Annotated in this window: 117 protein-coding genes, 1 tRNA gene and 1 riboswitch (1 of these 119 running past the window's edge); of the genes, 64 read left to right on the top strand and 54 right to left on the bottom strand. The window is 64.4% G+C overall.

Annotated elements, in window-relative coordinates:
• Window positions 1-42: 42 nt before the first annotated feature.
• The 7 genes from AB7290_RS37310 to uvrC form a co-directional block, all read right to left on the bottom strand.
• A complete protein-coding gene (locus tag AB7290_RS37310; protein ID WP_085403345.1) occupies window positions 43-1,173 on the bottom strand; it encodes a YihY/virulence factor BrkB family protein in 1,131 nt (376 codons plus the stop codon).
• A gap of 1 nt (window position 1,174) precedes the next feature.
• Window positions 1,175-1,762 carry a hypothetical protein gene (locus AB7290_RS37305; RefSeq protein ID WP_085403344.1) on the bottom strand — a complete coding sequence of 196 codons (588 nt, stop codon included), beginning with the start codon at window positions 1,760-1,762 and terminating at the stop codon, window positions 1,175-1,177.
• 90 nt (window positions 1,763-1,852) lie between these two features.
• On the bottom strand, window positions 1,853-2,812 hold the full coding sequence (gene prmB / locus AB7290_RS37300; protein ID WP_071909540.1) for a 50S ribosomal protein L3 N(5)-glutamine methyltransferase: 960 nt from the start codon (window positions 2,810-2,812) through the stop codon (window positions 1,853-1,855).
• Window positions 2,812-3,309 (bottom strand): molybdenum cofactor biosynthesis protein MoaE, encoded by a 498-nt coding sequence (locus tag AB7290_RS37295; RefSeq protein ID WP_071909541.1) that lies wholly within the window; start codon window positions 3,307-3,309, stop codon window positions 2,812-2,814. Before AB7290_RS37295 ends, prmB begins: the two co-directional genes overlap by 1 nt.
• 3 nt (window positions 3,310-3,312) lie before the next feature.
• Complete coding sequence (gene moaD, locus AB7290_RS37290; RefSeq protein ID WP_015688556.1) at window positions 3,313-3,564, bottom strand: molybdopterin converting factor subunit 1; 252 nt, start codon at window positions 3,562-3,564, stop codon at window positions 3,313-3,315.
• The gene (gene pgsA, locus AB7290_RS37285; protein WP_014491974.1) at window positions 3,561-4,178 is read right to left on the bottom strand and encodes a CDP-diacylglycerol--glycerol-3-phosphate 3-phosphatidyltransferase; all 618 of its coding nucleotides are present in this window, start codon (window positions 4,176-4,178) and stop codon (window positions 3,561-3,563) included. The genes moaD and pgsA overlap by 4 nt, the downstream gene beginning before the upstream one ends.
• A gap of 96 nt (window positions 4,179-4,274) precedes the next feature.
• On the bottom strand, window positions 4,275-6,338 hold the full coding sequence (gene uvrC / locus AB7290_RS37280; protein WP_085403343.1) for an excinuclease ABC subunit UvrC: 2,064 nt from the start codon (window positions 6,336-6,338) through the stop codon (window positions 4,275-4,277).
• 249 nt (window positions 6,339-6,587) lie between these two features.
• Here uvrC and AB7290_RS37275 point away from each other — a divergent pair, with 249 nt between their 5' ends.
• Window positions 6,588-7,211 carry an outer membrane protein gene (locus AB7290_RS37275; RefSeq protein WP_014491976.1) on the top strand — a complete coding sequence of 208 codons (624 nt, stop codon included), beginning with the start codon at window positions 6,588-6,590 and terminating at the stop codon, window positions 7,209-7,211.
• An 85-nt stretch (window positions 7,212-7,296) separates the two neighbouring features.
• On the opposite strand, the gene AB7290_RS37270 is transcribed toward AB7290_RS37275, so the two are convergent.
• The 4 genes from AB7290_RS37270 to AB7290_RS37255 all read right to left on the bottom strand — a co-directional run bounded on the left by AB7290_RS37270 (window position 7,297) and on the right by AB7290_RS37255 (window position 10,110).
• A complete protein-coding gene (locus tag AB7290_RS37270) occupies window positions 7,297-7,512 on the bottom strand; it encodes a cold-shock protein (protein WP_063986700.1) in 216 nt (71 codons plus the stop codon).
• Between the two features lie 254 nt (window positions 7,513-7,766).
• Window positions 7,767-8,627 (bottom strand): 23S rRNA (adenine(2030)-N(6))-methyltransferase RlmJ, encoded by an 861-nt coding sequence (locus AB7290_RS37265; RefSeq protein WP_085403342.1) that lies wholly within the window; start codon window positions 8,625-8,627, stop codon window positions 7,767-7,769.
• 179 nt (window positions 8,628-8,806) lie between these two features.
• Window positions 8,807-9,526, bottom strand: coding sequence for a ribonuclease T2 family protein (locus AB7290_RS37260; protein ID WP_085403341.1), 720 nt, complete (start codon window positions 9,524-9,526; stop codon window positions 8,807-8,809).
• 122 nt (window positions 9,527-9,648) lie between these two features.
• Window positions 9,649-10,110, bottom strand: coding sequence for a hypothetical protein (locus AB7290_RS37255; protein WP_063985577.1), 462 nt, complete (start codon window positions 10,108-10,110; stop codon window positions 9,649-9,651).
• 183 nt (window positions 10,111-10,293) lie between these two features.
• Between AB7290_RS37255 and AB7290_RS37250 the strand changes: the two genes are divergently transcribed.
• Window positions 10,294-10,587: a hypothetical protein gene (locus tag AB7290_RS37250; protein WP_063985576.1), complete on the top strand. Its 294-nt coding sequence runs from the start codon at window positions 10,294-10,296 to the stop codon at window positions 10,585-10,587.
• A 30-nt stretch (window positions 10,588-10,617) separates the two neighbouring features.
• The gene (locus tag AB7290_RS37245; protein WP_063985575.1) at window positions 10,618-11,148 is read left to right on the top strand and encodes a DUF3617 domain-containing protein; all 531 of its coding nucleotides are present in this window, start codon (window positions 10,618-10,620) and stop codon (window positions 11,146-11,148) included.
• A gap of 169 nt (window positions 11,149-11,317) precedes the next feature.
• On the opposite strand, the gene AB7290_RS37240 is transcribed toward AB7290_RS37245, so the two are convergent.
• Genes AB7290_RS37240 through AB7290_RS37230 form a run of 3 tightly spaced genes read right to left on the bottom strand, consistent with a single transcriptional unit; the run spans window position 11,318 to window position 13,995 of the window.
• Window positions 11,318-12,706 carry an ATP-binding protein gene (locus AB7290_RS37240; protein WP_028151545.1) on the bottom strand — a complete coding sequence of 463 codons (1,389 nt, stop codon included), beginning with the start codon at window positions 12,704-12,706 and terminating at the stop codon, window positions 11,318-11,320.
• Between the two features lie 18 nt (window positions 12,707-12,724).
• The gene (locus AB7290_RS37235; RefSeq protein ID WP_028169830.1) at window positions 12,725-13,456 is read right to left on the bottom strand and encodes a response regulator; all 732 of its coding nucleotides are present in this window, start codon (window positions 13,454-13,456) and stop codon (window positions 12,725-12,727) included.
• Window positions 13,453-13,995, bottom strand: a complete 543-nt coding sequence (locus AB7290_RS37230) for a MarR family winged helix-turn-helix transcriptional regulator (protein WP_063985573.1) — start codon at window positions 13,993-13,995, stop codon at window positions 13,453-13,455. Before AB7290_RS37230 ends, AB7290_RS37235 begins: the two co-directional genes overlap by 4 nt.
• A 336-nt stretch (window positions 13,996-14,331) precedes the next feature.
• On the opposite strand from AB7290_RS37230, the gene AB7290_RS37225 reads away from it, so the two are divergent.
• The 5 genes from AB7290_RS37225 (at window position 14,332) to AB7290_RS37205 (ending at window position 18,717) form a co-directional block, all read left to right on the top strand.
• Complete coding sequence (locus AB7290_RS37225) at window positions 14,332-15,414, top strand: branched-chain amino acid aminotransferase (RefSeq protein WP_085403340.1); 1,083 nt, start codon at window positions 14,332-14,334, stop codon at window positions 15,412-15,414.
• 138 nt (window positions 15,415-15,552) lie between these two features.
• Window positions 15,553-16,077 (top strand): YegJ family protein, encoded by a 525-nt coding sequence (locus AB7290_RS37220; protein WP_085403432.1) that lies wholly within the window; start codon window positions 15,553-15,555, stop codon window positions 16,075-16,077.
• A gap of 84 nt (window positions 16,078-16,161) precedes the next feature.
• Window positions 16,162-17,814 carry a histidine--tRNA ligase gene (hisS, locus tag AB7290_RS37215; protein ID WP_085403339.1) on the top strand — a complete coding sequence of 551 codons (1,653 nt, stop codon included), beginning with the start codon at window positions 16,162-16,164 and terminating at the stop codon, window positions 17,812-17,814.
• Window positions 17,815-17,869: 55 nt separating this feature from the next.
• A complete protein-coding gene (locus AB7290_RS37210; RefSeq protein WP_071909549.1) occupies window positions 17,870-18,118 on the top strand; it encodes a tautomerase family protein in 249 nt (82 codons plus the stop codon).
• Between the two features lie 206 nt (window positions 18,119-18,324).
• Window positions 18,325-18,717, top strand: a complete 393-nt coding sequence (locus tag AB7290_RS37205) for a thioesterase family protein (protein ID WP_063985570.1) — start codon at window positions 18,325-18,327, stop codon at window positions 18,715-18,717.
• Between the two features lie 150 nt (window positions 18,718-18,867).
• Here AB7290_RS37205 and proC read toward each other — a convergent pair whose 3' ends face one another.
• Window positions 18,868-19,704, bottom strand: a complete 837-nt coding sequence (proC, locus tag AB7290_RS37200) for a pyrroline-5-carboxylate reductase (RefSeq protein WP_244623315.1) — start codon at window positions 19,702-19,704, stop codon at window positions 18,868-18,870.
• A gap of 191 nt (window positions 19,705-19,895) precedes the next feature.
• Window positions 19,896-20,396, bottom strand: coding sequence for a YbjN domain-containing protein (locus tag AB7290_RS37195; protein ID WP_028169834.1), 501 nt, complete (start codon window positions 20,394-20,396; stop codon window positions 19,896-19,898).
• Window positions 20,397-20,783: 387 nt separating this feature from the next.
• Window positions 20,784-20,959, top strand: a riboswitch (FMN riboswitch).
• Window positions 20,960-21,033: 74 nt separating this feature from the next.
• Between AB7290_RS37195 and AB7290_RS37190 the strand changes: the two genes are divergently transcribed.
• The 9 genes from AB7290_RS37190 (at window position 21,034) to AB7290_RS37150 (ending at window position 30,448) form a co-directional block, all read left to right on the top strand.
• A complete protein-coding gene (locus AB7290_RS37190) occupies window positions 21,034-21,591 on the top strand; it encodes a 6,7-dimethyl-8-ribityllumazine synthase (protein ID WP_071909551.1) in 558 nt (185 codons plus the stop codon).
• A 100-nt stretch (window positions 21,592-21,691) separates the two neighbouring features.
• Window positions 21,692-22,894: an MHYT domain-containing protein gene (locus tag AB7290_RS37185; protein WP_085403431.1), complete on the top strand. Its 1,203-nt coding sequence runs from the start codon at window positions 21,692-21,694 to the stop codon at window positions 22,892-22,894.
• 365 nt (window positions 22,895-23,259) lie between these two features.
• The gene (locus AB7290_RS37180) at window positions 23,260-24,123 is read left to right on the top strand and encodes an FAD binding domain-containing protein (protein WP_085398496.1); all 864 of its coding nucleotides are present in this window, start codon (window positions 23,260-23,262) and stop codon (window positions 24,121-24,123) included.
• Between the two features lie 13 nt (window positions 24,124-24,136).
• Window positions 24,137-24,637, top strand: a complete 501-nt coding sequence (locus AB7290_RS37175) for a (2Fe-2S)-binding protein (RefSeq protein WP_063985567.1) — start codon at window positions 24,137-24,139, stop codon at window positions 24,635-24,637.
• Window positions 24,634-27,054: an aerobic carbon-monoxide dehydrogenase large subunit gene (locus tag AB7290_RS37170; RefSeq protein WP_085398486.1), complete on the top strand. Its 2,421-nt coding sequence runs from the start codon at window positions 24,634-24,636 to the stop codon at window positions 27,052-27,054. The genes AB7290_RS37175 and AB7290_RS37170 overlap by 4 nt, the downstream gene beginning before the upstream one ends.
• A gap of 2 nt (window positions 27,055-27,056) precedes the next feature.
• A complete protein-coding gene (locus AB7290_RS37165; protein WP_085398487.1) occupies window positions 27,057-27,923 on the top strand; it encodes an AAA family ATPase in 867 nt (288 codons plus the stop codon).
• Complete coding sequence (locus tag AB7290_RS37160; RefSeq protein ID WP_085398488.1) at window positions 27,920-29,128, top strand: vWA domain-containing protein; 1,209 nt, start codon at window positions 27,920-27,922, stop codon at window positions 29,126-29,128. The genes AB7290_RS37165 and AB7290_RS37160 overlap by 4 nt, the downstream gene beginning before the upstream one ends.
• Before the next feature lie 11 nt (window positions 29,129-29,139).
• Entirely contained in the window at window positions 29,140-29,979 is an 840-nt protein-coding gene (locus AB7290_RS37155; RefSeq protein WP_085398489.1) for an XdhC family protein, read from the top strand.
• Between the two features lie 10 nt (window positions 29,980-29,989).
• On the top strand, window positions 29,990-30,448 hold the full coding sequence (locus tag AB7290_RS37150) for an SRPBCC family protein (RefSeq protein WP_085398490.1): 459 nt from the start codon (window positions 29,990-29,992) through the stop codon (window positions 30,446-30,448).
• A 145-nt stretch (window positions 30,449-30,593) separates the two neighbouring features.
• Here AB7290_RS37150 and AB7290_RS37145 read toward each other — a convergent pair whose 3' ends face one another.
• From AB7290_RS37145 to AB7290_RS37130, 4 genes are all read right to left on the bottom strand, one after another.
• Window positions 30,594-31,628: a D-alanine--D-alanine ligase family protein gene (locus tag AB7290_RS37145; protein WP_063985561.1), complete on the bottom strand. Its 1,035-nt coding sequence runs from the start codon at window positions 31,626-31,628 to the stop codon at window positions 30,594-30,596.
• Window positions 31,625-32,653 carry a putative zinc-binding metallopeptidase gene (locus AB7290_RS37140; RefSeq protein WP_063985560.1) on the bottom strand — a complete coding sequence of 343 codons (1,029 nt, stop codon included), beginning with the start codon at window positions 32,651-32,653 and terminating at the stop codon, window positions 31,625-31,627. The genes AB7290_RS37145 and AB7290_RS37140 overlap by 4 nt, the downstream gene beginning before the upstream one ends.
• A gap of 254 nt (window positions 32,654-32,907) precedes the next feature.
• Window positions 32,908-33,861, bottom strand: coding sequence for a ribose-phosphate pyrophosphokinase (locus AB7290_RS37135; protein WP_028151562.1), 954 nt, complete (start codon window positions 33,859-33,861; stop codon window positions 32,908-32,910).
• Window positions 33,862-34,054: 193 nt separating this feature from the next.
• Window positions 34,055-34,669 (bottom strand): hypothetical protein, encoded by a 615-nt coding sequence (locus AB7290_RS37130; RefSeq protein ID WP_085398491.1) that lies wholly within the window; start codon window positions 34,667-34,669, stop codon window positions 34,055-34,057.
• Window positions 34,670-34,756: 87 nt separating this feature from the next.
• Between AB7290_RS37130 and AB7290_RS37125 the strand changes: the two genes are divergently transcribed.
• Window positions 34,757-35,329 (top strand): hypothetical protein, encoded by a 573-nt coding sequence (locus AB7290_RS37125; RefSeq protein ID WP_135216021.1) that lies wholly within the window; start codon window positions 34,757-34,759, stop codon window positions 35,327-35,329.
• A gap of 38 nt (window positions 35,330-35,367) precedes the next feature.
• Here the strand turns inward: AB7290_RS37125 and pgeF are convergent, their stop codons facing one another.
• Genes pgeF through AB7290_RS37105 form a run of 4 tightly spaced genes read right to left on the bottom strand, consistent with a single transcriptional unit; the run spans window position 35,368 to window position 38,863 of the window.
• Entirely contained in the window at window positions 35,368-36,135 is a 768-nt protein-coding gene (gene pgeF, locus AB7290_RS37120) for a peptidoglycan editing factor PgeF (RefSeq protein WP_085398493.1), read from the bottom strand.
• Window positions 36,132-37,250, bottom strand: a complete 1,119-nt coding sequence (locus AB7290_RS37115) for a class I SAM-dependent methyltransferase (protein ID WP_085398494.1) — start codon at window positions 37,248-37,250, stop codon at window positions 36,132-36,134. The genes pgeF and AB7290_RS37115 overlap by 4 nt, the downstream gene beginning before the upstream one ends.
• Window positions 37,251-37,271: 21 nt before the next feature.
• The gene (gene lgt, locus AB7290_RS37110; RefSeq protein ID WP_085398495.1) at window positions 37,272-38,117 is read right to left on the bottom strand and encodes a prolipoprotein diacylglyceryl transferase; all 846 of its coding nucleotides are present in this window, start codon (window positions 38,115-38,117) and stop codon (window positions 37,272-37,274) included.
• A 14-nt stretch (window positions 38,118-38,131) separates the two neighbouring features.
• Complete coding sequence (locus AB7290_RS37105) at window positions 38,132-38,863, bottom strand: dienelactone hydrolase family protein (RefSeq protein ID WP_085398497.1); 732 nt, start codon at window positions 38,861-38,863, stop codon at window positions 38,132-38,134.
• Window positions 38,864-39,030: 167 nt separating this feature from the next.
• Between AB7290_RS37105 and AB7290_RS37100 the strand changes: the two genes are divergently transcribed.
• From AB7290_RS37100 to ychF, 4 genes are all read left to right on the top strand, one after another.
• Complete coding sequence (locus AB7290_RS37100; RefSeq protein ID WP_071909564.1) at window positions 39,031-39,291, top strand: accessory factor UbiK family protein; 261 nt, start codon at window positions 39,031-39,033, stop codon at window positions 39,289-39,291.
• 198 nt (window positions 39,292-39,489) lie between these two features.
• On the top strand, window positions 39,490-40,206 hold the full coding sequence (locus tag AB7290_RS37095) for a 50S ribosomal protein L25/general stress protein Ctc (protein WP_071909565.1): 717 nt from the start codon (window positions 39,490-39,492) through the stop codon (window positions 40,204-40,206).
• Between the two features lie 61 nt (window positions 40,207-40,267).
• Window positions 40,268-40,873 carry an aminoacyl-tRNA hydrolase gene (gene pth, locus AB7290_RS37090; protein WP_085399290.1) on the top strand — a complete coding sequence of 202 codons (606 nt, stop codon included), beginning with the start codon at window positions 40,268-40,270 and terminating at the stop codon, window positions 40,871-40,873.
• A gap of 54 nt (window positions 40,874-40,927) precedes the next feature.
• Window positions 40,928-42,025, top strand: a complete 1,098-nt coding sequence (gene ychF / locus AB7290_RS37085; protein WP_085399291.1) for a redox-regulated ATPase YchF — start codon at window positions 40,928-40,930, stop codon at window positions 42,023-42,025.
• A gap of 160 nt (window positions 42,026-42,185) precedes the next feature.
• On the opposite strand, the gene AB7290_RS37080 is transcribed toward ychF, so the two are convergent.
• Entirely contained in the window at window positions 42,186-42,482 is a 297-nt protein-coding gene (locus tag AB7290_RS37080; RefSeq protein WP_063985551.1) for a DUF4282 domain-containing protein, read from the bottom strand.
• 156 nt (window positions 42,483-42,638) lie between these two features.
• On the opposite strand from AB7290_RS37080, the gene AB7290_RS37075 reads away from it, so the two are divergent.
• The 3 genes from AB7290_RS37075 (at window position 42,639) to AB7290_RS37065 (ending at window position 43,916) form a co-directional block, all read left to right on the top strand.
• A complete protein-coding gene (locus AB7290_RS37075) occupies window positions 42,639-43,091 on the top strand; it encodes a MaoC family dehydratase (protein WP_085399292.1) in 453 nt (150 codons plus the stop codon).
• On the top strand, window positions 43,091-43,570 hold the full coding sequence (locus AB7290_RS37070) for a MaoC family dehydratase (protein WP_085399293.1): 480 nt from the start codon (window positions 43,091-43,093) through the stop codon (window positions 43,568-43,570). Before AB7290_RS37075 ends, AB7290_RS37070 begins: the two co-directional genes overlap by 1 nt.
• A gap of 199 nt (window positions 43,571-43,769) precedes the next feature.
• A complete protein-coding gene (locus AB7290_RS37065; RefSeq protein WP_166103493.1) occupies window positions 43,770-43,916 on the top strand; it encodes a hypothetical protein in 147 nt (48 codons plus the stop codon).
• 42 nt (window positions 43,917-43,958) lie between these two features.
• Here AB7290_RS37065 and AB7290_RS37060 read toward each other — a convergent pair whose 3' ends face one another.
• The 5 genes from AB7290_RS37060 to AB7290_RS37040 form a co-directional block, all read right to left on the bottom strand.
• The gene (locus tag AB7290_RS37060) at window positions 43,959-44,096 is read right to left on the bottom strand and encodes a hypothetical protein (RefSeq protein ID WP_014492018.1); all 138 of its coding nucleotides are present in this window, start codon (window positions 44,094-44,096) and stop codon (window positions 43,959-43,961) included.
• Between the two features lie 419 nt (window positions 44,097-44,515).
• Window positions 44,516-44,938: a hypothetical protein gene (locus AB7290_RS37055; RefSeq protein WP_071909569.1), complete on the bottom strand. Its 423-nt coding sequence runs from the start codon at window positions 44,936-44,938 to the stop codon at window positions 44,516-44,518.
• A 215-nt stretch (window positions 44,939-45,153) separates the two neighbouring features.
• Window positions 45,154-46,077 (bottom strand): hypothetical protein, encoded by a 924-nt coding sequence (locus AB7290_RS37050; RefSeq protein WP_085399294.1) that lies wholly within the window; start codon window positions 46,075-46,077, stop codon window positions 45,154-45,156.
• 381 nt (window positions 46,078-46,458) lie between these two features.
• Window positions 46,459-46,899 carry a nuclear transport factor 2 family protein gene (locus tag AB7290_RS37045; protein WP_063985546.1) on the bottom strand — a complete coding sequence of 147 codons (441 nt, stop codon included), beginning with the start codon at window positions 46,897-46,899 and terminating at the stop codon, window positions 46,459-46,461.
• 237 nt (window positions 46,900-47,136) lie between these two features.
• Window positions 47,137-47,589, bottom strand: coding sequence for a nuclear transport factor 2 family protein (locus AB7290_RS37040; protein WP_085399295.1), 453 nt, complete (start codon window positions 47,587-47,589; stop codon window positions 47,137-47,139).
• 292 nt (window positions 47,590-47,881) lie between these two features.
• Here AB7290_RS37040 and AB7290_RS37035 point away from each other — a divergent pair, with 292 nt between their 5' ends.
• Entirely contained in the window at window positions 47,882-48,118 is a 237-nt protein-coding gene (locus AB7290_RS37035; protein ID WP_028151579.1) for a hypothetical protein, read from the top strand.
• Between the two features lie 97 nt (window positions 48,119-48,215).
• Here the strand turns inward: AB7290_RS37035 and uvrB are convergent, their stop codons facing one another.
• Window positions 48,216-51,188 carry an excinuclease ABC subunit UvrB gene (gene uvrB, locus AB7290_RS37030; RefSeq protein WP_135216023.1) on the bottom strand — a complete coding sequence of 991 codons (2,973 nt, stop codon included), beginning with the start codon at window positions 51,186-51,188 and terminating at the stop codon, window positions 48,216-48,218.
• A gap of 245 nt (window positions 51,189-51,433) precedes the next feature.
• Between uvrB and AB7290_RS37025 the strand changes: the two genes are divergently transcribed.
• Complete coding sequence (locus tag AB7290_RS37025; RefSeq protein WP_135216024.1) at window positions 51,434-52,990, top strand: hypothetical protein; 1,557 nt, start codon at window positions 51,434-51,436, stop codon at window positions 52,988-52,990.
• 15 nt (window positions 52,991-53,005) lie between these two features.
• On the opposite strand, the gene AB7290_RS37020 is transcribed toward AB7290_RS37025, so the two are convergent.
• The 4 genes from AB7290_RS37020 to AB7290_RS37005 form a co-directional block, all read right to left on the bottom strand.
• Entirely contained in the window at window positions 53,006-53,902 is an 897-nt protein-coding gene (locus tag AB7290_RS37020) for an HAD family hydrolase (protein ID WP_085399298.1), read from the bottom strand.
• 104 nt (window positions 53,903-54,006) lie between these two features.
• Complete coding sequence (locus AB7290_RS37015; protein WP_063985544.1) at window positions 54,007-54,237, bottom strand: hypothetical protein; 231 nt, start codon at window positions 54,235-54,237, stop codon at window positions 54,007-54,009.
• A gap of 54 nt (window positions 54,238-54,291) precedes the next feature.
• Window positions 54,292-54,519 (bottom strand): hypothetical protein, encoded by a 228-nt coding sequence (locus AB7290_RS37010; RefSeq protein ID WP_071909573.1) that lies wholly within the window; start codon window positions 54,517-54,519, stop codon window positions 54,292-54,294.
• A 124-nt stretch (window positions 54,520-54,643) separates the two neighbouring features.
• A complete protein-coding gene (locus AB7290_RS37005) occupies window positions 54,644-55,561 on the bottom strand; it encodes a LysR substrate-binding domain-containing protein (RefSeq protein WP_063985542.1) in 918 nt (305 codons plus the stop codon).
• A 307-nt stretch (window positions 55,562-55,868) separates the two neighbouring features.
• On the opposite strand from AB7290_RS37005, the gene AB7290_RS37000 reads away from it, so the two are divergent.
• From AB7290_RS37000 to AB7290_RS36990, 3 genes are all read left to right on the top strand, one after another.
• The gene (locus AB7290_RS37000) at window positions 55,869-56,648 is read left to right on the top strand and encodes a sulfite exporter TauE/SafE family protein (protein ID WP_085399299.1); all 780 of its coding nucleotides are present in this window, start codon (window positions 55,869-55,871) and stop codon (window positions 56,646-56,648) included.
• Complete coding sequence (locus tag AB7290_RS36995; RefSeq protein ID WP_085399300.1) at window positions 56,645-56,875, top strand: hypothetical protein; 231 nt, start codon at window positions 56,645-56,647, stop codon at window positions 56,873-56,875. The genes AB7290_RS37000 and AB7290_RS36995 overlap by 4 nt, the downstream gene beginning before the upstream one ends.
• A 185-nt stretch (window positions 56,876-57,060) precedes the next feature.
• Window positions 57,061-57,756: a glutathione S-transferase family protein gene (locus AB7290_RS36990; protein ID WP_063985539.1), complete on the top strand. Its 696-nt coding sequence runs from the start codon at window positions 57,061-57,063 to the stop codon at window positions 57,754-57,756.
• Between the two features lie 172 nt (window positions 57,757-57,928).
• On the opposite strand, the gene AB7290_RS36985 is transcribed toward AB7290_RS36990, so the two are convergent.
• A complete protein-coding gene (locus AB7290_RS36985; protein WP_085399301.1) occupies window positions 57,929-58,147 on the bottom strand; it encodes a cysteine-rich CWC family protein in 219 nt (72 codons plus the stop codon).
• A 114-nt stretch (window positions 58,148-58,261) separates the two neighbouring features.
• Here AB7290_RS36985 and AB7290_RS36980 point away from each other — a divergent pair, with 114 nt between their 5' ends.
• The 3 genes from AB7290_RS36980 (at window position 58,262) to AB7290_RS36970 (ending at window position 61,448) form a co-directional block, all read left to right on the top strand.
• Window positions 58,262-59,818, top strand: coding sequence for a DUF1800 domain-containing protein (locus AB7290_RS36980; protein ID WP_441254246.1), 1,557 nt, complete (start codon window positions 58,262-58,264; stop codon window positions 59,816-59,818).
• Between the two features lie 2 nt (window positions 59,819-59,820).
• The gene (locus AB7290_RS36975; RefSeq protein WP_167768214.1) at window positions 59,821-61,038 is read left to right on the top strand and encodes a DUF1501 domain-containing protein; all 1,218 of its coding nucleotides are present in this window, start codon (window positions 59,821-59,823) and stop codon (window positions 61,036-61,038) included.
• An 86-nt stretch (window positions 61,039-61,124) separates the two neighbouring features.
• On the top strand, window positions 61,125-61,448 hold the full coding sequence (locus AB7290_RS36970; protein WP_085399303.1) for an antibiotic biosynthesis monooxygenase family protein: 324 nt from the start codon (window positions 61,125-61,127) through the stop codon (window positions 61,446-61,448).
• 18 nt (window positions 61,449-61,466) lie between these two features.
• Here the strand turns inward: AB7290_RS36970 and AB7290_RS36965 are convergent, their stop codons facing one another.
• The 6 genes from AB7290_RS36965 to AB7290_RS36940 all read right to left on the bottom strand — a co-directional run bounded on the left by AB7290_RS36965 (window position 61,467) and on the right by AB7290_RS36940 (window position 65,367).
• Entirely contained in the window at window positions 61,467-62,408 is a 942-nt protein-coding gene (locus AB7290_RS36965) for an aldo/keto reductase (protein ID WP_028151823.1), read from the bottom strand.
• Window positions 62,409-62,671: 263 nt separating this feature from the next.
• Window positions 62,672-63,127 carry a GNAT family N-acetyltransferase gene (locus AB7290_RS36960; RefSeq protein ID WP_085399304.1) on the bottom strand — a complete coding sequence of 152 codons (456 nt, stop codon included), beginning with the start codon at window positions 63,125-63,127 and terminating at the stop codon, window positions 62,672-62,674.
• 87 nt (window positions 63,128-63,214) lie between these two features.
• Entirely contained in the window at window positions 63,215-64,027 is an 813-nt protein-coding gene (locus AB7290_RS36955; RefSeq protein ID WP_085399305.1) for a PAS-domain containing protein, read from the bottom strand.
• A gap of 128 nt (window positions 64,028-64,155) precedes the next feature.
• Window positions 64,156-64,302 carry a hypothetical protein gene (locus AB7290_RS36950; RefSeq protein ID WP_162137015.1) on the bottom strand — a complete coding sequence of 49 codons (147 nt, stop codon included), beginning with the start codon at window positions 64,300-64,302 and terminating at the stop codon, window positions 64,156-64,158.
• An 85-nt stretch (window positions 64,303-64,387) separates the two neighbouring features.
• Window positions 64,388-64,564, bottom strand: coding sequence for a hypothetical protein (locus tag AB7290_RS36945; RefSeq protein ID WP_167768215.1), 177 nt, complete (start codon window positions 64,562-64,564; stop codon window positions 64,388-64,390).
• Between the two features lie 152 nt (window positions 64,565-64,716).
• Entirely contained in the window at window positions 64,717-65,367 is a 651-nt protein-coding gene (locus AB7290_RS36940) for a glutathione S-transferase family protein (RefSeq protein ID WP_071909583.1), read from the bottom strand.
• 561 nt (window positions 65,368-65,928) lie between these two features.
• Between AB7290_RS36940 and AB7290_RS36935 the strand changes: the two genes are divergently transcribed.
• The 9 genes from AB7290_RS36935 to AB7290_RS36895 all read left to right on the top strand — a co-directional run bounded on the left by AB7290_RS36935 (window position 65,929) and on the right by AB7290_RS36895 (window position 75,352).
• Window positions 65,929-67,131 (top strand): pyridoxal phosphate-dependent aminotransferase, encoded by a 1,203-nt coding sequence (locus tag AB7290_RS36935; RefSeq protein WP_039157959.1) that lies wholly within the window; start codon window positions 65,929-65,931, stop codon window positions 67,129-67,131.
• A gap of 172 nt (window positions 67,132-67,303) precedes the next feature.
• A complete protein-coding gene (locus AB7290_RS36930; RefSeq protein ID WP_085399306.1) occupies window positions 67,304-67,786 on the top strand; it encodes a DUF992 domain-containing protein in 483 nt (160 codons plus the stop codon).
• Between the two features lie 153 nt (window positions 67,787-67,939).
• Window positions 67,940-69,988, top strand: coding sequence for an elongation factor G (locus AB7290_RS36925; RefSeq protein ID WP_085399307.1), 2,049 nt, complete (start codon window positions 67,940-67,942; stop codon window positions 69,986-69,988).
• 307 nt (window positions 69,989-70,295) lie between these two features.
• Entirely contained in the window at window positions 70,296-70,568 is a 273-nt protein-coding gene (locus AB7290_RS36920) for a helix-turn-helix domain-containing protein (RefSeq protein ID WP_014492044.1), read from the top strand.
• Between the two features lie 96 nt (window positions 70,569-70,664).
• Window positions 70,665-72,419 (top strand): SulP family inorganic anion transporter, encoded by a 1,755-nt coding sequence (locus tag AB7290_RS36915; RefSeq protein ID WP_085399308.1) that lies wholly within the window; start codon window positions 70,665-70,667, stop codon window positions 72,417-72,419.
• A 66-nt stretch (window positions 72,420-72,485) separates the two neighbouring features.
• Window positions 72,486-73,130, top strand: a complete 645-nt coding sequence (locus AB7290_RS36910; RefSeq protein WP_085399309.1) for a YoaK family protein — start codon at window positions 72,486-72,488, stop codon at window positions 73,128-73,130.
• A 53-nt stretch (window positions 73,131-73,183) separates the two neighbouring features.
• Window positions 73,184-74,023, top strand: a complete 840-nt coding sequence (locus AB7290_RS36905; RefSeq protein ID WP_085399310.1) for a shikimate dehydrogenase — start codon at window positions 73,184-73,186, stop codon at window positions 74,021-74,023.
• 67 nt (window positions 74,024-74,090) lie between these two features.
• Complete coding sequence (locus AB7290_RS36900) at window positions 74,091-74,717, top strand: hypothetical protein (RefSeq protein WP_085399311.1); 627 nt, start codon at window positions 74,091-74,093, stop codon at window positions 74,715-74,717.
• 14 nt (window positions 74,718-74,731) lie between these two features.
• Window positions 74,732-75,352 carry a hypothetical protein gene (locus AB7290_RS36895; RefSeq protein WP_085399319.1) on the top strand — a complete coding sequence of 207 codons (621 nt, stop codon included), beginning with the start codon at window positions 74,732-74,734 and terminating at the stop codon, window positions 75,350-75,352.
• A gap of 125 nt (window positions 75,353-75,477) precedes the next feature.
• Here AB7290_RS36895 and AB7290_RS36890 read toward each other — a convergent pair whose 3' ends face one another.
• On the bottom strand, window positions 75,478-76,614 hold the full coding sequence (locus AB7290_RS36890) for an alpha-hydroxy acid oxidase (RefSeq protein WP_014492050.1): 1,137 nt from the start codon (window positions 76,612-76,614) through the stop codon (window positions 75,478-75,480).
• Window positions 76,615-76,733: 119 nt separating this feature from the next.
• Here AB7290_RS36890 and AB7290_RS36885 point away from each other — a divergent pair, with 119 nt between their 5' ends.
• The 12 genes from AB7290_RS36885 (at window position 76,734) to AB7290_RS36830 (ending at window position 89,855) form a co-directional block, all read left to right on the top strand.
• Window positions 76,734-76,901, top strand: coding sequence for a hypothetical protein (locus AB7290_RS36885; RefSeq protein WP_166103414.1), 168 nt, complete (start codon window positions 76,734-76,736; stop codon window positions 76,899-76,901).
• A 218-nt stretch (window positions 76,902-77,119) separates the two neighbouring features.
• On the top strand, window positions 77,120-78,463 hold the full coding sequence (gene glmM, locus AB7290_RS36880; protein ID WP_063985528.1) for a phosphoglucosamine mutase: 1,344 nt from the start codon (window positions 77,120-77,122) through the stop codon (window positions 78,461-78,463).
• Between the two features lie 297 nt (window positions 78,464-78,760).
• Window positions 78,761-80,011, top strand: a complete 1,251-nt coding sequence (locus tag AB7290_RS36875) for an MFS transporter (RefSeq protein WP_063985527.1) — start codon at window positions 78,761-78,763, stop codon at window positions 80,009-80,011.
• A gap of 229 nt (window positions 80,012-80,240) precedes the next feature.
• A complete protein-coding gene (locus AB7290_RS36870; protein ID WP_028151808.1) occupies window positions 80,241-81,077 on the top strand; it encodes an outer membrane protein in 837 nt (278 codons plus the stop codon).
• Between the two features lie 168 nt (window positions 81,078-81,245).
• Window positions 81,246-82,055 (top strand): outer membrane protein, encoded by an 810-nt coding sequence (locus tag AB7290_RS36865; RefSeq protein ID WP_193560917.1) that lies wholly within the window; start codon window positions 81,246-81,248, stop codon window positions 82,053-82,055.
• Window positions 82,056-82,127: 72 nt separating this feature from the next.
• Window positions 82,128-82,718, top strand: a complete 591-nt coding sequence (locus AB7290_RS36860; RefSeq protein WP_085399312.1) for a glutathione S-transferase family protein — start codon at window positions 82,128-82,130, stop codon at window positions 82,716-82,718.
• Between the two features lie 30 nt (window positions 82,719-82,748).
• Entirely contained in the window at window positions 82,749-83,213 is a 465-nt protein-coding gene (locus AB7290_RS36855; protein WP_085399313.1) for a GNAT family N-acetyltransferase, read from the top strand.
• A 173-nt stretch (window positions 83,214-83,386) separates the two neighbouring features.
• Complete coding sequence (locus AB7290_RS36850; RefSeq protein WP_014492058.1) at window positions 83,387-83,578, top strand: hypothetical protein; 192 nt, start codon at window positions 83,387-83,389, stop codon at window positions 83,576-83,578.
• Window positions 83,579-83,657: 79 nt separating this feature from the next.
• Window positions 83,658-84,830 (top strand): phosphoserine transaminase, encoded by a 1,173-nt coding sequence (locus tag AB7290_RS36845; RefSeq protein ID WP_085399314.1) that lies wholly within the window; start codon window positions 83,658-83,660, stop codon window positions 84,828-84,830.
• Window positions 84,831-85,068: 238 nt separating this feature from the next.
• A complete protein-coding gene (serA, locus tag AB7290_RS36840) occupies window positions 85,069-86,658 on the top strand; it encodes a phosphoglycerate dehydrogenase (RefSeq protein ID WP_085399315.1) in 1,590 nt (529 codons plus the stop codon).
• 201 nt (window positions 86,659-86,859) lie between these two features.
• Window positions 86,860-88,032 carry a thiolase family protein gene (locus AB7290_RS36835; RefSeq protein ID WP_085399316.1) on the top strand — a complete coding sequence of 391 codons (1,173 nt, stop codon included), beginning with the start codon at window positions 86,860-86,862 and terminating at the stop codon, window positions 88,030-88,032.
• Window positions 88,033-88,307: 275 nt separating this feature from the next.
• Window positions 88,308-89,855, top strand: a complete 1,548-nt coding sequence (locus tag AB7290_RS36830; protein ID WP_085399317.1) for an FAD-dependent monooxygenase — start codon at window positions 88,308-88,310, stop codon at window positions 89,853-89,855.
• A 79-nt stretch (window positions 89,856-89,934) separates the two neighbouring features.
• Here AB7290_RS36830 and AB7290_RS36825 read toward each other — a convergent pair whose 3' ends face one another.
• On the bottom strand, window positions 89,935-93,387 hold the full coding sequence (locus tag AB7290_RS36825) for a PAS domain-containing protein (protein ID WP_354080188.1): 3,453 nt from the start codon (window positions 93,385-93,387) through the stop codon (window positions 89,935-89,937).
• A gap of 737 nt (window positions 93,388-94,124) precedes the next feature.
• Here AB7290_RS36825 and AB7290_RS36820 point away from each other — a divergent pair.
• The 7 genes from AB7290_RS36820 (at window position 94,125) to AB7290_RS36790 (ending at window position 100,081) form a co-directional block, all read left to right on the top strand.
• Window positions 94,125-94,559, top strand: a complete 435-nt coding sequence (locus AB7290_RS36820) for a phasin (RefSeq protein ID WP_063985516.1) — start codon at window positions 94,125-94,127, stop codon at window positions 94,557-94,559.
• A 191-nt stretch (window positions 94,560-94,750) separates the two neighbouring features.
• A tRNA-His gene (locus tag AB7290_RS36815) sits at window positions 94,751-94,827 on the top strand.
• Between the two features lie 96 nt (window positions 94,828-94,923).
• On the top strand, window positions 94,924-95,733 hold the full coding sequence (locus AB7290_RS36810; RefSeq protein WP_135216031.1) for a hypothetical protein: 810 nt from the start codon (window positions 94,924-94,926) through the stop codon (window positions 95,731-95,733).
• Window positions 95,734-96,317: 584 nt separating this feature from the next.
• The gene (locus AB7290_RS36805; RefSeq protein WP_135216032.1) at window positions 96,318-96,755 is read left to right on the top strand and encodes a hypothetical protein; all 438 of its coding nucleotides are present in this window, start codon (window positions 96,318-96,320) and stop codon (window positions 96,753-96,755) included.
• A gap of 36 nt (window positions 96,756-96,791) precedes the next feature.
• Entirely contained in the window at window positions 96,792-98,258 is a 1,467-nt protein-coding gene (locus AB7290_RS36800; protein ID WP_144030685.1) for a tetratricopeptide repeat protein, read from the top strand.
• Window positions 98,259-98,843: 585 nt separating this feature from the next.
• Entirely contained in the window at window positions 98,844-99,332 is a 489-nt protein-coding gene (locus AB7290_RS36795) for a hypothetical protein (RefSeq protein ID WP_085400403.1), read from the top strand.
• Window positions 99,329-100,081: a hypothetical protein gene (locus tag AB7290_RS36790; RefSeq protein WP_085400405.1), complete on the top strand. Its 753-nt coding sequence runs from the start codon at window positions 99,329-99,331 to the stop codon at window positions 100,079-100,081. Before AB7290_RS36795 ends, AB7290_RS36790 begins: the two co-directional genes overlap by 4 nt.
• A 170-nt stretch (window positions 100,082-100,251) precedes the next feature.
• On the opposite strand, the gene AB7290_RS36785 is transcribed toward AB7290_RS36790, so the two are convergent.
• The 4 genes from AB7290_RS36785 to AB7290_RS36770 are packed head-to-tail and all read right to left on the bottom strand — an operon-like array spanning window position 100,252 to window position 102,008.
• A complete protein-coding gene (locus AB7290_RS36785; protein WP_144030686.1) occupies window positions 100,252-100,899 on the bottom strand; it encodes a hypothetical protein in 648 nt (215 codons plus the stop codon).
• Window positions 100,896-101,114, bottom strand: a complete 219-nt coding sequence (locus tag AB7290_RS36780) for a hypothetical protein (RefSeq protein WP_085400407.1) — start codon at window positions 101,112-101,114, stop codon at window positions 100,896-100,898. Before AB7290_RS36780 ends, AB7290_RS36785 begins: the two co-directional genes overlap by 4 nt.
• A 51-nt stretch (window positions 101,115-101,165) precedes the next feature.
• A complete protein-coding gene (locus tag AB7290_RS36775; protein WP_085400409.1) occupies window positions 101,166-101,570 on the bottom strand; it encodes a nuclear transport factor 2 family protein in 405 nt (134 codons plus the stop codon).
• A 21-nt stretch (window positions 101,571-101,591) separates the two neighbouring features.
• A complete protein-coding gene (locus AB7290_RS36770; RefSeq protein ID WP_244623201.1) occupies window positions 101,592-102,008 on the bottom strand; it encodes an AEC family transporter in 417 nt (138 codons plus the stop codon).
• Between the two features lie 92 nt (window positions 102,009-102,100).
• Here AB7290_RS36770 and AB7290_RS36765 point away from each other — a divergent pair, with 92 nt between their 5' ends.
• Window positions 102,101-102,667: a DUF4126 domain-containing protein gene (locus AB7290_RS36765; RefSeq protein WP_244623203.1), complete on the top strand. Its 567-nt coding sequence runs from the start codon at window positions 102,101-102,103 to the stop codon at window positions 102,665-102,667.
• 20 nt (window positions 102,668-102,687) lie between these two features.
• Here AB7290_RS36765 and AB7290_RS36760 read toward each other — a convergent pair whose 3' ends face one another.
• Window positions 102,688-103,620, bottom strand: coding sequence for an AEC family transporter (locus tag AB7290_RS36760; protein ID WP_441254245.1), 933 nt, complete (start codon window positions 103,618-103,620; stop codon window positions 102,688-102,690).
• Between the two features lie 380 nt (window positions 103,621-104,000).
• Between AB7290_RS36760 and AB7290_RS36755 the strand changes: the two genes are divergently transcribed.
• Complete coding sequence (locus tag AB7290_RS36755; protein ID WP_085400415.1) at window positions 104,001-104,336, top strand: hypothetical protein; 336 nt, start codon at window positions 104,001-104,003, stop codon at window positions 104,334-104,336.
• A gap of 432 nt (window positions 104,337-104,768) precedes the next feature.
• A complete protein-coding gene (locus AB7290_RS36750) occupies window positions 104,769-105,446 on the top strand; it encodes a ParA family protein (RefSeq protein WP_028150667.1) in 678 nt (225 codons plus the stop codon).
• Window positions 105,447-105,521: 75 nt separating this feature from the next.
• Here AB7290_RS36750 and AB7290_RS36745 read toward each other — a convergent pair whose 3' ends face one another.
• From AB7290_RS36745 to trxB, 5 genes are all read right to left on the bottom strand, one after another.
• A complete protein-coding gene (locus tag AB7290_RS36745) occupies window positions 105,522-105,668 on the bottom strand; it encodes a hypothetical protein (protein WP_014492080.1) in 147 nt (48 codons plus the stop codon).
• Window positions 105,669-105,962: 294 nt separating this feature from the next.
• Window positions 105,963-106,133 (bottom strand): hypothetical protein, encoded by a 171-nt coding sequence (locus AB7290_RS36740; protein WP_161495798.1) that lies wholly within the window; start codon window positions 106,131-106,133, stop codon window positions 105,963-105,965.
• Between the two features lie 115 nt (window positions 106,134-106,248).
• Window positions 106,249-107,157 (bottom strand): 4-hydroxy-tetrahydrodipicolinate synthase family protein, encoded by a 909-nt coding sequence (locus tag AB7290_RS36735; protein WP_085400417.1) that lies wholly within the window; start codon window positions 107,155-107,157, stop codon window positions 106,249-106,251.
• 464 nt (window positions 107,158-107,621) lie between these two features.
• Window positions 107,622-108,545, bottom strand: a complete 924-nt coding sequence (locus AB7290_RS36730; protein WP_027534296.1) for a LysR family transcriptional regulator — start codon at window positions 108,543-108,545, stop codon at window positions 107,622-107,624.
• A 5-nt stretch (window positions 108,546-108,550) separates the two neighbouring features.
• Window positions 108,551-108,746, bottom strand: partial view of a thioredoxin-disulfide reductase gene (gene trxB / locus AB7290_RS36725; RefSeq protein ID WP_028150669.1) — the final stretch only. Its footprint extends 770 nt past the window's final position; the window shows 196 of its 966 coding nt (coding positions 771-966); its start codon lies off the right edge, out of view; the stop codon is at window positions 108,551-108,553.

Genomic DNA, 108,746 nt, shown 5'->3' with positions numbered 1-108,746 from the left:
TCGTGATCCGGTCAGGCCGAGCCCCGGCCTGACCGCCGGCAATCACGATGGCGCGGCTGCGCCGACCGTGTCGGCCGAGACGGCCTGCCGGGTGCCGAGCGGCTTGGGCGGTCCGGTGGTCGTATCCCGAAGGGTCTGCCGCTCGATCTCCGAGTTCAGCTCGGCCCCGAACATGATGACGATCGCCGACATCCACATCCACATCATCAAGCCGATCGCCGCGCCGAGCGAGCCGTAGGTCGCGTTGTAATTGGCGAATTCCGAGAGATACCAGGACAGGAGCGCCGAGCCGGCGATCCAGAGGATGGCGGCCGTCACCGCGCCGAGGCTCAGCCATTGCCAGCGTGGCGCGTCGCGGCTCGGTGCGAAGCGGTAGAGGACGGCAAGCGCGGCCAGCAGGATGACGAACAGCACCGGCCATCTCGCGAGAGCGACGATCAGCCTGCTTTCCGGCGCGATGCCGAGATGGTTGAGCGCGAGCGGGAAGGCGACCACGGTGCCCACCATCAGCAGCAGCGCCGCGATGCCGCCGACGGTGAAAGCCAACGACACCGTGTTCAGCCGGACGAAGCTGCGCTTTTCGCGCTCCTCATAGGCGACGTTGAGGGCATCGAAGATGGCTTTGACGCCCGCATTGGCGCTCCAGATCGCGAGCAAGAGGCCAAACAGGAAGGTGACACCCAGGGCGGTATTGCCGTTGGACACCACGCGCGTAACCTGGTCCTCGACGATCTGGAACGCGCCCTCGGGCAGCAGCATCGCGAGCGAATGCAGGTTGGAACTGATCGTCGAGGGATCCGCGAACAGGCCGTAGGATGAGACCAGCGCGGTCACGGCGGGAAAGACCGCGAGCAGCCCGAAGAAGACGACGCCGCCCGCAGTCGCGAGCAGGCGATCGTCGTCGATGCGCTGATAGGTGCGCCAGAAGATGTCTTTCCAGCCCGCCCACGGGATCGCGAAAGGGCTTTTCGCGTGCCGGCCGTGGCCAAGCTGCATCGCCGCGCCGGCCGGGCTCGTTTCCGGCGAGTTTGCTTCATTATTGCGATGGTCTTGCGGAGGCCCCGGCCGGATGGGGCCGGACTCCTGAAAGTAGCGTTCCGCGGACAGCACGAAGACGGCCGTGGCGGCGACCAGCAACCAACTGTCGAGGTGCTCGGTGCGCCGCGCGCGCATTTCAAGCGTCCAATCTGTGGCCGTGCCGCCGCCGCCGTGCGGCCGTGAAGCCCAGCAGCCCGACGGCTGCGAGCATCAGACCCAGCTGCACGGGCCGGTTGGTCCGAGCCGACACGGCGTTGCCGCCACGGCCACGTTCGCCCGGTGCGAGCGACACCAGCGGAATCGTCGTTGCGACCTCTTTCACCGCCTGCTTGACCGTTCCGCGCGGGATCCGCGGGGTGGCGATCGCGACGCGCATACGGCTGGCAAGCGGCACGATCGGCTTGTCCCGACGCTTTATTTGGACCAGAGCCACGCCGGCGCAGGATACGGCCAGCACCAGGAGCACGGCCGCGACGGCACCAAAGCCCCAGAATTGTCCCTGGGTGATTGCGACCCAACGATAAAGGGCCATCAGGCCGACAAAGAGGGTGGCGATCAGGAACAGCCCGGCCATTGCGAGCAGTCCTGCCGCGACCGCATAGGACGTCGCGCGGCCCGTGGCCTGATTGGTGCGGTCGCGCAAGTACGATCGCGCGGCGCGCTTGAGATGATTGATCTTGAGCGCCATGCCGGCGCGCAGCAATTCGCCCGATGGCGCGAGCATGCGGACATCCTCCGAGAACGAAAAAATCGTCGGGGGATGAACGTGGCGGAATTTGACTTGTTCCGCGCGGAGCGCGGCTGCCGGGACGGATCAGCCGAGATCGGCGGCCGCGATCCAGAACACCTCGCCCTCGGACTCCTCGGTGTCGAGCCAGAGCAGCGGCAGTTCCGGAAAGGCCTCGTCGACCAGTTCGCGGCCGCGGCCGATCTCGCAGATCAAGCCGCCATCCGGCGTCAGGTGATCGGGCGCATCGCGCAGGATGCGGCGCACCACGTCGAGACCGTCGGGGCCGCCGTCAAAGGCGAGCTTTGGTTCGGCCCGGCATTCCGGCGGCAGCGCGGCCATGCCTTCCGCATCGACGTAAGGCGGGTTGGTGATGATGAGGTCGTATCTGTTGTCGCCGAGCGGGGCGAACAGGTCGCCGCGATGCAGGCTGATCCGGTCATCGAGCCCGAATTCGCCGACATTTCGCGAGGCAACTTCGAGCGCGCCCTTGGAGATGTCGACGGCATCAACGGTGGCATTCGGGAAATGGTGCGCGGCGAGGATGGCGAGACATCCAGAGCCCGTGCAGAGATCGAGCACACGTTCGACGGCCGTGGGGTCGTCGATCAGCGAGCCCGCCTCGCCGTCGCCGCCGAAATGCGACTCCAGCAGTTCGCCGATGAAGGAGCGCGGAACGATGACGCGCTCGTCGACATAGAAGGGCAGGCCGCGCATGTAGATCTTGTTGACGAGATAGGCGGCCGGTTTGCGCGTGGTGACGCGCTGATGGATGAGGTTGACGATGGTCTTGCCTTCCGCCGACGTGACGCAGGCATGGGCAAAGATCTCGAACTGGTCGGGATGCAGATGCAGGGCTTCGCAGACCAGGAAGGCTGCTTCCGCGACCGGATCGGTCGTGCCATGGGCAAAGGCGAGCTTCGCCTCGGTGAAGCGGCTCACGGCGTAGCGCACGAAATCGATCAGCGTGAGCAACTCGCCGCGGCCGACCTTCGCGAGTTTCGGTGCCGCGCGGCCGCGCGTGGTCTTCTTGGATGCTCTTGCCATCAGGATCGGGTCCAGCGTGCGGCGGCCTCGTCGTCACGGGCGTGGGCTTCGACCCAGCCGGTGCCGGTGGCGCTCTCTTCCTTCTTCCAGAACGGCGCGCTGGTCTTGAGATAATCCATCAGGAACTCGGCCGCCTGGAACGCCGCCTGGCGGTGCTGCGACGCCGTGAGCACCAGCACGATGTTCTGGCCGGGCATGAACCGCCCGACGCGATGAATGATGGTGACGCCGTTCAGCGGCCAGCGCGATGTAGCTTCGTCGGCATGGCGCTTGATCTCTTCTTCCGCCATGCCGGGATAATGTTCGAGCGTGAGGGCGGCGATCTTCGCGCTGTTCTCGTCGCCGCGGCAGATGCCGGAAAAGCTTACGACCGCGCCGATGTCGGTGCGGCTCCCGGTCAGGATCGCGATCTCGCGCGCGATGTCGAAATCGTCCTGCTGGATGCGGATGGTGACGGGGCAGGGGCTGACGGGGGCGGTGCTTACGGGGGAGGTCATGGCCTAGCCGCCGGTCATCGGCGGGAAAAACGCGATCTCGCGGGCGCCCGCGATCGCGGCGTCCGATTTGACGTGGGCATGATCGATCGCGGTGCGGATCACCTTCGGCTTCTCGAAGGCGTAGGCATAGGCCTCGCTCCGGCCGGACAGCCAGGCGATCAGCTCCTCGACGGTGCGCACGGTCGCCGGCGGCTCTATGGTCTCCTCGGCCTTGCCGACGCGTTCGCGCACCCAGGCGAAGTACTTCACCTTCATGCCTCATCCTCCTTGATGAGGTGATGGATGCCGGCGCGGAAATAGTCGTAGCCGGTGTAGATGGTGAGGATCGCTGACGCCCAGAGCAGCGCCAGCCCGATCATCGAGACCACGGGCACCACCTCATCGCCGGCCGGGCCAGCGAGCAGGAAGCCGATGGCGATGAGCTGAACGGTCGTCTTCCACTTCGCAAGCTTGGTCACGGGAACGCTCACCCGCAGCGCGGCGAGATATTCGCGCAGGCCCGAGACCAGGATCTCGCGGCACAGGATCACGATGGCGGCCCATAGCGACCAGCCATGGATGATGCCGTCGGCGGCCAGCATCAGCAGGCAGGAGGCCACCAGCAGCTTGTCGGCGATCGGATCGAGCATCCGGCCGAACGCCGATTGCTGATTCCAGATCCGCGCGTAATAGCCGTCGAGGTAATCGGTCACTGCTGCCGCGATGAAGATGGCGACCGCGACCCAGCGCAGCCACAGCGGCTGATCCAGAATCGATTGTGCATAGATGCACCCGACCACGACCGGGATCGCGGCGATCCGGCCATAGGTCAGGATGTTCGGGAGGGACATCGCGCGGCTGGTCGTCCCTCGTGTCGTGGCGATGTTCATCCGTCCTACCAATACCGCTCGTGCCTGAAGGTCAACCGTCCCGCTCCCCAAATGAGGTGCAGCATGCGACGACCATATGACCGCGGCTCCCTTAGTTCACCCCGGCTGGGGATGGAAATAGTCGAAAATCCTGCGAGCGCTCTCGGCGCTCACCCCCGGAACCTTGCCGAGATCGGCGATCGAGGCCCGCTCGATCTCCTTCAGGGTTCCGAAATGGTGCAGCAAGGCACGTTTGCGTGACGGGCCGATGCCCGGAATCTCCTGCAAACCGGCCTCGCGGATGTCCTTCTTGCGCAGCTTGCGGTGCGAGCCGATGACGAAGCGGTGGGCCTCGTCGCGCAGGCGCTGGATGAAGTAAAGCACGGGATCGCGCGGCTCCAGCTTGATTGCCTCGCGCTCCGGCATGAACAGGGTTTCGCGGCCGGCATCCCGGTCCGGTCCCTTGGCGACCGACATCAGCGACACCTGGGTCAGGCCGAGATTCGTAAAGATCTCCCGGACGGCGTTGAGCTGGCCGCGACCGCCGTCGATGATCACGAGGTCGGGCCATTGCGGGAAGTCGTCGTCCTTGGCCTTGCCGGCGGCGTCCTCGGGCGGATTGATCAGGCGCTTGAAGCGGCGCTCCAGCACCTCTTTCATCATGCCGTAATCGTCGCCCGGCGTGAGCCCTTCCGACTTGATGTTGAACTTGCGGTACTGGTTCTTCACGAAACCATCGGGGCCGGCGACGATCATTGCGCCGACCGCATTGGTGCCCTGGATGTGGCTGTTGTCGTAGACCTCGATGCGCTTGGGCGAATGCGGCAGGCTCAGCGTCGTGGCCATGGCGTCGAGCAGCCGGCTCTGCGTCGCGGTGTCCGCGAGCTTGCGGCCGAGCGCCTCGCGCGCATTGGTCAGCGCGTGGGCGACCAGCTCCTTCTTCTCGCCGCGCTTGGGCGCCGTGACCTCGATCTTGTGGCCGGCCTTGATCGACAGCGCGTTGGCGAGCAGCTCGCTCTCCTCGATCTCGTGCGAGAGCAGGATGTTCTTCGGCGGCGGCTTGTCGTCGTAGAACTGGGCGAGGAACGACCCCAGCACTTCCTCCGGCGTATAGGTCTTCTCCGCGCGCGGGAAATAGGCGCGGTTGCCCCAGTTCTGTCCGGTGCGGAAGAAGAACACTTCGACGCAGGAGAAGCCGCCCTCCTGGTGGATGGCGAACACGTCGGCTTCTTCCACCGTGCGCGGATTGATGCCCTGCTGCGACTGGATCGCCGACAGCGCGGCGAGGCGGTCGCGGTAGAGTGCCGCGGTCTCGAATTCGAGCTCGCCGGAGGCCTTCTCCATCTCGCCGGCAAGCTCCTGCTTCACCGCTTGGCTCTTGCCGGAGAGGAAGTCAGTCGCCTCGCGCACCAGCGTCGTGTAGCCGGGGAAATCGATCTCGCGGGTACAGGGGCCGGCGCAGCGGCGGATCTGGTAGAGCAGGCAGGGCCGCGAGCGGCTCTCGAAGAAGGAATCGGTGCAGGAGCGGATCAGGAACGCGCGCTGCAAGGCGGTGATGGTGCGGTTGACCGCGCCGGCGGAAGCGAACGGGCCGAAATAGCGGCCGGGCCGCGACTGCGCACCACGATGCTTGAGGATCTGCGGCGCCCAATGGTCGCCGGTGATCAGGATGTAGGGAAACGACTTGTCGTCGCGCAGCTGCACGTTGAAGCGCGGCCGGAGCTGCTTGATGAGATTGGCTTCCAGGAGCAGCGCTTCGGTCTCGGTGTTGGTCGAGACGATCTCCACGGTCACCGTGGCTGCGATCATGCGCAGGATGCGCGCCGGTTGCGGCGCGCTCTGGCGCGCATAGTTCGACAGGCGCTTTTTGACGTTCTTGGCCTTGCCGACATAGAGCACGTCGGCATTGGCGCTGAGCATGCGATAGACGCCCGGCGAGGTGGGCGCGAGGCGGACCGCGCGCTCGATCGCTTCATGGCCGGTCGCCAGCGGCTCTTCGCCGACCGCGCCGCTCTCCTCCAGGATGTCAGGCAGCAGCGCGTCGTCCTCGTCCTCGCCAGCGGTGGTGGCGGGATCGAGGTCCGGCGGCGCCAGGCTCTCCGGCGGGGCGTCGGCCGTCGTGCCGCGCGGAGATTTGCGCGCGCGTGCGTCGTCCGGATTGTCGGTGGAATCGTGAGCCATGATGCGAATTTAAGCGCTGGGGGTGCCGATTTGAAGTTCCAGCCTTGCGGCACACACAGGATGGCGGCGCGGGTCCGGGTAACACTTGCTTAAGCCTGTTAAGAGCGTGGTAACCCGGCTTAACAGGCCTTTAACTTAAAACTCTCGATAAATCTTACGCGAAAAAGAGGAGGTTCCGTAACCATGCGATTTTGCCTTGCGCGGCGGCGCAGGCATCGCGGGGGGCGGCCGTTGCGTTGGAGAGTACCGATGAGGGGGTTCGTTGTAGGCGCAGCCGTGTTGGTTGCAGCCGGCTGGACAGCTTCGGCAGAGGCCGCCGATCTCAATTACGGGCAGGGTGCGCCCTACACCGTCAATCAGCCGCTCAATGCCTATAGTTGGGCCGGTCCGTATCTCGGTGCCAATCTCGGCTATGAGTGGGGCTCGGTGAGTAACTCGCCCGTCAAGCCCTCCGGTTTCGTCGGCGGTGTACAGGCCGGCTACAATTTCCAGAACGGTCCATGGGTGTTCGGCGTCGAGGGCGATATCCAGGCCGCGGGCGCTGATGACACCTTCGCGCCGTGGAAGTTCTCCAACCCCTGGTTCGGCACGCTGCGCGGCCGTGCGGGCTATGCCTTCAGCAACGTGCTGTTCTACGGCACCGCCGGCCTCGCCTTCGGCGAACTGCGCGCGCAGACATTCGGCTGGACGGAGTCGCACACCACCGCAGGCTGGACCATCGGTGCCGGCGCGGAAGTCGGCTTCGCGCCGAACTGGAGCGCCAAGCTCGAATATCTCTACATCGATCTGTCGACGAGCCAGTTCGCAATTACCGGCGTGTCAAACGGCTATAGCGCCAGCGTTGTGCGCGCCGGCGTGAACTATCACTTCTGATAGTTGAAGAAGAAAATACCGGACAATAGCCTCCCGGCCGCTCGCGGCCGGGATTTTTTTCGCCAGGTGTTCGCTCGAAAACGCTCTAGGAGACGATGACCAAATTGACTGCCTTTGGTCCCTTCCCCTTCTTGTCCGGCTCGACTTCAAAAGTAATGCGCTGTCCTTCGGCGAGATCTTTCAGTCCCGCCCGCTCCACAGCAGTAATGTGCACGAAGACGTCGCGCCCGCCGTCGTCGGGCTTGATGAAACCGTAGCCGCGCTCGCCGTTAAAAAACTTGACCGTTCCCGTCATGGCCATCGGGAAACTCCCCCTCATTGCTCCTCCGTCGCGACGCAGACTCACGTCACGACATGACCGGGCCTTACGAAGCCCGGGAGCTGGCCATCCTTGGGCGGACCTTTCTTTCGGTCCGATCGGATCTTTCTTAGGCCTTCACTCCGCCGCAACCATTCGCGGAAGCGGAACGTAAAGCCAGTCACGGAAACAGCATAATACGGTTCTCTGCAGATTGACTACCGCTCCTGCATCTTTTTCCCAAGAATGCCGGTGTGTTACGGCCTCGGCACCTCTAATCGGAATCTGGCAGCTCCGCCCTGTCCGAGCGGTATCTCCAGCTCGGGCAGGATCGTCTTGAGCTCGCCATGCAGCGTGTACGGCGGATTGACGATCAACAATCCGGCGGAGGTGAGGGCGGCGCCATCAAGCTGCGGCGCGACACTGAATTCGAGACGCAGACATTTTCCTGGCGGTTTTGCTGCGGCTGCGAGCCGCGCCACTGATTGCACCAGCGTGTCGGTGGCGCGTCGGCTCTTGGCCGGGTACCAGATTACATAGATACCGGTCGGCCATTTCACGAAAGCCGCCGAGAAGGCGTCGCCGAGCTTTTCGAACTCGTCTTTCGCCTCGAACGGCGGGTCGATCAGCACGAGCCCGCGCCGTTCCTTCGGTGGCACAAAGGCCGGCAGCGCGACCCAGCCGTCGAGATCGACCACGCGCGCCTGTTCGTCGCGGCGCAGCACACCGATCAGCGCCTTGCGCGCCTTCGGCTCAAGCTCGCAGGCAACGAGGCGGTCCTGCGGCCGCAGCAGGCCGCGCGTGATCAGCGGCGAACCCGGATAGGCCTTGAGTTCGCCCTTCGGATTGTAGGCACGAACGATGTCGAGATAGGGCTTGGCCAGCGCCACGGCGTCGTTCGACAGGCGCGCCTGCATCAGCCGCGCGATGCCGGTCAGCCATTCGCCGCTGCGGCGCGCCTCGTCGCTTTCGAGATCATAGAGGCCGGCGCCGGCATGGGTGTCGATGACACGGAATGCCCCCGGCTTGTCCTGGAGGTAAGTAATGATGCGCGCGAGCACGATGTGCTTGATGACATCGGCGAAGTTTCCGGCGTGGAAGGCGTGACGGTAGTTCATGAGACAGGACTACGCTACGTCACGGCTTGAGCAAAGCGGCATGCGCGTCTGTCCCGGACGCGCTGCAACGCTCTTAGCGTTGCGGGCCAGGGCCCGGGTCTGGATTCCCATGCAGCATAGGCCCCGATTCTGCAGCGCACCGCCGAAGCGGCGCGGCGTACGGGGCATGAGCAGTTGGACTAGCCACCTCTGATCGGCGGCATCGTCACCTGGTCGCGGCGGCAGGCGCGGCGCTCGATCTCCTCGCAGGCCCGGAATTGCAGGTCCTTGCTGAGGCAGATGCGGACCTCCGAGAGCCGGGTCCGGTTGCAGGTGACCGAGATGGCCGCGTTGCTCAGGCCCGCATTGGCCTTGATGAAGGCTTCCTCCACCTCGCCCGGCGCCACGGTCTTGGCCTGCGACAGTTCGAGATATTCCGCCGGGATCTTGATCGCGGCGCGCGCCTTTCGGATCGTCTCGAAATAATTGCGGCTGTCGAGCCCGGAGCAGGTGCCGTGCTTGTCCCACTCGTTGAAGATCAGCCCCGGCGCCGGCATCAAATCGAGCATCGAAGAGACGATGTTGCGGTTCAGGCGTGGCGAGGGCCGCTGGCAATATTCAGGGAAGCCATTCTCATATTGCGGCCACAGCCCGTGCACCACGAACGCGTAGGGCCGCCCGCTGCACTGCATCTGCGAGCGACCACCGCCGCCGCCGCGGTTGCGCTCGGACGCCTCCTCGCAGAAGGAGGGCGACCATGACAGCGACAGCACATAGAAGTCGAATTCGCCGGGCGCGTTCTGCCGTTTGTCCTGGGCCTTCGCGCCGCCCGGCAGCGCGACCAGCCCGGCGGCCAGAACCAGGGGGAGGGTCAGTGAGATCACGAGACGGGTGAACGAATGCAATCTAAAATGAAACATGGCGACGCCCCTCAACTAGACTGTGCAGTCAGCCTAGCAGGCAACAAGAACATTTCAAGAACAAAATTCGGGCCGGCCCGTCAGGCGCCTGATCAGTCCGATTCAGGCCTTTCGATCGAGCCTCAGGGCCTGGCGGCGCGGCAGGACGGATTGTAGGCCCAGTTGCGGTCGAGCCCGACCACGCACCATTCCACACCATTGCCGTAGCCGGAGAAGCCGCCATCCTCGATGATCGAGAAATGCACCTTGCGCACCTTTCCGTCATTGAGCATGGCGTCGCCGGTGCAATAGCGGCGCGGAATGTTGTCAGACTGCCAGGGCCGGAACGCGATCTCGTGAACGGCGGCGAAGCCGGTGATCTTCAACGAGGAATTCCAGAACGAGCTTTCCTTCTCCCAGAACTGGGTGGCGATGGTCGGCAGCGCCCTCTCGCAATCGACGACGGCGCCGTCATAGCGCGGCCCGTTCAGCCAGAAGTTCAGCTCCAGCGGATTGGCGGCCCTGGCCTCACCGAGCGACAGCGCCCCGAACATGAGGCCAAGCAAGGTGGCAAAGCGGAGCGATTTCAGGGGGAGGGCGCGCATGGGCAATCCGGACAGCTGGGTCTTGCGAAGGATGGACGGTGCCGCGAAGGCCGGGGCAGGTCAAGTGCAGCGCGGCAACACTTGGCCAAGAGTTGACCCCAACCTCGCAGCCGGCGGGGCATCAGTTCTTTTCATGGACCTCCCGGCACCGTAAACTGGTCCCAACCAATTGGAGTAACGGGAATGCGAATCATTGCGGCCGCGGGCTTTCTTGCCCTGGGGATGATGGCCAGCCAGTCGGCACGCGCCGATCTCCTTCCGGTGCCTCCGTTCAAGGGCAACGACACCGGCGGCATCATCGCTTATTCGCTGGCGACCCAGGCTGATGCGCGGCAGGTCGCGGTCGATCACTGCGCGCGCTACGGCAAGGTCGTGAAATTCCTCGCGGTGCAGGCCTTTGAGGGCGGCTATATCTCGTTCTCCTGCCGTTGGGTGCCCTATGGCGCTGCCCAACAGCCGATCCGTACGCTGTACTGAGGCGCTTTCGGAACGTCGGGAGCTTCCCACATGACGCGCAAGCTCGCTTTGCTCGGCTCGGCCCTTTGTCTTGTGGTGTCGGCAGGCAGCGCCAGCGCCGACGATCTGCCGGTGCGCAAGGCCGGTCTCTGGGAAATGAAGATGGTCAGGACCGGCACGCCCATGCCCGAGATGACCATGCAGCACTGCACCGACGAGACCGTCGACAAGGAGATGAACAACAACGTCTCCCCGATGGCCAAGCAGATCTGCGCCAAGCAGGACATCAAGAAGACCGCGACCGGCTATGTCAGTGATTCCGAGTGCAACGTCGCCGGCATCAGCACGACCTCGCATGCCGAGATCACCGGCGATTTCAACTCGGCCTATACGGTGAAGACCTCGTCGCATGCACAAGGCGGCGCCGCCGGCGCAGCAGGCCGCGACACCACGATGCAGCTCGAAGCCAAGTGGCTCGGGGCCTGCAAGCCCGACCAGAAGCCCGGCGACATCGTGATGCCCGGCGGCTTCAAGATGAACGTGCGCGACATGGACAAGTTGAAGGCGTTGCTGCCGAAGTAGGTTTGTCTTCCCCTCTCCCCTTGTGGGAGAGGGTGTCTCGCCGCGTAGCGGCGAGACGGGTGAGGGGTATCTCTCCGCGCGTGACTCTCTTACTTCTGAATTCGCGGAAACAACCCCTCATCCGGCGCTTCGCGCCACCTTCTCCCACAAGGGGAGAAGGAAGAGCCGCCTACACCGGAATCCGGACACTCGCCCTTAATCCCCCCATCGGGCTGTCGCCGAGGGTGATGTCGCCGCCATGCGAGCGCGCGATGTCGCGGGCGATGGCTAGCCCCAAGCCGGTGCCGCCTTCGTCCTGGTTGCGGGCGTTGTCGAGCCGCAGGAACGGCTTGAACACCTCTTCGCGCAAGTGCGCGGGAATGCCGGGGCCGTCGTCCTCGACCGTGACGGTCAAATAACGGTGATCGCGCTGGCCGTTGATGGCGATGCTCTTGCCGTAGCGCGCCGCGTTGGTGACGAGGTTGGCGAGGCAGCGCTTGAACGAGGCCGGCTTCACGGTCACCACGGGCAGACCGTGGAACGCGACGGTCGCGGTGTGGCCGTGGCGCTCGGCGTCGCTGCGCAGCTCCTCGAGCGCCTGCGCCATGTCGGTCGGCTGCGACTGCTCGCCGGAATCGCCGCGGGCAAACGCAAGGTAGTCCTCCAGCATCATCGACATCTCGTCGACGTCCTTGCGCATGCCCTCAAGCTCTGGGTTGTCGCCAATCAGCGCCAGCTCGAGCTTGAACCGGGTCAGGATGGTGCGCAGATCGTGGCTGACGCCGGCTAGCATCGCGGTGCGCTGCTCCATCGTGCGCTCGATGCGTGACTTCATCTCGAGGAAGGCGACCGCCGCGCGCCGTACCTCGCGCGCGCCGCGCGGCCTGAAGTTCGGCGCCTCGCGGCCCTTGCCGAAACTCTCGGCGGCGTCTGCCAGCCGCAGGATCGGCTTGATCTGGTTGCGCAGGAACAGCACGGCTACGATCAGGAGGATCGAGGACGTGCCGACCATCCAGAACAGGAAGATCTCCGAGTTCGAGGCATAGGCGGCGCTACGCTGCGCGAACACGCGCATTACGGCATCGTCGAGCTGGATGCGGATCTCGACGAGGTTGGAGCGGCCGACGGTGTCGATCCAGAACGAGCGTCCGATCTGGCGGCCGAGCTGCACCGACAGCGTCTGGTCGAGCAGCGAGAAGAACGGTTTTGGGCCCGGCGGCGGCATGTCGCCGGCGGGGAGGAAGTCGACGACGAGGCCGAGGCGCTGCTGGGCGATGCGGCGGATCTCGTTGCGGTCCTTGTCCTGCGGATAGCCCTTGTAGACGTCGATCAGCGCGGCGATGTCCTGCACGACGGCAGCCGACAGGCGGCGCGTCACCGTGTTCCAGTGCCGCTCCATGAACACGAAGGCGACGACCGATTGCAGGATCACCATCGGCACGATCATGATGAGCAGCGCGCGGGCATAGAGGCCGGTCGGCATCCAGCCTTTGAATGCGTTGCCCATCCAGCCATTGGCGGCGGAGACGCGGCCGGCGGCGCTCTTCAACAGCGTCAGGCCGGTATCGATCGTGCTCATCGGTCGCGCTTCACTGCTTTATGGCGAGGCCACCAGGCGGTAGCCGATCCCGCGTACCGCCTGGAGGAACAGCGGATTGGCGGGGTCGGTCTCGATCTTGCGCCTGAGGCGGTTGATCTGCACGTCGACGGCGCGCTCGTTGACGCTGCCATTGCCGGTGAGCGCGCTGCGCGGCACGGTCTCGCCCGGGGTCTCCGAGAGAATCCGCAGCATCTCGCGTTCGCGGTCGGTGAGGTGAATGACCTCCTCGCCCTGGCGCAGCTCGCCGCGATCGAGATGGTAGACGTAAGGGCCGAACGCGATCTTCTCCACCGCGGCGGTTTGCGGCGGCGGTGCGGCGCGCTTGAGGATGTTGTTGATGCGCAGCGCAAGCTCGCGCGGCTCGAACGGTTTTGCCACGTAATCGTCGGCCCCGATCTGCAGGCCCTCGATGCGGGCTTCGGCCTCGTGCCGCGCCGTCAGCATCACGATCGGCACCGAGGAGGAGGTCCGGATGAAGCGGGCGAGATCGAAGCCGGTCTCGCCGGGCATCATGACGTCGAGGATCAGGAGATCGAAATGCAGCCCCATGAGCTTCGAGCGTGCATCGCCGGCGCTTGCGGCGGTAGTGACGCGATAACCTTCGCTGGCGAGGAAGCGCGACAACAGATCGCGGATGCGGCGGTCGTCGTCGACCAGCAGCAGATGCGGCGCATCGTCGGCCGGTTCTACCGGCGGGCGGGCGAGCGTGGCAGCGAACGGCACGTTCACTCCTTTCCGTCCTGATTGACGTTGGCGAAGATCGTCTCCAGCACCTTGTCCGGATCGTCGCGGTCGATCATCGCGCGCAGGAAACGCTTGACGGTATCGGCATCCTGCGGCGCCAACTCGGCGAGCGCCTTGGTGATCCGCGTGGTCTGGAGCCCGGCGAGCTTCTGCACCAGCGCCTCGCCCTTCGGCGTCGCGTAGAGCAGGCGCTGGCGGCGGTCATTGTCGCCGGTCTTCTGCACGATATAGCCCTCGTCCAGGAGCTGCTTGAGCACGCGGCCGAGCGACTGTTTTGTGATGCGCAGGACATCGAGCAGGTCGGCGACCTTGAGGCCGGGATAGCGATAGACGAAATGCATGACCCGGTGGTGGGCCCGGCCGAAGCCGAAAGCCTCCAGCTCCTGGTCGGGATCGCCGACGAAATCACGATAGGCGAAGAACAGCAGTTCGATGATATCCCAGCGCAAATTGCCTCCATCGCCTGCGGCCGGCCGCGGCTCGGCTGCGTCTTGAGAGGGAGTTGCGAAATTTATGTCAGGCATATTGACGTATCTTGGGTTCAATGTTACAAAACGATCAGCCCGCACGAAATTTTAGATCGCTTCGCGTCGGGTGGCAGTTCTAGGAGCGGCCGGAGAGAGCCGGACAGGCGACGACGGCCGAAGCAGATCTACCGTGCGATTGTCGAGCGGCATTTCGGCAAAACATACTGGACTTCCGCGTTCCGCAAAAGCATGTCCTCGGCGACATGCTGGCCACGGAAACCGGCCGTAACAAGGCTGGCGGCGGTCCAGCCACAACCTAATCAAGCCAGCCGGGCCCAAACAGGGCAGGCGGGCGCCAGAACAGCGCCGCTACCGGCAGCGGGAGGCAAGGACATGAGTATGAAATTCGACATCCAGCCCGCATCCAATCCGACATCCGAGAAGGACCGCGTCGCCAAGCTGGTGGACCCCGGCTTCGGTCGGGTTTTCACCGATCACATGGCGATCGTCCGCTACAACCAGGCCAAGGGCGGCTGGTACGAAGCACGCATCGAGGCGCGCGCCAACTTCCAGCTCGATCCGGCCGGCGCGGTCCTGCACTACGCGCAGGAAATCTTCGAAGGCCTCAAGGCCTACAAGCGTGACGACGGCGGTGTGAACCTGTTCCGCCCCGACGCCAATGCGCGCCGCTTCAAGGATTCCGCCGACCGCATGGCGATGGCGCAGCTGCCCGAGGACGTCTTCATCGAGGCGGTGGAGCAGGTCGTGCGCATCGACCGCGCCTGGATGCCGGGTGGCGAGGGCAGCCTTTATCTGCGCCCCTTCATGATCGCGAGCGAGACCTTCCTCGGCGTCAAGCCGTCGTCCGAATACATCTTCGCGGTGATCGCTTCGCCGGTTGGCTCCTATTTCAAGGGCGGACCTGCGCCGGTCTCGATCTGGGTCTCGGAGAACTACACCCGCGCCGCGATCGGCGGCACCGGCGCCGTCAAGTGCGGCGGCAATTATGCCGCGAGCCTGCGTGCGCAGGCCGAAGCGATCCAGCACGGTTGCGATCAGGTCGTCTTCCTCGACGCGGTCGAGCGCCGCTACATCGAGGAGCTCGGCGGCATGAACGTCTTCTTCGTGTTCGAGGACGGCTCGCTCTCGACGCCGCCGCTCGGCACGATCCTGCCCGGCATCACCCGCGACTCCATCATCGCGCTCGCGAAGGATGCCGGCAAGACGGTGCGCGAGAAGCCGTACTCGCTCGACCAGTGGCGCAAGGATGCGGCGAGCGGCAAGCTGAAGGAAGCGTTCGCCTGCGGCACCGCTGCCGTGATCTCGCCGATCGGCAAGGTGCGTTCGGTGAGCGGCGATTTCGAGATCAGCGGCGGCGCCGCCGGCCCCGTCGCCACGGGCCTGCGCAAGCAGCTCATCGACATCCAGTACGGCCGCACCAACGATCCGCACAACTGGATCCGCAAGGTGTTTTGATCGACGGCGATTACGTTTCCCCTCTCGCACAAGGGAGAGGGGAAACGCGCAACGTTTGTGGCTTATTGCGCTATGAACATGCTGCTGCCGACACGCGACAAAGCCAGGAGACATCGAAGCATCCTGGACATCGCGAACATGGCAACAAAACTCTCCCAGCCCATGAAATGGGTCGTTCTCGCCGCAATCACCGGCGTCAGCGTTTTCGGCATCCTGACCATCGGGCCCATGCCGGAGGTCGTAGCGCAAGACCGCTCGCCGATCGTCGACGTGCGCACCACCGATCCCGAGATGAACACCGCGATCGCGCGCGCCCGCGGTACGCTTCCCACCTTCTGGGCGTCCTATGACGCGCCAAAGCCGTCGGAGAGCGGGCACGCCTTGAAGGTGCGCTTTTCGACCCGCAGGGGCGGAGAGCATATCTGGATCGGTGACGTGAAGAAGCTGCCGAACGGTACCTATTCGGGCCTCTTCGCCAACGAGCCGCGCGATCTGCCGGGCAAACGGGCCGGCGACGCGGTCAAGTTCAGCGAAGCGGACATTTCAGACTGGATGTTCATGCGCAACGGCAAGATCGTCGGAGGCGAAACCATCAAGCCGACGCTGAAGTCGCTGCCAAAGGCCGACGCGGATGCCCTGAGGGCCCGGATGGAGCAGCCGTAGATTCTCTTCCCCTCTCCCCGCAAGCGGGGCGAAGTAAAGCGAACTTCGGTTGCCGCACCGCGCGTCGGCTGGTAAACGCCGCGCATGGCCGAGAAACCCAAAAAACCCCAGAAACTGAAGGCGCGCCTGCCGCGCGGGCTCGAGGATCGCGACCCCGCCGCGATCCGGGCGACGCGCGAGATGGTCGAGAAGATCCGCACCGTCTACGAGCTCTACGGGTTCGAGCCCGTGGAAACGCCGGCGATGGAATACACCGACGCGCTCGGCAAGTTCCTGCCCGATCAGGACCGTCCGAACGAGGGCGTGTTCTCGTTCCAGGACGACGACGAGCAGTGGATCAGCTTGCGCTACGATTTGACCGCGCCGCTCGCCCGCTATGTCGGCGAGCGATACGGCACCGACGGTCTGGTCCTGCCCTACCGCAGCTACCGCGTCGGCTACGTGTTCCGCAACGAGAAGCCCGGCCCCGGCCGTTTCCGCCAGTTCATGCAGTTCGATGCCGACACGGTCGGCTCGGCGACGCCGGCGGCGGATGCAGAGATGTGCATGATGGCCGCGGACACGATGGAGGCATTGGGAGTTCCTCGCGGCTCCTACGTAGTGAAGATCAATAGTCGCAAGATATTTGATGGGGTATTGGAATCCATTGGACTGGGCGGCGAAGAAAATGCGGTACGTAGGCTCACCGTTCTGAGGACAATCGATAAACTTGATAAGTTTTCAACCGACGACATCAGGAAACTGCTCGGACCTGGTCGTTGGGATGGCGGTGAGGAAGGCAAAGGGGATTTTACTAAGGGCGCGGGCCTTACTCCAGATCAAATGGAGATAGTCTTTCGTGTTGCAGGCGGACACAATGAGTCTTGGGTAAGAGTTGATAGCGACAACCAGCCCTACGAAGACGACTGGTGCTTAAGTCCCGCGCAGTTCAAACAGCATTTGTCCGACAATCAAGCTTGGGCCGCAGATGATGGTGCCCCCGGCTACTTCTTTTCTAACGACACTTTGCTCACAAATTGGCGACCACTTCTGAATTCTCCAACCGGATTACAGGGGCTAGAGGAGCTTGAGCAGATTTGTTCTATCTTGACGTCGGCTGGTTATGGCTCTCAGCGGATACGTATTGCTTCCGAAGTCGTCCGCGGTCTCGAATATTACACGGGTTCCGTACTTGAGGTCGAGCTGCTGCTCGAGACCAAGGATGAAAAGGGCCGGCCCGTGCGGTTCGGCTCCGTCGGTGGTGGCGGCCGCTACGACGGCCTCGTCTCGCGCTTCCGCGGCGAGCCGGTGCCGGCGACCGGTTTCTCGATCGGCGTATCACGGCTTCAGGCCGCGCTGACGCTCCTCGGCAAGCTCGACACGCGGCCCGAATTCGGCCCCGTCGTCGTCACCGTGTTCGATCGCGACCGCGTCGCCGACTATCAGAAAATGGTGGCGTCCTTGCGCGCTGCCGGCATCCGAGCCGAGCTCTATCTCGGCAATCCCAAGAACATGGGCAACCAGCTCAAATATGCCGACCGCCGCAACAGCCCTTGCGTGATCATCCAGGGCTCGGATGAAAAGGCGCGCGGCGAGCTGCAGATCAAGGATCTGATCGAAGGCGCCAAGGCCGCCGCCGCGATCGCCTCCAACCAGGAGTGGCGCGAGAGCCGCCCGGCGCAGTTCTCGTGCAGCGAAGCCGACCTCGTCGCCAAGGTGCGCGAAGTCCTGGGCCGCCATGACGTAAAGTGGGGATAGCCATTCCGGAAGGCCGTCACGCCCGGGCTTGTCCCCGGCATCCACGTCTTGTTTGATGGCGACCGTCAATGGCCGGTGTTCGGCCGCAAGGGAGAGAACGATGCCTGAGATTACCGTCAGCATGGCCGAAGGCCGCACCGACGAGCAGAAGGCCGGCATGATGCGCGACATCACCCAGGCCCTGGTGAAGAATCTCGGCGTCGATGCCGATGCCGTCGTCATCCAGATCAACGAAGCCCCGCTCCGTCACAAGATGAAGGGCGGCAAGACGTTTGTGGAGCGCGCGGCGGCTGCGAAGAAGTAGCCAGCGCTATATCGGCAGTCTCCACTGTCGTCCCCGCCGAGTGCGCAATTGCGCACGGGAGCGGGGACCCATAACCACAGGCAGTGGTTATTTGGCGAGCTGGTAACTCCGAGTCTTCGCCAAACTACTCCCTGTGGTTATGGGTCCCGGATCGGCGCTCCGCTTCGCTGCGCTTGTCCGGGACGACGGCGGAGTTTGAGGCCCCCATGGACGCACGCGACTTCATCAAGGTCGGCATGAGCGCCGAGCGCACGCTGGTGGTGCCGGCCGAGCGGACGGTCGGGCATTTCGTGCCCGGCATGCCCATGGTCTATGCGACGCCGATGATGATCCTGGAGATGGAGATGACGTCGGGCGATGCGATCCGCGCCGCGCTTCAGCCGGGCTGGGTCACCGTCGGCACCGAAGTCGACATCCGCCACCTCGCAGCCGCTCTCGTCGGTGCGACGGTGCGGACCACCGCGAAGGTGGTCGCGGTCGAGCGCCGCGTCATCCGTTTCGAGGTCGAGGCGTTCGAGGGCACGCGCAGGCTCGGCGAGGGCCGCCATGCGCGCGGGCTCGTGAATGTCGAGATGTTCAACAAGCGGCTCGGGGCGTAGCGGCGAGCGCGATGCCGTAGGGTGGGCAAAGGCGCGAAGCGCCGTGCCCACCATCTTTTCGGGATCGCGAACGAAGTTGGTGGGCACGCTTCCGCCTTCGCTCGTCGAGCTTCGGCGGACAAGCCGCTTTGCCCACCCTACGACACCTGCTTACTTCGCCAGCTCCTTCGACCGCTTCGTCGCGGCCGCGATTGCGCGGATCATCAGATCGCGCAGGCCCGGCTCGCCCATCAGCACGCCGAGTGCCGCGGCGGTGGTGCCGCCGGGCGAGGTGACGTTCTGGCGTAGCGTGCTGGAGGGAAGCTCCGACTGGTGCAGAAGTTCACCAGAGCCGGCGACGGTTTCGCGTGCAAGCTTCGTCGCCAGCGCCTCGGGCAGTCCGGCCTCGACGCCGGCGCGCGCGAGCTCTTCGGCGAGCAGGAACACATAGGCCGGGCCTGAGCCGGACACCGCGGTGACCGCATCCATCAGGCCTTCATCCTCGACCCATTCGACCGAGCCGGTGGCACGCAGCAGCGCATCGGCTACCGCGCGCTGCGTGGTGCTGACGTTCTTCGCCGCGACGGCGACCGTGATGCCGCGACCGATCGCGGCCGGCGTGTTCGGCATCGCGCGCACCACGGCGCCACCGCAGACCTCTTCGAGCGATGCGATCGTGGTTCCCGCCATGATCGAGACCACCGAGGTCTTGTCCGAGACGAATTGCTTCAGTTTGGCGCCGGCCTCGCGGAACATCTGCGGCTTCACCGCGACGACCAGAGTCTCGACCGTGCCGACGGCGCTGACATCGGGATTGAGCGCAACGCCGTTGGCGGCAAGCGCGGTGATCTCAGGTGAGATGTGCGGATCGATCACCGCGACGCGGCGCGGATCGAGCCCGCCCGAAAGCCATCCGGTCAGCATCGCGCCGCCCATCTTGCCGGCGCCGGCGAGGAGGATGGTGCCGGTGATGTTCTTGAGAGTGCTGCTGTCTGCCACTGTGGTCACCACAAACAAAGGTGTCGTCCCGGCGAAGGCCGGGACCCATAACCACAGGCGGTTCTAGTGGATGGAGGGCGGAGCAACAAGCATCGCGCGATACGGAGAAATCACGCGGTATGGGTCCGGATCTGCGCTCCGCCTGTCCGGCACGATGCTGAGGAGGGCGCGCGCGCCCCTCACCATCTTGGAGAGAGGCCTTACGCCTCTCCCACCGTGTCGAACATCGCCGCGTCCATCGCCTGCGCGGTGGTCTTGCCGGCCCACACCACGAACTGGAACGCCGGAAAGTAGCGCTCGCAAGCGTGGATGGCGCCGGCGAGCATGGCTTCGCATTGCGCGGTCGAGGCGGTGAGCCCGCCCGGCAGCACCAGGGCCTGGCGGTGCATGATCATGCCGGTGTTGGTCCACAGGTCGAAATGGCCGACCCACAATTGCTCGTTGACCGCAGCGACCAGCCGTTGCACTTCGCTCCGCCGTGCAACCGGAATCTTCATGTCGAAGGCGCAAGCCAGATGCAGCGCCTCGATCTCACCCATCCAGGTGAAGGAGATCTGATAGTCGGTCCATTGTCCCTTGGAGACAATCGTGAGCTCGTCTTCGCCGGAGCGTTCGAACGGCCAGTTGTTGCTGGCAGCGATGTCCTCGACCACCGCGAGCGGGTGATTTCTGGAATCGATAGTGCCTTCGAGCAGGGACATTCCGTCTCGACCTCTTGCCTTTTTGTTGTCTTTGATACGCACTCGGTCGGCCCGGCGCGCTCCCTCAACGTCGCTGTCGCGATCCCCTCGGATCAGCGCGAGCCTATCGCGGATCAAGTGATGTGATTTGCGGAATCTGCGCAACTGGCTGCCGAGTCCGTCCACAAGCCAGGACTCGTTCGTCCACAGCTCATCTCCGCCACAATTCTTAACGAATGAGAACAAATCGGAATCGGATTCGCCGATGGCGCGCCAATCGTTAATTCCGCCGGGCGAGGCCACACCCGTCATGGCGGCATGGGACCATGCGGTTTTTCATGCGGAACGCGCTTGCTGCGGCCGCCGGGTGGCGTCATATTTCCGGTCAGGCCGTTCATCCCGGGCGGCCGATGTTCTCAGGGCGGGGTGAAAGTCCCCACCGGCGGTAAGGGTCGCAAGGCCCAAGCCCGCGAGCGCCTTCCCCCAAGGATCTTCCTGAAAAGGAATTTTGCCGAAGGGAAGGGTCAGCAGATTCGGTGCAACTCCGAAGCCGACGGTTAAAGTCCGGATGAAAGAGAACGGTCGGTGGCAGACGCATCGCAAGGTGCGGCTGCTTGTCGTTCCGTGTGCCCTGATTCTGGTCCTTTGAAGGAAAGCCATGAATCAGATGTTGCAAGACCCCCAAACCGAAACTTCCGAAGTCACCCAACCGCCGGTTCCGCAGGATCCGGCACCCGAGCATCCGCGCTTCGCGAAACCGCAGCGGGTGGCCTTCGTGCAGGCCTGCTGGCACCGCGACGTGGTCGAGGAGGCCCGCATCGCCTTCGTGAAGGAGGCGGCCGCACGTCACCTCAATCATGTCGACGTGTTCGAGGTGCCGGGCTCGTTCGAGATCCCGCTGCATGCGCAGATCCTCGCCAAGACGCGGCGCTACACCGCGATCGTCGCGGCGGGCCTCGTCGTCGACGGCGGCATCTACCGACACGAGTTCGTCGCCGACACCGTGATCAAGGCGCTGATGGACGTGCAGCTGCGCACCGAGGTGCCGGTGTTCTCGGCGGTGCTGACGCCGCAGCAATTCCACGAGACCGAGGTGCACTACGATTTCTTCCGCAGGCATTTTGCGATCAAGGGCGTCGAGGTCGCCGCAGCCTGTGCCGAGACATTGCTCGGCCTGGAGCGCCTGCGCGGTCAGGTCGCGGCGGGCATTGTGTAGCCGTCCGCTCACACGCCGCTGATTGTCAATCCCGTCGCCGTCCCTATAAAGTCGGCGGCGGGAGGAGGCCGTGCCGTGGAGACGGGCGGCCGACAAGATCATGTTCGAAGGACACGATCCCTATCTCGTCGCGCTCTCTGTGGCGATCGCGAGTCTGGGTGGCTATACCGGCTTTGCGCTTGCTGCTCGCATCCGCAACACGCCCGGCGTCAGCAACCGCGTTCTGCTCGCGGGTGCGGCGGCATTTCTGGCCGTCGGCATCTGGACCATGCATTTCGTCGGCATGCTGGCCGCGCCGCTGCCGCCGGACACGGTCTATCTCGTTCTTCCCACCATCATCTCGTTCCTGATCTGCGCGCTGGTGGTCGGCATTTCTCTTTTCTTTGTCTCGATCGGCGAGCCATCCCTGAAGCGAGTGGCCTCGTCGGCGGTCCTGCTCGGCGTCGGCATCGCCAGCATGCATTATGTCGGCATTCATGGTCTCGCCGGTCACTTCGGCATCGTCCACGACCGGACCATGGTGCTGCTCTCGGTCGTGGTCGCGATCGTCACCGCCTATGGTGGTTTGCGCGCCTTCCTGGCGCAGCAGGAGGGCGTCCGGCTGATCGTCAGTTCGGTTGCGTTCGGCATCGCCGTCTCCGGCATGCATTACACGGCGATGCTCGGCATGCATTTCGAGCCGCTGACCGGCGCGGCGCATCACCATGCCGGCGGCGGTCTTGCCGCGTCGCAGCAAATCCTGTCGATCATCGTTGCGGTGCTGTGCTTCGTCATCGCAGCCGGCTTCCTGCTGTCGCTGGTTCCCGACCAGCGGCGTCAGACGTCGACCTCTGTTGCTGCCGAACCGGCTGCTTCGCCGGTCGCGGCGGCCGCCATCGAACTGATCGCTGCGCCGGCTGCAGCTCCGCGCCCGGTGGCCCCGCTCGGCGGTCTCGGCCAGCCGCCCCGCACGCCGGTTCCCCGGTTGCCGGTCGAGAGCGCCGACGGCACGCACTTCATCGAGACAGCCAATGTCCGCAGCGTCCGGGCCGATGCGCATTACACCCGTGTTCACGACGGCACCCGCGAGCGAATGTGCCCCTGGTCGATCTCGGAGGCCGAGGCCCAGCTCGATCCCTCGTTGTTCCTCCGGGTGCACCGCAGCCATATCGTTGCCATCCCCCATGTCGCATTGGTCCGCAAAGAGGGGGATGGCGCCGTGCTCGAGCTCGACGGTCCGTCGCCGCATCGGGTCCCGGTCAGCCGTGCCAAGATAGCTGAGGTGAAGGCAAGGTTGGGCCTAGCGAACCGGCGGCACGCGTAGAGTCGGGCCGCACGGGAGGCGCGTTCTTTCTTACCCTCCCCTGGAGGGGGAGGGTCGCTTCGCATGGAGCGGAGCGTAGTGCGGAGCGGGGTGGGGTGACGGTCCCTCCGCGATGAATACCCCCCGAGTGGAGAGATCACCCCACCCCGCCCGCGCTTCGCGCGGTCGACCCTCCCCCTCCAGGGGAGGGTAGGTGGCCGCCGCGCCATACGTCGCCTCACCTGACGCAATTCGTGCGTTCCCCGCCGCAACTCGTGCGAAATCCGCTGTTCCGTGCCCGAATGATTGCGGGTTGCCCCTCTCGGAGTGACCGTCCCCTCCAACGTCCGCGCCGTCACGCGCAAGAGGACGACGAGGAGGAGATGATGATCCCAGGCTCATTCAGCTATCACCGGCCGGCGAGTGTCGCCGATGCCGTCAAGCTCTTGGCAGACCTCGGCGAGGATGCCCGGCCGCTGGCCGGCGGGCACAGTCTGGTGCCGATGATGAAGCTTCGGCTCGCCACCCCCGCCCATCTGATCGACCTGCACGGCATCGCCGCCCTCAAGGGCATCAGCCGCGACGGCAACAATCTTGTCATCGGCGCGATGACCACCCAGCACGAGCTGCTGGCCTCCGACGAAATCGCCCAGTCGATGCCGATCCTGCATGAAGCGGCACTGCTGATCGCCGACCCGCAGGTGCGCTACCGCGGCACGATCGGCGGCAATGTCGCCAATGGGGATCCCGGCAATGACATGCCGGCGCTGATGATGACCTTGGGGGCAACCTATCGCCTCGAAGGCCCGGGTGGCTCCCGCGACGTCGCGGCGGCCGACTTCTATCAGGGCGCCTATTTCACCGCGCTCGAGCCCGGCGAGATCCTGACCTCCGTCTCGGTTCCCGTGCCCGCGGCCGGCCACGGCTACGCCTACGAAAAACTCAAGCGCAAGGTCGGTGACTACGCCACCGCCGCCGCCGCCGTGGTTCTCACCATGTCCGGCGGCAAGGTCGCGACCTGCGCGATCGGGCTCACCAACGTCCACGAGACGCCGCTGCTGGCTGCCGATGCCGCCAAGGCCGTGATTGGCACCAGCCTCGATGCGGCGACGTTGAAGAAGGCCGCCGCTGCGGCCGCAGCGATCATGGCACCAGCTGCGGATGCCCGCGGCCCGGTCGAATACCGAAAACATGTCGGCGGCATCATGGTGACGCGCGCGCTTCAGCGCGCCGCCGCTGTCGCGAAGTAAGGGAGGGGGATCGATGGCTAAAACACACGTCACCATGAAGGTGAACGGCGCCGAGGTCGAAGGCCTCGTCGAGCCGCGCACGCTGCTGGTGCATTTCATCCGCGAGAATCTGCAGATGACCGGCACCCATATCGGCTGCGAGACCACGCATTGCGGCGCCTGCACCGTCGACATCGACGGCATGTCGGTGAAGTCCTGCACCATGTTCGCGGTGCAGGCCGATGGCTCCGACATCACCACGATCGAAGGCATGGCCAACGCCGACGGCACGCTGTCGGCCTTGCAGGAAGGTTTCCGCATGATGCACGGCCTGCAATGCGGCTTCTGCACGCCCGGCATGATCGTCCGCGCGCATCGGCTGCTGAAGGAAAATCCCTCGCCGAGCGAGCCGGAAATCCGGATGGGCATCTCCGGCAACATCTGCCGCTGCACCGGCTACCAGAACATCGTCAAAGCCATTCAATACGCCGCCGCAAAGATCAACGGCGTGGAATTCCAGGAGGCCGCAGAATGAACGACCTCACTCCCACGCGGGAACAACGCACCGCCGCACTCGAAGGCATGGGCTGCAAGCGCAAGCGCGTCGAGGACATCCGCTTCACCCAAGGCAAGGGCAATTACGTCGACGACGTCAAGCTGCCCGGCATGCTGCACGGCGACTTCGTCCGCTCGCCGCACCCGCATGCGCGCGTCAAGAAGATCGACGACAGCGCGGCGCTGAAGGTGCCCGGCGTGCTCGCGGTGATCACCGCCGAGACGCTGAAGACCGTGAACCTCGCCTGGATGCCGACCTTGGCCGGCGACGTGCAGATGGTTCTGGCCGACGGCAAGGTGCTGTTTCAGAATCAGGAGGTCGCCTTCGTCGTCGCCACCGACCGCTATGCGGCCGATGACGGCATCAACGCGGTCATCGTCGAATACGAGCCGCTGCCGCCGCTGGTCGATCCCTTCAAGGCGATGGACGCGAACGCGCCGGTGCTGCGCGAGGATCTCGTCGGCAAGATGTCCGGCGCGCATGGTCCGCGCAAGCACGACAACCACATCTTCGAGTGGACCGTCGGCGACAAGGACCTCACAGACGCCGCCTTTAGGAAGGCGGAGGTCACGATCAAGGAGATGATCTCTTATCACCGCACCCATCCGTCGCCGCTCGAAACCTGCCAGTGCGTCTGCTCTTTTGACAAGATCAAGGGCGAGCTGACGATCTACGGCACCTTCCAGGCCCCGCACGTGATCCGCACCGTGGTGGCGCTGATCGCAAAAATTCCGGAGCATAAGATCCACGTGATCGCGCCCGACATCGGCGGTGGCTTCGGCAACAAGGTCGGCGCCTATCCCGGTTATATCTGTGCGGCGGTGGCCTCCATCGTCACCGGCAAGCCGGTGAAATGGGTCGAGGACCGCATCGAGAACCTCACCGCGACCTCGTTCGCGCGCGACTATCACATGACCACCGAGATCGCCGCGACCAAGGACGGCAAGGTCACCGGCCTTCGCGTCCACGTGCTCGCCGATCACGGTGCGTTCGACGCCTGCGCCGACCCGTCGAAATGGCCGGCCGGCTTCTTCAACATCGTCACTGGCTCCTATGACTTCCCGACCGCACATCTGGCTGTCGATGGCGTCTACACCAACAAGGCGCCGGGCGGCGTCGCCTACCGTTGCTCGTTCCGCGTCACGGAGGCGGCCTACTGCATCGAGCGCGCCATGGATATTCTGGCGCAGAAGCTCAACATGGACCCCGCTGAACTCCGGCTGAAGAACTTCATCAAGCCGGAGCAGTTCCCCTATCACTCGGCGCTCGGCTGGGAATACGATTCCGGCGACTACCACACCGCCATGCGCAAGATGATGGAGACGACCGGCTACGCCGCGCTCCGGAAGGAGCAGGCGGAGAAGCGTGCCGCGTTCGCGCGGGGGGAGACCCGCGAGATCATGGGGCTCGGCATCTCCTTCTTCACCGAGATCGTCGGTGCTGGCCCGTCGAAGAACTGCGACATCCTCGGCATTGCGATGTTCGACTCCTGCGAGATCCGGATGCATCCGACCGGGGCCGGCATCGCGCGGGTCGGTTCAAAAAGCCAGGGCCAGGGCCACGAGACCACCTGGGCCCAGATCATCGCCACCGAGATCGGCATTCCCGCCGATAACATCATGGTGGAGGAGGGCAACACCGACACCGCGCCCTATGGGCTCGGCACTTACGGCTCACGCTCGACGCCGGTCGCGGGTGCCGCAATCGCCATGGCCGCGCGAAAGATCAAGGCCAAGGCGCAGATGATCGCGGCCTACAAGCTCGAGGTCCACGAGGACGATCTCGAATTCGACATCGACGGCTTCCGGGTGAAGGGCCTGCCGGAGAAGTTCATGTCGATGAAGGACATCTGCTGGGCGGCGTACAACTCGGTGCCGCCGGGCATGGAGCCGGGACTGGAAGCGGTGAGCTATTACGATCCGCCCAACATGACCTATCCGTTCGGCGCTTATCTCTGCGTGATGGACATCGACGTCGATACCGGCGTGTACAAGGTCCGGCGCTTCTATGCGCTCGACGATTGCGGCACCCGGATCAACCCGATGATCATCGAGGGGCAGGTGCATGGCGGCCTGACCGAAGCCTTCGCCATCGCGATGGGCCAGGAGATCCGCTACGACGAGGTAGGTAACGTCGTCACCGGCTCGTTTATGGATTTCTTCATGCCGACTGCGGTGGAGACGCCGCATTGGGAAACCGACTTCACCGTCACCCCGTCGCCGCATCACCCGATCGGCGCCAAGGGCGTCGGCGAAAGCCCGAATGTCGGCGGTGTGCCGGCCTTCTCCAATGCCGTCAACGACGCGTTCTCGTTCCTGGGCAGCACGCACATCCAGATGCCGCATGATTTCTGGCGCAACTGGAAGGCGGCGAAGGATCTGGGCGCGGTGGCGTAGCGATGAAGGGCCGTGATGAGATCGCGCAAGCGCTGGCCGCATCGGGCTATATCGCCGATGCGGACCTCGCGACTGCGATCTCGCTGATGCAATTGTTGCGGCGTCCGCTGCTGCTCGAGGGCGAGGCGGGCGTCGGCAAGACGGAAGTGGCGAAAGCACTTGCAAAAGTGCATGCGACCGAGCTGATCCGGCTGCAATGCTACGAGGGCCTAGATCAGTCCTCCGCGCTCTACGAGTGGAATTACCAGCGGCAATTGCTGGCGATCCAGGCCCATCGCGGCAGCGATAGCATCGAGGACCAGGTGTTCTCGGAAAAATACCTGCTCGAGCGCCCCTTGCTCGCCGCGATCCGTCGGCCGAAGGCGCCGGTGCTGCTGATCGACGAGATCGACCGCGCCGACGACGAGTTCGAGGCGTTCCTGCTGGAGCTGCTTTCGGACTTCCAGGTCTCGATCCCCGAGCTCGGCACCATTCCCGCAATCACCATCCCGCATGTCGTGCTGACCTCGAACGGCACGCGCGAGCTCTCCGACGCGTTGCGCCGGCGCTGCCTCTATCACTATGTCGACTATCCCGACGTCGACCGCGAGACCCGCATCATCCTGGCGCGCGTCATGGGCGCGAGCCCGTCGCTGTCGCTCCAGATCGCGCGCATGGTCGAGGGTGTGCGCAAGGAGGAGCTGCGAAAAGTCCCGGGCGTGGCGGAGACGCTGGATTGGGCGGCAGCTCTCGTCGGCCTCGACGTAACCAATCTTCACGACGCACCCGAGATTGTGCATGAGACGCTCGTCTGCCTGTTGAAGACTCACGAAGACCGCGCCCGTGTCACGCCAGAGGTGACACAGCGCCTGCTGGGAAAGGTCGCATGAGCTGCTGTGGCTCCAGCCCCGGATATGATGACCTCAACGAGGTCTCGCGCCTCGTCTCCGCGAAGCTTGCGGCGTTCCTGCGCACGCTACGCGAGGCCGGCTTTCGCGTCGGGCTCGCCGAAGGGCAGGATGCGGCGACGCTGATATCATCGGGCTATGCGGCGCGGCCGGGTCTGCTGCGCACGGCGTTCAAGCACCTGTTCTCGGCACGCAAATCCGACTGGGACAAGTTCGACGGTCTGTTCGACGCGTTCTGGTTGGGCAAGCGCGTGCGCTCGCGCTCCCGCACGATTGGATCAACACCGGGCGCCAGCAATCCCTCGCTGAAGAGCTTGCAGGATGCCGCGGCGGAGCAGGGCAGTAACCAGTCCGCCGTAGACCAGCTTCCGTCCTCCGACGACGCGCCGGAAGGCCGTTCCGGCGAGGGCCGCATGGAAGGTGCTTCACGCGCCGACAATTTTGCCGAGGTCGATTTCCGAAAGCTGAGCGATCCAGACCAGGTCGCGCAGGCCCATGAGGCCGCAGCAGCGCTCGCCAAGGCAATGCGGACGCGGCTGACCCGGCGCGATCTGGCGCGCCGGCGTGGCTACCGGCTTGATCTCCGCCGCACGATTCACCGCAACATCAGCCATGGCGGCGTTCCCATCAGCCTGGTGAAACGCCAGCGCAAGGACAAGCCGTTGCGGCTGGTCGTGCTGCTCGATGCCTCGGGCTCGATGAGCATGTACACGGCAGTCTTCTTGCGCTTCATCCACGGTGTGCTCGACCAGTTCCGTGAGGCCGAGGCGTTCCTGTTCCACACGCGCCTCGCCTACGTCTCCGACGCGATGAAGGAGAAGGACGCCGGCCGCGCGCTCGACCGGCTCTCGATCATGGCGCAAGGCGCGGGCGGCGGCACCAGGATCGGCGAGTGCTTGCAAACCTTCAATCGCTGGCACGCCGCGCGCGTGATCCATTCCCGCAGCTGCGTGATGATCGTGTCCGACGGCTACGAGACCGGCGATGCCGCATTGCTTGGCCGCGAGATGGCGGCGCTGCACCGGCGCTGTCGCCGCATTGTCTGGCTCAACCCGATGATGGCGTGGGAGGGCTACACGCCCGAAGCGCGGGGCATAAGAGCTGCGTTGCCGCATGTCGATCTCTATGCGCCCGCGAATTCGCTGAGCAGCCTGCGAGCGCTCGAACCCTATTTAGCGAAGCTTTGAGGAGGCTTCCGATGACCGCTCATGTCGAAGTGCTTGATGTAGTCGCTCAGATGAAGGCCGCCGAGCGTGCCTTCGTGCTCGCGACGGTGGTGCGCACGGTGTCGGTGACCGCGGCGAAGGCTGGCGCCAAGGCGATCATCGCCGCCGACGGCACCATCGTCGCGGGTTGGATCGGCGGGGGCTGCGCCAAGGGCGCGGTGCTGAAGGCGGCGCGCGAGGCGCTCGCCGATGGCGAGCCGCGCATGGTCTCGGTGCAGCCGGAGAACCTGCTGGCCGAGCTCGGCGTCAGCGCGGGGGAGAGCCGCGACGGCATCCGCTTTGCCAGCAACATGTGCCCGAGCAAGGGCACGATGGACATCTTCGTCGAGCCGGTGCTGCCGCATCCCTCGCTCGTCATTCTCGGTGCGAGCCCGGTGGCGCTGTCGCTTGCGGCGCAGGCGCGCGTGCTCGGCTATCACGTCACGTTTGCTGCGCCGTCCGCCGATCTCACGGCGCAGCCGGACGCCGACGCGGTCATCGATGGTTATCAGCTCGGCGAGCTCAACGACTCCAAGCGCTTCGTCGTCGTCTCGACGCAGGGCAAGGGCGACGAGGCCGCCTTGCGCGCGGCGGTCGCGACCAAAGCCTGTTATCACGCCTTCGTCGGCAGCCGCCGCAAGATGGCTTCGCTGCGCGCAAAACTCCTTGCAGAGAGCGCCAGCGCGGCTGCGATCGACGATTTCAAGGCGCCGGCCGGCCTCGATCTCGGCGCGATCACGCCGGAGGAGATCGCAATGTCGATCCTCGCCGAGATCACCAGAGAACGCCGGCGTGGCCAGCGCGCGGCCAATCAAACAGCAAGCAGAGAGTGAGACACCGATCATGCAGATGAACGACAGCCAGCGAATTCCCGCCTCACGCGAGCAGGTGTGGGCGGCGCTGAACGATCCCGCTGTGCTGAAGCAGTGCATCCCGGGCTGCCAGTCGCTCGAGGTGACCGCGCCGAACGAGATGACCGCGACGGTGGTCTTCAAGGTCGGCCCGGTGAAGGCGACGTTCAGCGGTAAGGTGACGCTGTCCGATTTCGATCCGCCCAACAGTTACCGTATCTCAGGAGAGGGCTCCGGCGGCGTCGCCGGCTTCGCCAAGGGTGGCGCGGTGGTGCGGTTGGAATCCGAGAGCGCCGACGTGACGGTGTTGCATTACGAAGTCGATGCGCAGATCGGTGGCAAGCTCGCGCAGTTGGGAGCACGGCTGATCAATTCGACCGCGACGAAGCTGGCGGGGGAGTTCTTCAAGTCATTTGCCGACGTGGTGAGCGCGAAGGCCGAGGCAGGCTAGCTGCCGTAGGGTGGGCAAATCGACTTGTCCGCCGTAGCTCGAAGAGCGAAGGCGGAAGCGAGCCTACCGTCTTCATCGCTACAAAAGAAGGTGGGCACGGCGCTTTGCGCCTTTGCCCACCCTACGATGGTCGCGCAAGCCGCCATCACCCCAACGACACCCCCGCCTTGGCCCGGCTGATCCCCAGCGTCAGGATGCGCTGCAGGAGATCCGGATATTTGAGCCCGGCATGTTGAGCCGCCGTGGCGAACTCCTGGCTCTTGGCGATCTCGGGGTTGGGATTGGCTTCGATGAAATACGGCGTGCCGTCGGCGGCGAGACGAAAATCGATGCGTGCGTAGCCGTCGAGGCCAAGCGCCCGGTAGATGCGCTTCGCGGCGCGCTGGATGCGCGCGGTGACTTCGGGCGCGAGGTCCTTGGCCGGCCCGTCGACGATGCCGAGCTTCTCCTGATAGTCGGTGTCGTGCTTGGCTTTCTCCGTGGCGATGTGCCGTGATCTGCGCCCGCCCATGCTGCCGAATTTCAGTTCCCAAACCGGCAGGACGCGCAGCCGGTTGTTGCCGAGCACGCCGACATAAAGCTCGCGCCCCTCGATGAACTGCTCGGCGATGGCGGCGGATTCGACCCGCTCGTGGATGAAGGCGACGCGCTCCACGAGCTTCTCGTCGGTATCGACGATCGAGGCCTGCGAGATGCCGAAGGACCCGTCCATGTTCAGGCTCTTGACGATCAGCGGCAGCGCAAGGCGCGTCGGGCGCTTCACCTTGCGGCGCATCGGGAAGACGGCGAAGGCCGGCGCTGCGATCCGGCGGTGATGCACCAGCGTCTTGGACAAATCCTTGCCGCGCGCCAGGATCAGGCCGCGCGGATTGCACCCGGTATAAGGGACCTTCATCAGCTCGAGATAGCTGGCGATGTGCTGGTCGTAGGCGACGTTGTTGTGGAATTCCTCGAGCAGCGTGAAGACCACGTGGGGCTTGAATTCTTCGATCGCCTCGCGGATCGGCTTGATCTCGTCCTGCGCACCGAGGGCGCGAACCTCGTGGCCGGCCGCACGCAAGGTGCTCACCACGTCGTATTCCGTCTTCCAGTTGTTGATTTCCTGCGGCGTGTATCCGTCGGAGGAGTCCGGAGGCATGAAGTCCGGATGCATCAGCACCAGAATGCGTGAGCGTCTCATAGCGCGATCCATTTGCGCCGAGACGGGCCAAACAGCGCGTGCATCGTCTTGGCGGTCACGAGGACGGTGAAATCGAGAACGAGCTTCTGTTCGGGGCCGACGGCGCGCAGATCGAGCTCACGGCAGCGGGAGATCATATCATCGAGCACGGCATCGAGCGTGAGCTGGTTCTCGCCCGTCCACCGCGCGACCAGCTGCCTGATCTGCGCGCGGTGCCGTCTGATCAGGGCCGAAGCCGGCTTTGAGCGGTGATGCCGTGGATCGGCTGAAAACAGCCGGGAGAGGTCGCGGTCGTAGGTCTTCGGCGCTGTGAAGGCGTAGAACGCCTGCTTCTTCTTGTAGTGGTCTTCGAGCGTCTGGCTGAGCCGGCCCAGCGTATCGACACGCTCCCGCGTCGTGATCAGCGGCCGCTTTCCCGCAATCTCGTGCATCAGCTCGTCGACATATTCGAGCTTCTTCAGCGCCGGCCATCCGGCATATCGCGTCCGCCAGTTCGAGCGTGGGCGCAGCCACACCGCGAAGGTCTCGGCGAAGTCTTCATCCGGATGGCTTTGCGCGTACCACAGCCGGAGGTGCTGGACGTAGCGCCTGCTGGCAGGATTGGGCCGGTAGTAGCGCGGGTAGTGTTTCGACGACGGGCCGAACAGCTGCTGCCAGCGCCGGCGGCGCTGCAGCTGATAGCCGTGCTGCACGGCATGGCCGGCCTCGTGACGGAGGATACCCATGCACTCGCGCCAGGTTCCGCCCTCGACGTCGAACATCATCTTCTTCTCGAGCTTCATCAGACGGGGATGGGCGAGATAGAAGGGGATGGCGATGCCCGGCACATCGCCCGGACTGAACCATTCGCTCGAGATCCATGTGTGCGGTCGCAGCCGGATGCCCCGCTCTTCGAGCTCCTCATGGAGCGTGCTGACGCAGTCCTCGAGCCAGGTGCCTTTGACCGTAACCCTCAGGCTGGAGAGGCGCTGCTTGAGCAACTCGTCATCCGACAGCTTCTCCCAGGCAAATTTCCGGCGCGGCATCAGGAATCCAGGGGGCAGGGATGACTCGGTATCCGGATGATGTCATGGGCGGCGGCGGGCAACAACCCGTGGGGCTGCGAAGCGGGCTGCGGCGCGTCAGCGCTCAACGCCGTAGGGTGGGCAAAGCGACTTGTCCGACGTAGCTCGGAGAGTGAAGGCGGAAGCGTGCCCACCACCTTCAATATAAAAAGAAAAGGTGGGCACGGCGCTTTGCGCCTTTGCCCACCCTACGAGACCTTCCGGGATCGGAAAAACTAGTCGAACAGGCTCGACACCGACTCTTCCGCCGCGGTGCGCGCGATGGCGTCCGAGATCAGGCTGGCGATCGGAAGCGTGCGGATGTTCGGAGCCTTGGTCACCGCCTCCGTCGGCAGGATCGAGTCGGTGATCACGAGCTCCTTCAGCTTCGAGCCCGCGATGCGGGCGGCCGCGCCGCCGGAGAGCACGCCGTGGGTGATATAGGCGTAGACGTCCTTGGCGCCCTTGGCGATCAGCGCGTCGGCCGCGTTCACCAGCGTGCCGCCGGAGTCCACGATGTCGTCGATCAGGATGCAGGTGTAGCCGGCGACGTCGCCGATCACGTTCATGACCTCGGATTCGCCCGCCCTCTCGCGGCGCTTGTCGACGATCGCGAGCGGGGTGTTGATGCGCTTGGCAAGGCCACGTGCGCGCGCCACGCCGCCGACGTCAGGCGAGATCACCATCGTCTTGGAGAGATCGAACTTGTCCTTGATGTCGCGCACCATCAGCGGTGCCGCGTAGAGATTGTCGGTCGGGATGTCGAAGAAGCCCTGGATCTGGCCGGCATGCAGGTCGAGCGTCATGACGCGGTCGACGCCGGCCTGCGTGATCAGGTTGGCGACGAGCTTGGCCGAGATCGGCGTGCGCGAACCCGATTTGCGGTCCTGCCGGGCGTAGCCGAAATAGGGCAGCACCGCGGTGATGCGGCGTGCCGAGGAGCGGCGCAGCGCATCGGTGATGATCAGCAGTTCCATCAGATGGTCGTTGGCGGGGAACGAGGTCGACTGGATGACGAAAGCATCCGAGCCACGGACGTTCTCCTGGATCTCGACGAAGATCTCCATGTCGGCGAAGCGCCGTACCACGGCCTTGGTTAGCGGCAGGTCGAGGCCTTGCGCGATCGCCTGCGCGAGAGCCGGGTTTGAGTTGCCGGCGACAAGCTTGATGGAGCCGTTCTTGGCCGACATGGACGCTTCCTCCCGCGCTTTGCTGGATACGACGTTCAACATCAGAGAATACCCACTGGAAGCACGGTTACGACGGGCGAGGAAATATCAGGCCGGGGCCTGCAATGGCAACCCGGCATGCTACGTTTTCCCTCCGAAATCCTGAGTCGGGCCAACGGTTTGGCCGCAACTTGGGGCCGTGGTTTCGCGGGGGTTATCGCTCGGCATAGCCCAGCGCCGAGGCCGGCATCTCGGCCGCCGGAGCCTCCGGGATCACGCTGGCCACCGCCGGTCCCCGCAAGCCGGGAACAGTGCTCGGCGCGTCCGGCGTTCCGTTGATCATGTTGGAAAGTCCGCTGAATCCGGCCTGGGCGATCTTCCGCAGCACGAGGTCGTCGGCGGCGCCCCAGGGATCGCGGCCGCCCTTGGCGGCGGTCAATTCCTCGCCGGAGAGGCGCAATGCCCGCTGCTGGTTGGCGTCGTAGACGTCCCAGACCCAGGCGATCACGGTCTTGCCGCGCACGATTTGGGCGGAGAGGTAACTGCGCACGCGATAGGCAGCCGTCCCCTCGCGGGAGACGACGGACAGGCTGCGCAGCTTGGATTCGCTGTCGAGCACGCCGACCATGCGGTCGAACACCTGCGGGGGCGGCCCGTCGATCGATTCGAAGGCCACGGTCGCCCCTGAGCCGGTACTCGGCGCCATCGCATAGGAGTTGGCGGCACCGCCGCCGCCGGCGCAGCCGCCAAGCGCGACCGCCGCTGCCAGCAGCATGACCGCCAGCACACGCGAACCCGCGCGGCCCAGGATGAATGACGCGTCCCTCATTATGGGGGGCAGCGATATCGTTAAAATCGATTAAGGTCTAGGGCAGGAAGGACACATCATTGGGCCGATCCGGCCGAGGAATTGTCGATGAGGGGAGCGACTTTGGGGGTAATCGTTGCCTGCCTCATCGTGGGGCGGGCCGCGGCGGCAGAAAGTGCGGCCGAGGCAATCCGGGCTTTCGGACTGACCGGTACCTGGTCGGTTGATTGCAAACGGGATCCGTATCAGGCCTGTGAGAACAACCGCTGTGGCGCGCGATTGACGTACATCGCGTCGTCCTCCGGAGCGCCGACGACAAGGAATGTGATCGGGACGTTCACACCTGGGCAAGTAAGGACATTCATCAGCGCGATCTATTCGGCGACGCGTATTGCCGACGACAAGATCAAGATCGTGTCGGTTCAGGACCCTCCACCCAGCACGACACTGATCTGGTGGCGTCAGCCGGGCGAGGTTTGGGAGATCGTTCTGCTCAAGGTCGGCGACAAATATCGGACTTTCTCCGCGCATCGCGACGATTGGAAGAAGATCGAAGTCGATGAAGGTTTCGAGGTCCGACCGCCGCCGCCGCCTCCACCAGCTCAAATGTACGTTGATTTGCCGACTAAATGGCTTCGCGGAAAGAATGAAACGCCATTGTTCGAAAGATGCAGCGACTAACCTAATGGGTTGCGGCAAGAACTAGGCCGAATTCGTTCTTAATTCTCCAGCGCGATCGCGTGGATGTGGCGGCCGTAATCCGGCTCCTTGCGATGTACCGAGCGGCGATAGCTGAAGAAGCGCTCGTCGGCATAGGTGTCCAGGCCAAGATCGTCGATCATCAGGATGCCGGCGGCTTCGAGCCGCTTCCGGATGAAGCCGGCGAGGTCGAACATCGCGTGTCCGGCGCGCACCGACGGGATGAAGAACATGGCGTTGTCCGCGTCCGCCTCGATGAAGCGGGCCACGAACTCGTTGCCGACCTCGTAGCTGTCCTGTCGGATCAAGGGGCCGATCGCGGCGATGATGCCGCTGCGCGTGGCGCCGAGCTTCTCCATCGCCGAGATCGTCTGTTCCAGCACGCCGGTCAGCGCGCCTTTCCAGCCGGCATGGGCGCCGCCGATCACGCGCGCGTTGGGATCGACGAACAGCACCGGCCCGCAATCGGCGGTGGAGACGCCGAGCGCGATGCCGGGTGTTTTCGTGACCAGCGCATCGCCCTTCGGCCGCGGTCCGCTCGGCCACGGCGCTTCGGCAATGAGGACATCGGGCGAATGGATCTGGTGCAGGCTGATGAAGCGCTCCGGGGCGACGCCGACATGCTCGGCCATGCGGCGGCGGTTCTCCGCGACATGCGCCGGATCGTCGTTGGAGCCGAGCCCGCCATTGAGCGCCGAATAAATCCCGCCTGAGACACCGCCCTCGCGGGTGAAGAAGGCATGGCGCAGGCCGGGCACGGCCGACAGCAGCGACGAAGCAAGCGTCATGAAGCGCCTCCGGCCCGTTCGAGATCGCTGAGGCCGGCGATGCCGGTCAGCCGCGGCTCGGAGATGCCGAGCACCTTGAACATCGAGCCCATGCCGCTGCGCCCGGTATCGGTCAGGCGCTTGAGCGCCACCGAAATGTCGGTGGCGACTTCAGGCGTCGCCTTCTGCATCAGGGCAGCTGCGCGGGTATCGATGCCGACGCGCTTGAGGAAATCGCCCTGCGTCACCGGGCCGTGCACACGGGCGCCGACATCCTCGGCCGCGCGCGCCAGGGCCTGGAAGTCGACATGGGCTGTGACGTCGGCCTGGCCCGGCGCCTTCAGGGGATCGGTGAAGGTGTGGCGCGCGATCGCCTGGAACGTGTCGCCGGCATCGCTGCGCAGATGGCCGTAATCGATGATCAGCGCCGCGCCGTCCTGGTCGCGCACGCGCGTGGCGAGCTTCATGATCTCGCCGTCGGGGCGCCATTCGAACACGGCGCCAACGGGAGCGGCGCGCACCAGAGGCGGCAGCAGCACGTCGAAGCGCGGCGTCGGGTCGGCGGCCGCGCCGAATTGAAGCTTGCCGTTGGGATCGATCTCGATCACGCGCTCGTGCCAGCCGTTCTCGCGCTTCACCATCTGGCGGATCGGCAGCACGTCGAAATATTCGTTGGCGAGGATGATGCTCGGCCCTTCGGGCACGTCGTCGATGCTGTCGTGCCAGGCGATGTTGCGCACGCCCGCCAGCGTCGCACTCTGCCGCTCGCGCAGCACCGGATTGACCTCGACCATGTGGACGTGAAGCGCCTGGTAGAGCGGCGGCAGCACGCGCAGTGCGCGCAGCGCATCCGCCATCATGGTGCCGCGGCCGGGGCCGAGCTCGATCAGCCGCAGGAATTGCGGCGAGCCCATCTGCTTCCACACCGAGGCGGTCCACAGCCCCAGGAGCTCGCCGAACATCTGGCTGACCTCGGGCGCGGTGGTGAAGTCGCCTTCGCGCCCGAGCGGATCGCGCGAGACGTAATAGCCATAGCGCGGATGCATCAGGCACAGTTCCATGTACCGCCAGACCGGCATGGGCCCTGAGGATTTGATCAGCGCCCTGATCTCGTTGAGTAGCGGCTGTTCGGTCACGGTCTGTCTTCTCGAAAGGAATTAACTGATAGCCCCGGCGGGCTTCGGCGCGCCGCGCCTGATAGCCAATACAATAAGTATGAGGCCTACAATAAGCATCGGGATCGACAACAGCATGCCCATGGTTAATCCGCCCCAGAGGAAGCCGAGCTGGACGTCCGGCTCGCGGAAATGCTCGCCGGCGATGCGGGTCAGGCCATAGATCAGGATGAAGGCGCCGAGGATCATGCCGGGCCGCTTCAGGGCGCCGAAACGGATCATGATCGCGAGCACGGTGAACAGCAGGATGCCCTCCATGCCGGCCTCATAGAGCTGGCTCGGATGGCGCGGCAGCTGCGTCGGATCGTTGGGGAAGATCATCGCCCAGGGCAGGCTGGGGTCGGCGGCGCGGCCCCACAATTCGCCATTGATGAAATTGGCGATGCGCCCGAGCAGCAGCCCGACCGGGGCGACTGCCGTGGTGATGTCGCCCAGCGACAGGATCGAGATGCGGTTGCGATAGGCAAACCACATCACCGCGACGACGCAGCCGAGGAAGCCGCCATGGAAGGACATGCCGCCCTCCCACAATTTGAAGATCGCGGCGGGGTGATCGATGAAGAAGGGCAGATTGTAGAACAGCACGTAGCCGGTGCGGCCGCCGAGGATGATGCCGAGCGTGACCCACAGGATGAAGTCGTCGATCTGCACCAGCGACATCGGCGCGGGGCCGCTCCACAGGCGCTCTTTCTTCAGCAGCGAGCGCGCATAGAGCCAGCCGAACACGATGCCGCTGATATAGGCCAGCGCATACCAGCGGATCGCGAACGGACCGATCTCGATGGCGATCGGCTTGAAGGCGGGAAAGTCGATGAGCAGAAAGGGCATCAGGCCTTCTAGACTTAAACGAGATTGCGGCGATAGAGCGCCAGCAGACGCTCCCAATGCCGCTCGGCAGCGTCGCGGTCGTAGACCGGACGCTTGGGGAAGGCGAAGCCGTGATGCGTGCCGGGATAGATCTCGACCTCGGCCTTGGCACCGCTCATGCCCTGCTTGACCTTCTCGATGACCTCGGCGGGCGCGTAGATGTCGGTCTCGGCGCAGGCGAAATAGAGCTCGGCCTTGGTCTTGCCTGAGGCGAGATGCGGGCTGTTGTCTTCGTCGGTCGCCAGATGCGTTCCGTAGATCGAGGCGGCGGCCTTGACGCGGTCGGCAAAGTGCGTGGCCGCGTTGACGGCGTAACGGCCGCTCATGCAATAGCCGACGGTGCCGACGATTTTCGTATTGGCAGCCGCCTGGCCCTCGGCATAGGTGAGCAGGGCCCTGGTGTCCTCCATGATCATGGGAATGTTGAGCGAGGCCATGAGCTGGAACATGCGCTTGCGCTCGGGTGCATTCGGATCGGCCGGCAGCGCGCCGAGCTCCATCACGCCGGAGCGGTAGTAGAGGTTCGGCAGCATCACGTAATAGCCCGAGGTGGCGAGCCGGCGCGCCATGTCGCGCAGCTCCTCGCGGATCGCCGGCGCATCCATGTAGAACAGGATGATCGGAAACGGCCCGCCGCGTTCGGGATGGGTGATGAAGGTTGCGGTGTGGCCGTCCTTGGTGGGAATCGCGATCTGCTGATCGATCATCTCGTGCGCCTTCTGATTCTTGTTATGCAGGGACGTTGAATACGATTGCAAGGAAACCGGGGCATGACAAGGATACCGCCGATCGGCCCTTGAACCGTTTCGCCCGGATTGCCATTGTCTTTTCGCGCGTTCGCGCAAAGTTTATCTGAGGCCGCCAGGAGACCGACATGACCCAGACCAACAACCGGTTTTTCGACGAGATCGGCCGCCTGATGAACGACGCCGCCGGTGCCGCCCAGGGCGTCAAGCGCGAGTTCGACACCGTGATGCGCACCCAGGCCGAGAAATTCCTGCGCGACATGGACCTCGTCAAGCGCGAGGAGTTCGAGGCGGTCAAGGACATGGCCCGCCTCGCCCGCGAGGAGAACGAGGCCCTGAAGGCGCGCATCGTGGCGCTGGAGGCCAAGTTCGGCGGAACGCCGACATAAGGCCGCCGTTCTCGCTTACCCTCCCCTCCAGGGGAGGGTGGGGACCCCGCCGGGCGGGCCATTCTCCTTGTCATTTCCGCATCTTCCGGGTAAAAGCCCGCCAAGTTCGCGGCCCCCGCACCCCTGGAGGCTTGCTGCGAACTGCACCATGGGCCGCGCTGCGGCCCATTAACTTTTGCAAAAACAAGGACTTAGACTATGGCGACGACCGTCAAGGAATTGAAGGCGACCGCACGTCCGAAGAGCGGCAAGGGGGCCGCCCGGGCTGAGCGTCGCGCCGGGAAAGTGCCCGGAGTGATCTATGGCAACAAGCAACCCCCGCTCCCGATCTCGGTTGACGATCGTGAACTGCGCCAGCGCATCCTCGCCGGCCGGTTCCTCACCACGCTGGTCGACATCGACCTCGAGGGCAAGAAGCACCGCGTGATCCCGCGTGACTATCACCTTGATCCGGTCAAGGATTTCCCGATCCATGTCGACTTCATGCGTCTCGGCGAAGGTGCCACCATCCGCATCAGCGTTCCCTTGCATGTGGTGAAAGCGGAAGGTTCGCCCGGCGTGAAGCGCGGCGGCGCCGTCAACATCGTCGCGCATTCGATCGAGCTCGAATGCGGCGTCGAGAGCATCCCGCAATTCATCGAGGCTGATGTCGGCTCACTCGAAATCGGTCACTCGCTGCATCTGTCGGACATCAAGCTGCCGGCCGGCGTGAAGGCGCTGACCCGCGAGGACGCGACCCTCGTCACCATCGTGCCGCCGTCCGGCTACGCCGAAGAGCAGAAGGCCGCGGCTGCGGCTGCAGCTCCGGGCGCTGCTGCGGCTGCTCCGGCGGCTGGCGCTGCGGCTCCGGCTGCGGGTGCTGCTGCTCCGGCTGCGGCTGCCAAGGCTCCCGCCGGCGGCGACAAGAAGAAGTAATCTCTCAAAGAGCTGGGCGCGCGGTCCTTGATCGCGCGCCGAGCGAGGGGCGCGCCGCGTCATGCGACTCTTTGTTGGGCTCGGCAATCCCGGCGCGAAATACGCACGTAACCGGCACAATATCGGCTTCATGGCCGTCGACGAGATCGCGCGGCGGCATGGCTTTGCACCATGGCGCCGCAGGTTTCAGGGCGAGACCTCGGAAGGTGCGCTCGGTACTGAGCGCATCATCCTGCTCAAGCCGACAACCTACATGAATGACTCCGGCCGCAGCGTTCAGGAGGCGGCAAGCTTCTTCAAGATCGCGCCCGGCGACGTCACCGTGTTCCATGACGAGCTCGAACTGCCGCCGGGCAAGGTGCGGGTGAAGATCGGCGGCGGCATCGCCGGCCATAACGGCCTGCGCTCGATCTCCGCGCACATCGGCAACGAGTATCGCCGGGTCCGGCTCGGCATCGGTCATCCCGGCGTCAAGGAACTGGTGCACGGCCACGTGCTGTCGGACTTCGCCAAGGCCGACAACGACTGGGTGGCGACGCTGTGCGAGGCGGTGGCCGAGCACGCGGCACTGGTTGCCAAAGGCACGGACGCGACCTTCGCCAACAGGGTGCATCTCGCCATGCAGGCGAAGGGCTTTTTGACCAAGGACGAGAACGGCAAGGAATAGGGCACCGTTTTCTCCGTCAGGCCCGGCCATGACGAATACGGATAGAGGACGACCATGGGATTTAAATGCGGGATCGTCGGGTTGCCGAATGTCGGCAAGTCGACCTTGTTCAATGCGCTGACCGAGACGGCCGCGGCGCAGGCCGCGAACTATCCGTTCTGCACCATCGAGCCGAATGTCGGCGAAGTCGCCGTGCCCGATCCGCGGCTCGACAAGCTCTCGGCCATCGCCAAATCGGCGCAGATCATCCCGACCCGGCTGACCTTCGTCGACATCGCCGGCCTCGTGCGCGGCGCCTCCAAGGGTGAAGGCCTCGGCAACCAGTTCCTCGCCAACATCCGCGAGGTCGACGCCATCGCGCATGTCGTGCGCTGCTTCGAGGATTCCGACATCACGCATGTCGAGGGCAAGATCGCCCCGCTCGCCGACATCGAGACCATCGAGACCGAGCTGATGCTCGCCGACCTCGACAGCCTCGAGAAGCGCGTCGACAACCTCACGAAGAAAGCCAAGGGCAACGACAAGGACGCCAAGGAGCAGCTCGACCTCGTCAACCGCACGCTGGTGCTGCTGCGCGAGGGCAAGCCCGCCCGCCTCGTCGAGCGCAAGGCGGAGGAGGAGCGCGCCTTCGGGATGCTCGGCCTGCTGTCGTCGAAGCCGGTGCTCTACGTCTGCAACGTCGAGGAAGGCTCGGCCGCCACGGGTAATTCGTTCTCCAAGGCGGTGGAGGAGCAGGCGGCCAAGGAAGGCGCCGTTGCCGTCGTCATCTCCGCCAAGATCGAATCCGAGATCGCCACCATTTTACGCGAGGAACGCGCCGACTTCCTGGAGACGCTGGGTCTCGAAGAGGCCGGCCTCGATCGCCTGATCCGCGCCGGCTACACCCTGCTCGACCTCATCACCTATTTCACGGTGGGCCCGAAGGAAGCGCGCGCCTGGACCATCTATCGCGGCACCAAGGCCCCGGGCGCGGCCGGCGTGATCCACACCGACTTCGAGAAGGGTTTTATCCGCGCCGAGACGATGGCGTATGAGGACTATGTCGCGCTGAACGGCGAAGCCGGCGCCCGCGATGCCGGCAAGCTGCGTCTCGAAGGCAAGGAATACGTCGTCGCCGACGGCGACGTGATGCATTTCAGGTTCAATACGTAAGACGCGAAAGAGCGGTGCTGTAGGGTGGGCAAAGCGACTTGTCCGCCGTAGCTCGAAGAGCGAAGGCGGAAGCGTGCCCACCACGTCTCTCTCAAATCGCGAAAGGATGGTGGGCACGGCGCTTTGCGCCTTTGCCCACCCTACGGCACCTGCAGCCGCCTCACCGCGCCCCGCCGCCCTGGTCGCGGATCGCGCCGAGATGCTCGTTGATGCGGAAGACGATCAGGATCAGCTCCGCGGCGATGCGCGAGAACACGATGCCGACAACGATGCTCGCGATCGATGACAGCAGCACCAGGAAGCCGCCGAACGGGCTGATCGCCATCGTCGCGAGACCGGAGAAGATTCCGGAAAGGCCGAACAGGCAGATCAGTGCGATCACCAGCCAGTAGAAGGTCTTGATGATCGTAGGGGTTATGAATCGGTCCCATTGAAACAGGTCGCTGAATGAAAACATTGCTCTCCCCAGGGCAAATCGGGCCTCGGCCTGCCGGTTGATCCGACTCAAGACCAACGCCGACACCCCATATGTAGCACGAGCCATGCGGGCCGGCGGGTTGAGATTGCCGCAAAGTGCGGCCACAATCTGTCATTCCCTCAAAGCATTCCCGAGATGACCCTGACCTTCGAAGATTTCCCGCCCGGCCGGTTCGGAACATTCGGCCCGCGCCATGTCACCCGCGACGAGATCTTGGCTTTCGCCGCCGAGTTCGATCCGCAGCCGATGCACCTCGATGAGGAGGCCGCGGCCAACAGCATGCTGCGCGGCCTGTCCGGCTCGGGCTGGCACCTCTGCTCGCTGATGATGCGGATGATGGCCGATGGCTTCATCACACGCGCCGCTTCGCTCGGCTCGCCCGGCGTCGACGAGGTGCGCTGGCTGTCACCCTTGCGGCCCGGCGACGATCTCATGCTCGACGTCGACGTGCTGGAGGCGCGCGCCTCGAAGAGCCGGCCGGAGCTCGGCATCGTCAAGTTCAAATGCACGGTGCGCAACGCCAAGGACGAGGCGCTGTGCGAGATGACCTCGCCGATCCTGATCAAGCGGCGCGAGAGAGCAGTCTGATGCCCTTCTTCGAGGAGATCGAGATCGGCCACCGCCGCGAGATCGGCGCCTATACGTTCACCGCGGAGTCCATCAAGATTTTCGCCGCAAAGTTCGATCCACAGCGCTTCCATCTCGACGAGGAGGAAGGCAAGAACTCGCTGTTCGGCGGCCTTGCGGCCTCGGGCTGGCATGTCGGCTCGGCCTGCATGAGCCTGCTTGTCGCGGATGGCCAGCGTCTGGCGCGTGAGGCCGCTTCGCGCGGCGAGGAGGTCGCGGTGTGGGGGCCGTCGCCGGGCTTTCGCGACCTGCGCTGGATCAGGCCGGTGCTCGCCGGCGACACCGTCGCCTACGTCAACGAAGTCATCGACAAGCGCAGCTCCGCCTCGCGCCCCGGCTGGGGCATTCTGACGGCCCGCACCACCGGCACCAACCAGCGCGGCGAGGAGGTCTATTCCATCACCGCCAGCGCCTTCGTGCCGATGCGGAAGGGCGGTTAGACCTGTTCCAGGATGAACGGTCCAAATGTATGCGCGAGTGTTGCCCGCGCGCTATGGACGCGATTCCGGGCGGCTGCCATAAGCCTGCTCAACATGATGACCCGCGAAGCAGTTGGCGGAACCATCGAGTTGCTAACCAATTATGAACCTGTCGCTGTCTAATTGAAACGAATTGGGCAGAGAACAGGGGACGAGGACCATGGCAGACCGCGGCGCACTCAAGCTGGTGGGATTTATCTTTGCGACCGCGACGCTGGCAGTGATGCTGGTCGCCGGCATGGTGGTGAAGGGCTATGCCGATGGCGGCTACACCCTGGAAGCCTCGACGGTCGACGCGAGCCGTTAAGGGCTCGTTAACTCTTCGGGGCCGGACGTCCGGCCTCCGCCGTCAGCGGCTATAGACGAACGCCAGCACCGCGATCGCCACCGCCAGCAATCCGACGAAGCGCAGCATGATCGTGCCGAACTGGTTCGGCGCGGGCCGCAGCGGGATAGGGTCCGTGTTGTCGGGCCGAATGCTTTCCATCTGAAATGTCCCCAGGCCCGGCCGCAAGGCTGCGGGCGCTTGGCATTGGTCGGCGCTGGGGCGCGGAGGGTTCAAAGCGAACCGGGTCGGCTGCATTGACTGCGTGAACGCATGTCCACTGCCTCAATCTTTCGCAGCCACACCCTCCGCTGTCATGCCCCGGCTTGACCGGGGCATCCAGTACGCCGCGGCGTCCCGGCTCTTGCCTCATTGTCTCTGGAATACTGGATCGCCCGATCCCGTCTCCGCCAAGGGCTTCGCCGGGCCAAGAACTCACTCGGCCGCCGAAGCCTTAGCGAAGGCGGCAAGTCGGGCGATGACACCTATCGTGGGGAGCTTGTGCGCACCCAACTCCCCGCGAATCAAAACCGCCGCGTCCTTTGCGGAACGCGGCGGCCGGTGATGCTTGACGTGAGTGATCAGCTGTTGCGCAGGCCGTCGGCGGCGCGCTTCCACTGCGCGACGTTGTCGGCGATCATGCGGGTCGACTTCATCGCGGCCTGGCTGAGCTGGGCGTAGCCGGAGATCTCGCGCTGGACGCGCTGGCCCTCGGCATGGAGCAGGTCGCGCAGGCTCTCGAGCTCGGAGATCAGGTTCTCGATCTCGGCGAGCGAGGTGCCGGCGACGCGCTGGATCAGCGAGTTGACGTTGGTGACGGTGGCTTCCGCGCTCGGATCGAGCGGCGGCGTGTCGGTGGTTCCCGATGCCGGCCGGCGCAGATAGGCGATGTCGTTGCGGACGAAGTCGCGGATGCCGGCTTCGACTTCCGTCACTGCGGCGAGGTTGGTGTCGACCGTCTCGGTCTCGGTGGGTTCGGTCTTTTCCGGACGCATGGCGTTCATCGTTATTCCCCTGTTCGCGTTGAGCGCAGCGCGAGTGTCCCCCGCACGACGAGTTCGGTCATCCGACTAGGGCGTCGGATTTTGACCGCAACTTGGCCGAGATACGGCAAGGGCGGACGATTCGGGGGCTTTGCCGTGGCGTATGGTTACGAGAGTCTGAACTGCTGGGAAAACGAACCTATCCCGGGATGATGGCAGAGGGGGGCGCAGGACTGCTACCAGCTCTTCTTGAAGCCCGCCGTCAGGCTCTTGTTGATCGCGCCCTGCGAGGTCTCGCCGACCGAGCCGGAGACGGTGACGTTGTCGAACAGCTTTTGCTCGGCGCCGACCTTGCGCAGCCATTTGTCGTCGGTGGTCGACAGCGACTGGCCGGCGGTGATGCTGGTGCCGGTGTCGGTGAGGGTGACCTTGGCGCTCTGCTCGGTCTCGTAATTGCGCGTGATGTGGCCGCCGATGCCGGGCACCGCGGTGGTGCCCTGCTGGTTGACGCTGTAGCCGTTCTGGAGCGTCAGCGACGTGTCGCTCGACAGCGGCACCGACTTGATCAGCGACGCCCCGATCTTGCTCTGCTCGGCGCCGGGATCGACGCGGGCTTCCACCGCGGTCTTGTCCCAGATCGAGCCGGCGCCCGGCGCGGTCGCGGCCGCCCAGGCGCTGCCGGAGGATTGCGGCAGGCTGCCGCCATTGGTGGCTTTCTGCGCCAGCAGCTCGGACATCGTCCGCGGCTCGCTCGTCACCGTCATGTCGGCGCCGATGCGGGCGTCCCAGAACGAGGAGACCGACTGCTTCACCGTCACCGCGGAGGAGCCGTTGGCGTTCGCGTTCGACGACCAGTTCAGGCCGTCCTTGGCCGCGGCCTGGGCGCGCTTCTTGGCGGCCATGACGTCGTTGCCGGTACCGGCGTCGACCGCGAGTTGACTCCAGTCGAGCTTGTCGACGTCGATGCCCTTTAAAATGTCGGGGTCGTTGACGTCGGGAGCTGCGGCGGTCTCCGTGGCTTCGGTCTCGGCCTCGTCGTCAGGCGCAGCCGCCGAGAAGGGCGGGATGATCTGCGCCGAGACCGTCAGAACCGAGCCCAAAATGAATGCGGCCGCCAGCACCGGCAGCCTGGTCCAGCCAAAACCTGTCGAGAATTCCATCGTCCTGCCCGCGAGCCCAGCGCATGCCTGCCGCCACTATAATGCGGCCTTCGGTGATGACCATGCGCCATTCCGTCCGCTCAACACATGGTGATCTATCGTTGCGAAATTGTGGCGGCTCGCCTCGGCCAGAGCATGATCCGGACCCGAAGGGCCGCGCCAGCGCAAAGTGTGCAGCGGTTTTCCCTCGCGACAAACGCGGAACGCGTTTGCGCGGAGATCATGCTCAAACCACTGGAATGGCGAACCAACGGGCCGCGCGAAAGGCGCGCCCGATGACGAGCTTCGCCACGACGGCATCCGGCGGGGCTGGAGGCCAGGACGCGGGTCGGGCGAGCATCAATCATCGGTCCCGGCAAGCGGGGCCCGTTGGCGTCCCCCTCAGCCGACGCGGGTCATCTTCGGCAGATGAATGGCGCGGCCGAGTGCCTGTTCAACCAGATCGAAGGTGTCGACCAGCACGCGCATGCTGATCAGCTTGCCCGCCCTGAACTGGGCGAACTGCGCCACCCGCAAGCTGATCGGCTTGTCGGAATCCAGCGCGGTCAGCGAATAGCGCAGCATCGAGGCGGCGGAATCCACGCCGAGCATGATGCTCTCGCGGTCGAAGCGGCGGACGTGGAAATTGTCGGCGAGCTGGCGGATGACGTCGAGCACGGCGTCCCGGCCCTGGCGCGCGCCGAGGAACGGAAACATGTCGATCGGGCCGTAGATCGCCCACTCGACGTCCTCGTCGATCAGGGCCTCGATGTCCCTGAAATCCCGGTCGTTCACCGCGCGATGCAACGCGCGCGAGAAACGCCAGAGGCTGTGCTCTGTCATTTGGGGGCGTCCTGAAGCTGGCTTGCAGAAAAAACGGAAAGCAACCCCATGCACAGAAAAGGTGCGGGGGCCGCTCAATTCATTCGTATACAAATAAAATAGGCGATTTCGGCCAAAACGCAATTCACGTTTTCGCAATGCACAATTGATGCGGGTTTGTGAGATTTACAACAGAACCCCGTAATCTCCCGGTCTCTGCTCCACCTCTGCCCGTCAGAACGGGGCGAGCGCGAAGGATCATCCCCCGTCCGCCCGCGCGCCCACGATCAGCGGCCCGATCTCCCGCTCCAGCACCTGCTGCACCAGATCGTAGGAATCGATGATCTCGCGGATCTGCGCCACCAGTCCGCCCCGGAAGCTGTAGAACACCGCCATGTCGAACTGCACGACGCGATCGTTGCTGCGCTTCTTGAAGTAGGTGTGCATGTAGGTCGCGACCTCGTCGCCCTCGGCGAGGATGTGCGGCGCCCTGTAGCGGATTTCGGAATAGCGCGACCAGACGGTCTGCCACAGATCGCGCAGCTGCTGCTTGCCGTGGCGCGGCACCATGTGCGGCAGTACGTCGATCGGCGCGTGGGTAAGAAAGTCGACGTCGTCGGTGCAGCACGACAGCGCGGCCTCGATATCGCCGCGCGCAAAGCTGTCCAGCAGATGCAGCACGCGTTGCCTGTTCAGCGATCCAACCGTCATGCCGCTCCCGCCCTCGTGGGGTGTCGATTGCAAACGCCAATGCGCGCTCTGCGGGTCCAGCAATCCGCAAAAACAATGGTGTCCGGATCATATGACGCGCCGATGCAAAGCCCGGTTCATGAAATGCAATTAAAGCTTGTGTTGATGGCCGCCTGCAAGAATTCGAGCGGGCTTTCGCGTCCCGCATGACGCCGCGTGCATGCCGGTGGGCGCGTCCGCCACGCACGGCACACGGGAACCCGCGCCCGTCGGTGCTCGTTGAGACACCGAAACCGATCCGGAGACATCGATCATGAAATCCCCGCTTCTCACCGTCGCCGCAGCACTTCTGATGCTGGGCGCGACCTCCGCCGCCAACGCCAAGGGCTGCATCAAGGGCGCCGTCGTCGGCGGCGTCGCCGGCCACTATGCCGGCCATCACGGCGTCCTGGGCGCCGCCGCCGGCTGCCTCTACGGCAGGCATCACGCCAAGGAGCAGGAAAAGCAGCAGCAACAGCAGGGTCAGGTAAACGGGCAGGGGAAGTTGTAGGCGCGAACGGCACCACATGCTCCCTCGTCATTCCGGGGCGCGCGAAGCGCGAGCCCGGAATCCATAACCACGACAAGCGCGGACGATACTCCGCCGCCTACCTCTTCTTCCACCCACCCCGCCGTCCCGGCTGTCCACCCGTCGACTTCGGCGCAGGTCCGAACTCCGGCCCGGACTGCCTCGAGTCCGTCGGCTGGATGATCCGGCTCGTGCTGCCGAACGGCTTTGCCGGCAGGCTCGGGTTCTCGCGATAGGGCAACGACTCCGGCCCGTGCATCTCGTCGAGATGCGGCTTGTGCACCTTCGAGCCGCTGCCGCCGCCGCTGGCTTTCAGTGCGGAGCTCACGGTCTTTTTCTTCATCGCGCTGACGGGGAGGTTGGCGGCGTCGCCGTACTTCTTGGTGCCGGCATAGGCGCCGGCCTTGCCCTGCACGGTGCGCTGCTTGACGGTGGGGTCGTCGACCACTGCGAGCTCGGTGGCGCGCAGGCGTTTGACTTCGTCGCGGAGGCGGGCGGCTTCCTCGAAGTTCAAATCGGCGGCGGCCTCGCGCATGCGGGTTTCGAGATCGGCGAGCACGGCTTCAAAATTGTGGCCGATCGAGATGACGTCGTCGGTCATGTCGTGGCCGCCGACCTCGACCAACACGTGGTCGCGCTCGTAGACGGAGTTGAGGATGTCGCCGATCTGCTTCTTCACGCTCTCCGGCGTGATGCCATTGGCGGTGTTGTACTCGACCTGCTTTTCGCGGCGCCGGTTGGTCTCGGCGATGGCGCGCTCCATCGAGCCCGTCATCTGGTCGGCATAGAGGATCACCTTGCCGTCGACGTTGCGCGCGGCGCGGCCGATGGTCTGAATCAAGGACGTTTCACTGCGCAAAAAGCCTTCCTTGTCGGCGTCCAGAATCGCGACCAGTGCGCATTCGGGAATGTCGAGACCCTCGCGGAGCAGGTTGATGCCGACCAGCGCGTCGAAGGCGCCCAAGCGAAGATCCCTGATGATCTCGATACGCTCGATGGTGTCGATATCGGAGTGCATGTAGCGAACGCGAATACCCTGCTCATGCAGATATTCGGTGAGATCCTCCGCCATGCGCTTTGTCAGCACCGTGATCAGCGAGCGATAGCCTGCCTGGGCGGTGGCGCGGACCTCGCCGACGAGATCGTCGACCTGGGTGCGGGCGGGGCGGATATTAACGGGAGGATCAATAAGTCCGGTCGGGCGAATGACCTGTTCGACGAACACGCCGCCGCTTTCGTTCAGCTCCCAGCCGCTCGGCGTCGCCGACACCGCGACCGTCTGCGGCCGCATCATGTCCCACTCCTCGAAGCGGAGCGGGCGGTTGTCCATGCAGGAGGGCAGGCGGAAGCCGTATTCGGCGAGCGTCGCCTTGCGGCGGAAGTCGCCGCGGAACATGCCGCCGATCTGCGGCACGGTGACGTGGCTTTCGTCGGCGAACACCAGCGCGTTGTCGGGGACGTATTCGAACAGCGTCGGCGGCGGCTCGCCGGGCAGGCGCCCGGTGAGATAGCGCGAATAGTTCTCGATGCCGGCGCAGCTTCCGGTCGCCTCCATCATCTCGAGATCGAAGGTGGTGCGCTGCTCCAGCCGCTGCGCTTCCAGCAGACGGCCCTGGTCGTGTAGCTGGTCGAGCCGCTGCTTCAGCTCCGATTTGATCGACTTGATCGCCTGCACCAGCGTCGGGCGCGGCGTCACATAGTGCGAGTTCGCATACATCTTGATGAATTCGAGCTCGTCCTGCTTGTGGCCGGTGAGCGGATCGAATTCCTCGATGGTCTCGATGGTGTCGCCGAACAGATTCACGCGCCAGGCGCGGTCTTCATAGTGCGCGGGGAAGATGTCGATGACGTCGCCGCGCACACGGAACGTGCCGCGGGTGAAATCGGCCTGGGTGCGCTTGTACTGGAGCGCGACGAGGTCGGCGATCAGCTGGCGCTGGTCGATGCGCTCGCCCTTCTTCAGCGCGAACGTCATCGCGGTGTAGGTCTCGACCGAGCCGATACCGTAGATGCAGGACACCGAGGCGACGATGATGACGTCGTCGCGCTCGAGCAGGGCGCGCGTCGCCGAGTGGCGCATGCGGTCGATCTGCTCGTTGATCGACGAGTCCTTTTCTATGTAGGTGTCCGTGCGCGGGACATAAGCCTCGGGCTGATAGTAGTCGTAATAGCTGACGAAATACTCGACCGCGTTATCAGGGAAGAAGCTCTTGAACTCGCCATAGAGCTGGGCGGCGAGCGTCTTGTTCGGCGCCAGGATAATGGCGGGACGCTGCGTCTTCTCGATCACTTGCGCCATGGTGTAGGTCTTGCCCGAGCCGGTGACGCCGAGCAGCACCTGCGAACGGTCGTTGCGCTCGATGCCCTCGACCAGCTCCTTGATCGCGGTCGGCTGATCGCCCCGCGGCTCATAGTGGGACTTAAGCTCGAAGCGCACGCCGCCTTCGGACTTTTCCGGGCGCGGCGGCCGGTGCGGCGTCCACACCTTGGTGGAGCCGTCGTCCCTGCGGAACTCCGGACGGCCCTCGCGGATCAGCGATTCCAGCGCATCCGCGGTCGCCTTGACCCCGAGCGCCTCCATTTTGTTGCGCGGCGGACGCGCCAGCGCTTCCGCATCGTCCTCCTCTGTCGGCATCCCGAGCTGCCGCGCCAGTTCCGGATCGAGCGTCGGGATCGTGGCCGCGGTGCCGTAATTGGCCTGCGGCGCCTCGTCGAAGCCGCCGCTCTCCGACGCACGCGCCCCCGGCGGCTGCGGATTGGGCCGCAGCGGCATCGGCTTAGTCAGATTCTTGGCATTATCCTGCGGAAAATCTCTCGGTGTCGAGGCGCGCGCCCGGTGCGCGGCGGCCTCGCCCCCGGCGCGGCGGTCGCGCGAATTGTCCGGCGGCGGCTGCAGCCCGGTGCCCGATCCCAGCCCGGCATCGCCGCGATTGATCGCGGGATTCAGAAGTTCGGCCAGCGCCGGCCCGATCGGCTGCACGTCGGGCCGATGTGCCTTCGAGTTCGGGGCTTTGGATTTGGGGGATTTCGGGGGAGCAGGTTTCTTCGCCATGCCCCGAATATGGGACGAGTCAGCGCTTCAGAAAAGGGCGAATGCCCTTCCGTGCTCAGGCTGCTGACAGCAGGTTGGCAGCAGGAGCCATGATCGCCCCGACGCGACAAATTTGTCGTTGCGTCGGACGGCGATGGCGCTACTTTAGGTAGTGTTTATTGCGCGATGATCTGACCATTTTCATGCATCTCGGCGGCGCTTTCGGCCGCAGGCGCGGCCAGTCGCCTCAACAGCGGGTAGATTCCATGACAATCAATTTCATCCCGAACGACCCCAATGCCGTGACCGACATGCCGCAACGGCAGCAGGACGCGCGGCCCGACCGTCCGGCCGGGCGTGCAAATTTCAACTATGAGGCTCACGCGGCCGAGGCCCCGTTCGGTGTCAATCAGCGGGACTTTCTGTTCTGGCAGAGCCGGGAAGCGGCGCTCGCCGCTGTGGAGGCCTGGGAGACCTATGCCGGCAACCTCGCCAGATGGTCGCAAGGGCCTCGCATCGACATCAGCCTGACCTACAATGACGGTGAAACGGTCGGCCCCCGGCGGTTGAATGCCTATTACGACACGCAAGGTGTTCGGTTCTTCGACTTCAACGACGGCACCACAACCACCTTCTCCGCGGCCAGCACCGACACGGTCAGCCATGAGGTCGGCCACGCCCTGCTCGATTCCCAGCGGCCGGAGCTGTTCAACAGCCCGCTACCTGAGGTCGGAGCGTTTCACGAAGCGTTCGGCGACGTGGTTGCCCTGCTGACCGCGCTGTCGGACCAGGCGACGCGGATCAAGCTGCTTCAGATCACGCCCGACCTGTCCCAGCCGAATTTCGTCGAGGCGAGTTCCGAATATCTGTCGGCCGCCATTCTCAAGCAGTTCGGCAACGTCAACCCCTCGAAGCCGCGGCGGGCGCTGAATACGTTCAAATGGCAGCTGCCCAGCACCTTGCCGGCCGGCAAGTTCGAAGATCCGCCCGAATTGCTCACGCGCGAGAGCCACAATTTCAGCCGCGTCTTCACCGGCGCATTCTATGACACGCTCCGCGGCGTGTTCGCGGCGAGCGGCGCCGGCAGCGAGGCGGCGCTGCTGACCGCCGCGCAGACCTGCGGCAGGCTGTTGGTCGAAGCGGTGCGGCAGACGCCGGAGACGGCGCGATATTTTCAGTCCGTGGGCCGGGCCATGGTCAAGGCCGACGGCCAGATCAACAACGGCGCCAATCGCGAGATCATCGGCAAGGCGTTCTCCGATCACGACATCATGCTCGGCAGCGCCGCCATGACCGCGCCGACGGCGGCGTTGGCGGGGCCGCCACCCAAGATCCTGAAGGCGAGCGCCACGATCGCGCCGAGCACGCTCTCGGATCTGCGCGAGCGGATCGGCGCGAAGGGCGCCAGATTCGCGATCCGCCCGCTCGCCATGCTCGGGGAGGGCGTGGCGGAAGCGGTGCATCGGCGCGAAGTCCCGCTCGGCGATATCGACACCAGACTTCGCGGCGTGGTCGCCTTCGCGGCGGAGCCGGTTCTGATCGGCCGCTCCGGCGCCCGTGCGGCGGTGCTCGGCGCGTTGCCAGAGCACAATCGCACGGAGGACGAGGTCGGCGCCTTCGTCGAGACGCTGCTCAGGAACGGTCGCATCGAGCTCGACGGCAAGCCGAAGGCGGCCGCAAAGACGGCGAAGAAGAAAGGGCTGGTGGCCGCCGCCGCGGCCGACGATGCGTCGTCGAACAATATTCGCACCCACGTCATCCGCACGGTCGGCGGCAAAAAGGTGCTGACCCGCATCCGCTTCCTGTGCGGCTGCTGCATTTGAGGCGGCGGTCTGCGGTCAAAAGGCCGTCAAGCGGCGGCGGCGCAGAATGCGCCGCCCCTCAGAATCCGTTTCCACCCGATAGGTCGGCAGCACGGGCGATGCGGGATCGGGCGGACCGTCGGCGATCTGCTTGTTGGCCGCGAGCGACTGCACATTCAGAATGGCCTCGGCCACGTCGTCAGGACGGGGCGTCGAGTGCACCGTGGTGATGCGACCGGCCGAATCGAGGCTCGCCGCGACCTCCACCGGCAACTCAACATGCACGTCGTTGAAGCTGCCGAGGTCGGGCGAATGCAGCTGCACCAGATTGCGTGCAGTGCCGCGGAGCTTGTTCGGGCTGAGGTCCTCGATGGATTGAAGCTTCAGGCCACGGTCGGCCAAAGCGGGTCTGAACACCGCTTCGCTGTTCTTGAAACCGGCGGCGCCAATGTCCTGCGAGATCAGCAAGGGGGCCTGCGACCAGGATGTGAAATCGGTGCCATATCGCAGGGTCTTCATCCCAAGTTTGCGGCAGGCCGCTATATGCTCGGCATTTTCCGTGATGAACAGCGCCTGATTCAAGCCGCCATCGACACCGGCGCGCTTAAAGGCTGTCTCGAACACCAAGGCATCGGGCTTTCTCGCGCCGGCATGGGTCGACAGCGTCACGCGTTCCTCGACCGGTTCGAAGAAGCGCCGCAGGCCGGTCCTGTCGAGCAACTCAAGGTATTCGGCAAAGGTCGCAGCGATCGCCCGTGATGTCCGCGGTTCAGGCATCGTGTAGTCCGAGACCAGGCACACGACCAGCGGCGCGTGGTCCGCCGTCTCGAAGGTCTCGATCACGCCGAGCGCGTCCTCGACGCCGGGAAACGGTTTTTCACTGGCGGAGTCGATCAGTGTATCGCCGAGATCGAGCAGCAGAGCCTTGATCATCCGTCATGCCTCGCCTGCGCGCGCGGTTGCTGCGCCAGCATAGCAGTTGCAGGGGCCGGATGGAATTGCGATTGCGAGCGTGCGACCGGATCGCCGGTCGCGCCTTACGCCGCCGGCGGCGGGGCCTCGTCGTCGTTGCTCGCCCGGTGCGGCTCGAGGATGTCGAGATGGATCCCGCCGCAATCGGTGCAGCGCATGGTCCAGTACTCGCACCCGGCGCGGCCGCCGATCACGCGAAGCACCGCGAGATCGCCATCGCATTCGGGACATTTCGACAGCACATTGCGGGCATAGATTCTCGGCCGCGGCGTGTCTTCGAATTCGATGACTGACATGACCGGTTCCCCCTTTATGCTGCGCTGTCCCTTGGTTCGCTTGGAGTCCCGCGCTTATTCGTCGTCGTGGTCGTCGGCCCGCCGGCGGAAGCGGTCGATGTGGTGCTTGGCATCGGCGATCGCCGCGTTCTGATCCGGCCAGGCGAAACCGACTTCCATGGCCGGAAACAGCACGCCGTCGATGGCGAGGGGGCTGAGATCGGCGCGGCGGATGCGGGCATGCCAGAGGCCTTTGCCGGCCTCGAAGGATTCGATGTCAAAGCCGTCGTAGATGGTCGTCATTGTAGTCCCCAAATGTTCCGTAAGTGTCTTGTTGAAGGGTCAGGGGACCACGTTTGGCGGGTTCAGTATGTGAAGCCATTCACAAGCGGCCGGCTTTTTTGCCCAGGGCCTCGTGGAACGGGCGTCAGTTCCGCGGCGCGGCGCGGCCGATCCGCCTGGCGGGGCGTGCGGCGGGCTCCGAGGCCGCCCGCATGATCCAGCGCCGGAACGCGGCGAAGTCGCGCTGCTCGGTCTGAAAACTGCGATACAGCAGGTACCAGCGCATGCCCTTGGGAACCGAGAGATCGAACGGCGCGACCAGCCGGCCGGCGGCGAGATCGTCGTCGATATAGGGCCGGATGCCCATGGCGATGCCGAGGCCGTCGGCGGCGGCCTGGAGCGCCTGGCCGTAGAACTGGAATTCCGGTCCGCGCGCGTTGATGCGGGTGAGGTTCGCCGCCTTGAGCCAGATCGGCCAATCCTCCGGCGAATGCGTGACGCGGATCAGGCCTGGCCCTTTGAGGTCGGCGGGCCGCTTCAGGCCGGTGGCGAGGCGAGGCACGCAGACCGGCGTGAGGTCGCCGGCGAATAGCGGCTCGGCGACCAGGCCGGGCCAGTCGCCGGTGCCGAGCTTGATGCCGCAGCTCCAGTCCTCGCCGAATGGGACCTCGGCACCACCGGTGGTGAAGCGCACCTCGATGTCGGGCTCCTCGCTGCGAAACTCCGACAGGCGCGGGATCAGCCAGCGCATCGCAAAGGTGTGGCCGACGCCGATGGTGAGCACGCGGACGCTGGAGGGCGCCGTCACCTGCGCGGTGAGGCTTGCCAGCGCGTCGAAGATCGGCGTCAGCCCGCCTTGATAGGCGCGGCCTGCCTGCGTCAGCACGAGCTTGTTGGCCTTGCGCTCGAACAGCGCGACGCCAAGACGTTCCTCCAGCAGATGCACCATGCGGCTGACGGCCGCCGCCGACACGCTGAGCTCGAGCCCGGCCGCCGCAAAACTGCCGGTCCGCGCCGCCGCCTCGAATGCCTTGATGCCGTTGAGAAACAGCAGCCGCCGCAAATGACCCACCCTCAGGAAAGCTGATGCAAGGCCAAGATAACTCAGTTTGCGCAGCCGGGGCAAGCGAGGCACAAGAATGAGAGTAATTCCAAGTTGTGTTTCGGGGCCGCCGCCGCGTTCTTCGCCTCTCCCCGCACGCGGGGAGAGGCCGGAGTTTGCGAGAGCAAATTCCGGGTGAGGGGGACTCTCCGCGAGTCCCTCTGCCACCTTCCTTGCGGAGACTCCCCCTCACCCCACCCTCTCCCCGCAAGCTGGGCGAGGGAGTGATGCAGCCTTCGTCCCTTACGTGCTTGCAGGAGAATCTCTCGTGACGCCCATCATGATCGCTGCCCTTGGATTGCTGATGGTCACCACCGCGTTCCTGTCGGGGCTGTTCGGCATGGCGGGCGGGCTGATCCTGATCGGCGTGCTGCTGGCGCTGATGCCGCTGCCGACCGCGATGGTGCTGCATGCGATCACGCAGATGGCCTCGAACGGCTGGCGCGCGTTCCTGTGGCGCGCGCATATCCGCTGGCGGCCGGTCGCGAACTACATGGTCGGCGCTGCCGTCGCGCTCGCGGCCTGGTCGCTCACCCGCTATGTGCCGGACAAGCCGATGGCGCTGCTGCTGCTCGGCATCACCCCGTTCATGGCGCGGCTGCTGCCGTCGAACATCAAGCCGGATCCCGACCGTCTCTGGCAGGGCACCGTCTATGGCACGATCTGCATGGGCTTGATGCTGATGACCGGCGTGTCCGGCCCGTTGCTCGACACCTTCTTCCTCGGCGGCGATTTCGGCCGGCGCGAGAAGGTGGCGACGAAGGCGATGTGCCAGCTCGTCAGCCATTTCACCAAGCTCGTCTATTTCGGCCGCATCATCGACCAGGCCGCGAGCCTCGATCCCGTGCTCGCCGGCGTCGCGATCGCAGCCTCTATGCTCGGCACCACGCTGGCGCGGCGCATCCTCGAAGCCATGACCGACCAGCAATTCGTGGCCTGGTCGAACAAGCTGATCACCACCATCGCTTGCTACTACATCGCCTATGGCGGCTGGCTCCTGCTTCGTACCCCGGTGCTGGCGGCTTTCGACAAGGGAGGTTTGCAATGAGCGAGATGGCCGACCCGCTGGTGCTGGACTTCGTCGAATGGATCGCGCGCGAGCCGCGCGCCTATGCCGAGGTGATCGCGACCTGGAAGACCTCATGCCCGCGTCTCACGATCTGGGAAGACGCCGCCGAGCGCGGCTACGTCACCCGCGAAACGATTGCAGGCGTGGGGCTGATCATCGCGGTGACGACGGACGGCGAGAAGTTGCTGCGCACGAACGGGCGGTGACACACACCTCCGCCGCCACATCGTCATTGCGAGCGCAAGCGAAGCAATCCAGAATGGGAGACCCTCACCCTGAGGAGCGCGCATCTTGCGCGCGTCTCGAAGGGCGAGGCCGAGATCGGGCCTTCATCCTTCGAGACGCGCGTTCCGCGCTCCTCAGGATGAGGCTCTGGCAGGGAAGGCCTTTCATGTCGCTCAAGCTCTTCGAACTCGTCGGTACCGATGCCGCGCGCCCGTTCAGCCCATATTGCTGGCGCACGCGGATGGCGCTGGCGCACAAGGGGCTGTCGGCGGAATCGCTGCCCTGGCGCTTCACCGAGAAGGGCGCGATTTCGCCGCACGGCTCGGAGAAGGTCCCGGTGCTCCTGCATCATGACAAGCCCGTGATCGATTCCTGGGCGATCGCGAACTATCTCGAAGACAATTTTCCAGACCAGCCGTCGCTGTTCGGCGGCGAGGGCGGCCGCGCCATGGCGCGCATGCTCAATGCCTGGGGCGACATCGCCATCGTCGGCGGCCTCTCTCTGCTGATCGTCGCCGACATCCCGAAAAACCTCGGCCAGGTCGACGCCGCCTATTTCCGCCAGTCGCGTGAGGCGCGGTTCGGCAAGCCCCTGGAAGAGGTCCAGGCGAGCCGCGAGACCGGCGTCGTCGCGTTCCGCAAGTCGCTCGAAGTAATGCGGCAGACGTTCAAGACGCAGGCCTATCTCGGCGGCAGCGCGCCGAACTATGCCGACTATATCGTGTTCGGCGGTTTTCAATGGGCGCGTGTGGTGAGCCCGTTCAGGCTGCTGGAAGTGGATGATCCCGTCTATGCGTGGCGCGAAAAACTGCTCGACGCGTTCGACGGCATGGCGCGGAAGTCGCCGGGGCACGCGGTGTAAGGCAGGCTCTCTCGACACCGTCGTCCCTGCGAACGCAGGGACCCATACCGCGTGATCTGAATGTTGCGGATGGTCGCATACCGAACGACGAGTCTTCGCCAAACGCCTTCCTGTGGTTATGGGTCCCTGCGTCCGCAGGGACGACACCGAGGTTGTGGCGATCCTCTCACGCTTAACGAGCCGCGCTCACCGCCTCCGCCGCCGCCTTCCTCAGACACTCCCGGCACAAACAATCCTCGCCCTTGACCGGCATCGGCAGGCGCGCCGTTTCCTCCGCGCACCAGCAGGTGCCCGAGAGATCGCAGCCGAATTCGGTGCCGCAACGGGAGCAGGCGAGGCGGCGCGGTTCCGGCAAGGGAAATTCGGAGGGAAATTCTTTCGGATTTGTCATGATTTGCCCAAAGGCTTCGCCGTCATTTTCATGCCGGGTTCATCTCCCGCTACGGTATATTAGGCGCTGCGCTCAGACTCGGAAAGCGGTTGGCAACGCGCGAAGGACACATCGATGGCCCGCGATTCGCAAGCTGCCCTCGTCGCGCTCAACCGTTTCGGTTTCGGAGCGCGCGGCGGGGCGTCCGGCGATCTCATCAACGCGGCCTCCGATCCGCGCGGCTTCGTGAAGGCGGAACTCGCGCGCCCCAACGGCGTGCTGCTGGAGGCGCCGGGCCTGCAATCGACACCGCAGCTGGGCCAGGCCGTGTTCGCCTATCAGGACCAGGTCAAGCAGGCGCGCGAGGCCGCAAAGGCTGCTGCGCCCGCTGAAGGGGCGCAGCAGGCACCGGCCGATCCGAAGCCGGGGCTGCGCCGCAATCTCTCGCTCAATGCGGCCGCGACCGAGATCGCCGGCCAGATGGCGGAGGCCGAGCCCGCCGACAATGCGGCGAAACCGGACGCCATGCAGCCCAACGCTGCCGCGCCCCCTGCCGCCAAGCCCGCGCCGCAGCCGCTCAACGTGATCCAGAAAACCTTTCGTGCCGAGGCGCTGGCGCGGTTGCAGCGCGCGACGCTGGTCGAGTGCGGCTTCACCGAGCGGCTGGTGGTGTTCTGGTCCAACCATTTCTGCATCTCCGCGAGCAAGGGCGAGCTGGCGCGGATCTGGGCCGGCGCGTTCGAGCGCGAGGCGATCCGGCCGCATGTGCTCGGGCGCTTCGCCGACATGCTGAGGGCGGTCGAGCAGCATCCGGCGATGCTGTTCTTCCTCGACAACCAGCAATCGCTCGGGCCGGACTCGCGCGCCGGGCAAAACCGCAAGCGCGGGCTGAACGAAAATCTCGCGCGCGAGATCATGGAGCTGCATACGCTCGGCGTCGGCGGCGGCTACACACAGGACGACGTCACCTCGCTCGCGCGCATCATCACCGGCTGGACCTTTGCCGGAAGGCAGGGGCAGCTCGGCACGCCCGGCTCCTTCGCGTTCAACGCCAACGCGCATCAGCCCGGGCCGCAGATGTTGCTCGGCAAGACCTACGAGCCGACCGGACTCGCGCAAGGCGAGGCCGCGCTCGCCGACATCGCGCGCCACCCTTCGACCGCCAAATTCATCGCCACCAAATTCGTCCGCCATTTCGTTGCCGACGATCCGCCGCCGGCCCTCGTGGCGCGATTGCGCGACGTCTTCGTCAAGACCGACGGTGATCTCAAGGCGATGGCGACGGCGCTCGTCGATTCCGACGAAGCGTGGAAGGCGCCGCTGACCAAGATGCGCTCGCCCTACGACTTCGTGGTCGCGAGTGGCCGGCTGCTCGCGCGCGTGCCGGAGGATCCCGGCGGCTATCTCAACAATCTCAATCTGCTCGGCCAGCCACTGTGGTCGCCGGCCGGTCCCAATGGCTTCCCGGATACCAGCGCGGCCTGGGCCGCACCCGAAGGCATCAAGCTCCGGCTCGACATCGCGGCACAAATGGGCGCGCGGCTTGGGCCCAATATCGATCCGCTCGACTTGCTCGAATTCGCCGCCGCTGATGCGGCGTCCATCGAGACGCGCAAAACCATCGAACGGGCGGAATCGCGCCAACAGGCATTGGCGCTGCTGCTGATGTCGCCGGAAATGCAGAGGAGATGATGATGATCGACTGCGTCGAGAACCGGCTCCTCACCTCGCGCCGCGGCCTCCTGCTCGGCGGCGCATCCTTCGCGGCATGGGCTTATTTGCCGAAATTCGCGCGCGCGGCCGGCGGGCGCGATCCGCGCTTGATCGTGGTGATCCTGCGCGGCGCGCTCGACGGGCTCTCGACCGTCGCGCCGCTCGGTGACCCCGATTATGCCGGCCTGCACGGCTCGATCGCGCTTGCCGCCGACGGCGCGCATCCCGCCATCATGCTCGATCCTTTCTTCGCGCTGCATCCGGCGATGCCGGAATTCGCGCGCATGTATCGCGACATGCATGCCGCGGTGATCCATGCTGTTGCGACGCCCTATCGCGACCGCTCGCATTTCGATGGCCAGGACGTGCTCGAAAGCGGCTATACCGGCCCCGGCCGCGTGCAATCCGGCTGGCTCAATCGCGCGCTCGAAGCGCTGCCGCGCGGCGAGCGTGTGTCGAGCGGGCTCGCGGTCGGGCCGACCACGCCACTGGTGCTGCGCGGCAATGCGCCGACCGTCGGCTGGGCGCCGGTGGCGCTGCCGCAAGCCGACGACGACACCGCGATGCGGCTGGTCGATCTCTATCGCCACCGCGATCCCGCGCTGGCTTCCGCGCTGTCGCAGGGCCTCCAGCTAGAGAAGGCCGCGAGTGGCGACGACATGAAGCCGAAGCCCGGCAATCAGGTCGCGCAGATGCGCCAGGTCGCGCGCGGCGCCGCAAAACTGATGGCGGCCGACGACGGCCCTCGCATTGCCGCGCTCGCCTTCGACGGCTGGGACACGCATGCCAATGAAGGCGGTCCGGTCGGGCGTCTGGCCTTCCTGCTCGGCGGCCTCGATGGCGCGCTTGCCGAGTTCGAAAGCGGCCTCGGCGAGCGCTGGCGCGACACCGCAATCGTCGTCGCCACCGAGTTCGGCCGCACCGCGCGCATCAACGGCACCGACGGCACCGATCACGGCACCGGAACGATCGCGCTGCTCGCCGGCGGCGCAGTGAAAGGCGGCCGCGTCATCTCCGACTGGCCCGGCCTCAAGCTCGCCAACCTCTACGAAGGCCGCGACCTCAAGCCGACCACGGATTTGCGCTCGGTAATCAAGGGCGTGCTGCAGGGACAGTTCGGCCTGTCCGATCGCGTGCTGGCGGAGACGGTGTTCCCGGACAGCGCCGCTGCGCGGCCGATGAAGGGACTGGTGGTGTAATAACAGCCACCGTCATTCCGGGCCCGCGCCTTGCGGTGTGTCCCGGAATGACGACATGATGAACCGAGCATCAGGAGATCACCCCCATGTACATCGCCATGAACCGCTTCCGCGTCACCAAGGGCTCTGAAACCGCTTTCGAACAGGTCTGGCTCTCGCGCGACACGTTTCTCGACGGGGTGCCGGGCTTCGTCGAATTCCATTTGCTGCGCGGCCCCGAGCTCGAGGACCACACGCTTTATGCCTCACACACGATCTGGGCGAACCACGCCGCGTTCGAGGCCTGGACCAAGTCGGAGGCGTTTCGCGCGGCGCATCAGCGCGCTGGCGATAACAAGCCACTCTATCTCGGCCATCCCCAGTTCGAAGGCTTTGAGGTGATGCAGACGGTGGGACGCGGCGCGAAGTAACGCGCCGCGCTTTAAACATCAGCCCTGCGTGATCTTGTCGATCTCCGCCATCTCATCGGCGCTGAGCTTCCACGCGATCGCCTTGACGTTCTGCTCGATCTGCTCGACGCGGGTGGCGCCCGCGATGACGCTCGAGACCTGCGGGCGGCCGGCGAGCCACGAGAAGGCGAGCTCGAGCATCGAGTGTCCGCGCGCTTGCGCAAAGGCCTGCAGCTTCTCGACGATCGCCTCGTTGCGCGGGGTGACGTAGCGGTCGCGCAGTCGCGGAGTTTGGCCAAAGCGGGTGTCGCCGGGTGCGGACTCACCCTTTTTGTATTTGCCAGTCAGAAGTCCGCTTGCGAGCGGGAAGAACGGCAACAGGCCGAGCTTGTATTCCGTTGCTGCCGGCAGCAGGTCCTTCTCGATGTCGCGCACGACCAGGGAATATTCGTCCTGGCAGGAGACGAAGCGGCTGACATTCATCGCGCGCGCGACGTACTCGGCCTCGGCGATCCGCCACGCGGGAAAGTTCGAATTGCCGATGTAGCGGACCTTGCCCTGGCGGACGAGATCGTCGAGCGCGCGGAGACTCTCCTCGATCGGCGTCAGCGGGTCATAATCGTGCTGCTGGTAGAGATCGATGTAATCGGTCTTCAGCCGCTTCAGGCTCGCGTCCACGGCCGCCATGATGTAGCGGCGCGAAGCGCCCTGCTTGGTTCCGTCCTCCGCCATCGGCTTCGAGTATTTCGTCGCCAGCACGATGTCCTTGCGGCGATCGCCCAACACGGCGCCGAGCACGTTTTCCGAGCCGCCCATGGCCGAATAGATGTCGGCGGTGTCGAACAGCGTGATGCCGAGATCGAGCGCGCGATGGATCACCTTGCGCGAGGCCTCCAGGTCGATGCGCTGGCCAAAATTGTTGCAGCCGAGCCCGACCGCGGACACGCGCAGGCCGGAGGCGCCGAGATTACGAATTTCCATGGGAGGTCCTGTCAGGAGAAAGCGGGCCATTGTGGCTGCGCTGCCCGCTAGCGGCAAGGCGTCGCCTTGCGTTGCTGCCATGCTGCCGGGAACTGAAGCCAAAAAAAATGCGGCCCCTGTCAGACGCGGCGACTGACGGGGACCGCTTTGGGGCGCTTGATCGGTGACGGGGGGCCTGATCAGACGCAGGTGCAACGTAGTCCCGCTATGTTACGCGCGGGTGACAGGCAGAGTTATCCACAGGGACTGCGCGACTGCCGCGATCAGAAGATCTTGCGATAGACGATGAAGCCGGAGCGCTCGGCGACCTTGTCGTACAGGCTCTGCGCCGTGACGTTGGTCTCGTGCGTCTGCCAGTAGACCCGCGGGGACCCCGCGAGCTTTGCGCGCTCGTAGACGTCGTAGATCAGCGCCGAGGCGACGCCCTTGCCGCGCGAGGCCTCCAGCGTGAACAGGTCCTGCAGATAGCAGGACGGTTCGATCGCCGTGGTGCTGCGGTGAAACAGATAGTTCGTCATGCCGAGCAGCTTGCCGTCGCTCTCGGCGACCAGCCCATGCACCGGTTCATAGCCATCGAAGAAGCGCTGCCACGTCATCCGCGTGATTTCGGGGGCCAGCGCGGTCGGGCCGGAGCGGCCGTAGAAAGCGTTATAGCCATCCCACAACGGCAGCCATTGATCGTAGTCCTGTTTCGTGACGGAGCGAATGGTGAGCGACATGTGGGTTTCCGCGATCTCGGAGGACGCAAGGCGATGAAGCGTCCTTCATACGTGATGATCGCACTGCCGATCAATCGCGCCGTCGCATCACTCCGCGACGCGCAAGTACCGCATCAGCCTGCGGCCCGCGGGATCGCGCAGCGAGCGGTAGTACTCGGCGCGCGCGGGCGGGTCGGTGTGGCGCACGAGGTCGGTCACGGGCGTGTAGCCCAGCATGCGCCCGCCATCGGGCAGGACGGCGCAGACGAAGCGCAGCACCTCGCCATTGCGCAAGGCGATGTTGATCGGCGTGGCATCGCCGATCCGCACCATTTGCATCCGCTGCGCGATGAAGGTGCCGAGCTCATCCTCGGGCAGCTCGAACGCGCCGGTGTCGCGACCGTGATACATCAGCGCAATGAAGGGCGGCTTGCCGTCGGCCACTTCGTCCGGCAGCGCAAAATAGTCGCGAAATGCGCGGTTGATGAATTCGGCACGCGTTTCGGCGTCGAGCAGCACGATGCCGATATCGACCTGGTCGAGCGCGGCCGACAGCCGCGCGGCGGTGGCGTGGCTCTGGCGCTCGGCGGCGAATGTGCCGAGCAGCCGCTCGCGCATCAGGCCGGTGATTGCGGCCGTGCCGGCAGTCGTCACGGCGAGGAGGCCGAGCCGGACCAGATCCGCCGCCGCATAGCCCGGCAGGGCCCGATGGGCCAGAAAGAACAACGCCGCGCCGATCACCGCGACGGCGGCGCTGGTCATGGCGGAAGCGAGACCCGACAGTGAGCCGGCGAGCGCCACGATGCAGACGAACAGGGGCGCAGGCGAGGGAACATGGATATAGCGATCGAGCAGGATCGCCAGCAGCGCAATTGCCGCTGTCAGCGCCGGACCGGAGATCGCACGCCATCCGAACCGCATGGGCCAGTCTCGCTCCTCCCGAACGAGGTAAGGCCGCAACACTGGCCGATCGTTGCGCCCATGCGATGCGATTTCATGCGGTGCGCTTAAGGAGCACTTGCCGGCAAGGGCAAAGCTTTCGGATGATTTTAGGCCAAATGCGCGTGCCTGAGGCGCTGCTGCTGCGCCGGCGCATTCAGCGTCGACGTCCCCGAGCTCTTGCGCACGCCGGTGAAAATCAACAGCGATGCCGCGACCAGGATGGCCGCAGTCAGGGTGATTGCAACGACTACCACAGGCGATTTCATCGGTGTCCTGTCGCGATGCCGGTCGGCGCGGGCCGCGTGGCACCTTGAAGGCGGGTCCGGGATGAAACGGGGATCAGACCGGCAGACCCATCGCCATGGTCGCCTTGGTCGACAGCACAGTCAGGGTGACGATCAGGCACAGCGAGAGCGCGGCGACGGCGAGCGAGGCCACGACCGCGTTGGTCAGCCGGGAAGACGAAACGGTAGCGGTTTGGCCCCGAAAGCCTGCCGTGCCGGACGCCCGAATCATGGTCTAAATCCTTCAACGTGCGAGCGAATCACCCGCGACTCGAACAATTTCCCCGTTTCAACCGGCAATATTGGGGCGGCCATAGCGTCGAAAATGGCGAGAATGCGGCATAGGCTGTCCTTATGCCCGCTATTCCCGGAGCCAGCGCGCCGTCAGGCGCCCGCCGCGATACTGGCGGGGTCGTCGACGTCGGCGGGCCGCCAGTCCATCGCCACGAAGCCGGGTGCAGCTTCCACGCGCTTCAGCCAGTCCCGGATCGCCGGGAAGGTCGAGAGGTCGTAGTCGCAGCGCTCGGCGAGGTGGGTGTAGCCGTAGAGCGCGATGTCGGCGACCGTGAGCTGGCGGGCGGCGAAATAGGCGTTGGTCTTGAGGTGGTTCTCCATCACCTGGAGCGCGCCATAGCCGCGCTCCATCCAGTCTTCCAGGGAGTGGGTCTGGAGATCGCGGCCGCCCTTGACCAGCGACAGCCAGAAATAGGCGGCGCCGATGTTCGGCTCGAGCGCGTGCTGCTCGAAGAACATCCATTGCAGCGCCTCGGCGCGGTCAATGCGGTTCTCGGGCGCAAGCGGCGTGCCGACCGCGACGTACCAGAGGATGGCGTTGGACTCGGCGAGATAGCGGTCGTCGCCGACCTCGAGCAGCGGCACCTGTCCCGACGGGTTCTTGGTCAGAAAGTCGGGCGTGCGACTCTCGCCGCGCAGAATGTCCACCTCGACTGCTTCGTAAGGCACGCTCAACAGGGCCAGCGCAAGGCGGACCTTGTAGCTGTTGCCGGAGCGTTGCATCGAATAGAGCTTGTACATTCTGGAGTTCGTTCCGAGGACGGGAAGGCGCGGTGTTCGTTGCCCCGCACCGCGGCTAAACAATGATGCCGTTGCGAATCCGCCGCAAGACCCGCGCCATAGAAAAACTCGAAAACCCTACCGCACCGCAATGCCGCGAAAGATCATTTTCGTGCGACGCTGCAAATCAGATCACGCTTGCGTTAGCGCGCGGCCGCACGTTCGTGCGGGACGGTTGAACGATCGTGATCGCCTCGGCCGCTGACGGCCAAAGTCTTTCAAAGCAAATCGCTCAAAGGTTGTCTCAAGCGTCCTGTCGAGCGTCAGACTGCCGTCAGCTTCATGGCGGCGCGCAACGCGCAAAATTGCTCCGAGGACAGGCCTTGCCGGATATGAGGGATTCCGGCGGCAAAGTTACGGAAAATTGCGGGAAATCGCGCCTTGAAACGCTCCAGATCCGTAAACTTTTTCGAGATCGGACCGAAGTTTCTTGCAGCGCAGCGGCACACGTTTTAGGGTGGCTCATTCCCACAATCGGAGTCGTGAGGCCAAAGGGTTCACGACGCTTGTCAGGAGATGACGATGTCCTTCCTTGCCGCTGCGCTCGACCGTGTGAAGCCGTCCGCGACCATCGCGGTCACGGATAAAGCACGTGCGCTGAAAGCGGCGGGCCGCAACGTCATCGGCCTCGGCGCCGGCGAGCCCGACTTCGACACGCCCGCCAACATCAAGCTGGCTGCGATCCATGCCATCGAAGCCGGCAAGACCAAGTACACCGCCGTCGACGGCATTCCCGAGCTGAAGGAAGCCATCATCGGCAAGTTTCAGCGCGAGAACGGCGTGGCCTACAAGCCGAACCAGATCATCGTCGGCACCGGCGGCAAGCAGGTGCTGTACAACGCGCTGATGGCGACCATCAATCCGGGCGACGAGGTGATCATCCCCGCGCCGTACTGGGTCAGCTATCCCGAGATGGTGGCGCTCGCCGGCGGCGAGCCGGTGCCGGTGGTCTGCACCGCCGCGACCGGCTTCAAGCTGCAGGCCGAGGCGCTCGAGCGCGCGATCACGCCGAAGACCAAATGGGTGATCCTGTGCTCGCCGTCGAACCCGACCGGCGCGGCCTACACCAGGACCGAGCTGAAGGCGCTCACCGACGTGCTGGTCAGGCATCCGCATGTGTGGGTGATGACCGACGACATGTACGAGCACCTCGTCTATGACGACTTCCAGTTCACCACGGTCGCGCAGGTCGAGCCGAAACTCTACGACCGCACGCTCACCGTGAACGGCGTGTCGAAGGCCTATTGCATGACCGGCTGGCGCATCGGTTACGCCGGCGGTCCGGCGCAGCTGATCAAGGCGATGTCGACGATCCAGTCGCAGTCGACCTCGAACCCGTCGTCGATCGCACAATGGGCCGCGGTGGAAGCGCTGAACGGTCCGCAGGACTTCATCCCCGCCAACAACAAGGTGTTCAAGGAGCGCCGCGACCTCGTGGTCTCCATGCTCAACCAGGCCAAGGGCATCGAGTGCCCGCGTCCCGAAGGCGCGTTCTACGTCTATCCCTCCTGCGCCGGCACCATCGGCAAGACCGCACCGTCGGGCAAGGTGATCGACAATGACGAGACCTTCGTGACCGAGTTGCTGGAGACCGAAGGCGTCGCCGTGGTGCAGGGTTCGGCCTTCGGCCTCGGCCCGGCGTTCCGCATCTCCTACGCGACCAAGACCTCGGATCTCGAAGACGCCTGCAAGCGCATCCAGCGCTTCTGCGGTAATCTCCGCTGAGCCTGTCGCGAATACCTATCGAAAAGGCCCGCCTCCGGCGGGCCTTTTTATTGTTTGCACGCTTATCGTCACGCGTGATCTGGCACCACCACGGCTGTTGTGGCATAGACCATCGCGCAACACGGGTGGGGCGCTCTCTCTGCTCGCATCACATTCATCGCCGGAGATATTCATGCGCCGTTCGTTCATCCTCGCCGGGCTCGCCGCGGCCAGCCTCGTTGCCTCCGTCGCAAACAGCAGCGCGCAGCAGCAGCGGATGGTCCGGGTCGGCGTGCTCGAATGCCGCGGCGGCGCCAGCGTCGGCTTCATCGTGGGATCGGTGACCCATCTCGGCTGCGTCCTGCGTGCCGACGGTTTGCCGGAGGATCGCTACGTCGCGACCATCCGTAAAGTGGGCCTCGACATCGGCATCACCCAGGAGACCACGCTTGCATGGGGCGTGTTCGCGCCGGTCGATCGGCTCGGCCCCGGTGATCTCTCGGGCAACTATGCCGGCGCGCAGGGCAGCGCCTCAGTCGGCGTCGGTATCGGTGGCAACGCGCTGGTCGGTGGCTCCAACAATTCGATCGCGCTCCAGCCGCTCAGCGTACAGGGCCAGGTCGGCCTCAACGTCGCCGCCGGCCTCGAGAGTCTGGAACTCCGTCCGGGTCGTTGACAATTTCGCGTGTGCAGATCGCGTCGGTCCGACGCGATCTCGGCAACGACGCACCGCAGCGATTTTTGATGCTTGCCAAATCTCGGGGACGGGCAGAGCATCGGCGTTTGCCGACCCAATCATGGGCCGAGCTCCACACCAAGGAGGCGGCGAATGGGACAAGACGTCAGAAGTCCCCGAGGTCCACGGTGCATCGCACTGGTGGGCCCATTCCAAAGCGGTAAAACCACACTTCTCGAAGCAATACTGGCGCGAACGGGCGCAATCCCCCGCGCCGGCAGCGTCGACGCCGGAACATCCGTCGGCGACGCCTTCCCGGAGGCCCGTCATCACAAGATGACCGTCGGCCTGACTGCCGCCACCACGAGTTTCATGGGCGACAGCTACACCTTCCTCGATTGTCCCGGTTCCGTTGAGTTCGCCCACGACATGCGCGCAGCGCTTCCCGCTGTCGACGCCGCGGTCGTGGTCTGCGAGGCCGACGAGAAGAAGCTGCCGCAGCTTCAGATCATCCTGCGCGAGCTTGAGGAGCTGAAGATCCCGCGTTTCCTGTTCCTCAACAAGATCGACCGCGCCAACAAGCGCATCCGCGAGACGCTGGCGACACTCCAGCCCGCCTCGCGCGTACCGCTGGTGCTGCGCCAGATCCCGATCTGGAAGGGTGAGCTGATCGAGGGCTTCGTCGATCTCGCGCTGGAACGTGCGTTCGTCTACCGCGAGCACAAGGCCTCCGAGGTGGTCGCGCTCGAAGGCGGAGATCTCGATCGTGAGAAGGAGGCCCGCTTCTCGATGCTGGAGAAGCTCGCCGATCACGACGACGCGCTGATGGAGCAACTGCTCGAGGACATCCAGCCCCCGCGCGATGCGGTGTTCGACGATCTCGCCCGCGAATTGCGCGAGGGGCAGATCTGCCCCGTGCTGCTGGGTGCCGCCGCGCGCGAAAACGGCGTGCTGCGCCTGATGAAGGCCCTGCGCCACGAGGCGCCCGGCATCGAGGAGACTGCAAAGCGTCTCGGTGTGCCGGCCAGCAAGGAGGCGCTCGGCTACGTCTTCAAGACGCTGCATTCGCAGCACGGCGGAAAGCTGTCGCTGACGCGATTGCTCGCCGGCCATCTCGACGACGGAGCCACGCTGCAATCCGCCTCCGGCGGGAGCGGTCGCATCTCCGGCATCCTCGCCGTCAACGGCGCCTACGATACCAAGCGTGCCGCGGCCGAAGCCGGCGACACGGTTGCGCTCGCCAAGGTCGACCCGATCAAGACCGGCGACACGGTCTCGAGCGGCAAGTCCCCGCCGGCTGCGCTGTTCGCCCCGGAGCCGACGCCGCCGGTGCTCGCGATCTCGGTCGCCGCTACCGATCGCAAGGACGACGTCAAGCTCGGCCAGGCCCTTGCCCGGCTGCATGAGGAGGATCCTTCGCTCGGCGTCGTGATGAACGCCCAGACCCACGACACCGTGCTGTGGGGCCAGGGCGAAATGCATCTGCGCGTGGCGAGCGAGCGGCTGCGCGACCGCTTCGGCGTCAAGATCACCTCGCATCCACCCGCGATCGGCTACCAGGAGACCATCCGCAAGCCGATCGTTCAGCGCGGCCGCCACAAGAAGCAGTCCGGCGGTCACGGTCAGTTCGGCGATGTCGTGCTCGACATCAAGCCGCTGCCGCGCGGCGAGGGCTTCAAGTTCACCGAGAAGGTGGTCGGCGGCGCGGTGCCGCGCAACTATATCGGCGCGGTGGAAGAGGGTGTTGTCGACGGGCTCACACGCGGCCCACTCGGTTTCCCCGTCACCGATCTGCAGGTGACGCTGACCGACGGCTCCTATCACAGCGTCGACTCCTCCGACCTCGCCTTCCGGACGGCGGCGCGGGTCGGACTCAACGAAGGCCTGCCGCAATGCCAGTCGGTGCTGCTGGAGCCGATCCACGTGGTCGAGATCGTCTGCCCGACCGACGCCACCGCCAAGATCAACGCGATCCTGTCGGCGCGGCGCGGCCAGATCCTCGGCTTCGACACCCGTGACGGCTGGAGCGGATGGGACTGCGTCCGCGCCATGATGCCAGAAGCGGAGATCGGCGAGCTGATCGTCGAGCTGCGTTCGGCCACGGCTGGAGCCGGCAGCTTCACCCGTCAGTTCGACCACATGGCCGAGGTGACCGGCCGCGCCGCCGACCAGATCATCGCCGCGCATCAGCACGCGGCGTGATGTAAGGGAAGCACGGCTCTCTCACTCCCTCTCCCCGTTCTTTACGGGGAGAGGGGCTGTTTCCGCGCGCACCGTGAAAACTGGACTCACACAGCCTCCTCCTCTCCGTCATTGCGAGCGCAGCGAAGCAATCCAGAGTCTTTCCGCGGAGGGATTCTGGATTGCTTCGTCGCTTCGCTCCTCGCAATGACGGTGGAGACGGACGGGTCGTACGGCAAACTCCCTTGCGTTCGCCTTGCAATGATGTATTTTACATCATTGTACATGCTCCAGATATCACTTATAAACTCTGATACGTGAGGCCACGGTGATCACGTCGTTCCAGATGCGGGCAGCCCGCGCGCTGCTTGGCATTGACCAGAAAGCCCTGGCCGAGCTCGCCGGCGTTTCGCTGCCGACCATCCAGCGGATGGAGGCCAGCACCGGCAATGTGCGCGGAGTGGTCGAGACCTTGATCAAGGTGGTCGAGGCGTTCGACCGGGCCGGCGTCGAGCTGATCGGCGAGCAGGCCCGCAGCGACAGCGGCGGGCGGGGCGTTCGCCTGAAGGAGCCGGGACCGCCGCGCCGCGTGGGAGCATGATCGCGTTGATCGTGCTCGGGATGAGCTAGCGCATCGTCGCACGCGCGCGCTGCACGATGCACCGGAGCATTGTGGGCAGCGGAGCACTCTGCGGACATGAGCATCACTGGCGAACACGCAGGCAAGCTGCATCAGCTGCGTCGACCGACCTTTGCCGAACTCTATCTCCCCAAGCTCGTCACCGTCTGGCGCGAAGGCTACGGCCTCGCGGATCTCCGCGCCGATGTGTTCGCGGGCCTGACGGTTGCCATCGTCGCGCTGCCGCTGTCGATGGCGATCGCAATCGCCTCGGGCGTGACGCCGGACCGCGGGCTCTACACCGCTGTCGTCGGTGGCTTCATCGTGTCGCTGCTCGGCGGCAGTCGCTTCCAGATCGGCGGGCCCGCCGGCGCCTTCATCGTGCTGGTCGCGGTCACCGCGGAGCGGCACGGCGTCGACGGCGTCATCCTCGCCACCCTGATGGCGGGCATGGTCCTGATCGCCGCGGGCCTGTTGCGGATCGGCACCTACATCAAGTTCATTCCCTACCCCGTCACGGTCGGCTTCACCGCGGGCATCGCCGTGATCATCTTCGCCAGCCAGCTCCGCGATCTCGGCGGGATCACGCTGGCCGGGAAAGAGCCCAGCGAATTCGTGCCGAAACTCGTTGCGCTCGCCGCAGGCCTGCACACGATCAATCCCTCCGCCGTCGCGGTCGCGATCGTCAGCATTGCCGTCATCGCCGGCCTGCGGCGCTGGCGGCCGTCCTGGCCCGGCATCCTGATCGCGGTCGTGCTCGCGGCGGTCGCGACTGCCGTGCTGTCGCTGCCGGTCGAAACCATCGGCAGCCGGTTCGGCGGCATTCCGCGCGAATTGCCGTCGCCGGCTCTGCCGGCGTTCTCGTTTGCGAAGGCGATGGCCGTGCTGCCGGATGCGATCTCGTTCGCGCTGCTCGCCGCCATCGAATCGCTGCTGTCGGCGGTGGTGGCCGACGGCATGACCGGTCGCCGCCACCGCTCCAATTGCGAGCTGGTGGCGCAAGGCGCGGCCAACATCGGCTCGGCGTTGTTCGGCGGCATCTGCGTCACCGGCCTGATCGCGCGCACCGCCACCAACATCCGCGCCGGCGGACGCGGGCCGCTCGCGGGCATGCTGCATTCGGTCTTCCTGCTGCTGTTCATGCTGATCGCAGCGCCGCTCGCGAGCTACATCCCGCTGGCCGCGCTGGCCGCCGTGCTCGTCGTCGTCGCCTGGACCATGGCGGAGAAGCACGAATTCGCAACGCTCTTGCGCTCATCCTGGGGCGATGCCGTCGTACTGCTTGCGACCTTCCTGCTCACCATCTTCCGCGACCTGACCGAAGGCATCCTGGTCGGGTTCGCGCTCGGCGCGGTGCTGTTCATCCACCGCATGGCGGAGATGACGGGCATCGAGGAGCGCTCCCCGCTGGTGGCCGCCGATCGTCCCGATGACGGCAATGGCGAGCGCGTGCCTTACGATCCCGCGCTCGCCATCGATCGCGACGTGCTGGTCTACCGCATCACCGGCGCGTTCTTCTTCGGTGCCGCCTCGGCAATCGGAAACGTGCTCGACGGCATCGCCGACCAGCGCAAGGGTCTTGTGGTCGATTTCGCCGCGGTGCCGTTCCTGGATTCGACGGCCGCCAACGTGCTCGGTCGCGTCGCCGTCAAGGCGCACCGCCACGGCATCCGGCTGTTCATCACGGGGGCGTCGCCCGCGGTTCGCCGCGCGCTGCTCACCCACGGCGTGACGCCGCCGCGTGCGCGCTATCGCGCGACGATCGCGCGTGCCGTCGCCGACATCAAGGGAGGCGCGGCGCGGCCCGTGGCCGATGACGCGGCCGCGACCTGACGGCAGCGCACTTCTCAAGCCGGCCGATTTGATCGAGACTGCCGCGTCACGGCGGTGGTGCAGGGAATGCTGGATTCGCGTCGCAATATTGCGCTGGCCTGCACGCTCAGCATGCTGGCGGGCTATGTCGACGGCATCGGCTTCCTGCATCTCGGCGGCCTGTTCGTCTCGTTCATGAGCGGCAACTCCACGCGTCTCGGCGTCAGCCTTGCCGAAGCGCAGTGGTGGCAGGCCGCCAGCGCCCTGGGCCTGATCGCGCTGTTCGTGGCCGGAGCTGCGGCCGGCAGCCTCGTCGTGCTCGGCGGCGGGGCCGAGCGGCAGCCCTGGCTGCTCCTCATTGAAACCGGGCTGCTTGCGGGTGCCGGACTTTGCCATGCCTACGGCCTGTCGAACCTCGCGATCGCGGCCATCGTGCTCGCGATGGGCCTGGAGAACGCCGTGTTCCAGATCGACGGCGGCGCGGGCCTCGGCCTCACCTACGTCACGGGCGCGCTGGTCAAGGTCGGCCAGTTCCTCGCGGTAAGCCTCACCGGCGGGCCGCGCTGGAATTGGGCGCCGAACCTGCTGTTGTGGGCGGCGCTCGTTGCGGGCTCGGCGAGCGGCGCGCTCGGCTATGCCTGGATCAACCTCGCCGCGATCTGGTTCGCCGCCGCCGCGGCGCTGGCTTTGGCTGCGATCGCGGCCGCGGCGATGCGGCGGCCGCGCGCTTGACAGAGCCGGCGGGACGCGAAATGGATCGGCCTCGAACACGACCCGAGGGACAGATGACCGCGCTCAGGACTCCCGCAGCCTGTTTGATCGGATGGCCGGCCGCGCATTCGCGCTCGCCGCTGATCCATCGTTACTGGCTGCGCACGCTCGGGATCGAGGGAGGCTACGTCATCGAGGCGGTCCCGCCCGAGGATCTGCGCGACTTCGTGCTGCGGCTGTCGCTGCGCGGCTTCGTCGGCGCCAACGTCACCATCCCGCACAAGGAAGACGTGCTGGCGCTGTCCACGCCCGATGCGCGTGCCAGGGCCGTCGGCGCTGCGAACACGCTTTGGTTTGCCGACGGCGAGCTGCGCTCGACCAATACCGATGTCGAAGGCTTCATCGGCAATCTCGATGCCGGAGCGGCCGGTTGGGACAGCGCGGAAGAGGCATTGGTGCTCGGGGCCGGCGGTTCCTCGCGCGCGGTCGTGTTCGGCCTGCTCGAACGCGGCATCAAGCGCATCCACCTCGCCAACCGCACCGTCGCGCGCGCCGAGACGCTGGCAAAGCAATTCGGGCCGAACGTGCATCCGATTCCCTGGGACGGCATCAACGACGTGCTGCCGCGCGCAAGACTTCTCGTCAACACGACCTCGCTCGGCATGCACGGCCAGCCTTCACTCGATGTCGACGTGGCGCGCCTGCCGGACGGGGCGGTCGTCGCCGACCTCGTCTATGTTCCCCTGGTGACGCCGCTGCTGGCGGCTGCGAAGGCGCGCGGCCTGAACACCGCCGACGGTCTCGGCATGCTCCTGCATCAGGCGGTGCGCGGCTTCGAGCTGTGGTTCGGCCAAAGGCCTGCTGTCACGGCCGAGCTGCGTGCACTGGTCGAGGCCGATCTCACAAAGACTTGAAAGGGTAACGGCGAATAGCACCCCACCTCCGGAGTTCTATCCCCGTGGGGACAATCCGGAGACCGTCATGCCTGTTCAACGTGCAACTTTCACACGTCCGCTCATCGCCGTCGCGATGGTGGCCGCTTCCACCCTCTATGCCGTCGCGCAGAGGGCGCCGGTGCCGACGCGCGTGCGCGGCACGATCGAGAGCGTCAATGGCGACACCATGCAGGTCAAGTCGCGCAGCGGCGAGGACGTCAAGCTTCGCATCGCCTCTGACGTGAATGTGTCGGGCGTTACCAAAATTTCACTCGCCGACATCAAGGTCGGCTCCTTCGTCGGCGCCACCACGGTGCCGGGTCCGGACGGCGGCCAGAACGCGGTCGAGGTCCACGTGTTTCCGGAGAGCATGCGCGGCACCGGCGAGGGCTCGCGGCCCTATGACCTCAAGCCGAACTCCACCATGACCAACGCCACGGTGTCGGAGAGCGTGGTCGGCAATGACGGCCATACGCTGCTGGTGAAATACAAGGACGGCGAGAAGAAGGTGTTCGTGGCCGACAACACGCCGGTCGTGACCTTCGTGCCCGGCGACAAATCCGAGCTGAAGGCCGGGGCAAAAGTCGTCGCCTTCATGAAGCAGCTGCCGGACGGCTCGTTTGAAACCAACCGCGTCAGTGTCGGCCTCGACGGCCTGACACCGCCGATGTGAAGGAGAATCGCAACATGTCGAAATCAAGCTGGATGCCGCGCCTGTTCGTAGCGGCGTTCGCCGTCGCTTCCATGTTCTCCGCCTCGGCGCAGCAGTCGCCGACGGTCCGCATCCGCGGCACCATCGAGAGCGTCGACGGCAACACCCTCGGCATCAAGACGCGCGAAGGCAGCGACGTCAAGGTGCGCATGACCGACAACGTCGCGGTCTTCGCCGTGGTGAAGACCTCACTGTCGGAGATCAAGGAAGGCTCCTATATCGGCGTCACCGGCATGCCCCAGCCCGACGGCACGCAGAAGGCGATCGCGGTGCACATCTTCCCCGAGAACCAGCGCGGCGCGGCCGAAGGTTTTCGTCCCTGGGATGCGCGCGCCAACTCGACCATGACCAACGCGACCGTGGCGCAGACGGTGGAAGGCACCGACGGCCAGAACATCACCGTCAAGTACAAGGACGGCGAGAAGAAAGTGGTGGTGCCGCCGGATACGCCGATCGTCACCTTTGTCGCCAGCGACAAATCCGAGATCAAGCCCGGCGCCAAGCTGATCATCTTCGGCGCGGCGAAGAAGGAGGACGGCTCGCTCGAGGCCAACCGGGTCAATGTCGGTCGCGACGGGATTACGCCGCCGATGTGAGGGACTAGCGCTGAACTCGTAGGGTGGGCAAAGGCGCACTTGCGCCGTGCCCACCACTTTCCCGCGTTTCGCGAAATTGGTGGGCACGCTTCGCTTTGCCCACCCTACGGCGCTGCCGCTACGCCTCACACCGCAATGATGTGATCGTCGATCTCGTCGATCCTGTTGACGCCGCACAGGCCCATGGTCGTGAGCAGCTCCTTCTGGATGATGTCGATCGCCTTGGCGACGCCGGCCTGGCCGCCGGCACCGAGGCCATGGGCGTAGGCGCGGCCGATCATGCAGGACTTTGCGCCGAGCGCGAGCGCGCGCATCACGTCCTGGCCGGAGCGGACACCGCCGTCGAACATGATCTCCATCTGCGAGCCGACTGCGTCGACGATCTCCGGCAGCGCCTCGATCGAGGACGGTGCGCCGTCGAGCTGACGGCCGCCATGGTTGGAGACGACCAGCGCCTGGGCGCCCGTCTTCGCAGCGAGCTCGGCGTCCTCGACGTCGAGGATGCCCTTCAGGATCAGCTTGCCCGGCCAGATGCTGCGGATCCACTCGATGTCGTTCCAGTTCAGCGAGGTGTCGAACTGCGAGTTGATCCAGGTCGACAGCGAGGTGATGTCGTCGCTGACCTTCAGATGACCGGCGAGATTGCCGAAGGTGCGGCGCTTGCCCTGCAGCACGCCCGACACCCAGGCCGGCTTGGTGGCGAAATCGATCAGCTTCGACAGCGACCATTCCGGCGGCACCGTCATGCCGTTCTTGATGTCCTGGTGGCGCTGGCCGATCACCTGGAGATCGACGGTCAGCACGAGCGCGCTGCATTTCGCCGCCATCGCGCGCTGGATCAATTCCTTGATGAAGCCGCGGTCCTTCATCACGTAGAGCTGGAACCAGAACGGCTTCTCGACATTGGCGGCGATGTCCTCGATCGAGCAGATCGACATCGTCGACTGCGTGAACGGGATGCCGGCGGCCTGCGCGGCGCGGCAGGCGTGAATCTCGCCGTCGCCATGCTGCATGCCCAGGAGGCCGACGGGCGCCAATATCAACGGCATGGTCGAGGACTCGCCGAGGATCATGGTCGAGGTGTCGCGCCTGGAGACGTCGACAAGGACGCGCTGGCGGAACTTGATCGCCTGCATGTCCTCGCGGTTGGCGCGCAGCGTTTCCTCGGCATAGGAGCCGCGGTCGCAATAGTCGAAGAACGCCTTCGGCACGCGGCGCTGATGCAGCGTGCGAAGATCGTCGATACAGGTGATGTGCTTCATGAACGTTTCCCCGGCCCGTCTTGCATCAGAAGTCTTGCTTCAGAAGTCTTGCATCGGAAGATCGAGGGGTCATCTAGCATGGTTGGATGCACAGCCAAATCGTTTGGGAGGAGGGCGCCATGAGCAAACCGCGCGGCCAGCCGACACCGGAAGAGATCAAGGAGAAGCAGGATCTCGACGACGCGCTGGAGGAGGGTCTGGAAGAGACCTTCCCGGGGTCCGATCCCGTCAACGTCACCCAGCCGGCGCCGAGCCGCCAGGACGGCCATGTGAAGCGCTCCGACTAGGGGCGGGTTCCGCTCCGTTCCGCCCTGTCGGCCGGAAATATAGTGCTAACAATAAGTTACCGGGGCGCCTTGGGCCTGGTCCCGTAATGATTAATCACATTTTTTGAAGCCAAGTTGGCCGCGAAGGCATTATAACGTCTCAGCAAATCAGGGATGCGGGTCCCTTTCGGGCATCCCGTAGTTGTAGAGGGGTCCCTGGTTGTTGCGTGGGGGACGATATGAGCCGCAAATATTTCGGGACGGACGGGATCCGGGGCCGCGCCAACGGACTGATCACGCCGGAGCTCGCGCTCAAGGTCGGCCAGGCCGCAGGCCTTGCGTTTCAGCGTGGTGACCATCGCCACCGGGTCGTGATCGGCAAGGACACGCGTCTGTCCGGCTACATGATCGAATATGCGATGGTCGCGGGTTTTACCTCGGTCGGCATGGACGTGCTGCTGGTCGGCCCGATGCCGACGCCGGCGGTGGCGATGCTGACCAAGTCGATGCGCGCCGATCTCGGCGTGATGATCTCGGCCTCGCACAATCTGTTCGAGGACAACGGCATCAAGCTGTTCGGCCCGCAGGGCTTCAAGCTCTCCGACGACGTCGAGAAGCAGATCGAGCAGCTGCTCGACGAATCCCTCGACAAGCGGCTCGCTCAGAGCGCGAGCCTCGGCCGCGCCCGCCGTATCGACGGCGTGCATGACCGCTACATCGAATTCGCCAAGCGCACGCTGCCGCGCGATCTCTCGCTCGACGGCCTGCGCGTCGTGGTCGATTGCGCCAACGGCGCCGCTTACAGGGTGGTGCCGGAAGCGCTGTGGGAATTGGGCGCCGACGTCGTGCCGATCGGCGTCGAGCCCGACGGTTTCAACATCAACAAGGAATGCGGCTCGACCTCGCCGGAAACGCTGTCGAAGAAGGTGCGCGAGATGCGCGCCGACATCGGCATCGCGCTCGATGGCGACGCCGATCGCGTCATCCTGGTCGACGAGCGCGGCCACACCGTCGACGGCGACCAGCTGCTCGCGGTGATCGCGCAGAGCTGGAAGGAAGACGGCCGGCTGTCGCGGCCGGGCATCGTCGCCACCGTGATGTCCAATCTCGGCCTCGAACGCTTCCTCAAGGGGCAGGGGCTCGATCTCGTGCGCACGCCGGTCGGCGACCGCTACGTGCTCGAGCAGATGCTGAAAGGCGGCTACAATCTCGGCGGCGAGCAGTCCGGCCACATCATCCTGTCCGACTATGCCACCACCGGCGACGGCTTCGTTGCGGCGCTGCAGGTGCTGGCCGTGGTGCAGAAGCTGCGCCGGCCGGTGTCGGAGGTCTGCCACCGTTTCGACCCGCTGCCGCAGATCCTGAAGAACGTCCGCTACAAGAGCGGCAAGCCGCTCGAGGATTCCGACGTCAAATCGGCGATCTCCGACGGCGAGAAGCGGCTCAACGGCCACGGCCGCCTTCTGATCCGCTCGTCCGGCACCGAGCCCGTGATCCGCGTCATGGGCGAGGGCGAGGACCGCCTGCTGGTCGAGGACGTCGTCGACACCATCGTCTCCGCGCTCGGACAGGCGGCGGCCTGAGGCGCATCGCTACGCGAAGCACGATCGTAGCCCGGATGGAGCGCAGCGAAATCCGGGGATCGCGCCCGCGGACATAGACGTCCCGGATTACGCTTCGCTCCATCCGGGCTACGAAATCCCCGGACCCTGATGGTGAGGAGCCCGCCAACGGCGGGCGTCTCGAACCAAGCGGGGCGTGTCGCCTCGCAGTGAAACCGGCACGTGCATTCCAGCCATCGACGATTGGCGGTGGTTCGACTGCAGAGAGCATCGTAGTTAGGCGGTGCGGCAATCTGCCGTGCCCGCCGGGATGCTCCATTGAACAAGCCTGTCGTCGTCTCCGAGGAAACGCTGACCGAACCGGTCGTCGTCAGCGACGTGGCGCCCGCCGCCCGGGCTGCCGCCGGGCCGGCCTATGTCGTGCTTGCCGGCATCAGCTTCTCGCACTTCCTCAACGACACCATGCAATCGCTGATCGCCTCGGTGTATCCGATCCTGAAGGACACCTACGCGCTCGACTTCGCGCAGATCGGCATGATCACGCTGGCCTTCCAGTTCACGGCCTCGCTGCTCCAGCCGGTGGTCGGGCACTACACCGACAAGAAGGCGCAGCCCTATTCGCTGTCGATCGGCATGGCCTCGACCTTCTTCGGCCTGCTGCTGCTCAGCGCCGCGCACCAATATCTCGTCATCCTGATTGCTGCCGCGCTGGTCGGCCTCGGCTCGGCGGTGTTTCATCCTGAATCCGCGCGCATCGCGCGGCTCGCCTCCGGCGGTCGCTACGGTTTTGCGCAATCGGTGTTCCAGCTCGGCGGCAGCTTCGGCACGTCGATGGGACCGGTGCTGGCGGCGCTGATCGTGGTGCCGTTCGGGCAGGGCAGCATCGCATGGTTCTCCTCGATCGCGTTCCTCGCGATCCTCATCCTCTGGCGCATCGGCCGCTGGTACGAGCCGCAGATCAAGGCGAAGAAGACGGCGACGGTTCAGGCCCATCCCGACGCGCCGAGCTCGCGCCGCGTCGCGGTCGCGCTTGCCGTGCTGGTGGCGCTCTTGTTCTCGAAGCAGCTCTACGTCTCGAGCCTGTCGAGCTACTACATCTTCTATCTGATCGACCGCTTCGGCGTGTCGACGCAGGCGGCGCAGATCTATCTCTTCATCTTCCTCGCCGCGAATGCGGTCGGCGCGTTCTTCGGCGGTCCGCTGGGCGATCGCTTCGGCCGCAAGATCGTGATCTGGATCTCGATCCTCGGCGCGCTGCCGTTCACGCTGGCGCTGCCTTATGCCGGGCTCTATGCGAGCGCGGTGCTGTCGGTGATCATCGGCCTGATCATCTCCTCGACGACGTCGTCGATCATCGTGTTCGCACAGGAGCTGGTGCCGCACCGCTTCGGCATGATCTCGGGCGTGTTCTTCGGTGTTGCCTTCGGCATCGGCGGCTTGGGTGCCGCCGTGCTCGGCAAGCTCGCCGATCACACCTCGATCGAGTTCGTCTACCAGGTCTGTGCCTGGCTGCCGGCGATCGGCCTGCTTGCGGTGTTCCTGCCCAAGCTGCCGCGGCACCTGCGTTAACAAATCCTGTCTCGCTGCATTGCGGCTTCATCAATCGTTAGCAATTGGGGGCGCCGGGGCGCCGCATTTTTGCAACGCTTCTGCTGCATGCGCGCGAGTGGTGAGAAAAAATCAACCTTAAAAATTAGGGTTAAGTGGCGCTTAAACATTTGGTGCCATCGTCCTCCCGTGAGTTTCCAGAACGTGGGGCGTCAGCATTTTGCCTCACCGGCCATAAGGACGAAGCCAAATGCGTAGCGTTAAGTCTCTCCTTGCCGCAGGTGCGGCGACCCTCATCTCGTCGATGGCGTTCGCCGCCGATATGCCGATCGCCGCTCCGCCTCCCATGTACGCGCCGCCGGCTCCGCCCGCCGACTTCGGCGGCTGGTATCTCCGCGGCGACATCGGCATGACCAACCAGAGCGCCAAGCGGATCGACAGCGCGACCGCGCAGACGTTCCCGACCCAGACCGTGGGCCTCGGCTTCGACAGCTCGCCGCTGTTCGACCTCGGCGTTGGTTATCGCTTCAACAACTGGTTCCGCACCGACGTGATCGGCCAGTATCGCGGCAAGGCCAATCTGCACGGTTCGGACAATGTCACGCTCAGCGCGACCGACTTCGAAGCCAACAACTACTCCGGCAGCAAGTCCGAGTGGGTCGTCATGGCCAACGCCTATGTCGATCTCGGCACCTGGTGGTGCATCACCCCCTTCATCGGCGCCGGTGTCGGCGGTTCCTACAACAAGCTCAGCGGCTTCCGTGACGACGGCACCCGGATCAATCCCGGCGGGCTCTCCAACAGCGTGACCTACTTCGCCGACAACGGTAAGTGGAATTTCGCCTGGGCCGCCCATGCCGGTCTCGCCTACAAGGTCAGCCCCGGCCTCACCGTCGAACTCGCCTACAGCTACATGGATCTCGGCGACGCCAATCCCGGCAACTTCCGCGCCTACGACAACAGCATCTCGGGCCCGTCGACGATCAAGGTCAAGGACATCACCTCGCATGACGTGAAGCTCGGCGTGCGTTGGGATCTGAGCAGCCCGCCGGCCTACATGCCGCCGCCGCTCGTCACCAAGGGCTGATCGTCAGCTCCATCGCTTAACGTCTCTTAACGGCGCGGGATCATCCCGCGCCGTTTTGCTTTGCATATTTTTCATGGCGGGCGGCGACGAAAACGTCAGACGCAACCATTGGTTAAGGTTAACGAGCCATGATCACGAGTGAAAGTTCGAGTTCGATGGAGCGTTGCAATGCGTAGGCTGATGTTGGCGGCGGCGATGTTGGGGACGGCGTCTGCCGCGCAAGCGGCCGACATGCCGGATCTGCCCATCCTGCGCGGCTCGTTCACCGACGGCCTGACCAACTCGCGGCCGAATTGGGAGGGCGGCTACGTCGGCGCCCAGGCCGGTTACGGGGCCTCCGACGAGAACTTCAACGGTTCGACCAACAACATGATGGCGGCGCTGCTGGCCGACACGTTGATCGAGTCGGAAATGGGTGTCTCGCAGTGGAATCTGGGCCTCGGCAAGGCCTCCCGCCGCACCACCGGATACGGCTTCTTCGCCGGCTACAATGCCCAGTGGGACGATGTCGTCCTCAGCCTGGAAGCAAGCTACCTCCACGGCTCCTTCGGCGGATCGGCCACGGCCAGCGAAGCCCGCAGCAACCAATTGTCCGACGGTAACGTGCACTCGGTCACGGCGAGCTCGACGTCTTCGATCGCGATCAAGGATATGGCAACATTCCGCGGCAGGGCCGGTTATGCGTGGGGATGCTTCCTGCCCTACATGTTCGCCGGACTCGCGCTCGGAAATGCCGACATCACGCGGTCTGTGAGTGCGCAGGATTTCGTGACCCCGGCCGGCGTTCTGCAGGGGCCGATCTCCTCGACCGACGTGCAGCACAACCATCTGATCTACGGCTACAGCGCCGGTCTCGGCGTGGACATCAATCTCGTGGGCGGTCTCTTCATGCGCGCCGAGTGGGAATATATCCGCTTCGCCGCCCAAGTGGACACCAACATCAACACCGTTCGCGCGGGCCTCGGCTACAAGTTCTGATCTTGTGCGCCGGGGCAATTGACAGGCCCGGTCAGTCCTGATGCTCTGTCGCTCCAAAACGGGGCGACGGCGATGAAGATCTACGGCGACACGAATTCCGGCAATTGCCTCAAGGTGAAGTGGGTCTGCGACAAGCTCGCGCTGCCTTACCAATGGATCGAGATCGACACCCGCAAGGGCGAGACGCGCACGCCGCAATTCCTTAAAATGAACGGCGCCGGCCAGGTGCCGACCGTCGAACTCGACGACGGCCGCACGCTGGCGCAGTCCAATGCCATCATCCGCTATCTCGCCCGCGACAGCGCGCTCGTTCCGCGCGATGCCTTCACTGCGGCCAAGATGGACGAATGGCTGTTCTGGGAACAGTACAGCCACGAGCCCTATATCGCGGTGTGCCGCTTCCAGCTGGTCTATCTCGGCAAGGATGCGTCCGAGCTCGATCCTGACAAGGTCAAGCGCGGCTATGCGGCGCTCGACCGCATGGAGCAGCATCTTGCGGCGAGCCGCTTCCTCGCCGGCGACCTGATTTCGCTCGCCGACGTCTCGCTGCTCGCCTATACCCGCCTCGCGCATGAAGGTGGCTTCGATCTCGGCCGCCATGCCGCCATCCGCCGCTGGATCGGCGAGGCCGAAGCCTGGCTCGGCCTTCCACCGGCGCGCTGAGAGTCGCGCTGATTCTTGGAGTTTCCCGACATGAACGAGAAGTCCGTCTCCATCCGTCCCGCGCGCCGCGAGGACGTTGCGGCGATCGTCGCCATGCTTGCCGACGATCATCTCGGGCGTGCCCGCGAGCGCGTCGAGGATCCCTTGCCTGAGTCCTATTACCAGGCGTTCGAGCAGGTCGCGCGCGATCAAAATCTCACGCTCGTGGTGGCAGAGAGCGAGGGCAGGGTGGTCGGCTGCCTGCAGCTCGCGATCTTGCCGGGCATCAGCACGCAAGGCGGCATCCGCGGTCTGCTCGAAGATGTCCGCGTTGCTTCCGATTGTCGCAGCCGCGGCATCGGCGAGCAGCTGGTGCAATGGGCGGTCGCGGAAGCGAAAGCGCGCGGCTGCAATCTGGTCGAACTGCTGACGCATCAGACGCGAACAGATGCGCAGCGCTTCTACAAGCGGCTCGGGTTCGCTGCGAGTCACGTCGGCATGACTGTCCGCTTTTGACGCAGCTCGTCGCGAGCCTTGCGCGATCAGCAAATTCGGATCGCGCATTCGTTCATATTAAGAGCCGGTAAACTACCCAGCCGTCGTTCACGTTGAGCCGGGAACGAACGGTGCTACGGCAGCGTCAGACACCGGGCTCGGTCGGTTCGGGGATTTCGATGACAAGCTATTCCATGATCAAGGTCGGCAACGATTACGTCGTGCAGGCCAATGACAAATGCATTTTGAAAGTCGGCAGCCGCCGTCGTGCAGCGCAATTGATCAGCGATGCCACGGACTTGCTGAACGCGCTTGCCGTGGTGGAATCCCCCAAGATTGCGCCGGAAGCGCCTTCACTCCAGCGTGAGACGCCGGAACTTCCTTGACGACTCTTCCCGTTTCCCGTATCAGCCGCGGCGGGACACCTCCCCCCAACGGGAGGCTTACTATCTGGAAGGGTAGATCATGACTGTAGCGAAGCCCGCTTCGCGGCCGAACGTGCCGCATTTCTCCTCCGGCCCCTGCGCCAAGCGCCCCGGCTGGAACGCCCAAAATCTCAAGGACGCAGCGCTCGGCCGCTCGCATCGCGCGAAGGTCGGCAAGACCAAGCTCAAGCTCGCGATCGATCTGACGCGCGAAGTGCTTGAAGTGCCCGCCGATTATCGCATCGGCATCGTGCCGGCCTCCGACACCGGCGCGGTCGAGATGGCGCTGTGGTCGCTGCTCGGTGCACGGCCCGTCACCACGCTCGCCTGGGAATCCTTCGGCGAAGGTTGGGTCAGCGACATCGTCAAGGAATTGAAGCTTAAGGACGTCACCAAGCTCAACGCTGCTTACGGTGAGATCCCCGATCTCTCGAAGGTCGATCCCAACAGCGACGTCGTCTTCACCTGGAACGGCACCACCTCCGGCGTACGCGTGCCGAACGCCAACTGGATCAGCGCGACCCGCGAAGGCCTGACCATTTGCGACGCGACCTCGGCCGCGTTTGCGCAGCCGCTCGACTGGGCCAAGCTCGATGTCGTCACCTTCTCCTGGCAGAAGGCGCTCGGCGGTGAAGCCGCGCACGGCATGCTGATCCTGTCGCCCCGCGCAGTGGAGCGGCTCGAGACCTACAAGCCGGCCTGGCCGCTGCCAAAAATCTTCCGCATGACCAAGGGCGGCAAGATCAACGAAGGCATCTTCGTCGGCGAGACCATCAACACGCCGTCGATGCTGTGCGTCGAGGACTATCTCGATGCGCTGAACTGGGCCAAGTCGATCGGCGGCCTGAAGGCGCTGATCGCGCGCGCCGATGCCAACACCAAGGTGCTGGCCGACTGGAAGGCGAAGACGCCCTGGATCGACTTCCTGGCCAAGGACGCCGCCATCCGCTCCAACACCTCGGTGTGCCTGAAGTTCACCGATCCCGCGATCACCTCGCTCTCCGAGGACGCGCAGGCCGACTTCTCCAAGAAGCTGGTCGCGCTGGTCGAGAAGGAAGGCGCGGGCTACGACTTCGCCTACTACCGCGATGCACCGGCCGGCCTGCGCATCTGGTGCGGCGCCACCGTCGAGGCGAAGGACGTCGAGCTGCTCACGCAGTGGATCGACTGGGCGTTTGCCGAGACCAAGGCGCAGCTCGCCAAGGCGGCTTAGTTTTTTTCACCTCTCCCCGTTCTTGCGGGGAGAGGTCGGATCGCGCCTGGCGATGCGAACCATCGTCCAGCAGCAGTCCGGGTGAGGAGCTCTCTCCGCTTGCACCTTCGCCTGTGGCTGCCGCTCACCCCAACCCTCTCCCCGTAAGAACGGGGAGAGCGGGAAGACAAAGCTTCTTCACTCAATTCCGGCCGTCGCAGGCCGATCCTCCCGTTAGGGAAGGCGAAGGATCATCCCCATGACCAAACCCAAAGTTCTCATTTCCGACGCGCTCTCTCCCGCTGCCGTGCAGATCTTTAGGGATCGCGGCGTCGAGGTCGACTTCCAGCCCAATCTCGGCAAGGACAAGGACAAGCTTGCCGAGATCATCGGCAATTACGACGGTCTCGCGATCCGCTCCGCGACCAAGGCGACCGCAAAAATCCTGGAGAAGGCGACCAACCTCAAGGTGATCGGCCGCGCCGGCATCGGCGTCGACAATGTCGAGATTCCCGCCGCCACGGCCAAGGGCATCATCGTGATGAACACGCCGTTCGGCAATTCGATCACGACCGCCGAGCACGCCATCACGCTGATGCTGGCGCTCGCCCGCGAGATCCCGCAGGCCGACGCTTCGACCCAGGCCGGCAAGTGGGAGAAGAACCGCTTCATGGGCGTCGAGATCACCGGCAAGGTGCTCGGCGTCGTCGGTTGCGGCAACATCGGCTCGATCGTCGCCGACCGCGCGCTCGGCCTCCGCATGAAGGTCGTCGCCTTCGATCCGTTCCTGTCGCCGGAGCGCGCCAAGGACATCGGTGTCGAGAAGGTCGAGCTCGACGATCTCTTGAAGCGCGCCGATTTCATCACGCTGCACACCCCGCTCACCGAGAAGACCAAGAACATCATCGACGCATCCGCGATCGCCAAGATGAAGAAGGGCGTGCGCCTGATCAACTGTGCCCGCGGCGGCCTCGTCGACGAGCAGGCGGTGGTCGATGCGCTCAATTCCAAGCACATCGCGGGCGCCGCCTTCGACGTCTTCGTCGAGGAGCCCGCCAACGCGAACGTGCTGTTCGGCCATCCCAACGTGATCTGCACGCCGCATCTCGGCGCCTCCACCACGGAAGCGCAGGAGAACGTCGCGCTCCAGGTCGCCGAGCAGATGTCGGATTACCTGCTCACCGGCGCGATCTCGAACGCCGTCAACTTCCCGTCGATCACGGCGGAAGAGGCGCCGAAGCTGAAGCCGTTCATCTCGCTCGCCGAGAAGCTCGGCTCGTTCGCCGGCCAGCTCACCGAATCCGGCATCCTCAAGGTGCAGATCACCTATGAGGGCCACGTCGCCGAGATGAAGATCAAGGCGATCACCTCGGCCGTGCTGTCGGGCCTGCTGCGGCCGATGCTCGGCGAGGTCAACGTGGTGTCGGCCCCCGTCGTCGCCAAGGAGCGCGGCATGGTGGTGGACGAGATCGTGCGCGCCGCCCAGAGCGACTATGAGAGCCTGATTACCGTCACGGTGGCAACGGAGCGCCAAGAGCGCTCGGTCTCCGGCACCGTGTATCATGACGGCAAGCCGCGCCTCGTCGACGTCAAGGGCATCCGCGTCGACGCCGAGTTCGGCAAGTCGATGATCTACGTGACCAACGAGGACAAGCCGGGCTTCATCGGCAAGTTCGCGAGCCTCCTCGGCGACGCCAAGATCAACATCGCAACCTTCCATCTCGGCCGCGTCGCGCCGGGCTCCGATGCCATCGCGCTGATCGAGGTCGACGGCGTCGTGCCGCCCGATCTGCTCGCCAAGGTGCAGGCCCTGCCGCAGGTCAAGCAGGTCAAGGCACTGACGTTCTGAGGCGCTCGCGCGCCACGGAATGACGGCCGTCATATATTCCGACCTGCGGAACAACCACGCCGCCCTCCCGAGAGGGCGGCGTTTTTGTTGATGCTGCGGCCCGCTTTATTTCTCCCAAGCCAGTCGAACTTTGTGTACCAATGGCGCCCAAGAACGCCTCGTACCAACGCCTCCGTACCATTGTTCGAAAGGGAGAAAACAATGCGTGAAGCCGTCATCGTTTCCTATGCACGCACGGGCCTCGCCAAGTCCGGCCGCGGCGGGTTCAACATCACGCCGCCGATGTCGCTGGCCGCGCATGCCATTCATCACGCGGTCGACCGCGCCGGCGTCGAGAAGGACTATGTCGAGGATTGCTATCTCGGCAATTGCGCCCATGGCGCGCCGAACATCGGCCGCCAGGCCGCGCTGCTCGCCGGCCTGCCTACGACCACGGCCGGCGTTTCCGTGAACCGCTTCTGCTCGTCGGGCCTGCAGACCATCGCGATGGCCGCCAACTCGATCCGCTCCGACGGCGCCGACTGCATCGTTGCCGGCGGCGTCGAGAGCATCTCGATTCCGGGCGGCGGCTCGCCGAAGGAATCGATCGATCCGGAGTTGCTCAAGGTCGCGCCCGATATCTTCATGGCGATGATCGACACCGCTGACATCGTCGCCGAGCGCTACAAGCTCAGCCGCGAATACCAGGACGAGTTCTCGCTGGAATCGCAGCGCCGCATGGCCGCGGCCCAGCAGGCGAACAAGTTCAAGGACGAGATCGTCCCGATGAAGACCAGGATGAAGGTCGTCGACAAGCAGACCAAGGCGGAATCGATCGTCGACTACGTCGTCGATCGCGACGAGTGCAATCGCCCCGAGACCACGCTGGAAGGCCTCGCCAAGCTCGAGCCGGTGAAGGGCCCCGGTAAGTTCGTCACCGCCGGCAATGCCAGCCAACTCTCGGACGGCGCCGCCGCGGTGGTGCTGATGGAAGCCAAGGATGCCGAGAAGCGCGGCCTCAAGCCGCTCGGCCGGTTCGTCGCCTGGGCAACGGCCGGCTGCGAGCCCGACGAGATGGGCATCGGCCCGGTGTTCGCGATCCCGAAGCTGCTGAAGCGCACCGGCCTGAAGATCGACGACATCGATCTGTGGGAGCTCAACGAGGCCTTCGCCAGCCAGTGCCTCTACTCGCGCGACAAGCTCGGCATCGATCCCGCCAAGTACAACGTCAATGGCGGCTCGATCGCGATCGGTCATCCCTTCGGCATGACCGGCGCGCGTCTCACTGGCCACATCCTCCAGGAAGGTGCGCGCCGCAAGGCCAAGTGGGGCGTCGTGACCATGTGCATCGGCGGCGGCCAGGGCGGCGCCGGCCTGTTCGAGATCTACAGCTGAGATAAGCCACATGAATGTGAAAAGGCACGGCGCCGCAAGCGCCGTGCCTTTTTCGTTGCGGATCGATCGTCACGAAACTATACAGTTCGTGTCGGAAAAGGCAGATTTGGTCTGGTAAGCCCAAATCCTTTCGGTAACGAAAGCTCTGGTCTTTGGCCTTGTGCACGAGATCCCCGCGACGAACATCGGACGCCACCAGGGCGCCCAATCGTTCGTCCGTGTGATTCTCAAGCCCAGGGAACGCTCCGGTCGAACATCGACCTCAGGAGCGTCCCATGCACGATCAATCTTCGAATCCATACGACGTCGTCATTGCCGGTGCCGGTCCCGTCGGCCTGTTTCTCGCGTGCGAGTTGCGGCTCGCTGGTCTCCAGGTTCTGGTGCTGGAGCAATCGCAAGATTCGCATTCGGCCCTGAAGCAACTCCCGTTTGGCCTGCGCGGTCTTTCGCTCCCCACACTCGAGGCCTTTCACCGGCGCGGCCTGCTGGAACAGATTGTGGCCGCGCAGCAGCTTGCCTCAGGCGCGATCAAGAGCTCAGCCCACTGGATGCAGCAGACGCGACGGCCCGCGGGTCATTTCGCCGGCATCCAGTTCTATCAGGACAACATCGATGTCACGAAGTGGTCCTGGCGTCTGCCAACGTCGGCCGATGCCAACCTTGCCGTCGATATGGAAACGCTCGAATCCGTTCTGGCTGCGCGCGCATGCAGCATGGGCGTCGAGATCCGGCGCGGTTTTGGCGTGAATGCCGTTGTCGCCTCGAGCAAAGACGTGACAGTGCAGGCGGCCGGCGAGACCTTCCGGGCACGCTGGCTCGTCGGATGCGACGGCGCCCGCAGCACGGTACGCAAGACTGGCGGCTTTGACTTCGTCGGCACCGACCCCGAGTTCACGGGCTATTCCATCGATGTCGAGCTGGCCGATCCGGACAAGCTTCGTCACGGCCGCAACTACACGCTCGCCGGCATGTATACCTATGCGCAGCCCGGGACGATCGCGATGGTCGATTTCGACGGCGGAGCTTTCCACCGGACCGAGCCGATCACGCGCGAGCATGTGCAGAGCGTCCTGCGTCGCGTCTCCTGCACCGACGTCACCGTCACGGCGCTTCGGCTCGCCGCCACCTGGACGGATCGGGCCCATCAGGCAACCACGTATCGCAGAGGGCGGGTGCTCCTCGCGGGCGACGCTGCTCACATCCATTCGCCGCTGGGCGGCCAGGGCCTCAATCTCGGTCTCGGCGATGCGATGAACCTGGGCTGGAAACTGGCGGCGACGATCCGCAGGCAAGCACCGGCCGATCTCCTCGACAGCTATTCGCGCGAGCGGCATCCTGTGGGCGCGCAAATCCTCGACTGGTCGCGCGCGCAGGTCGCGATCATGCGGCCGACGCCGAGCGCCCGCGCACTTCAGGCCATCATTCGCGATCTCGTCGAGACCCGCGACGGTGCCACCTATTTCGCCGAGCGCGTGCGCGGCGTTTCGCTCCGCTACGATCTCGGTGGCAGCCATCCGCTTGTCGGCCGGAGTGCTCCCGATTTCGAATTGCGCGACGGGACGACGGTTGGAGAACGCCTCAGGACGTCGAAAGGCCTGCTGCTGGATTTCGACGCGCGTTCACCGCTTCAGGCGCTGGCAAGTCGCTGGGGCGACCGGATCACCTATGTCGCGAGCGAGGCGAGGGATCGGCTGGGTCTGAGCGCCGTGCTGCTGCGTCCCGATGGCTTCGTCGCGTGGGCCAGTGACGGCATATCCGACGATAAGGAGGCTGCTCAGGCGGCGGCGAGATGGTTCGGTGACCCCACGATCACGTCTGCGTAGCCCGCATGCGCGGAGCGATATGCGGGACCTTCCCGGGTATCGCTTCGCTCACCTCGGCTACGTAGCTGTTCCGCCGCCCCTACGCCCCCACCGCCGCCGGTGCGAACACCACCTCGATCAGCGTGCCGGAATTGGCCGCGCTCTTGATGTTGAACCTGGCGCGGTTGGCTTCGACCAGGGCCTTGGTCAGTGACAGGCTGAGCGCCGAACTGTCCGCGGCATCGCCGGGCGGTGGCGTCCGGAACGGCTCCATCGCGGCGGCGACCTCGCGCTCGCTCAGGCCGTGGCCGGTGTCGCGGATGCGCAGGGCAATCTCGCCGCGGTCGGTGAGCGCGGTCGAGACGATGACCTGGCCGCCGGCGCTGGCGAGCCGGATCGAGTTCGAGATCAGGTTCATGGTGATCTGCCGCATCGCGCGCGCGTCCACGCTCACCTGCGGCAACGCATGCCCGAGCGAGGTACGGATGATGATGCGCTCGCGGTTGGCCTGCGGCTGCATCACCGTGACACAGGCTTCGACGAGATCGTTGAGATTGAGGTTGGCGAAATTGAGATCGAGCTTGCCGGTCTCGATCCGCGACAGCTCCAGGAGATCGTTGATGATGGTGATGACGCGCTCGCCGGAGGCGCGGATGTCCTTCATGTATTCGCCGTAGCGCTCGTTGCCGAGGGTGCCGAAGCGCTCGGAGATCATCACCTCGGCAAAGCCGATGATGGCGTTGAGCGGCGTGCGGATCTCGTGGCTGATCCGCGCCAGCATGTCGGCCTTGGCATTCGCCGCGCCGTCGGCGAGACGGCGGGCGTTCTTGAGCTCGCTCTCGCCCTTCTTGCTCTGCGAGAGGTCGCGGAACACGGCGAAGAAGTTCGGGCCGTCGGGCCTGGTGCGGCCCATGATCATGGCGAGCGGAATGACGCCGCCCTTCTTCTCGCGCCCCAGCACCTCGCGGCCGTGGTCGAGCAGGCTCGCGATGTCCTGGCTCTTGAGGCTTTCGAGATAGTCGACCACGATTTGCTGGCTCTCCGGCGCGAACAGCGTCACCAGGTTCCGCTGCATCAGCGCTTCGCCGTCATAGCCGAACAGCGCTTCCGCGCTGCGGTTGCAGGCGTGGATGTTGCCTTCGGCATCGAACATGACGATGCCCTCGGCGGTGGTGTCGAGGATCGCGGCGAGATCCTGGGCGTCGGCATCGCCGGCCTCGGGCTCGAGTTCGGGCGCGTAGGGGAAGGATTCCGCGACGACGGGTTCGACGACGACAGGCGGCACGATGACTGGCGCAGCAACGACGGGCGCCGCTTGCGGCAGCGCGCAGATCAGCGCATGCGCGCTCGCGCCGTCCCAGTCGATCGTGTGCAGATGCGCTTCGGTGGTCGGAAGCGGCTCTTCGCCGTTCGCCACCGTCGCGCTGATCGTCACCGGCGTGCCGGCTTGCGACGTGCTGCTCGCCGACGATACGCCGGGCTCGACGTAGAGCGCATCGAGCCCGCCGGCATCCTCGAGCGCGCCCAGGCTGGAATAGCCCATGCGCGCGAGGAAGGCGGGGTTGGCGTAGAGCAGCCGGTCGAGCCGGTAGATCAAAATGCCCGTCGGCAGCAAATCGAGCAGCGCGCGGTCGCGCATGCTGTGGCCCTGCGCGGGCGGCGCCGGTTCAGTCAGCCATTCGGCTGGCACGTGCGGCGCCTCGGGCTCCGGCATCGAAGGTTCGGGCGCGGTTCCCGCCATCGGCGGCTCGGCCGTGACGGCGGCGATGGTCTCGCGTTCGCGTTCGAGCCGCTCGGACAATTGCCGGGCGAGCTCGTTGAACGCGCTGTTCTCGACCGGAGTCAGCGTCGGCGATCGCGCATCGCCGGGCGGGCGGAACGGCACGACATTGGGAGGCGTTTCCACTGATGTTTCCGGATCGGTTGGATGTGAATTCGCGTCGGCTACGGGTTCGGGCAGTTCGGGTTCAGGTGTTGGCTCAGGCTCAGGCTCGGGTGCGGGCGGCTCGATTGGCGGAGGCGGTGCCTCCGCCACGGGCTCCGGCTCGGGATCGGGATCGAGTTCGACGACGTCGGCAGAGAGGCCGTGCTGTGCGGGCGGCGCGGCGAGCAGCTCAAAGCGCCTGAGCGCATCGAGCCGGTTCAGTCCGTCGAGATCGCGACAGACGCCAAAACCCCTAAAGCCCGCGAAATTGCGCTCGCGGTCGTAGACCGGCAGGCCCGCGAGTTCGACCGGCAGATGCTCGCCGCCATCGGCCGGCCAGTTCACGGTGATCCCGGCCCAGGTGTCGTGGCTTGCAAGCGCCTGCGCCACGCGGCCATCAGGGTCGAGTGCAAACTCGTCGGCGATCTCGCGCCAGGGGCGGCCGAAGCCGGCGGCGGTGTGCGCGCCGATCAGGTGGATGAACTCGTCTGAGCCGAGCACAAAGCGCCCCTCCGCATCCACCTGCCACAGGAAGCGCAGCGGATGCTGACGCGGTGCGGACGGCTCCGCTGGCGGCGGTTCGACCATGTGTGAGGTGATCGGCGCGGCCTGCGGCGACACAATGGCCTCTCGCGGGTTTTCAACCGGAGTTTTGGGCGCGGCGTCGATCGCTTCGCTGACAGTGTCCTGGACAGGCGCTTCGGCCGCCTCCGGGATCGTGACGACCTCCGGCATCGCGTCGCTCGCGGCGTGCGCGTCCGCGATCGCCGCTGATGGCGGGACGGTCTCGGCCGGAGCCGGCGTTTCGACCGGCTCGGCGAATGCGTCGAACAGCGCGATTTCGGATGCGGCCTCGTTCGGCCGCGCAGGCTGCGCATGGTCTGGCACCGCAGCCGGAGGGACCGGCGGAGCGTCGGGCGCGGGCTGAGCATCTTGTTCGCGCGCGCTATTCCCTTCGACAGCGGGCGCCGCCGGCCGGGCGGCCGGCTCGATCAGCGCGACCAGGCCGACATCAGCGCCGATGCCGACCCGTTGCAGCACCATCTGGCCGATGCCGATCGGCGTCTCGGCGCGGCCTTTCGCCAGCGCATCGCTGCGGGCCTGGTCAAGACCGGCATCGCCGAGATCGCGGAAGCCGAGCAGGGAGCGGGCGGCTTCGCTGGCGCCGACGAACAGGCCGTCGGGCGCGAACGCCGCCATCGGCACCCTGGCGCCCTCGACGAGACGATGCAGGCGTTCGACCAGTGGCATGGAGCGCAGCGTCGGATCCATCGCGGTGACGAGCACGCCGGAGCTTCCATCGGCGAAGTCGAGACGGGCGCAGGCGCAGGTCATCAGCATGCCCAAGCGGGCGCCGAAGCCGTGCAGCCGTTCCAGCCTGATCGCGCCGTTCGGCGCCAGCCGGCGCGCGAGCCGGGCGACCTGGCGGCGATGGCTGTCGGCCGGGCCGAAGGTCCTGTCCGCGAGCGCTGTGCCATGGGCCGCGCCGAACAGCCTTGCGCCGACCGGATTGGCCCAGAGCACGCGCGTGCCGTCGATCGACCAGAGCCAGGCGGGCAACGGAGAGGTCGCGTGCACGGCCAGCCGGGGATCGCCCACGCCTCGCAACTGGAAATCCGAACTCGTCATCCGACCGGCTTCAAGTCTCGCTTGTCAACATCAGGGTGCAAGGCTGCCGGAATGACAGCCTTAAGAAAGGGTTAGTATCGCGCGCAGGCGCAGGCAGGTCCACGGCTCCGGTCTACACGGCCAAGCCTAAAGCCGCGATAACCTTAATGTAGCCGCCCCCGCAAGCTGCAGCCCAACGGCATCCGCAGGATTCGCGGGCGGGCTGCGCGGCGATGGATGCGGCCAAGCCCAAGCCCTGAGACTTTGCCGAAAGAGCAGGCTGGCGCGGCATCACAGGTGCCCATCCTCCCCTGGAGGGGGAGGATCGGTTCGCATGCAGCGAAGCGCAATGCGAACCGAGGTGGGGTGACAGCCTCTCAATGGAGGCGGTGCTCGAGTGGAGAGATCACCCCACCCCGCTCGCGCTTCGCGCGATCGACCCCCGAGCGAGCTCCGCTCGTCTCGACCCCTCCAGGGGAGGGTAAGAGAGCGGCCACAGCAGGCACCAGACTACCTCAACCCAGGGTTCCCTCATGCGGAACCCTCATCCTGACCGCGATTAAATTTCGCGGCGCAGCCCGGATCACGTTTGCGTTGCACAATGTTGACATCTTAGGCGGCGATAGTGATGGGCGCTGGGCGAGCCATCTTTTTGTATCGCGTTCCAGTGTTCGTTCCCGCTGAATTTGAGGCCTAGGTCGGGGCCGGCGGGCGCGCCAGAAGGCTCACTCCATTTTTTCTTTATCGTGAGGGACATCATGACAGGTGCGACTGATCCGTTTTCTGCCTCGATCATTCCGTTCGAGGTTCCCGAGCAGATGCGTGCGTTCGCCGAAAAGGGCGTGTCGCAGGCCCGCGAGAGCTACGCCAAGTTCAAGGACGCGGCCGAGACCCACAACGGCACCGTTGAGGCCGTGTTCACCTCCGCCAACAAGGGCGCGAGCGAGTACACCGCCAAGCTGGTGGAGTTCATGAAGGCCAACACCAGCGCCCAGCTGGACTTCGCCCAGCAGCTGTTCGGCCTCAAGTCGCCGGCGGAAGCGCTGGAGCTGTGGACCGGCCACACCCGCACCCAGCTCGAGACCTTCCAGTCCCAGGCCAAGGAGCTGGCCGAGCTGACCCAGCGCGTCGCCGCCGAGACCGTCGAGCCGATCAAGGCCTCTGCCTCGAAGTTCTACAAGCCCGCCGCCTGATTAGGCCGGCTGGTTTAAATTAAGAAACCCGGGCCTAGAGCCCGGGTTTTGCTTTGGAAATAACCTCGTCGGAAGCGCGATTCTCGGGTTTTGCGGCCTTGCCAAAAACGCCCGTTGCACCTAGTTTCCGCCCCGTCCAGCCCCCCTTAGGTCGACGGCCCGTCCAGGCGCCCAAGGCGGCTCGCAAGGATGCAGTTGTAGCTCAGTTGGTTAGAGCGCCTGTCTGTGGAACAGGAGGTCGGTGGTTCGAGCCCACCCAACTGTACCAAGATTGCGGATAACACCGCGTTCCCAGCATCTTACTGATAGACCAGCAGGATTTGCGCCGCCTAAAATACAAAAGGCTGCACAAATGGCGTTGCGAATGGTCGCGTTGAATCGAGCCGCAGATGGTCGGTGGTTCGCCCGTAAGGGCATCCCCGAGGACGTACGCGAGGACTACCAACGGCTCTATGGGCACAAGCGCGAGGCGCACCTCAAGCTTCCGGCCGGTACGCCTAAGCACGAAGCCAAGGCCCGCCTCGGAGAGTGGGAGGCCGAGGTCGAAACCCGCATCGCGACCCTGCGAGCCCAAAGGAATGGCGAGGGTCAACCACTCACCAAGCTCAACGCAATCGCGCTTGCGGGCCGTTGGTACAACTGGTTCGTGAAGCTGCACGAGGCCGATCCAGGGAAGCCAAAGTACTGGCGGGACTTCAGCGATCACGTCGTGTGGAATGTGATCCGCCCAGAGGCGCCTGACGAGTACGAAGAGGATCCAGGGTCCGACCCTCACGCAGATTGGCAATATGACCCAGAGGTGCGGGAAGCCGTGAGGCCGCAGATTGCCGAATTGGCGCGGGTCGCAACCTTCCTCGCCAACGAGGGGAAGGCGTTGAACCTTACCGCGCATGCGCTGTTCGTGGACGCTGTCAGCGACAATCTGTTGCCCGCAATCCAGCTATTGGAGAAGCGCGCGAATGGCGACTACGCCCGTGACGAGAGGCCCGATACCTTCCCGTCGTTCGCAGACGGGGCGCCGCGCTCGCCCAGTGTGAGTTGCTGGGAGCTTTTTGAGGCTTTCGTGCTTGCAACAAAGCCGGCGCCGAAGACGGTGACCCGTTGGCGGGCCGTTTTCCTTGAGATGCAGCGAGAGTGGTCCCTCCGACCTAGCTCCGGAAGGCCTAGCATGTAGAACGCCGGGCGCACGTTTTAAGGCCGCTAGACCCCTTCCGCCCTCGGCGAAATCATCACCGATACGAGTTTCGAAACGTGTATCCGGGTTGTGGTGGATCAGTTGCTGACCTTGATTGCTGATGATGATCGAAGTGTGCTCAATTGAAAACGCGCTTTGCCATTTCATCGAATGGGACAGCAGTGCTCGCTTGAAGAGCATCGCCGCCAGTCACATCTCATAGGGATCGGGGATCGTTGGCCCGGCACACTGGCAACGCACCCACCGGCCCTCATTGAAGGTCGCGTGCGTCCAATAAGAGCGAGTACGGGCTGCGTTCGAGCACCGCTCGACACAGTACCTCTACGCAAACGCAACGGCACGAGCCGTCGAGGGAGACCTTGGCGGCTTTTGCGTGTGGCAGGCCTCCTGTGATTGACAGTTGAGCGAACCCGTGTCGACCCTTCGGCGCTGTCTGTGGGAACAGGAGGTCGGTGGTTCGAGCCCACCCAACTGTACCACCGTTGCGGATAAGTCCGCTTTCCCAGCAACTTACTGATAGGCCTGATGTATTTGCGCCGCCTAAAATACAAAAGGCGCTACAAATGGCATTGCGGATGGTTGAGTTAGTTCGAGCGAAGGGTGGCGGCTTTATCGCTCGAAAAGGTATCCCGGCCGATGTGCGCGACGACTATGGGCGCTTGTATGGGGTGCGCTGGGAAGCTCAGCTTCGGATACCGAGCGGGACGCCAATCCCCTTTGCGAAGTCACAGCACGGCGAGTGGTTAGCTGAGATTGAGACCCGTATCGCTGCATTACGGGCGCATAGGAATGGCGAAGGCCAGCCTCTCACCCGGCTTAACGCTATAGCGCTCGCTGGGCGCTGGTACGTTTGGTTCGTGAAGCAGCACGAGGCCAATCCTGGTCCCGCGAAATACTGGCGGGAGTTCGGTGACCATCTCGTGTGGAAGGTCATCTACCCCGAGGCGCCCGATAGCTACCACGAAGGCCCTTATATGGACAGCTTTGCAACCTGGTTGTAACTTTCCAAAGGTTGACGTTCGGAGGAACGGTGGACGGTGGCAGACACGCCCCTAAACGACGCTCCGAAGTTGAACGATAGCAAATCCGCATCGTTCTCCACTCGTCTGCGTCTTCGCCTTGGGAAACTCGGCGCGATCATTGCGTCCGTTGCTGCGGTTGGTGCTGTGGTCGGCGGGCTCGCGGGCTACTGGCACGCGTGGGACATTTTGCACAGCCACGTCGGCAGAGATACGACCACGACCACGACTGCCGCGTCCACCGGTCTGATCGTCTCGAAGGGGCCTTCAGTAGCTGTATTGCCTGTTTCGAGCCCCATTGCCGCGCCGGGGCTTGGTTCGTTTGCCGACAGGGTAACCCAACAACTTGCATCCTCCCTCGGGAGGTTCAGCACTTTGCGAGTGATACCGCGCGCAACCGCTGCAAACTTTCTAAAGGAAGGTGATGATGCCATCAAAGCGGCCCGGAAGGCGCAAGTCGACTATCTGGTGAGCGGTGAGGTTCACCCATTGGGCGGCGGTGCTCGCGCGAATATCCACGTTTCGGACCTGCGCACTGGTACAGAGATTTGGTCGAAGTCCTTCGATGCGAATGCCGAAGGCGTGCAAACGGAAACGTCCGCGTACGAAATTGGCGACGCCGCCGCCGTGCAGATTGGTGGCTACCCCGGCGCAATTATGAACGCAGATTACTCGCAATCCCAGAACAAGCCGGTCTTCGAACTCAGTCCATATGAATGTATTGTTCATGCGGTAGTCGGGTCTGTACGTGGATTGTCATCCGCAATTCTGAAAGCGTTAGAGTGCTCCAAGCGACTTACCGAGCGACAGCCGAATAACGCATTCGCGTGGTCAGCACGCGCCACTGTTCTTTTTAACCAAAGAAGCATGGGGATCGGTCTACCTTCCGACCAAATTCAACACACCGATAAGCGTCTGTATTTGAACGAGGAAATCTTACGGGGCGCGACACGCGCCGTTGAGCTTGCACCCGACGATGCGTTCGCTCAAAGAACCTACGCTCTGGCGATGAGTACCAAATGTCAAATCCACCTGTACCGACAAGAATTGGAAAAGGCCCTCGCGCTCAATTCCAACGATGCGCGAACCCTCTCAGGAGGTATGTGGCTCGCCTTCATGGGGGACTGGGATGACGGGACCGCAATGGCCGAAAAGGCCATTCGCTTGGCGGGTCCCAATGCCTCGTTTGCTTGGTGGTTAGCGCCCGCAAAGCGACACTGGTGGAAAGGCGAATATCAACAGGCGCTTGAGGATTTCCGGCACGCCTACCTTGAGGGTTTTTGGCTCAGTCATCTCGATCAGGCGTACGCGCTGCCGTTTCTCGGTCGGTTCGACGAGGCCAAGGCGGAGGTCGGAAAGCTGCTGAAATTGCGCCCGGATTTCACCATTCGCGAGGCCGACAGTTATTATCGAATGTTCTGCTTTCAGCCCGAATACATCGAGAAGATGAACAGCGCGCTACGGCAGGCAGGGCTGCCAGAATAGAGAGGAAGCTCTGGGAGCCGGCGCACAGCAGGCAAGTGCCTTCCCTATTAGATGGTCGTGAAGCTTCAGTGCCAGTCGTGCTCCGGCTACGTCGAGCTGCTCAAGAATACAAAAACACGCTACAAAAGCCGATCTTTGGCGAGCAAAAAAGCTAGGTTTATCAAAGACAAAGTTGAGCGGCGGCAGTACCCACCCAACTGTACCAGTGATTTCAGTTGGTTATTCCAGGATCGTTGAACCGGTGCACTGGGGCGGCTTTTGGTTCGTCTTTCCGGGCGGCCAGTTGCAGCCCTCGCCCGATTAGCTCTGCAAAGATCTCTTCCGCTCATCGAGTACCCTTGCTTGCAGAGAGCCTTCGTCTGCCCTCCATCGGCCTCTCGGATTGCATCGGGCAAATTTTTGAAGCAGCGGTCTCCAGCTCAAAGCATCCGTTCGACGCTTCTTCTCAGCCTCCGTTGTCGCTGTGGCTCTCTTGGCAATGCGGCGATGCACAATCGACTTTTTGTCGGGGATAGGCGGAACTCAATCGTTGCCCGCTTTGCCGCTTTCATGTCTTGTTCCTCTTTTCAACCTTTGGGTGACGGAATGGTAGGCGAGAAGCAAGCCTATAAGCTGACCGTGGCCGGGCCTGGCCACAATTTCGAGCGTGAGATCGACGAAGCGCTCGCAAGCCAAATTATTTCACTCACAATGACTGGCAAAATGTCCGCCGAGCCGGCTGCATTTCGCGCCGGGGATACCGGCGGGGGAAGCGGATCGCACACCAATCCGAATGGATCGACACCGAAAGTTGGTGGCTCGTTAGCGAGCTACATAAAGGCAAAGAAGGCTGAGAAGAATCAGGTCCGCCGATTTCTCGTTACAGCCTATTGGCTCTCTGGACGTACGACTGAGGCGCTCACTGCGAGTGTTGTCACAAAGGCTTTGCTGGATAATCATCAAAAGCGACTGGCCAATTCGGCTGATTGCCTAAACAAAAATGTTAGCAAGGGGTTTTGTGAGAAGACGAAAGGAGGGGCATTCTTCATCACTCCGGAGGGACTTGAGGCGATTGAAAGTGCGCCTGCTGAATGAGCGTCCAGAGTGCGCTATCAGCGATTCCGGACGGATTGCGTCTACCGTTATTGTCCGAGTACCAGTCGATCGTACAGAATTTCGCTGAGCATCGATGGTCGCCTTCGGAGCTCAGCGGCGGCAAGTTTTGCGAGATCGTGTTCACGATCTTAGACGGCTACGCGAAAGGCATTTACTCAATTTCGCCGAAGAAACCGCGTGCCTTCGACCAAGCGTGCAAGCTGCTCGAAAACAATAGCCAGGTCCCACGCAGCTTCCAGATTTTGATCCCGCGACTTTTGCCTGCGCTCTTTGAGGTCCGAAACAATCGGGGCGTGGGGCATGCAGGCGGTGATGTCGATCCCAATCATATGGATGCAGTATTCGTCCTTTCTAGCTGCACTTGGGTCATGGCGGAATTGGTCAGGGTCTTTCACAATGTCTCAATTCTCGACGCGCAGGATATTGTCGATAAATTAGCCGAGCGGCGAATGCCATTGCTTTGGATCGGCGACGGTATGCGGCGCGTGCTCGATCCCAAGATGGGTTTGCGAGAGCAAATTTTGTTGTTGCTCTGCACATCGCCTGGCAAAATCGCGACCGCAGAACTGAAGAATTGGACTGGCTACAAGAATAATACCTACTTTAGGAAGCTTCTTCGCGAGATGCACGAAGAGCGTCAGATCGAATTGGACAGCGATGGCAGCGCGGCGCTCATTTTGCCACCCGGGGACAAGATCGCTTCGGAAATTATAGCGAAGCGAGTTTGATAAATGTCCGATTGGATAACGGCAGTGCATCTGCGCCGAAATAGCGGACGGCATCTACCTACTGCATCTCCATAATGCCAAAGCAGTGCGAGCACTCGATCCGCAATGAAAGACGCTGAATGTCAGCAACGTTAATGGATTGGCGCCTTGGGCTTCCATAACGGACGACCCTATGGACTGATTGCTAAGAGCAGATTGTCGAGGTCTCGTGGCGACATTCTAATCCCAAAGCGAGATTCGCAATACGACCTCAGCGTGACGCATTTCAGGACAAATACCCTATAAGTTGGATCGCAGTCGTATTGTGTTTTCTCGTCTGCGCTTTCGGGAAAGGAAAGTGATCGGATGCCCCGGTTCGCACGAGAATCATAGATGAAGAAAAGAGTTGGTACGTGGAAGTGGAGATATTTTGAGGCGAGAGATCGCTTGTTGAGTTCGGTAATTTGGCCGAATAAGTCTGTTGTGCGCTTATGAATCTCCAGCATCACTGGAAGCGCAGATGAGCCATAGGGGGCCACTGACTTGGCTTGGCTTATCCACTTGTCCAGCCCAGACTTCATTATCGCGGGTGCCACTCGCTCAAGGTAAAATTTGTCGTTTGTCTCACCGGGCGAGACGACCTTGCGCCGCTCTATTGCTGTTGCATAGACGCGACCGATGATGTTTAGCTTTGCCAAGATTACTTGCTCGTCCGTGTGATACGGATGTTCGCGACAGAGTCGATAAAGGATTTCATTTGTTAGACTCCAAGGCGTCGTCTCTCTAGCGCTTTCGGCTTGTTTGCGCGTTACGCAACTGATTGACCTGAGTTCTTTCATCGCTCAGCTATCCTTACCCCGCAACGATCACCACCAACCACCGGCAACGTCACCGCGGCCAGCAATGTCGCCAGCGTCACCGTGCCCGACACCGGGTTCACCAGCCGCCGATACTGAACCGCAAAGATATACGCGTTCGCGCCGGTCGGCAGCGCCGCGAACAGCACGACGACGCCAGCCGCAAGCAGGGGCAAGTTCAGGCGCTTTGCGAGCACGAAGGCCTCACGCCCTCCTCAACGCGCGATCCAATCCCGTCTCATCGCGCGTCAGGAGACGATGGCCTTGATTTGCGCAGTGTCCGCGAATTCAATCAGCTCAATGATTTTGCCATCCTGAAATTTGAAGAGGTCCAGGACTTCCGTGCTGAAGACTTTCCCGCTTGGACGGTATCGGATGACAAGGCGAGACCGTATTGCAGCACAATTCCCTTCAACCAATTCGCTCAGGATCTCGCGCTTTTCGAAGTCGAAATGGTCAATGAATTGACCGAAGGCGCCACGCAGTGGTTCGTGCCCCTGCACACTTCCTGTCAGGTGCAGTGCGCTTTTGTCGCCCACCAGGTTGAACAGGCCCTCGGGATGAAAAGCGGCCACCAGGCCTGCCGCGTCACCATCACCGCGCGCGGCGTAAGCGCGCTTGATCACGTCGAGCATTTCCTCGCGATGTCCCATATCCGCCTCCTGCTATGGGTATCATCGCAGGATAGCTACCTTTGCGTGCAAAGGCAAAATTAAAACCACCACCATCACCGGCAACGTCACCGCCGCCAGCAGCGTCCCCAGCGCCACCGCGCCCGACACCGGGTTCACCAGCCGCTGATACTGGGCCGCGAAGATGTACGCGTTGGCGCCGGTCGGCATCGCTGCGAACAGCACGATCACGCCGGCTGCGACCGGAGGCAGACCGAGCAGCTTGGCCAGCACGAACGCGGCCGCCGGCGTCGCCAGAAGCTTGAGCGCGCCCATCACTGCGATGCTCCTCGCCTTTGATCTCGAAGCGGAAGAAATGCGCAGAGTGATCGGCTGCGTCAACATTTCTGGCTTGGTTTGCTCATCCTCGGCGATGTAGCCTGATTGCGCATTGCGATCTGCGTCGATGGCCGTACGCATCCCAATGACCTCGGCCGCATCACGTCTGGCCTTTCCGAGGAAATTCGAGCGCAACAATCGTTGGAGATCTCATGTCGAACTCCGATCTCGCGTTGTCGATTGCGCTCGGTGTCGGTCTTGCGGCCGCGACGGGCTTCCGGGTGTTCCTGCCGATGCTGGTTGCCAGCGTGGCCGCTTACTCGGGTTCGCTTCCTTTGGGCGACGGTTTCGCATGGCTTGGAACACCTGCTGCAATGCTCATGCTTGGCGTGGCCGCGCTCCTGGAGGTTGGTGCGTATTTCATTCCCGGCGTGGACAATTTGCTCGATGTCATCGCCGCGCCTGTCGCCGTGATCGCCGGAGCCATCCTGTCAGCGGCGACCATGGCAGATCTTCCACCGATGATGAAATGGACGGCCGCCATCGTCGCGGGCGGCGGCGCGGCCGGCATCGTGCATGGCGTCACCGCGGCCGTGCGGGCCAAATCGACGGTCCTGACGGCTGGCCTCGGCAACTCAACGGTTGCGACCGCCGAACTGGGCGGTGCACTCCTCGTATCGCTTCTTGCCCTGGCTGCGCCGGTTGCCGCCTTCGTGCTCGTCGTTCTGATGCTCTGGCTGGCGATACGTTTGATCCTGCGCTTGCGGAGGTCAGCTCCTCGCGCGGATCTACCGGAATGACCGCGTGACTGCTCGTGCGGCTACCTCGCCCCCGCCACGATCACCACCACCACCGGCAACGTCACCGCAGCCAGCAGCGTCCCCAGCGCCACCGCCCCCGACACCGGGTTCACCAGCCGCTGATACTGGGCCGCGAAGATGTACGCGTTGGCGCCGGTCGGCATCGCCGCGAACAGCACGATCACGCCGGCTGCGACCGGAGGCAAACCGAGCAGTTTTGCCAGCACGAACGCCACCGCCGGCATCGCCAGCAGCTTGAGCGCGCTCATCGCGGCGACGCTCAGCATCTCGCCTTTGACCTCAAATCGAAACAGGTTGATGCCGAGCGCGATCAGCGCTGCCGGCGATCCGGCCTGTGCAAGCAGCTCGATCGTCCGGTCGACGACGGGGTTGAGGCCGAGTCCCGTAAAGCGCCAGACCACGCCAAAGCCGATCGCCAGCATCAGCGGATTGCGCGCGAGATCCGCGAGCACGGGGCGGATGACCGACAGGACCGAACCTGTCCGCTTGCGGCTGACAAGCTCCATCTGCAGGATGCCGCAGAGCCAGAGCAACGGCGTGTTCACCGACAGGATCAGCGACATCGGCCCCGCGGCCTCGTTGCCCAGCGCCGAGAGCACCAGCGGAATGCCGAGCATCACGATGTTGCCGTAGACCGAGCCGATCGCGAACACGACGCCGTCCTCGCGGTCCTCGCGCCGTTCGCGCAAGCATGCCGAGAGCGCCAGCGCCGCGATCCAGGTGATGGCGAGCGCGCCGTAATAGGCGCCCCACATCCGGTAGGGGCTGACATCGGGGAATTCGGACACGACGATGGTGCGGAACAGCAGCGCCGGGATCGCGATGCTGAAGGCGAATTCGGAGATGCCCTTGTGCGCGGTCTCGGAGACGAAGCGAAACAGCACCGACGCATAGCCGGCCGCGATCAGGGCGAACACCGGCGCGACGATCATGTGGCCATGCGCCCCTCATCTCACGGGGACATCACACGACCACCCCACGTCCTCGATCATGCCATCATGCCGCTGTTTTGCCCGACGAGTCAAATCGATTTCGTAAAATCCGTAACTGGCCGCCGTGGCCTGGCTACTGTGCATGGGGTTGTTTTCGCGTTTTTTTGTTGGACCGAAGCTGAAGCCGCGCGCGGACCCGATCTCGCCAGCCCTGCCAAGGGCTTAGCCTGATAGCGCGACATCGTGCCCGGGATGGGACCGCGCCGGGCCGACCGGCCTGTTGCCCGGAGCGCACAGGTGGCCGTTTTCGCTTCAGGCCTCGTTGCCAACGAACGCCCGTTCACCCACTATTCGCTCTGACTCGACATGTGGGGGGATCGATGCCGGCGCTCCGTTTCAAAAAATCCTTGGCTGCTGCGATCTCGGGCATTGCGCTCGCCGTCCTGGTCCATCCCGGCGCCGGCTTCGCCTACACGCAGGAGGAGCAGCAGGCCTGCTCGCCGGACGCGATGCGGCTGTGCGGCGAGTTCGTTCCGAACGTTGATGCCATCACCGCCTGCATGATCCAGAAGAAATCGCAGCTCTCGCCGCAGTGCAAAGTGTTCTTCCGCCAGGGACCCGAGCCCGGCGAGGCCCGCGCCGGTAAGCCGACGGCCAAGAAGAGCACCAAGCCTTCGCAGAAGGCGGCCAAGAAGAAGAAATCCAGCGAAAGCTGAGCGCGGGGCTAGCGTTCTTTCTTTGAAGCTCGTCGCGTCAGGGCAACAGCGCGAAGCGTCTTCGCGTCGGTGTCCCCTGCATGTGTGTTGCCGGCATCAGCTGCGCGCCAGCCTCCGGACTCCTTTTGTTCGCCTCGCCGTGCGGACGCCTGCGACAATTACCAGCGCGTTCGACGGAAAAGAGTCGCGAGAGGGTTTGCGCGGCGAGGTTGCATTCCGTTTTTCCCGCGTTGCTGCCGAAAAAGCGTGGGATTGCCGGCGTGAAGGGCGTTTCGTTGCGATTGGTATCCTGGTCGCGCGAAGCAGTGTGACTCAAAAGCCAACACGTCTTGTTATTTCGTGGCTCTGAGGCAACTGCCGGTAAATTTTTCTTTCCCGAATCAGCGCGGTGATTCATTTTCGTGATCTGGGGTCAATCTGGAGGCCAGAGGTATGAACGTAATTGTTTTTGCATCGCGTAAAGGCGGCTCGGGCAAGAGTACCCTGGCCGCACATCTCGCCGCGCAGATCAAGGCGAGCAAGCAGGTGATGCTCGTGGACGCGGATCCGCAGGGCTCGCTCACGCTGTGGCACAAGCTGCGCGGCACCAACGAGCCGCCGATCAAGGCTGCGGTGAACTCGGTCAGCGGCATCGTCTCCGCTGCCAAGCGCGACGGTTATGAATGGGTGTTGATCGACACGCCGCCGAATCTGTCGGCCGTCGTCGACGACGCGATCAAGAACGCGACCATGGTGGTCATTCCGGCACGTCCCGGCGTGTTCGACGTCAACGCGGTGCAGGAAACCATCCAGATGTGCCGCGCGGCGCGCAAGCCCTACGCGGTCGTGCTCAACGGTGCGCCGGCGCGCCGCGACGAGTCCGAAAGCCCGATCGTTACCATCGCCCGCGAGGCGCTGGCGAAATTCCGCGCGCCGGTGTGGGGCGGCCAGATCACCAACCGTTCGGATTTGCTGATGGCGCTCAGCCACGGCGAAGGCGCGCGCGAGTATCAGGCCGAGAGTCGTGCGGCCCAGGAAATCGCAAGGCTGTGGGCGGCGATCGAGCGTTCAGTGAAGGCTATTCGCGGCACGGCGTCGGCATCCGGCGCAATGCACAAGCAGGCGGCATAATTTTCATAAATCATTCCCCGGACGGAAAGCGCGCGGAAGTCCGCGCGTTTTGCGTTTCGGCCCGGTGGAGACGCGTTATGCCACCATCAGCATGTAGAACACGATGACCGGCGACAGCGTCAGGATCACCGACCAGATGCCGGCGGCCCAGAGAATGTCCTCGGTGGTAAAGCTCTGCTGTCCGGCGTCGTAATGCGACGCCACTTCATTCTGGATATTCACAAAACGCCCCCGCGATTTCTTCGCTTATGGGCGCCAGTGATAGCCGGGATGTTTTAAGAATCCGGGTCGCAATTTCGGGCGCATTCGAACACAGGTGCTACCACGGATTAACCATGCCGGCGCAGTGCGCGCGTTCGCGCGGGGTTAAGCACGGGGCACGTTCTTACCCTCCCCTGGAGGGGGAGGGTCGCTGGGCATTGCGCGAAGCGAAATGCCTAGCGGGGTGGGGTGACAGTCTCTCCGCATCGAATAGTGCCCGAGTGGAGAGATCACCCCACCCCGCTCGCGCCGCCGCTAAACCCACTCACTGTATTTCCTTCTGATCTCGTCGATGTAGTCCGCGCGCGATTTCACCTCATCCGCGGTCAATCCGATATCGCGCCGCAGCCAGTCGGATAACTCGCTCGCATATGAAACGCGTTCCCATGCCGCCTTCAGCGCATCGCGCCATTGACGAATGTCCATAGGTCGATCTCTTTTCCGGATTGAGATGGTGTCGAGCGGACACGACGCTGCCTTCCCTCTCCCGCACGGGGAGAAGGGGGTGGCGGCGTGCGTGTGAAGAGAGGAAGCGGAGGCGCTACGCGGCGACTTTCATCCGTCGCTCGATCTCGCGGTCGATCTGGGCTGCGAGCTCGCTGCTCACTTCGACCATCGGCAGGCGCACTTCGGGGCTGTCGATCAGGCCGCACCGCCACAGCCAGTACTTCGCCGGCGCCGGGCTCGGCTCGGTGAACAACAAGCGCGTCAGCTCGGCGACCTCGTGCCAGCGCGCCTGCGCCGCGTCGTGGTTGCCTCGCTTCACCTCGGCATACACGGCGGCAAACGTCGCGGTCTCGACATGGGCGGACAGCACGATGCCGCCGTCGGCGCCGTCGGTGAGCGCCTCAAGGTAGTTCGCGTCCTCGCCGGTGAGCACGCGAAAGCCCTTCGGCCTGTCGCGCAGGAGCGCGATGGATTGCTCGCGGTTCGCGCCGCAATCCTTCAGCCCGACGATGTTCCGATGCTCGGCAAGCCGCAGCAGCGTCTGGTTGGTGATGTTGACCGAGGTGCGATAGGGGATGTTGTAGAGCGCGATCGGCCACGCCGCGTGATCGGCAAGGGCTTCGAAATGAGCCAGGAGCCCGCGCTGCGAGGGCCGCACATAATAGGGGCTCGCGATCAGATAACCGTCGATCGGCCAGTCCGCGGTCTCGTCGAGGCGTTCCTTCAGCCGCGAAGTGTCCGCGCCCGACAGTCCGAGGCAGATCGGCGGCGTGCGGCGCCCCGCCGCCATCTCGTCGCGCACGATGGCGACGAGGCGCTCGAGCTCGGTCTCGCGCAGCGTCATGCCTTCGCCTGAGGTCGCCCCCAGGATGAAGCCGTCGACGGCCTGCCCGCTGTAATGTCGCGTCAGCCGCCGCAGCGACCTCTCGTCGAGAGCGCCGTCGCGAAACGGCGTCACCAGCGGCAGCCAGAGTCCGTGCAAATGATCTTGTAGACCGGTCATGTTCCATCTCCTTCTCGGGAAAAAAACCTGAGACGGAGGGCACATGAAAAAACCCCGTCCAGGCGGCGGGGTTTCGGGATTTGCTTGCGATGACGAAGCTGTGTTAGCGCGCGCAAAAATCCGAGGTCCCCGGATGGGGGCCTTTTTTCGAGGCGACTGCCTTGAACGAGATTGCGCACGACTTCGTGATCATTCGCAAATGATGCGGGGTGTACGTGGAACTGTCAATACACGCGGAACGTGAAACCCGATGGGACAGAAAAAAAAGCCGGGCTCAAGTGAGCCCGGCTTAAGGTATTGGCCACGTGAGGCCGACACAATCACCTTCCAAGAGGGATTACTGAACTCCCGCGCCACTGGAGGAGGGGGACAAATGCGCAACGCGAAGGCTCAGCGTGGAAACATTATGGGCTTGCCAAGCGCCATGCAGCAACCGTTCAGGTCGCATGTCAGACATGCGGAAATCAGGAAGGCCAGCGCTGCGCCTTGCTCACCACGAAGTCGCGGAACACCTGCACACGCGCGACCGTCTTCAACTCCTCGGGATAGACGAAATAAGTGTCGAGCTGGATCGAATCCGATTCTCCGAACAGCTGCACCAGGCGGCTCTGTTCCTCGATCAGATAGTCCGGCAGCGCCGCGATGCCGAGGCCCTGCTGACAGGCGCGGACGAGGCCGAGGATGTTGTTCACTCTGAAATAAGCCTCGCGCGGACCAGAGCCGTTGCGGCCGGCTTCGACCAGCCAGTTACGGTTCTGAAGATGCGGCGCGAAGTTGCCGTCGGAGAGCGTGATGATGCGGTGGGAGTCGAGCTCCTCGAGCGTGCGCGGCGTGCCGAAGCGCTTGATGTAATCCGGCGAGCAATAGGCGTGGAAGCCCATCGCGAACAGCTTGCGCTGGATGAGATCCGGCTGCGTCGGCTTGCGGGTGCGGATCGCGACGTCCGCCTCGCGCATCGACAGGTCGAGCTCCTCGTCGGTGACGATCAGCGAGATCCGGATCTCCGGATAGAGCGCAGTGAACTCGCCGAGCCGCGGGATCAGCCAGTTGATGCCGACGCCGGGCGTGGTGGTGATCTTGAGATCGCCGCTCGGCCGCTCGCGGCTGTCGGTCAGCTTGGCGCGCGCCGCCTGCAGCTGCATGAACACGTCATGCGCGGTGCGGAAGAGCAGGTCGCCCTGCTCGGTGAGGATCAGGCCGCGGGCGTGGCGGTGGAACAGCGAGACCGAGAGCTCCTGCTCCAGCGCCGACACTTGGCGGGACACCGCCGATTGCGACAGGCCGAGCTGCTCGCCCGCATGCGTGAAGCTGCCCGCTTCCGCCGCCGCGTGAAACACCTTCAGCTTGTCCCAATCCATATCCGTAAATCCGTCGCGTGTTCGAGGCATGATCTTTATTCCGCTGCAGCGCGCTCGCTGGCGCGCAGGGCCAGGAAACGTTCGGCTTCGAGAGCTGCCATGCAGCCGAGGCCGGCGGCCGTCACGGCCTGACGATAGGTCTCATCGGCGACGTCGCCGGCGGCGAACAGGCCGGGCACCGAGGTGGCGGTCGAGTTCGGGGCAACCTCGACATAGCCCGACCGTTTCAGC

Source organism: Bradyrhizobium sp. 613_E4_N2_2, assembly GCF_052075995.1.
Classification (GTDB): Bacteria; Pseudomonadota; Alphaproteobacteria; order Rhizobiales; family Xanthobacteraceae; genus Bradyrhizobium; species Bradyrhizobium barranii.
The sequence above is the reverse complement of the archived record's forward strand: the minus strand, read 5'-3'. Positions and strand labels throughout refer to the sequence as shown.

What these genes read in the sequence shown, in the direction of transcription:
- AB7290_RS37310 (WP_085403345.1), bottom strand. Translation starts at nt 1,173, where the DNA reads ATGCGCGCGCGGCGCACCGAGCACCTCGACAGTTGGTTGCTGGTCGCC.
- AB7290_RS37305 (WP_085403344.1), bottom strand. Translation starts at nt 1,762, where the DNA reads ATGCTCGCGCCATCGGGCGAATTGCTGCGCGCCGGCATGGCGCTCAAG.
- prmB (WP_071909540.1), bottom strand. Translation starts at nt 2,812, where the DNA reads ATGGCAAGAGCATCCAAGAAGACCACGCGCGGCCGCGCGGCACCGAAA.
- AB7290_RS37295 (WP_071909541.1), bottom strand. Translation starts at nt 3,309, where the DNA reads ATGACCTCCCCCGTAAGCACCGCCCCCGTCAGCCCCTGCCCCGTCACC.
- moaD (WP_015688556.1), bottom strand. Translation starts at nt 3,564, where the DNA reads ATGAAGGTGAAGTACTTCGCCTGGGTGCGCGAACGCGTCGGCAAGGCC.
- pgsA (WP_014491974.1), bottom strand. Translation starts at nt 4,178, where the DNA reads ATGAACATCGCCACGACACGAGGGACGACCAGCCGCGCGATGTCCCTC.
- uvrC (WP_085403343.1), bottom strand. Translation starts at nt 6,338, where the DNA reads ATGGCTCACGATTCCACCGACAATCCGGACGACGCACGCGCGCGCAAA.
- AB7290_RS37275 (WP_014491976.1), top strand. Translation starts at nt 6,588, where the DNA reads ATGAGGGGGTTCGTTGTAGGCGCAGCCGTGTTGGTTGCAGCCGGCTGG.
- AB7290_RS37270 (WP_063986700.1), bottom strand. Translation starts at nt 7,512, where the DNA reads ATGGCCATGACGGGAACGGTCAAGTTTTTTAACGGCGAGCGCGGCTAC.
- AB7290_RS37265 (WP_085403342.1), bottom strand. Translation starts at nt 8,627, where the DNA reads ATGAACTACCGTCACGCCTTCCACGCCGGAAACTTCGCCGATGTCATC.
- AB7290_RS37260 (WP_085403341.1), bottom strand. Translation starts at nt 9,526, where the DNA reads ATGTTTCATTTTAGATTGCATTCGTTCACCCGTCTCGTGATCTCACTG.
- AB7290_RS37255 (WP_063985577.1), bottom strand. Translation starts at nt 10,110, where the DNA reads ATGCGCGCCCTCCCCCTGAAATCGCTCCGCTTTGCCACCTTGCTTGGC.
- AB7290_RS37250 (WP_063985576.1), top strand. Translation starts at nt 10,294, where the DNA reads ATGCGAATCATTGCGGCCGCGGGCTTTCTTGCCCTGGGGATGATGGCC.
- AB7290_RS37245 (WP_063985575.1), top strand. Translation starts at nt 10,618, where the DNA reads ATGACGCGCAAGCTCGCTTTGCTCGGCTCGGCCCTTTGTCTTGTGGTG.
- AB7290_RS37240 (WP_028151545.1), bottom strand. Translation starts at nt 12,706, where the DNA reads ATGAGCACGATCGATACCGGCCTGACGCTGTTGAAGAGCGCCGCCGGC.
- AB7290_RS37230 (WP_063985573.1), bottom strand. Translation starts at nt 13,995, where the DNA reads ATGCCTGACATAAATTTCGCAACTCCCTCTCAAGACGCAGCCGAGCCG.
- AB7290_RS37225 (WP_085403340.1), top strand. Translation starts at nt 14,332, where the DNA reads ATGAGTATGAAATTCGACATCCAGCCCGCATCCAATCCGACATCCGAG.
- AB7290_RS37220 (WP_085403432.1), top strand. Translation starts at nt 15,553, where the DNA reads ATGGCAACAAAACTCTCCCAGCCCATGAAATGGGTCGTTCTCGCCGCA.
- hisS (WP_085403339.1), top strand. Translation starts at nt 16,162, where the DNA reads ATGGCCGAGAAACCCAAAAAACCCCAGAAACTGAAGGCGCGCCTGCCG.
- AB7290_RS37210 (WP_071909549.1), top strand. Translation starts at nt 17,870, where the DNA reads ATGGCGACCGTCAATGGCCGGTGTTCGGCCGCAAGGGAGAGAACGATG.
- AB7290_RS37205 (WP_063985570.1), top strand. Translation starts at nt 18,325, where the DNA reads ATGGACGCACGCGACTTCATCAAGGTCGGCATGAGCGCCGAGCGCACG.
- AB7290_RS37195 (WP_028169834.1), bottom strand. Translation starts at nt 20,396, where the DNA reads ATGTCCCTGCTCGAAGGCACTATCGATTCCAGAAATCACCCGCTCGCG.
- AB7290_RS37190 (WP_071909551.1), top strand. Translation starts at nt 21,034, where the DNA reads ATGAATCAGATGTTGCAAGACCCCCAAACCGAAACTTCCGAAGTCACC.
- AB7290_RS37185 (WP_085403431.1), top strand. Translation starts at nt 21,692, where the DNA reads ATGTTCGAAGGACACGATCCCTATCTCGTCGCGCTCTCTGTGGCGATC.
- AB7290_RS37180 (WP_085398496.1), top strand. Translation starts at nt 23,260, where the DNA reads ATGATCCCAGGCTCATTCAGCTATCACCGGCCGGCGAGTGTCGCCGAT.
- AB7290_RS37175 (WP_063985567.1), top strand. Translation starts at nt 24,137, where the DNA reads ATGGCTAAAACACACGTCACCATGAAGGTGAACGGCGCCGAGGTCGAA.
- AB7290_RS37170 (WP_085398486.1), top strand. Translation starts at nt 24,634, where the DNA reads ATGAACGACCTCACTCCCACGCGGGAACAACGCACCGCCGCACTCGAA.
- AB7290_RS37165 (WP_085398487.1), top strand. Translation starts at nt 27,057, where the DNA reads ATGAAGGGCCGTGATGAGATCGCGCAAGCGCTGGCCGCATCGGGCTAT.
- AB7290_RS37160 (WP_085398488.1), top strand. Translation starts at nt 27,920, where the DNA reads ATGAGCTGCTGTGGCTCCAGCCCCGGATATGATGACCTCAACGAGGTC.
- AB7290_RS37155 (WP_085398489.1), top strand. Translation starts at nt 29,140, where the DNA reads ATGACCGCTCATGTCGAAGTGCTTGATGTAGTCGCTCAGATGAAGGCC.
- AB7290_RS37150 (WP_085398490.1), top strand. Translation starts at nt 29,990, where the DNA reads ATGCAGATGAACGACAGCCAGCGAATTCCCGCCTCACGCGAGCAGGTG.
- AB7290_RS37145 (WP_063985561.1), bottom strand. Translation starts at nt 31,628, where the DNA reads ATGAGACGCTCACGCATTCTGGTGCTGATGCATCCGGACTTCATGCCT.
- AB7290_RS37140 (WP_063985560.1), bottom strand. Translation starts at nt 32,653, where the DNA reads ATGCCGCGCCGGAAATTTGCCTGGGAGAAGCTGTCGGATGACGAGTTG.
- AB7290_RS37135 (WP_028151562.1), bottom strand. Translation starts at nt 33,861, where the DNA reads ATGTCGGCCAAGAACGGCTCCATCAAGCTTGTCGCCGGCAACTCAAAC.
- AB7290_RS37130 (WP_085398491.1), bottom strand. Translation starts at nt 34,669, where the DNA reads ATGAGGGACGCGTCATTCATCCTGGGCCGCGCGGGTTCGCGTGTGCTG.
- AB7290_RS37125 (WP_135216021.1), top strand. Translation starts at nt 34,757, where the DNA reads ATGAGGGGAGCGACTTTGGGGGTAATCGTTGCCTGCCTCATCGTGGGG.
- pgeF (WP_085398493.1), bottom strand. Translation starts at nt 36,135, where the DNA reads ATGACGCTTGCTTCGTCGCTGCTGTCGGCCGTGCCCGGCCTGCGCCAT.
- lgt (WP_085398495.1), bottom strand. Translation starts at nt 38,117, where the DNA reads ATGCCCTTTCTGCTCATCGACTTTCCCGCCTTCAAGCCGATCGCCATC.
- AB7290_RS37105 (WP_085398497.1), bottom strand. Translation starts at nt 38,863, where the DNA reads ATGATCGATCAGCAGATCGCGATTCCCACCAAGGACGGCCACACCGCA.
- AB7290_RS37100 (WP_071909564.1), top strand. Translation starts at nt 39,031, where the DNA reads ATGACCCAGACCAACAACCGGTTTTTCGACGAGATCGGCCGCCTGATG.
- AB7290_RS37095 (WP_071909565.1), top strand. Translation starts at nt 39,490, where the DNA reads ATGGCGACGACCGTCAAGGAATTGAAGGCGACCGCACGTCCGAAGAGC.
- pth (WP_085399290.1), top strand. Translation starts at nt 40,268, where the DNA reads ATGCGACTCTTTGTTGGGCTCGGCAATCCCGGCGCGAAATACGCACGT.
- ychF (WP_085399291.1), top strand. Translation starts at nt 40,928, where the DNA reads ATGGGATTTAAATGCGGGATCGTCGGGTTGCCGAATGTCGGCAAGTCG.
- AB7290_RS37080 (WP_063985551.1), bottom strand. Translation starts at nt 42,482, where the DNA reads ATGTTTTCATTCAGCGACCTGTTTCAATGGGACCGATTCATAACCCCT.
- AB7290_RS37075 (WP_085399292.1), top strand. Translation starts at nt 42,639, where the DNA reads ATGACCCTGACCTTCGAAGATTTCCCGCCCGGCCGGTTCGGAACATTC.
- AB7290_RS37070 (WP_085399293.1), top strand. Translation starts at nt 43,091, where the DNA reads ATGCCCTTCTTCGAGGAGATCGAGATCGGCCACCGCCGCGAGATCGGC.
- AB7290_RS37065 (WP_166103493.1), top strand. Translation starts at nt 43,770, where the DNA reads ATGGCAGACCGCGGCGCACTCAAGCTGGTGGGATTTATCTTTGCGACC.
- AB7290_RS37060 (WP_014492018.1), bottom strand. Translation starts at nt 44,096, where the DNA reads ATGGAAAGCATTCGGCCCGACAACACGGACCCTATCCCGCTGCGGCCC.
- AB7290_RS37055 (WP_071909569.1), bottom strand. Translation starts at nt 44,938, where the DNA reads ATGAACGCCATGCGTCCGGAAAAGACCGAACCCACCGAGACCGAGACG.
- AB7290_RS37050 (WP_085399294.1), bottom strand. Translation starts at nt 46,077, where the DNA reads ATGGAATTCTCGACAGGTTTTGGCTGGACCAGGCTGCCGGTGCTGGCG.
- AB7290_RS37045 (WP_063985546.1), bottom strand. Translation starts at nt 46,899, where the DNA reads ATGACAGAGCACAGCCTCTGGCGTTTCTCGCGCGCGTTGCATCGCGCG.
- AB7290_RS37040 (WP_085399295.1), bottom strand. Translation starts at nt 47,589, where the DNA reads ATGACGGTTGGATCGCTGAACAGGCAACGCGTGCTGCATCTGCTGGAC.
- AB7290_RS37035 (WP_028151579.1), top strand. Translation starts at nt 47,882, where the DNA reads ATGAAATCCCCGCTTCTCACCGTCGCCGCAGCACTTCTGATGCTGGGC.
- uvrB (WP_135216023.1), bottom strand. Translation starts at nt 51,188, where the DNA reads ATGGCGAAGAAACCTGCTCCCCCGAAATCCCCCAAATCCAAAGCCCCG.
- AB7290_RS37025 (WP_135216024.1), top strand. Translation starts at nt 51,434, where the DNA reads ATGACAATCAATTTCATCCCGAACGACCCCAATGCCGTGACCGACATG.
- AB7290_RS37020 (WP_085399298.1), bottom strand. Translation starts at nt 53,902, where the DNA reads ATGATCAAGGCTCTGCTGCTCGATCTCGGCGATACACTGATCGACTCC.
- AB7290_RS37015 (WP_063985544.1), bottom strand. Translation starts at nt 54,237, where the DNA reads ATGTCAGTCATCGAATTCGAAGACACGCCGCGGCCGAGAATCTATGCC.
- AB7290_RS37010 (WP_071909573.1), bottom strand. Translation starts at nt 54,519, where the DNA reads ATGACGACCATCTACGACGGCTTTGACATCGAATCCTTCGAGGCCGGC.
- AB7290_RS36995 (WP_085399300.1), top strand. Translation starts at nt 56,645, where the DNA reads ATGAGCGAGATGGCCGACCCGCTGGTGCTGGACTTCGTCGAATGGATC.
- AB7290_RS36990 (WP_063985539.1), top strand. Translation starts at nt 57,061, where the DNA reads ATGTCGCTCAAGCTCTTCGAACTCGTCGGTACCGATGCCGCGCGCCCG.
- AB7290_RS36985 (WP_085399301.1), bottom strand. Translation starts at nt 58,147, where the DNA reads ATGACAAATCCGAAAGAATTTCCCTCCGAATTTCCCTTGCCGGAACCG.
- AB7290_RS36980 (WP_441254246.1), top strand. Translation starts at nt 58,262, where the DNA reads ATGGCCCGCGATTCGCAAGCTGCCCTCGTCGCGCTCAACCGTTTCGGT.
- AB7290_RS36975 (WP_167768214.1), top strand. Translation starts at nt 59,821, where the DNA reads ATGATCGACTGCGTCGAGAACCGGCTCCTCACCTCGCGCCGCGGCCTC.
- AB7290_RS36970 (WP_085399303.1), top strand. Translation starts at nt 61,125, where the DNA reads ATGTACATCGCCATGAACCGCTTCCGCGTCACCAAGGGCTCTGAAACC.
- AB7290_RS36965 (WP_028151823.1), bottom strand. Translation starts at nt 62,408, where the DNA reads ATGGAAATTCGTAATCTCGGCGCCTCCGGCCTGCGCGTGTCCGCGGTC.
- AB7290_RS36960 (WP_085399304.1), bottom strand. Translation starts at nt 63,127, where the DNA reads ATGTCGCTCACCATTCGCTCCGTCACGAAACAGGACTACGATCAATGG.
- AB7290_RS36955 (WP_085399305.1), bottom strand. Translation starts at nt 64,027, where the DNA reads ATGCGGTTCGGATGGCGTGCGATCTCCGGTCCGGCGCTGACAGCGGCA.
- AB7290_RS36945 (WP_167768215.1), bottom strand. Translation starts at nt 64,564, where the DNA reads ATGATTCGGGCGTCCGGCACGGCAGGCTTTCGGGGCCAAACCGCTACC.
- AB7290_RS36940 (WP_071909583.1), bottom strand. Translation starts at nt 65,367, where the DNA reads ATGTACAAGCTCTATTCGATGCAACGCTCCGGCAACAGCTACAAGGTC.
- AB7290_RS36935 (WP_039157959.1), top strand. Translation starts at nt 65,929, where the DNA reads ATGTCCTTCCTTGCCGCTGCGCTCGACCGTGTGAAGCCGTCCGCGACC.
- AB7290_RS36930 (WP_085399306.1), top strand. Translation starts at nt 67,304, where the DNA reads ATGCGCCGTTCGTTCATCCTCGCCGGGCTCGCCGCGGCCAGCCTCGTT.
- AB7290_RS36925 (WP_085399307.1), top strand. Translation starts at nt 67,940, where the DNA reads ATGGGACAAGACGTCAGAAGTCCCCGAGGTCCACGGTGCATCGCACTG.
- AB7290_RS36915 (WP_085399308.1), top strand. Translation starts at nt 70,665, where the DNA reads ATGAGCATCACTGGCGAACACGCAGGCAAGCTGCATCAGCTGCGTCGA.
- AB7290_RS36910 (WP_085399309.1), top strand. Translation starts at nt 72,486, where the DNA reads ATGCTGGATTCGCGTCGCAATATTGCGCTGGCCTGCACGCTCAGCATG.
- AB7290_RS36905 (WP_085399310.1), top strand. Translation starts at nt 73,184, where the DNA reads ATGACCGCGCTCAGGACTCCCGCAGCCTGTTTGATCGGATGGCCGGCC.
- AB7290_RS36900 (WP_085399311.1), top strand. Translation starts at nt 74,091, where the DNA reads ATGCCTGTTCAACGTGCAACTTTCACACGTCCGCTCATCGCCGTCGCG.
- AB7290_RS36895 (WP_085399319.1), top strand. Translation starts at nt 74,732, where the DNA reads ATGTCGAAATCAAGCTGGATGCCGCGCCTGTTCGTAGCGGCGTTCGCC.
- AB7290_RS36890 (WP_014492050.1), bottom strand. Translation starts at nt 76,614, where the DNA reads ATGAAGCACATCACCTGTATCGACGATCTTCGCACGCTGCATCAGCGC.
- AB7290_RS36885 (WP_166103414.1), top strand. Translation starts at nt 76,734, where the DNA reads ATGAGCAAACCGCGCGGCCAGCCGACACCGGAAGAGATCAAGGAGAAG.
- glmM (WP_063985528.1), top strand. Translation starts at nt 77,120, where the DNA reads ATGAGCCGCAAATATTTCGGGACGGACGGGATCCGGGGCCGCGCCAAC.
- AB7290_RS36870 (WP_028151808.1), top strand. Translation starts at nt 80,241, where the DNA reads ATGCGTAGCGTTAAGTCTCTCCTTGCCGCAGGTGCGGCGACCCTCATC.
- AB7290_RS36865 (WP_193560917.1), top strand. Translation starts at nt 81,246, where the DNA reads ATGCGTAGGCTGATGTTGGCGGCGGCGATGTTGGGGACGGCGTCTGCC.
- AB7290_RS36860 (WP_085399312.1), top strand. Translation starts at nt 82,128, where the DNA reads ATGAAGATCTACGGCGACACGAATTCCGGCAATTGCCTCAAGGTGAAG.
- AB7290_RS36855 (WP_085399313.1), top strand. Translation starts at nt 82,749, where the DNA reads ATGAACGAGAAGTCCGTCTCCATCCGTCCCGCGCGCCGCGAGGACGTT.
- AB7290_RS36850 (WP_014492058.1), top strand. Translation starts at nt 83,387, where the DNA reads ATGATCAAGGTCGGCAACGATTACGTCGTGCAGGCCAATGACAAATGC.
- AB7290_RS36845 (WP_085399314.1), top strand. Translation starts at nt 83,658, where the DNA reads ATGACTGTAGCGAAGCCCGCTTCGCGGCCGAACGTGCCGCATTTCTCC.
- serA (WP_085399315.1), top strand. Translation starts at nt 85,069, where the DNA reads ATGACCAAACCCAAAGTTCTCATTTCCGACGCGCTCTCTCCCGCTGCC.
- AB7290_RS36835 (WP_085399316.1), top strand. Translation starts at nt 86,860, where the DNA reads ATGCGTGAAGCCGTCATCGTTTCCTATGCACGCACGGGCCTCGCCAAG.
- AB7290_RS36830 (WP_085399317.1), top strand. Translation starts at nt 88,308, where the DNA reads ATGCACGATCAATCTTCGAATCCATACGACGTCGTCATTGCCGGTGCC.
- AB7290_RS36825 (WP_354080188.1), bottom strand. Translation starts at nt 93,387, where the DNA reads ATGACGAGTTCGGATTTCCAGTTGCGAGGCGTGGGCGATCCCCGGCTG.
- AB7290_RS36820 (WP_063985516.1), top strand. Translation starts at nt 94,125, where the DNA reads ATGACAGGTGCGACTGATCCGTTTTCTGCCTCGATCATTCCGTTCGAG.
- AB7290_RS36810 (WP_135216031.1), top strand. Translation starts at nt 94,924, where the DNA reads ATGGTCGCGTTGAATCGAGCCGCAGATGGTCGGTGGTTCGCCCGTAAG.
- AB7290_RS36805 (WP_135216032.1), top strand. Translation starts at nt 96,318, where the DNA reads ATGGCATTGCGGATGGTTGAGTTAGTTCGAGCGAAGGGTGGCGGCTTT.
- AB7290_RS36795 (WP_085400403.1), top strand. Translation starts at nt 98,844, where the DNA reads ATGGTAGGCGAGAAGCAAGCCTATAAGCTGACCGTGGCCGGGCCTGGC.
- AB7290_RS36790 (WP_085400405.1), top strand. Translation starts at nt 99,329, where the DNA reads ATGAGCGTCCAGAGTGCGCTATCAGCGATTCCGGACGGATTGCGTCTA.
- AB7290_RS36785 (WP_144030686.1), bottom strand. Translation starts at nt 100,899, where the DNA reads ATGAAAGAACTCAGGTCAATCAGTTGCGTAACGCGCAAACAAGCCGAA.
- AB7290_RS36775 (WP_085400409.1), bottom strand. Translation starts at nt 101,570, where the DNA reads ATGGGACATCGCGAGGAAATGCTCGACGTGATCAAGCGCGCTTACGCC.
- AB7290_RS36770 (WP_244623201.1), bottom strand. Translation starts at nt 102,008, where the DNA reads ATGCGTACGGCCATCGACGCAGATCGCAATGCGCAATCAGGCTACATC.
- AB7290_RS36760 (WP_441254245.1), bottom strand. Translation starts at nt 103,620, where the DNA reads ATGATCGTCGCGCCGGTGTTCGCCCTGATCGCGGCCGGCTATGCGTCG.
- AB7290_RS36755 (WP_085400415.1), top strand. Translation starts at nt 104,001, where the DNA reads ATGCCGGCGCTCCGTTTCAAAAAATCCTTGGCTGCTGCGATCTCGGGC.
- AB7290_RS36750 (WP_028150667.1), top strand. Translation starts at nt 104,769, where the DNA reads ATGAACGTAATTGTTTTTGCATCGCGTAAAGGCGGCTCGGGCAAGAGT.
- AB7290_RS36740 (WP_161495798.1), bottom strand. Translation starts at nt 106,133, where the DNA reads ATGGACATTCGTCAATGGCGCGATGCGCTGAAGGCGGCATGGGAACGC.
- AB7290_RS36735 (WP_085400417.1), bottom strand. Translation starts at nt 107,157, where the DNA reads ATGACCGGTCTACAAGATCATTTGCACGGACTCTGGCTGCCGCTGGTG.
- AB7290_RS36730 (WP_027534296.1), bottom strand. Translation starts at nt 108,545, where the DNA reads ATGCCTCGAACACGCGACGGATTTACGGATATGGATTGGGACAAGCTG.